This window comes from Paenibacillus sp. PSB04, assembly GCF_025809195.1.
Taxonomy (GTDB): Bacteria; Bacillota; Bacilli; order Paenibacillales; family Paenibacillaceae; genus Paenibacillus_AQ; species Paenibacillus_AQ favisporus.
Genome location: NZ_CP081301.1, coordinates 6,935,894 through 7,051,236, shown reverse-complemented (window position 1 = coordinate 7,051,236; position 115,343 = coordinate 6,935,894). Strand labels below are relative to the sequence as shown.

108 protein-coding genes, 2 tRNA genes, 1 pseudogene and 2 riboswitches (2 of these 113 running past the window's edge) are annotated in these 115,343 nt (G+C 55.4%); of the genes and pseudogenes, 68 read left to right on the top strand and 43 right to left on the bottom strand.

All coding sequences use genetic code 11. The annotated features are described in order from the left end of the window. The 7 genes from K2F33_RS32350 to K2F33_RS32320 form a co-directional block, all read left to right on the top strand. Window positions 1-119, top strand: partial view of an ABC transporter permease gene (locus K2F33_RS32350; RefSeq protein ID WP_373309525.1) — the end only. It extends 847 nt beyond the left edge of the window; only the last 119 of its 966 coding nucleotides appear in the window; the start codon falls outside the window, past its left edge; the stop codon is at window positions 117-119. A 77-nt stretch (window positions 120-196) separates the two neighbouring features. Next, entirely contained in the window at window positions 197-1,726 is a 1,530-nt protein-coding gene (locus tag K2F33_RS32345) for an extracellular solute-binding protein (RefSeq protein WP_263880589.1), read from the top strand. 161 nt (window positions 1,727-1,887) lie between these two features. Continuing rightward, complete coding sequence (locus K2F33_RS32340; protein ID WP_263880588.1) at window positions 1,888-3,033, top strand: glycoside hydrolase family 88/105 protein; 1,146 nt, start codon at window positions 1,888-1,890, stop codon at window positions 3,031-3,033. Further along, complete coding sequence (locus tag K2F33_RS32335; RefSeq protein WP_263880587.1) at window positions 3,030-4,400, top strand: glycoside hydrolase family 28 protein; 1,371 nt, start codon at window positions 3,030-3,032, stop codon at window positions 4,398-4,400. The genes K2F33_RS32340 and K2F33_RS32335 overlap by 4 nt, the downstream gene beginning before the upstream one ends. A 3-nt stretch (window positions 4,401-4,403) precedes the next feature. Further along, window positions 4,404-5,294: a dienelactone hydrolase family protein gene (locus tag K2F33_RS32330; RefSeq protein WP_263880586.1), complete on the top strand. Its 891-nt coding sequence runs from the start codon at window positions 4,404-4,406 to the stop codon at window positions 5,292-5,294. Window positions 5,295-5,331: 37 nt separating this feature from the next. After that, the gene (locus tag K2F33_RS32325) at window positions 5,332-6,315 is read left to right on the top strand and encodes a pectinesterase family protein (RefSeq protein WP_263880585.1); all 984 of its coding nucleotides are present in this window, start codon (window positions 5,332-5,334) and stop codon (window positions 6,313-6,315) included. Then, window positions 6,312-7,907 carry a glycoside hydrolase family 43 protein gene (locus tag K2F33_RS32320; RefSeq protein ID WP_263880584.1) on the top strand — a complete coding sequence of 532 codons (1,596 nt, stop codon included), beginning with the start codon at window positions 6,312-6,314 and terminating at the stop codon, window positions 7,905-7,907. The genes K2F33_RS32325 and K2F33_RS32320 overlap by 4 nt, the downstream gene beginning before the upstream one ends. Before the next feature lie 71 nt (window positions 7,908-7,978). Here K2F33_RS32320 and K2F33_RS32315 read toward each other — a convergent pair whose 3' ends face one another. From K2F33_RS32315 to K2F33_RS32290, 6 genes are all read right to left on the bottom strand, one after another. Further along, window positions 7,979-9,088, bottom strand: coding sequence for a Ger(x)C family spore germination protein (locus K2F33_RS32315; RefSeq protein ID WP_263880583.1), 1,110 nt, complete (start codon window positions 9,086-9,088; stop codon window positions 7,979-7,981). Next, window positions 9,085-10,188, bottom strand: a complete 1,104-nt coding sequence (locus K2F33_RS32310; protein ID WP_076170329.1) for a GerAB/ArcD/ProY family transporter — start codon at window positions 10,186-10,188, stop codon at window positions 9,085-9,087. The genes K2F33_RS32315 and K2F33_RS32310 overlap by 4 nt, the downstream gene beginning before the upstream one ends. Next, the gene (locus K2F33_RS32305) at window positions 10,185-11,633 is read right to left on the bottom strand and encodes a spore germination protein (protein WP_263880582.1); all 1,449 of its coding nucleotides are present in this window, start codon (window positions 11,631-11,633) and stop codon (window positions 10,185-10,187) included. Before K2F33_RS32305 ends, K2F33_RS32310 begins: the two co-directional genes overlap by 4 nt. 91 nt (window positions 11,634-11,724) lie before the next feature. After that, window positions 11,725-12,717, bottom strand: a complete 993-nt coding sequence (locus K2F33_RS32300) for a helix-turn-helix transcriptional regulator (protein ID WP_263880581.1) — start codon at window positions 12,715-12,717, stop codon at window positions 11,725-11,727. A 70-nt stretch (window positions 12,718-12,787) separates the two neighbouring features. Continuing rightward, window positions 12,788-13,288, bottom strand: coding sequence for a DinB family protein (locus K2F33_RS32295; RefSeq protein WP_318671760.1), 501 nt, complete (start codon window positions 13,286-13,288; stop codon window positions 12,788-12,790). A gap of 121 nt (window positions 13,289-13,409) precedes the next feature. Continuing rightward, window positions 13,410-13,982, bottom strand: coding sequence for a TetR/AcrR family transcriptional regulator (locus tag K2F33_RS32290; RefSeq protein WP_263880580.1), 573 nt, complete (start codon window positions 13,980-13,982; stop codon window positions 13,410-13,412). Between the two features lie 158 nt (window positions 13,983-14,140). Here K2F33_RS32290 and K2F33_RS32285 point away from each other — a divergent pair, with 158 nt between their 5' ends. Then, on the top strand, window positions 14,141-15,106 hold the full coding sequence (locus tag K2F33_RS32285; protein WP_263880579.1) for an NADP-dependent oxidoreductase: 966 nt from the start codon (window positions 14,141-14,143) through the stop codon (window positions 15,104-15,106). An 8-nt stretch (window positions 15,107-15,114) separates the two neighbouring features. On the opposite strand, the gene K2F33_RS32280 is transcribed toward K2F33_RS32285, so the two are convergent. Continuing rightward, window positions 15,115-16,575: an MFS transporter gene (locus K2F33_RS32280; protein WP_263880578.1), complete on the bottom strand. Its 1,461-nt coding sequence runs from the start codon at window positions 16,573-16,575 to the stop codon at window positions 15,115-15,117. 89 nt (window positions 16,576-16,664) lie between these two features. Between K2F33_RS32280 and K2F33_RS32275 the strand changes: the two genes are divergently transcribed. After that, a complete protein-coding gene (locus K2F33_RS32275; protein WP_076170324.1) occupies window positions 16,665-16,991 on the top strand; it encodes an ArsR/SmtB family transcription factor in 327 nt (108 codons plus the stop codon). A gap of 126 nt (window positions 16,992-17,117) precedes the next feature. Here K2F33_RS32275 and K2F33_RS32270 read toward each other — a convergent pair whose 3' ends face one another. Both K2F33_RS32270 and K2F33_RS32265 read right to left on the bottom strand, forming a co-directional pair. Beyond that, a complete protein-coding gene (locus tag K2F33_RS32270; protein ID WP_076170757.1) occupies window positions 17,118-18,479 on the bottom strand; it encodes a sensor histidine kinase in 1,362 nt (453 codons plus the stop codon). Continuing rightward, entirely contained in the window at window positions 18,469-19,158 is a 690-nt protein-coding gene (locus tag K2F33_RS32265) for a response regulator transcription factor (protein WP_263880577.1), read from the bottom strand. Before K2F33_RS32265 ends, K2F33_RS32270 begins: the two co-directional genes overlap by 11 nt. Before the next feature lie 361 nt (window positions 19,159-19,519). On the opposite strand from K2F33_RS32265, the gene K2F33_RS32260 reads away from it, so the two are divergent. From K2F33_RS32260 to K2F33_RS32210, 11 genes are all read left to right on the top strand, one after another. Continuing rightward, entirely contained in the window at window positions 19,520-19,741 is a 222-nt protein-coding gene (locus K2F33_RS32260; RefSeq protein WP_263880576.1) for a DUF5957 family protein, read from the top strand. After that, a complete protein-coding gene (locus K2F33_RS32255; RefSeq protein ID WP_076170321.1) occupies window positions 19,728-20,126 on the top strand; it encodes a DUF6220 domain-containing protein in 399 nt (132 codons plus the stop codon). The genes K2F33_RS32260 and K2F33_RS32255 overlap by 14 nt, the downstream gene beginning before the upstream one ends. Before the next feature lie 101 nt (window positions 20,127-20,227). Continuing rightward, complete coding sequence (locus K2F33_RS32250; RefSeq protein ID WP_076170320.1) at window positions 20,228-21,130, top strand: LysR family transcriptional regulator; 903 nt, start codon at window positions 20,228-20,230, stop codon at window positions 21,128-21,130. Between the two features lie 181 nt (window positions 21,131-21,311). Next, the gene (locus tag K2F33_RS32245) at window positions 21,312-22,106 is read left to right on the top strand and encodes a DUF2935 domain-containing protein (RefSeq protein WP_076170319.1); all 795 of its coding nucleotides are present in this window, start codon (window positions 21,312-21,314) and stop codon (window positions 22,104-22,106) included. Between the two features lie 233 nt (window positions 22,107-22,339). Beyond that, on the top strand, window positions 22,340-23,452 hold the full coding sequence (locus tag K2F33_RS32240) for a Gfo/Idh/MocA family protein (RefSeq protein ID WP_263880575.1): 1,113 nt from the start codon (window positions 22,340-22,342) through the stop codon (window positions 23,450-23,452). Window positions 23,453-23,507: 55 nt separating this feature from the next. Then, window positions 23,508-24,260 carry a sugar phosphate isomerase/epimerase family protein gene (locus K2F33_RS32235; RefSeq protein WP_089545967.1) on the top strand — a complete coding sequence of 251 codons (753 nt, stop codon included), beginning with the start codon at window positions 23,508-23,510 and terminating at the stop codon, window positions 24,258-24,260. A gap of 91 nt (window positions 24,261-24,351) precedes the next feature. After that, window positions 24,352-25,287: an AraC family transcriptional regulator gene (locus K2F33_RS32230; protein WP_089545968.1), complete on the top strand. Its 936-nt coding sequence runs from the start codon at window positions 24,352-24,354 to the stop codon at window positions 25,285-25,287. 33 nt (window positions 25,288-25,320) lie between these two features. Next, window positions 25,321-26,376, top strand: a complete 1,056-nt coding sequence (locus K2F33_RS32225; RefSeq protein ID WP_263880574.1) for an oxidoreductase — start codon at window positions 25,321-25,323, stop codon at window positions 26,374-26,376. A 27-nt stretch (window positions 26,377-26,403) separates the two neighbouring features. After that, window positions 26,404-27,228, top strand: coding sequence for a sugar phosphate isomerase/epimerase family protein (locus tag K2F33_RS32220; RefSeq protein ID WP_076170315.1), 825 nt, complete (start codon window positions 26,404-26,406; stop codon window positions 27,226-27,228). Further along, window positions 27,228-27,674: an MATE family efflux transporter gene (locus K2F33_RS32215; RefSeq protein WP_263880573.1), complete on the top strand. Its 447-nt coding sequence runs from the start codon at window positions 27,228-27,230 to the stop codon at window positions 27,672-27,674. The genes K2F33_RS32220 and K2F33_RS32215 overlap by 1 nt, the downstream gene beginning before the upstream one ends. Before the next feature lie 14 nt (window positions 27,675-27,688). Further along, on the top strand, window positions 27,689-28,606 hold the full coding sequence (locus K2F33_RS32210) for an MATE family efflux transporter (RefSeq protein WP_263880572.1): 918 nt from the start codon (window positions 27,689-27,691) through the stop codon (window positions 28,604-28,606). A gap of 40 nt (window positions 28,607-28,646) precedes the next feature. Here the strand turns inward: K2F33_RS32210 and K2F33_RS32205 are convergent, their stop codons facing one another. After that, window positions 28,647-29,276, bottom strand: coding sequence for a hypothetical protein (locus tag K2F33_RS32205; RefSeq protein ID WP_263880571.1), 630 nt, complete (start codon window positions 29,274-29,276; stop codon window positions 28,647-28,649). A 483-nt stretch (window positions 29,277-29,759) separates the two neighbouring features. Continuing rightward, window positions 29,760-29,947: riboswitch (cyclic di-AMP (ydaO/yuaA leader) on the top strand. Window positions 29,948-30,034: 87 nt separating this feature from the next. After that, a riboswitch (cyclic di-AMP (ydaO/yuaA leader) is annotated at window positions 30,035-30,199 on the top strand. Window positions 30,200-30,382: 183 nt separating this feature from the next. Between K2F33_RS32205 and K2F33_RS32200 the strand changes: the two genes are divergently transcribed. Next, complete coding sequence (locus K2F33_RS32200) at window positions 30,383-31,198, top strand: alpha/beta fold hydrolase (RefSeq protein WP_263880570.1); 816 nt, start codon at window positions 30,383-30,385, stop codon at window positions 31,196-31,198. 161 nt (window positions 31,199-31,359) lie between these two features. On the opposite strand, the gene K2F33_RS32195 is transcribed toward K2F33_RS32200, so the two are convergent. Then, complete coding sequence (locus tag K2F33_RS32195; RefSeq protein WP_263880569.1) at window positions 31,360-32,205, bottom strand: SDR family NAD(P)-dependent oxidoreductase; 846 nt, start codon at window positions 32,203-32,205, stop codon at window positions 31,360-31,362. Window positions 32,206-32,481: 276 nt separating this feature from the next. On the opposite strand from K2F33_RS32195, the gene csaA reads away from it, so the two are divergent. Together csaA and K2F33_RS32185 are read left to right on the top strand one after the other, a co-directional pair. Next, window positions 32,482-32,811 carry a chaperone CsaA gene (csaA, locus tag K2F33_RS32190; RefSeq protein WP_076170310.1) on the top strand — a complete coding sequence of 110 codons (330 nt, stop codon included), beginning with the start codon at window positions 32,482-32,484 and terminating at the stop codon, window positions 32,809-32,811. A 30-nt stretch (window positions 32,812-32,841) separates the two neighbouring features. Then, complete coding sequence (locus tag K2F33_RS32185) at window positions 32,842-33,354, top strand: DinB family protein (RefSeq protein ID WP_263880568.1); 513 nt, start codon at window positions 32,842-32,844, stop codon at window positions 33,352-33,354. Window positions 33,355-33,412: 58 nt separating this feature from the next. Here the strand turns inward: K2F33_RS32185 and K2F33_RS32180 are convergent, their stop codons facing one another. Next, on the bottom strand, window positions 33,413-34,291 hold the full coding sequence (locus K2F33_RS32180) for a LysR family transcriptional regulator (RefSeq protein ID WP_076170308.1): 879 nt from the start codon (window positions 34,289-34,291) through the stop codon (window positions 33,413-33,415). A gap of 183 nt (window positions 34,292-34,474) precedes the next feature. On the opposite strand from K2F33_RS32180, the gene K2F33_RS32175 reads away from it, so the two are divergent. After that, the gene (locus K2F33_RS32175) at window positions 34,475-35,695 is read left to right on the top strand and encodes an MFS transporter (RefSeq protein WP_076170307.1); all 1,221 of its coding nucleotides are present in this window, start codon (window positions 34,475-34,477) and stop codon (window positions 35,693-35,695) included. A gap of 68 nt (window positions 35,696-35,763) precedes the next feature. Here the strand turns inward: K2F33_RS32175 and K2F33_RS32170 are convergent, their stop codons facing one another. Further along, window positions 35,764-36,102, bottom strand: a complete 339-nt coding sequence (locus K2F33_RS32170) for a VOC family protein (RefSeq protein WP_076170755.1) — start codon at window positions 36,100-36,102, stop codon at window positions 35,764-35,766. A gap of 150 nt (window positions 36,103-36,252) precedes the next feature. Between K2F33_RS32170 and K2F33_RS32165 the strand changes: the two genes are divergently transcribed. Together K2F33_RS32165 and K2F33_RS32160 are read left to right on the top strand one after the other, a co-directional pair. Further along, entirely contained in the window at window positions 36,253-36,720 is a 468-nt protein-coding gene (locus tag K2F33_RS32165; RefSeq protein WP_263880567.1) for a GNAT family N-acetyltransferase, read from the top strand. Window positions 36,721-37,189: 469 nt separating this feature from the next. Continuing rightward, window positions 37,190-38,212 carry a methyltransferase domain-containing protein gene (locus tag K2F33_RS32160; protein ID WP_263880566.1) on the top strand — a complete coding sequence of 341 codons (1,023 nt, stop codon included), beginning with the start codon at window positions 37,190-37,192 and terminating at the stop codon, window positions 38,210-38,212. Window positions 38,213-38,287: 75 nt separating this feature from the next. Here K2F33_RS32160 and K2F33_RS32155 read toward each other — a convergent pair whose 3' ends face one another. Next, entirely contained in the window at window positions 38,288-39,178 is an 891-nt protein-coding gene (locus tag K2F33_RS32155; protein WP_212982883.1) for a LysR family transcriptional regulator, read from the bottom strand. A 146-nt stretch (window positions 39,179-39,324) separates the two neighbouring features. Between K2F33_RS32155 and K2F33_RS32150 the strand changes: the two genes are divergently transcribed. Next, window positions 39,325-39,987 carry an O-methyltransferase gene (locus tag K2F33_RS32150; protein ID WP_263880565.1) on the top strand — a complete coding sequence of 221 codons (663 nt, stop codon included), beginning with the start codon at window positions 39,325-39,327 and terminating at the stop codon, window positions 39,985-39,987. A gap of 3 nt (window positions 39,988-39,990) precedes the next feature. On the opposite strand, the gene K2F33_RS32145 is transcribed toward K2F33_RS32150, so the two are convergent. Together K2F33_RS32145 and K2F33_RS32140 are read right to left on the bottom strand one after the other, a co-directional pair. Then, window positions 39,991-40,560 carry a TetR/AcrR family transcriptional regulator gene (locus tag K2F33_RS32145; RefSeq protein ID WP_167372871.1) on the bottom strand — a complete coding sequence of 190 codons (570 nt, stop codon included), beginning with the start codon at window positions 40,558-40,560 and terminating at the stop codon, window positions 39,991-39,993. A 239-nt stretch (window positions 40,561-40,799) separates the two neighbouring features. Further along, complete coding sequence (locus K2F33_RS32140) at window positions 40,800-41,543, bottom strand: SDR family NAD(P)-dependent oxidoreductase (RefSeq protein WP_145024996.1); 744 nt, start codon at window positions 41,541-41,543, stop codon at window positions 40,800-40,802. Between the two features lie 385 nt (window positions 41,544-41,928). Between K2F33_RS32140 and K2F33_RS32135 the strand changes: the two genes are divergently transcribed. Continuing rightward, entirely contained in the window at window positions 41,929-43,662 is a 1,734-nt protein-coding gene (locus tag K2F33_RS32135) for a hypothetical protein (protein ID WP_263880564.1), read from the top strand. Window positions 43,663-43,841: 179 nt separating this feature from the next. Here K2F33_RS32135 and K2F33_RS32130 read toward each other — a convergent pair whose 3' ends face one another. Beyond that, window positions 43,842-44,588 (bottom strand): MerR family transcriptional regulator, encoded by a 747-nt coding sequence (locus tag K2F33_RS32130; RefSeq protein ID WP_263880563.1) that lies wholly within the window; start codon window positions 44,586-44,588, stop codon window positions 43,842-43,844. 110 nt (window positions 44,589-44,698) lie between these two features. Between K2F33_RS32130 and K2F33_RS32125 the strand changes: the two genes are divergently transcribed. Next, window positions 44,699-45,982, top strand: coding sequence for an MFS transporter (locus tag K2F33_RS32125; RefSeq protein ID WP_263880562.1), 1,284 nt, complete (start codon window positions 44,699-44,701; stop codon window positions 45,980-45,982). A gap of 28 nt (window positions 45,983-46,010) precedes the next feature. Here K2F33_RS32125 and K2F33_RS32120 read toward each other — a convergent pair whose 3' ends face one another. Further along, the gene (locus K2F33_RS32120; RefSeq protein WP_212982887.1) at window positions 46,011-46,475 is read right to left on the bottom strand and encodes a MarR family winged helix-turn-helix transcriptional regulator; all 465 of its coding nucleotides are present in this window, start codon (window positions 46,473-46,475) and stop codon (window positions 46,011-46,013) included. Between the two features lie 133 nt (window positions 46,476-46,608). On the opposite strand from K2F33_RS32120, the gene K2F33_RS32115 reads away from it, so the two are divergent. The 9 genes from K2F33_RS32115 (at window position 46,609) to K2F33_RS32075 (ending at window position 57,173) form a co-directional block, all read left to right on the top strand. Continuing rightward, window positions 46,609-47,688 (top strand): glycoside hydrolase family 113 protein, encoded by a 1,080-nt coding sequence (locus K2F33_RS32115; RefSeq protein WP_212982888.1) that lies wholly within the window; start codon window positions 46,609-46,611, stop codon window positions 47,686-47,688. 129 nt (window positions 47,689-47,817) lie between these two features. After that, a complete protein-coding gene (locus tag K2F33_RS32110; RefSeq protein ID WP_234489423.1) occupies window positions 47,818-48,171 on the top strand; it encodes a winged helix-turn-helix transcriptional regulator in 354 nt (117 codons plus the stop codon). Between the two features lie 156 nt (window positions 48,172-48,327). After that, entirely contained in the window at window positions 48,328-49,095 is a 768-nt protein-coding gene (locus K2F33_RS32105; RefSeq protein ID WP_076170297.1) for a MerR family transcriptional regulator, read from the top strand. Window positions 49,096-49,412: 317 nt separating this feature from the next. Further along, window positions 49,413-50,417: a LacI family DNA-binding transcriptional regulator gene (locus K2F33_RS32100; RefSeq protein WP_089546000.1), complete on the top strand. Its 1,005-nt coding sequence runs from the start codon at window positions 49,413-49,415 to the stop codon at window positions 50,415-50,417. Between the two features lie 353 nt (window positions 50,418-50,770). After that, complete coding sequence (locus K2F33_RS32095; protein ID WP_212970073.1) at window positions 50,771-52,183, top strand: ABC transporter substrate-binding protein; 1,413 nt, start codon at window positions 50,771-50,773, stop codon at window positions 52,181-52,183. A 142-nt stretch (window positions 52,184-52,325) separates the two neighbouring features. Next, window positions 52,326-53,408 (top strand): carbohydrate ABC transporter permease, encoded by a 1,083-nt coding sequence (locus K2F33_RS32090; RefSeq protein WP_076170294.1) that lies wholly within the window; start codon window positions 52,326-52,328, stop codon window positions 53,406-53,408. 1 nt (window position 53,409) lies between these two features. Next, entirely contained in the window at window positions 53,410-54,501 is a 1,092-nt protein-coding gene (locus K2F33_RS32085; protein WP_089546004.1) for a carbohydrate ABC transporter permease, read from the top strand. 64 nt (window positions 54,502-54,565) lie between these two features. Beyond that, entirely contained in the window at window positions 54,566-56,905 is a 2,340-nt protein-coding gene (locus K2F33_RS32080) for a glycoside hydrolase family 65 protein (protein ID WP_263880561.1), read from the top strand. A gap of 183 nt (window positions 56,906-57,088) precedes the next feature. Beyond that, window positions 57,089-57,173, top strand: a tRNA-Leu gene (locus tag K2F33_RS32075). A gap of 129 nt (window positions 57,174-57,302) precedes the next feature. Here K2F33_RS32075 and K2F33_RS32070 read toward each other — a convergent pair. Beyond that, entirely contained in the window at window positions 57,303-58,232 is a 930-nt protein-coding gene (locus K2F33_RS32070) for an AraC family transcriptional regulator (RefSeq protein WP_089546007.1), read from the bottom strand. Between the two features lie 158 nt (window positions 58,233-58,390). Between K2F33_RS32070 and K2F33_RS32065 the strand changes: the two genes are divergently transcribed. After that, window positions 58,391-59,575, top strand: a complete 1,185-nt coding sequence (locus K2F33_RS32065) for an MFS transporter (RefSeq protein ID WP_263880560.1) — start codon at window positions 58,391-58,393, stop codon at window positions 59,573-59,575. 77 nt (window positions 59,576-59,652) lie between these two features. Here K2F33_RS32065 and K2F33_RS32060 read toward each other — a convergent pair whose 3' ends face one another. Continuing rightward, window positions 59,653-60,339, bottom strand: a complete 687-nt coding sequence (locus tag K2F33_RS32060; protein ID WP_116232430.1) for a TetR/AcrR family transcriptional regulator — start codon at window positions 60,337-60,339, stop codon at window positions 59,653-59,655. Between the two features lie 158 nt (window positions 60,340-60,497). On the opposite strand from K2F33_RS32060, the gene K2F33_RS32055 reads away from it, so the two are divergent. Further along, complete coding sequence (locus tag K2F33_RS32055; protein WP_263880559.1) at window positions 60,498-61,850, top strand: MATE family efflux transporter; 1,353 nt, start codon at window positions 60,498-60,500, stop codon at window positions 61,848-61,850. A 185-nt stretch (window positions 61,851-62,035) separates the two neighbouring features. Here the strand turns inward: K2F33_RS32055 and K2F33_RS32050 are convergent. The 6 genes from K2F33_RS32050 to K2F33_RS32025 all read right to left on the bottom strand — a co-directional run bounded on the left by K2F33_RS32050 (window position 62,036) and on the right by K2F33_RS32025 (window position 68,681). Next, window positions 62,036-62,109: transfer RNA gene (locus tag K2F33_RS32050), tRNA-Pro, on the bottom strand. A gap of 179 nt (window positions 62,110-62,288) precedes the next feature. Next, window positions 62,289-64,448 (bottom strand): sulfatase-like hydrolase/transferase, encoded by a 2,160-nt coding sequence (locus K2F33_RS32045; RefSeq protein ID WP_318671737.1) that lies wholly within the window; start codon window positions 64,446-64,448, stop codon window positions 62,289-62,291. A 454-nt stretch (window positions 64,449-64,902) separates the two neighbouring features. Further along, on the bottom strand, window positions 64,903-65,847 hold the full coding sequence (locus K2F33_RS32040; protein WP_263880558.1) for a metal ABC transporter substrate-binding protein: 945 nt from the start codon (window positions 65,845-65,847) through the stop codon (window positions 64,903-64,905). Between the two features lie 55 nt (window positions 65,848-65,902). Then, entirely contained in the window at window positions 65,903-66,766 is an 864-nt protein-coding gene (locus tag K2F33_RS32035) for a metal ABC transporter permease (RefSeq protein WP_263880557.1), read from the bottom strand. Then, window positions 66,766-67,524, bottom strand: a complete 759-nt coding sequence (locus tag K2F33_RS32030) for a metal ABC transporter ATP-binding protein (protein WP_089546015.1) — start codon at window positions 67,522-67,524, stop codon at window positions 66,766-66,768. Before K2F33_RS32030 ends, K2F33_RS32035 begins: the two co-directional genes overlap by 1 nt. A gap of 248 nt (window positions 67,525-67,772) precedes the next feature. Then, the gene (locus K2F33_RS32025) at window positions 67,773-68,681 is read right to left on the bottom strand and encodes a LysR family transcriptional regulator (protein ID WP_263880556.1); all 909 of its coding nucleotides are present in this window, start codon (window positions 68,679-68,681) and stop codon (window positions 67,773-67,775) included. A gap of 197 nt (window positions 68,682-68,878) precedes the next feature. Here K2F33_RS32025 and K2F33_RS32020 point away from each other — a divergent pair, with 197 nt between their 5' ends. The 4 genes from K2F33_RS32020 to pstB all read left to right on the top strand — a co-directional run bounded on the left by K2F33_RS32020 (window position 68,879) and on the right by pstB (window position 72,528). Further along, complete coding sequence (locus K2F33_RS32020) at window positions 68,879-69,820, top strand: phosphate ABC transporter substrate-binding protein PstS family protein (protein ID WP_089546018.1); 942 nt, start codon at window positions 68,879-68,881, stop codon at window positions 69,818-69,820. A gap of 172 nt (window positions 69,821-69,992) precedes the next feature. Then, complete coding sequence (pstC, locus tag K2F33_RS32015; RefSeq protein WP_373309580.1) at window positions 69,993-70,859, top strand: phosphate ABC transporter permease subunit PstC; 867 nt, start codon at window positions 69,993-69,995, stop codon at window positions 70,857-70,859. Next, window positions 70,856-71,752, top strand: coding sequence for a phosphate ABC transporter permease PstA (gene pstA, locus K2F33_RS32010; RefSeq protein ID WP_145135746.1), 897 nt, complete (start codon window positions 70,856-70,858; stop codon window positions 71,750-71,752). The genes pstC and pstA overlap by 4 nt, the downstream gene beginning before the upstream one ends. 5 nt (window positions 71,753-71,757) lie before the next feature. After that, the gene (gene pstB, locus K2F33_RS32005) at window positions 71,758-72,528 is read left to right on the top strand and encodes a phosphate ABC transporter ATP-binding protein PstB (protein ID WP_412973957.1); all 771 of its coding nucleotides are present in this window, start codon (window positions 71,758-71,760) and stop codon (window positions 72,526-72,528) included. 150 nt (window positions 72,529-72,678) lie between these two features. On the opposite strand, the gene K2F33_RS32000 is transcribed toward pstB, so the two are convergent. The 5 genes from K2F33_RS32000 to K2F33_RS31980 all read right to left on the bottom strand — a co-directional run bounded on the left by K2F33_RS32000 (window position 72,679) and on the right by K2F33_RS31980 (window position 78,623). Next, window positions 72,679-73,101, bottom strand: a complete 423-nt coding sequence (locus K2F33_RS32000; RefSeq protein ID WP_089546023.1) for a universal stress protein — start codon at window positions 73,099-73,101, stop codon at window positions 72,679-72,681. A gap of 12 nt (window positions 73,102-73,113) precedes the next feature. Beyond that, window positions 73,114-74,331 (bottom strand): MFS transporter, encoded by a 1,218-nt coding sequence (locus tag K2F33_RS31995; RefSeq protein ID WP_089546024.1) that lies wholly within the window; start codon window positions 74,329-74,331, stop codon window positions 73,114-73,116. 107 nt (window positions 74,332-74,438) lie between these two features. Further along, window positions 74,439-74,885, bottom strand: a complete 447-nt coding sequence (locus K2F33_RS31990; protein WP_145135742.1) for a MerR family transcriptional regulator — start codon at window positions 74,883-74,885, stop codon at window positions 74,439-74,441. 445 nt (window positions 74,886-75,330) lie between these two features. After that, complete coding sequence (locus K2F33_RS31985) at window positions 75,331-77,487, bottom strand: ATP-dependent Clp protease ATP-binding subunit (RefSeq protein WP_263880554.1); 2,157 nt, start codon at window positions 77,485-77,487, stop codon at window positions 75,331-75,333. A 542-nt stretch (window positions 77,488-78,029) separates the two neighbouring features. After that, complete coding sequence (locus tag K2F33_RS31980) at window positions 78,030-78,623, bottom strand: helix-turn-helix domain-containing protein (protein ID WP_076170275.1); 594 nt, start codon at window positions 78,621-78,623, stop codon at window positions 78,030-78,032. A gap of 313 nt (window positions 78,624-78,936) precedes the next feature. On the opposite strand from K2F33_RS31980, the gene K2F33_RS31975 reads away from it, so the two are divergent. From K2F33_RS31975 to K2F33_RS31920, 12 genes and pseudogenes are all read left to right on the top strand, one after another. Further along, window positions 78,937-80,097: a polysaccharide deacetylase family protein gene (locus K2F33_RS31975; protein ID WP_076170274.1), complete on the top strand. Its 1,161-nt coding sequence runs from the start codon at window positions 78,937-78,939 to the stop codon at window positions 80,095-80,097. A 116-nt stretch (window positions 80,098-80,213) separates the two neighbouring features. Beyond that, window positions 80,214-80,630 (top strand): phage holin family protein, encoded by a 417-nt coding sequence (locus tag K2F33_RS31970; protein ID WP_076170273.1) that lies wholly within the window; start codon window positions 80,214-80,216, stop codon window positions 80,628-80,630. An 88-nt stretch (window positions 80,631-80,718) separates the two neighbouring features. Next, window positions 80,719-81,006 (top strand): Dabb family protein, encoded by a 288-nt coding sequence (locus K2F33_RS31965; protein WP_076170272.1) that lies wholly within the window; start codon window positions 80,719-80,721, stop codon window positions 81,004-81,006. A gap of 155 nt (window positions 81,007-81,161) precedes the next feature. Continuing rightward, window positions 81,162-81,587: a DUF86 domain-containing protein gene (locus K2F33_RS31960; RefSeq protein WP_263880553.1), complete on the top strand. Its 426-nt coding sequence runs from the start codon at window positions 81,162-81,164 to the stop codon at window positions 81,585-81,587. Between the two features lie 185 nt (window positions 81,588-81,772). Continuing rightward, window positions 81,773-82,237, top strand: a complete 465-nt coding sequence (locus K2F33_RS31955; RefSeq protein ID WP_076170270.1) for a hypothetical protein — start codon at window positions 81,773-81,775, stop codon at window positions 82,235-82,237. Window positions 82,238-82,240: 3 nt separating this feature from the next. Next, window positions 82,241-82,582, top strand: a complete 342-nt coding sequence (locus K2F33_RS31950; protein ID WP_076170269.1) for a YtxH domain-containing protein — start codon at window positions 82,241-82,243, stop codon at window positions 82,580-82,582. A gap of 206 nt (window positions 82,583-82,788) precedes the next feature. Then, the gene (racE, locus tag K2F33_RS31945) at window positions 82,789-83,601 is read left to right on the top strand and encodes a glutamate racemase (protein ID WP_076170743.1); all 813 of its coding nucleotides are present in this window, start codon (window positions 82,789-82,791) and stop codon (window positions 83,599-83,601) included. Between the two features lie 326 nt (window positions 83,602-83,927). Then, a pseudogene (locus K2F33_RS31940) lies at window positions 83,928-85,126 on the top strand (M14 family zinc carboxypeptidase). 168 nt (window positions 85,127-85,294) lie between these two features. Beyond that, window positions 85,295-85,576, top strand: a complete 282-nt coding sequence (locus K2F33_RS31935; protein ID WP_212982903.1) for a hypothetical protein — start codon at window positions 85,295-85,297, stop codon at window positions 85,574-85,576. Window positions 85,577-85,750: 174 nt separating this feature from the next. After that, on the top strand, window positions 85,751-86,053 hold the full coding sequence (locus tag K2F33_RS31930) for an iron-sulfur cluster assembly accessory protein (RefSeq protein ID WP_076170266.1): 303 nt from the start codon (window positions 85,751-85,753) through the stop codon (window positions 86,051-86,053). A gap of 134 nt (window positions 86,054-86,187) precedes the next feature. Further along, a complete protein-coding gene (locus tag K2F33_RS31925; protein ID WP_076170265.1) occupies window positions 86,188-86,469 on the top strand; it encodes a hypothetical protein in 282 nt (93 codons plus the stop codon). Between the two features lie 198 nt (window positions 86,470-86,667). Next, on the top strand, window positions 86,668-87,492 hold the full coding sequence (locus tag K2F33_RS31920) for an aldo/keto reductase (protein WP_089546035.1): 825 nt from the start codon (window positions 86,668-86,670) through the stop codon (window positions 87,490-87,492). A 61-nt stretch (window positions 87,493-87,553) separates the two neighbouring features. Here the strand turns inward: K2F33_RS31920 and K2F33_RS31915 are convergent, their stop codons facing one another. Together K2F33_RS31915 and K2F33_RS31910 are read right to left on the bottom strand one after the other, a co-directional pair. Beyond that, complete coding sequence (locus tag K2F33_RS31915; RefSeq protein ID WP_263882493.1) at window positions 87,554-89,503, bottom strand: LTA synthase family protein; 1,950 nt, start codon at window positions 89,501-89,503, stop codon at window positions 87,554-87,556. A gap of 127 nt (window positions 89,504-89,630) precedes the next feature. Continuing rightward, the gene (locus K2F33_RS31910) at window positions 89,631-90,770 is read right to left on the bottom strand and encodes a THUMP domain-containing class I SAM-dependent RNA methyltransferase (RefSeq protein ID WP_076170263.1); all 1,140 of its coding nucleotides are present in this window, start codon (window positions 90,768-90,770) and stop codon (window positions 89,631-89,633) included. A gap of 193 nt (window positions 90,771-90,963) precedes the next feature. On the opposite strand from K2F33_RS31910, the gene K2F33_RS31905 reads away from it, so the two are divergent. After that, a complete protein-coding gene (locus K2F33_RS31905; protein ID WP_412973956.1) occupies window positions 90,964-91,590 on the top strand; it encodes an O-methyltransferase in 627 nt (208 codons plus the stop codon). Between the two features lie 97 nt (window positions 91,591-91,687). Here K2F33_RS31905 and K2F33_RS31900 read toward each other — a convergent pair whose 3' ends face one another. Together K2F33_RS31900 and K2F33_RS31895 are read right to left on the bottom strand one after the other, a co-directional pair. Then, the gene (locus K2F33_RS31900; RefSeq protein ID WP_263880552.1) at window positions 91,688-92,950 is read right to left on the bottom strand and encodes an asparaginase; all 1,263 of its coding nucleotides are present in this window, start codon (window positions 92,948-92,950) and stop codon (window positions 91,688-91,690) included. A gap of 456 nt (window positions 92,951-93,406) precedes the next feature. Further along, complete coding sequence (locus K2F33_RS31895) at window positions 93,407-94,618, bottom strand: MFS transporter (RefSeq protein WP_105441588.1); 1,212 nt, start codon at window positions 94,616-94,618, stop codon at window positions 93,407-93,409. Between the two features lie 201 nt (window positions 94,619-94,819). Between K2F33_RS31895 and hemE the strand changes: the two genes are divergently transcribed. The 8 genes from hemE to K2F33_RS31855 all read left to right on the top strand — a co-directional run bounded on the left by hemE (window position 94,820) and on the right by K2F33_RS31855 (window position 104,474). Beyond that, window positions 94,820-95,860: a uroporphyrinogen decarboxylase gene (gene hemE, locus K2F33_RS31890; RefSeq protein ID WP_076170259.1), complete on the top strand. Its 1,041-nt coding sequence runs from the start codon at window positions 94,820-94,822 to the stop codon at window positions 95,858-95,860. Window positions 95,861-95,914: 54 nt separating this feature from the next. Further along, the gene (gene hemH / locus K2F33_RS31885) at window positions 95,915-96,865 is read left to right on the top strand and encodes a ferrochelatase (protein WP_076170258.1); all 951 of its coding nucleotides are present in this window, start codon (window positions 95,915-95,917) and stop codon (window positions 96,863-96,865) included. Window positions 96,866-97,018: 153 nt separating this feature from the next. Next, window positions 97,019-98,509 carry a CapA family protein gene (locus K2F33_RS31880; protein WP_263880551.1) on the top strand — a complete coding sequence of 497 codons (1,491 nt, stop codon included), beginning with the start codon at window positions 97,019-97,021 and terminating at the stop codon, window positions 98,507-98,509. Between the two features lie 29 nt (window positions 98,510-98,538). After that, window positions 98,539-99,267 (top strand): glycerophosphodiester phosphodiesterase, encoded by a 729-nt coding sequence (locus K2F33_RS31875; RefSeq protein WP_263880550.1) that lies wholly within the window; start codon window positions 98,539-98,541, stop codon window positions 99,265-99,267. A gap of 82 nt (window positions 99,268-99,349) precedes the next feature. Continuing rightward, entirely contained in the window at window positions 99,350-99,973 is a 624-nt protein-coding gene (locus K2F33_RS31870) for a fumarylacetoacetate hydrolase family protein (protein ID WP_076170255.1), read from the top strand. A 6-nt stretch (window positions 99,974-99,979) separates the two neighbouring features. Continuing rightward, the gene (locus K2F33_RS31865; protein ID WP_263880549.1) at window positions 99,980-100,789 is read left to right on the top strand and encodes a DUF92 domain-containing protein; all 810 of its coding nucleotides are present in this window, start codon (window positions 99,980-99,982) and stop codon (window positions 100,787-100,789) included. Between the two features lie 204 nt (window positions 100,790-100,993). Continuing rightward, entirely contained in the window at window positions 100,994-102,904 is a 1,911-nt protein-coding gene (locus K2F33_RS31860; protein ID WP_263880548.1) for an ABC-F family ATP-binding cassette domain-containing protein, read from the top strand. A 118-nt stretch (window positions 102,905-103,022) separates the two neighbouring features. Continuing rightward, entirely contained in the window at window positions 103,023-104,474 is a 1,452-nt protein-coding gene (locus tag K2F33_RS31855; RefSeq protein ID WP_263880547.1) for a M56 family metallopeptidase, read from the top strand. A 184-nt stretch (window positions 104,475-104,658) separates the two neighbouring features. On the opposite strand, the gene K2F33_RS31850 is transcribed toward K2F33_RS31855, so the two are convergent. The 5 genes from K2F33_RS31850 to K2F33_RS31830 all read right to left on the bottom strand — a co-directional run bounded on the left by K2F33_RS31850 (window position 104,659) and on the right by K2F33_RS31830 (window position 108,573). Beyond that, window positions 104,659-105,696, bottom strand: coding sequence for a M42 family metallopeptidase (locus tag K2F33_RS31850; protein ID WP_076170250.1), 1,038 nt, complete (start codon window positions 105,694-105,696; stop codon window positions 104,659-104,661). Window positions 105,697-105,733: 37 nt separating this feature from the next. Next, window positions 105,734-106,063, bottom strand: coding sequence for a LapA family protein (locus K2F33_RS31845; RefSeq protein WP_076170249.1), 330 nt, complete (start codon window positions 106,061-106,063; stop codon window positions 105,734-105,736). Between the two features lie 84 nt (window positions 106,064-106,147). Further along, window positions 106,148-107,938, bottom strand: a complete 1,791-nt coding sequence (gene pepF, locus K2F33_RS31840; protein ID WP_076170248.1) for an oligoendopeptidase F — start codon at window positions 107,936-107,938, stop codon at window positions 106,148-106,150. Between the two features lie 200 nt (window positions 107,939-108,138). Beyond that, window positions 108,139-108,333: a hypothetical protein gene (locus K2F33_RS31835; protein ID WP_076170247.1), complete on the bottom strand. Its 195-nt coding sequence runs from the start codon at window positions 108,331-108,333 to the stop codon at window positions 108,139-108,141. 6 nt (window positions 108,334-108,339) lie between these two features. Further along, window positions 108,340-108,573 carry a hypothetical protein gene (locus K2F33_RS31830; RefSeq protein ID WP_076170246.1) on the bottom strand — a complete coding sequence of 78 codons (234 nt, stop codon included), beginning with the start codon at window positions 108,571-108,573 and terminating at the stop codon, window positions 108,340-108,342. Between the two features lie 278 nt (window positions 108,574-108,851). On the opposite strand from K2F33_RS31830, the gene K2F33_RS31825 reads away from it, so the two are divergent. Beyond that, window positions 108,852-109,049 carry a cold shock domain-containing protein gene (locus K2F33_RS31825; RefSeq protein WP_068694440.1) on the top strand — a complete coding sequence of 66 codons (198 nt, stop codon included), beginning with the start codon at window positions 108,852-108,854 and terminating at the stop codon, window positions 109,047-109,049. A 169-nt stretch (window positions 109,050-109,218) separates the two neighbouring features. On the opposite strand, the gene K2F33_RS31820 is transcribed toward K2F33_RS31825, so the two are convergent. Next, window positions 109,219-110,412: an MFS transporter gene (locus K2F33_RS31820; protein WP_263880546.1), complete on the bottom strand. Its 1,194-nt coding sequence runs from the start codon at window positions 110,410-110,412 to the stop codon at window positions 109,219-109,221. Window positions 110,413-110,739: 327 nt separating this feature from the next. On the opposite strand from K2F33_RS31820, the gene K2F33_RS31815 reads away from it, so the two are divergent. Both K2F33_RS31815 and pfkA read left to right on the top strand, forming a co-directional pair. Then, window positions 110,740-111,771 (top strand): tetraprenyl-beta-curcumene synthase family protein, encoded by a 1,032-nt coding sequence (locus K2F33_RS31815; RefSeq protein ID WP_076170244.1) that lies wholly within the window; start codon window positions 110,740-110,742, stop codon window positions 111,769-111,771. A 17-nt stretch (window positions 111,772-111,788) separates the two neighbouring features. Continuing rightward, on the top strand, window positions 111,789-112,757 hold the full coding sequence (gene pfkA, locus K2F33_RS31810; protein ID WP_076170243.1) for a 6-phosphofructokinase: 969 nt from the start codon (window positions 111,789-111,791) through the stop codon (window positions 112,755-112,757). Between the two features lie 139 nt (window positions 112,758-112,896). Here the strand turns inward: pfkA and K2F33_RS31805 are convergent, their stop codons facing one another. Together K2F33_RS31805 and K2F33_RS31800 are read right to left on the bottom strand one after the other, a co-directional pair. Next, window positions 112,897-114,255: an MATE family efflux transporter gene (locus K2F33_RS31805; RefSeq protein ID WP_076170242.1), complete on the bottom strand. Its 1,359-nt coding sequence runs from the start codon at window positions 114,253-114,255 to the stop codon at window positions 112,897-112,899. Window positions 114,256-114,431: 176 nt separating this feature from the next. Then, window positions 114,432-115,343 carry the 3' portion of a putative glycoside hydrolase gene (locus K2F33_RS31800; protein WP_089546052.1) on the bottom strand. 261 nt of this gene lie beyond the right edge of the window, so 912 of the gene's 1,173 nt are visible here — the last part of the coding sequence; its start codon lies off the right edge, out of view; the stop codon is at window positions 114,432-114,434.

The window sequence follows — 115,343 nt, the reverse complement described above, 5'->3', positions numbered from 1 at the left end:
AAAACGGACAGCTGAGCTTTAGTACAACGGTAGGCTTGTTCAAAGGCTTGGTGGGACTTGTGCTGGTCATGGCTTCCAACCGGCTGGCGAAGAAGTTCGGCGAGGACGGCGTGTACTAATCAACGCACGGCGGGTGTGGGATCCATCCACGGATGTGGGATCAATCCAAAGGATAATAGAAAAGGGGAAATGGCACATGAAACCAATGGTAAGCAAGATGGCTGCGTTTACGCTGGTCTGCGGGCTGCTGCTCTCGGCCTGCGGCGGGGGAGGCGGCAAGGGGGAAACGGCCCAGGGCTCGGGAGGAAGCGCTGCGGCAGGTGACGAAAAAACGACGATTACGTGGCTGAACATTTTGCACACGGCGTCGCCGCCGACCGATACGGTGCTGAACAAGATTGAGGAGAAGACCGGGGCGGATATCAAATTTTCGTGGATTCCGGATGCTTCCAAGGAAGAACGCATCAATACGTCGCTGGCGTCCGATTCCCTGGCGGATATCGTTACGCTCACCATTCTCGACAATTCCTCCGTACGCAATGCCCTGAAGTCCGGCATGTTCTGGGAGGTAGAATCGTTCCTGGACGAGTTCCCGAACCTGGCGAAAATTTCGCAGGATACGCGGAGATCGGCTTCGATCGACGGCAAGCTGTACGGTGTGCCTTTCCAGAAGGATCTCGCCCGCAACGGCGTCGTCATCCGCAAGGACTGGCTGGATAAGCTCGGACTGTCCGTGCCGAAGACGACCGATGAGCTGATGAACGTCGCCAAGGCATTCACCGAGCAGGACCCGGACGGCAACGGGCAGAAGGATACGACGGGCTTCATGGACCGGAGCGATCTGATCTACGGCGCCTTCAAGACGCTGGGCTCTTACTTCGGCACGCCGAATAACTGGCAGGTGACGGATGACGGGAAAATGATTCCCGAATTCGAAACCGAGGGGTACGTCAAAACGATGGATTACATGAAGACACTGTACGAAAAAGGATATATCAATCAAGACTTTGCGGTGACCGCCAAAACCGACCAGCAGCAAAAATTCGCCCAGGGCAAAGCCGGAATTTACGTCGGCGCCCTGTTTGACGGGAAGAACCTCTTGAATATGGCCAAGGGTGTTCAGGATAACATGCAGCTCGCCTTGGTCAACAACATTACATCGACAGGCAACGAAAGCGACCGCGCGATTTGGGCGGCGAACAACGGAATCGGCGGACTGCTGGCTTTCCCGAAATCCGAAGTGAAGGATGAAGCCGAGCTGAAGCGCGTTCTGAAGTTCGTCAACGACCTGATGGATGACGATGTGTACGCCCTCATGACATACGGAATCGAAGGCGTCCATTATACCGTGGATGCGAATGACGCGGTTACGATCACCAATACCGATTTGTGGCAGCAGGAAGTGCAGCCGTTTGCCTCTTCCCGTCCGAGCGAAACGGGCTACAAAATCCATGACGCCGATCCGCTGAAGGCCGAGGCCGACAAGCTGATCAAGGAAAACGCAAAATACGGGGTGCTGAACCCGGCATATTCCCTGGAATCCGAAACGTACACAACGCAGGGCTCCGAGCTGCAAAAGATCATCACTGATGCGACTTACAAATACATTCTCGGCAAAATCAACCTGGACGAATTCAAAGCTGCGGTGGAGAACTGGAAGAAATCCGGCGGCAGCAAAATTATCGAGGAATACGAGGCGGCCTACAAGGCTACGCAGCAAAAATAACGGCTGAGCCGGACGCAAGAAGAACGTACCAGGTCCTATCCCGCCTGCATGGGGGTTAGGACTGTGTTTTTTCCAAGACGGCAGGGTGTAAAAAAGCAATCGCCGGCGGAGATGGAAATTTTATCAGAGAAAGCCGGAAATTTTATCCGAGGAGGATCAGCATGCAGACATTCAACGCGGCGCAGCGCATGGCCGAGTCCATCATGGCACGGACGCCGAAGCTGTACGAGGGTAAGGGATATGAAGGCAAGTGGTCGTATGATTACGGCGTGGTGCTCAAGGGCTTCGAGCTGCTTTGGAAACAGACCGGAGACCGCCGGTATTGGGAGTATATCCGGGACAACATGGACCATTTTATTCAGGAAGACGGTAGCATCCGCGGGTACCGCCCCGAAGAATACAACATCGACCATATCAACAACGGCAAGCTGCTGTTCACCCTGTACCGCGAGACGGGGGAGGAAAAATACAAGCAGGCCGCCGGGCTGCTGAGATCCCAGCTGGCATCCCATCCCCGGACGTCGGAGGGGGCATTCTGGCATAAGGAAATTTATCCTTATCAGATTTGGCTGGACGGCCTGTATATGGGCTCGCCTTTCTATCTTGAATATCTGCTGACGTTTGAAGACGAGGCGGGACTGGACGACGTGACGAAACAGTTCAAGCTGTGCGAGCTCCATACGAAGGATGAGGCCACCGGGCTCCTGTATCACGCTTGGGACGAGAAAAAAGCCCAACCGTGGTGCGACCCGGCCACCGGCTTATCTCCAAATTTCTGGGGAAGATCCCTTGGCTGGTTCGTCATGGCGCTGGCGGACAGCCTGGAGCTGCTGCCGGGAAGCCATTCCGATTATCCGGAGCTGAAGCGCATCTTGAGCGATACGCTGCGTGCGCTGAGATCCTATCAGGATCCGGGCAGCGGCGTCTGGTACCAGGTGGTCAATGAGGGCGGCCGCAAGGGGAATTACTTGGAGGCCTCGGCTTCCAGCATGATCACCTATGCTATCGCGAAAGGGCTCCGCCTCGGCGTGCTTGCGCCGCAGGAATGGCAGGACTGCTTGGACAGAGCGTATCGGGGGCTGCTGGAGGAGTTTGTGCTGGAGACGAAGGAAGGCTGGCTGAACCTGAACAAAAACTGCCAGGTGGCCGGGCTGGGCGGGGCCGACCGGCGCGACGGCACGTACGCCTATTACATTAGCGAGCCGATCATCACCAACGACCAGAAGGGGCTGGGGGCGTTTCTGCAGGCCTGCGGCGAATACGAGGCCAGGGTTCCGGCCGCTGCGGCGAAAGGAGAACAGCCATGAGCGTGTACAGCATCACCGAGTTCGGGGCGGTACCCGGCGGCGCCGAGCCGGCGACCCGGGCCATCGCTGCGGCGATCGAGGCGGCAGATGCTGCGGGCGGCGGGACCGTGTTCGTCCCCGCAGGCACGTACCTGACCGGGGCCATCCTCCTGCGCAGCAACATCGAGCTGAGGCTGGACCCCGGCGCGGTCCTGTCCTTCAGCACCGATCCGGCGGATTATCCGGTCGTGACCTCCCGCTGGGAAGGGGTGCTGCGTGAGGTGCACGCCTCCTGTGTGTACGGACACGGGCTGAAGAACGTGTTCATTACCGGCAGCGGCACGCTGGATGGCAACGGCCAGCCCTGGTGGGACAAGATGCGCAGCCGCCCGGAGGAGCTGACCCACCCCCGGCCGAAGCTGATCAGCCTCGACCGCTGCACCCGGGTGACGATCCGCGATGTCACGCTGATCAACTCCCCGAGCTGGACGGTCAATCCGATTCTCTGCGACAACGTGACGATCGACAACGTCTCGATATACAATCCCGCGGATTCGCCGAATACTGACGGCATCGACCCGGAGTCGTGCCAGAACGTGCGGATCAGCGGCTGCCACATCGACGTCGGCGACGACTGCATCGCCATCAAGGCCGGCACGGAAGACACGGCGCAGCGGGTTCCGTGCGAGAACATCACGATCACGAACTGTACGATGATCCACGGCCACGGCGGCGTCGTGCTCGGCAGCGAAATGAGCGGGGACATCCGGAACGTCGTGATCAGCAACTGCATCTTTAAGCACACCGACCGCGGCATCCGGCTGAAATCGCGGCGGGGGCGCGGAGGAACGGTGGAGGATATCCGGGTCAGCGGCATCGTCATGGAGGAAGTCATCTGCCCTTTCATTTTGAACCTGTATTATTTTTGCGGACCGCGGGGCAAGGACAAGTACGTCTGGGATAAGCGGCCTTATCCGGTCACCCTGGAAACGCCGACGTTCCGGCGGATTCACTTTTCGAATATTACCGCAAGGAACGTACATGCGGCGGCAGGGTTTGTTTATGGTCTTGCGGAAAGGTATATCTCGGAATTAACGTTTGCCGACATCGATATTTCCATGGCGGAGAACCCCGTTCCGGGGCGTCCGGCCATGATGTCCGGCATCCAGGATATGAAAGCGCGCGGCTTTTATCTAGGCAATGTGAGGGACATTCGGTTTGACCGGGTCACGGTTGGCGGCCATGAAGGGCCGGCTTTCTATGTCGAGAACGGCGAAGACGTGGAATGGCAGCAGTGCCGGTCAAAGGATACGAAGGTGCCGGAGCAGCTTGTAAAACAGGTAAGCGTGGTTCCGCAGGAGGAGGATCTCAGCGAAGAGGAGGTTTAACCAATGATGAGGGAACGGTTGAAGAAGCTGCTGGGCGATGTGCCGGAGGACCGGCCTATCCAAGCGGAGCTGCTCAAGCAGGAAGAGACTGAAGGGTACCGGCTCGAGACGCTGCTGCTGGATTTAAACGGTCTGGAGCAGGTGCCCGCTTATGTCGCACTGCCTATAGACGGAGAGGGACCCTATCCGCTCGTCGTTTTCAATCACTCGCATGGCGGCAATTACACAAACGGACGCAGGGAGCTGATCAGCGGCAGCTCGTATTTGCAGCAGCCGTCTTTTGCCAGCACACTGACCGGCATGGGCTATGCCGTCTGCTGTATCGACATGTGGGGCTTCCATGAGAGGTCGGGTAAGACGGAGAGCGAAATCGTCAAGGAAATGTTATGGCAGGGGCGCGTCATGTGGGGCATGATGCTGTATGACAACCGGCGGATGCTGGATTACATGTGCTCCAGGGAAGATATCGACGCCTCGCGGATCGCGACCCTAGGCATGTCCATGGGCGGGATGATGGCCTGGTGGCTGGCGGCGCTGGACGAGCGGATCAAGGTGACCGTGGACATCTGCGGACAGGTGGATGCCCATACCTTGATGAAGAAGCGCGGGCTGGATCACCACGGGTTCTACTACTACGTTCCGGGATTGCTGAAGCACTTCACGACGCTGGAAATCCAAGCCATGATCGCCCCGCGGCCAAGGATGAGCCTGACCGGGCGTACCGACCGGCTGACCCCGGAGGAAGGCGTCGTGCTGCTGGCCGATGGCCTGCGAGAGGTATACCGGGCCGCCGGACAGGAGGAGCATTGGCAGACGGTCATGACCGGCGGCGGCCATATGGAGACGGCTGAAATGCGGGCCCGCTGGCAGGGATTTTTGGCGGAACACTTGTAAGCGATGGCCGCAGCCCGAAACGAAAGGGGGGAAGGTCATGATTGTAGGAAAGCTGGACCACTGCGATTATCCGACGATTCAGGAAGCGGTGGATGCGTTGGAGAAGCAAGATCCGCAGCGGCCCGAAACGCTGTACATCCTGTCGGGTGTCTATGAGGAAGCGGTACGGATATATCGGTCCGATCTGGCCGTGATCGGCATCGGATATGTGGAAATCACGAAGGGCCGGTATGCAAAGGAACTGGACGAGAACGGAAATGAGATGGGCACCTTTGCAACGCCGACGCTGTTCCTTGGCGGCCGGCGGCTGCTGATCGAGAATTTGGTCGTGACCAATTCGGCCGGGCAGGGCGAGGACATCGGCCAGGCCGTGGCGGTCTATGCGCACTGCGACGAAACGGTTTTTCGCTACTGCACCTTTAAAGGGCACCAGGACACGCTGTTTACCGGACCGCTTCCGCCTGCGCCCAAGCATGGCGGCGTGTTTGGAGGAATCCCGCTCCGGGAGCATCACCGAGAGTACCGCCAGGTGTACGAATACTGCCGTATCGAAGGGACGGTGGATTTTATATTCGGCGGCGCTGCCGCCTTCTTTGACCGCTGCGAGATCCGCAGCCTGCGCCATTCGAGCGGGCATGCCGGTTATATCGCCGCGGCTTCTACTCCCGCGGAGCAGGAATACGGGTATGTCTTTAACCTCTGTTATTTGACGGCAGAGCCAGGCGTATCGGGCGTGTATCTGGGAAGGCCGTGGCGCGAATATGCACGCACTGACTACGTCGACTGCCGGATGGGCGGACATATCGAACCGCTGGGCTGGGACGACTGGAACGATCCGGGGCGGCGGCTGACGGCCAGGTACCGGGAATTCGGCACCCGCTTTGATCCGGCCGCGCCGGCTCCGGGAGGACAGCGGGCCGGGTGGGCGGTCTATCAGGAGACGCTGGAAGGGGCTCCGCAGAAGGAGCAAGTTTTTACCGGAACGGACTTTTGGAAACGAAAAGGAGAGGGAAGAGCATGACCATATCCACCCAAACGGGAACCATTCGAAACCCGGTGCTGCCGGGCTTTAATCCGGATCCGTGCATCGTGCGGGCAAAGGACACTTATTATATCGCGGTGTCTTCCTTCGAGTGGCTCCCTGGCGTAAGGGTATATGCCTCCAAGGATTTGGCGGTATGGGAGCACTGCACCGACGTGCTGACCGATCAGGTCGACCTGCGGGGAAACCCGAAGAATTGCAGCATCTGGGCGCCTCAGCTCAGCTACCATGACGGGTTGTTTTACCTCATTTATACCGATGTGAAAAGCACCAAGCGCCCATTTAAAGACGTTCACAATTATTTGATTACGGCGCCTTCGATTCACGGGCCCTGGTCCGAGCCGGTCTATTTGAACAGCAGCGGATTCGATCCGAGCCTGTATCATGACGAAGACGGACGGAAATGGCTTCTGAACGAAATCTGGGATTACCGCATTCCGGAAGGGAATAAATCGAGCGGCATCGTTATTCAGCAGTATGATCCGCAGCAGCAGAAGCTAGTTGGTAAACCGTTCAAGCTGTTTGACGGGACGGATCTGAAGAAGACCGAAGCGCCGCATATTTATAAGCATCAAGGCTATTACTACTTGATTACGGCCGAAGGCGGCACCGGGAACGGCCATGCCGTGACGGTAGCCCGTTCCCGCAGCTTGATGGGCCCTTACGAAGTGGACCCCCGCAATCCGATGCTGACCTCCCGGGACAACCCGGAGCTCCCGCTGCAGTGTGCCGGCCACGGCAGCCTGATCCAGACGCCGCAAGGGGAATGGTACATGGCCCATTTGTGCACGCGTCCGGTTGAAGGCCAGTATGCGCTCCTTGGCCGGGAAACAGCGCTGCAGCAGGTGTACTGGGACGAGGAAGGATGGCTTCGCCTGACCGCCGGGGGAAATTCCCCGCAGATGGAGATCCCGCGTCCGAAAGGGATCACGCCGGCAGAGGCCAAGACGGCCGCTGAACGGACCTTGTTTGAGGATACCTTTGACGGACCGGAGCTTGCCAAAGCCTGGAATACGCTCCGCATACCGGCGGATCCATCCTGGTGCTCGCTGTCGGAGCGCCCGGGGTATCTCCGCCTGCATTCCGGGGAATCGCCGCAAAGCCTGTTTCATCACCACATTGTGGCCCTCCGGCAGGCGGATATCCATTTCCGGGCCGAGACGTCGCTGGAGTTCGAGCCAGCAAGCTATTTGCAGATGGCCGGGCTGATGCTTTATTTGAACGATGAAAATTACTTGTATGCTTATGTGACGCAGGACGAAGAGCAGGGCAAGGTGATCCGGCTCATGCGCTGCGCGGACGACGCGTTCACCGTTATTCCGGACATGATTCCGGTGAATGCCGGGGAAACCGTTCAATTGGCCGTGGAAGTCCATGGCATCCGCGGACGGTTCTATGGCCGGTTCAGCCCGGGGCAGGATTGGGTCCCGCTGTTTGAAGAACAGGACATCCGCTTCCTCTGCGGCGGCTTCACCGGCAACTTTGTCGGTATCGCCGTCCATGATATGCAGTCCTTTGGGGGAAGCTATGCGGACTTTTCCCATTTTCGCTATACGGGAATTGAAGCATAGAAGAGCAGGGATGATCGGTAATGATGAAAAAGGGGCTGCTTCTATTGTGAAGCAGCCCCTTTTTTCGGTTCTTACTTTTCCTTGGACGGATTAATGAACGGCCTGCGCCTCAGCTGAAGGCCCGTGTTTTTCAGCTCGGAATCCAGCTTGAACTCCAGTTTTGCTGTCGAGTACAGCTTGGGCCACCGGTCGTATTGGCTTGGCGGGACCTTTCCTCTGAAGCGGTTGCCAAGTCCGAAAATGTCGGATTCCTGCGCCTGCGTCATCCGGAATACAGCGGCTCCCCGCTGCTCAATCAGGCGGTTAATGGAAGCTTCCAGATGCTCTGCCTTGATGTCGATCCCGCGCGCGGAATCCATGAGGGTCATCGAAAGCTTGGCATGAATGCGGATGACGGGCTTGCCGCTTCTCATATCCGTGTCGATATCGGCACTGGAATTCAGAATTTTAAGGTTCATTTTATCCGCGGTTTCGATTTCGAAGGGGGACATCTTGCCCGTAACGATTTCGTAAATCAGGGTTTCCTCCGGAGAGATCATGCCGACCATGGCGTCATTTTTAAAGAATGCATTGCCCGCGACCCGGAATATCGTTTCAGAATCCGTCACCAATACAGGCACGAGGCATTCCTCAAGCGGATCATAGTACCCCCTGAAAATTTCCCATAGCGACACGACGTTTTTTTGCGAGGTTCCGCCGCCGTAGCGTTCAAAGAACAGCTTCGTGTAGATGCCCGAGAGCTCGCCCGTCGGGTTGGGACGTTCAAATATTGACTTCATGCCGCCTGTCGTAATCGCAATTAACGAATCCAGAGGAACGGTGCGGTCCCTGATTGTGAATTCCAAATAGGGCATGAATCCTTTTTTCGCCAGTGCCTGATCCAGAAAGATTGACTGGTTCTGCGACATATCCAGACTTTTGGGCAGCCTTAACCGGAGCTGGTCTATGGCTTCAATCACGGTGCTGCCTTCCTGCTTGGTGACGAAAAAATCCTTATGGGCTCCGTTCTGCGACTGCGGGAGTGGGAACCTCATCCAGACCCGCACCCGGTCACCGCCGGCCGGCTCGATACCGATCGCGGTCTCGAGGAGCCGGTTGTCGACATCTTTGACATCCCAGCAGCCGGGGAGGAAGAGAAGCAGGCATAAGATGGCCAGGCATCGGGCTGCGCGTCTGCTCATTGGCGGGCCCTCATTTTGTTGGAAATGAAGGACTTGACCAGCACAGCCATAGGAAAGCCATACATTAAGTAAAGGCGCAGAACCGTATCCCACTCCACGGCTCTTTCGATCCATTCCCATGAAGGAATAAGCCGGATGGCGGCGTATGCCGTGACTCCTGCCAGCACATACAGCAGCTTTTCGTTCCAGCTGGGAAATACCGCCCTGATTGCCGTTACGATGCAGTTCAGGATCAGGGCAAGCAATAAAAACAAATAGAGGATGGAGCTAACGATAAATACGGCGGTTAAATTTTCGATCACCAGCCAGTAATAGCTTACCGAGTCCATTTTGCTGATATAAGGAAGCGTCAAAATTCTTGACATTTCCGGACTAAACGTCAGCGCCGGCTGATAGACGGCGGCGGCCAGTAAAGGCAGAAAACAGAGCGCAGCCACGGTATAAGGCCGCCACAGCTTCTTCGGCTGTTTGGCGTATCTGCCGCAAGCCGCAAAGTAAAGATAGCCGGCCCAGATGAAGGATGTCGTGTAAAACTTCGGGCTGGTCAGAAAATCCCCGTTGGTATAGAGCCATGGTTTGCCCAGATTAAAATCGAGATCGCCGAAACCCAGCAATACGAGCCCGACGGACAGCGGAAAGCTGACGAGCAGAAACAGGACGGAAGCACGGATAATCGAACCGATTCCCCCGAAAGCCAGAAAGACGCCAATAAAGATCATCCCGTCCAAAAACCACTGCGGCGTGCTGTGAAGGATCGTCATCGAGATGATCTCGCTGTGAGCCCGGACGATGATCACCATGGCGCTCCACATAAACCAGAGCAGCGGGACGATAAAAAGAATGACCCCCGGCCACCCAAGCACGCGCTTTGTAATCGTATAGGCGTCTTTTCCTTGATGCAGCGCGAGGACCCGGCTGAACAGCCAGGCACCCAGCAGTCCGAGCAGCATCCAGATCAGGATCGGGATCCAGTAGCTCTGGGTGGTGGACTGCAGGACGAGCCAAGGGTACACATGAAAGGAGATCGCCCCGAATACCATCATCTGCAGGACGAAGTATTGGGGCATGGAGATCTTCAGTTCCTCGTTCGATGGATTCATTGTCTCGACCCTCTTCCGAAGGTAATCCAGTAGCTGAGTGAAAATTTGCGGGAGCCGCCGATCAGCCCAAGACTCATGGACCGGATCCGGGCACCGGGACCGATCGGAGTCAAATAGGAAACGCCGAACGATTGGATGCGGGAGAGGCAGATGACGAGAATGGCAAAGCAGATGAATATGCCGAGAATTCCGATGACGCTGGCCCCGGCGAGCGTGAAATATTTCAAAATCCGCTGAACCAGGCCCATCTGATAATCCACGACGATAAAATTAGTCAGCGCCGTCGTTGCGACGATGATGACCAGCAAATTGCTCACAATATTCGCTTGAATGATCGCCTGTCCCAGCACCACCCCGCCAACCATCGTAACGGTGGAGCTGATCGACCTTGGCAGGCGTATGCCGGCCTCAACGATGCAGTCCAGAAGAAACAGCATGATGAGGGACTCGAGCCACACGGGATAAGGGACCCCTTCCCTGCTGCCGGCGGCGGCCAGACTGATCTCCAGGCGGTTGAGGTCAATGTTCACTGAAGTGATCGCCACGTAGAGGGCGGGCAGAAACAGATTGATCATGAGTGCGATGAACCGCAGCCACCTTAAAAATAATGCGATCAGCGGCGTCAGGTATTGATCTTCGGGGGATTCCCAGAAATCGAAGAAGGACCCCGGGGCGATGATCGAAAACGGCGTTCCGTCCATCAAGACGACAATCTTCCCGTTTAACAGGGAGGCCGTTACCCGGTCCGGGCGTTCCGTCGTGACGGCGGCAGGGAAGAGGCGGGAAGATCCGGGGTCCATGAACCGCAGCAATTCGCCGGAATCTTGGATTCCGTCCGCTTGGATGGCGCCGATTTGACCGCAGGTGTATTGGACGAGACCCGGATCGGTCACCCCTTCCAGGTAAACCACGCCCACCTTCGTATTGGTCAGATCTCCGACGCGGGCCTCCCAAATTTTCAAACGGGAGGTTTGCATCCGCTGGCGTATGAGGGCGATATTGGTTGAATAGTTTTCGATAAAACCGTACATCGGGCCCTGAATCACGTTCTCCGTCTGCGGCTGTTGCAGTCCCCGCTGCTGCGGATTTTCCGTTGCCAGAATCAGGCCGTTGGCAGACTCCGCAGTGCACAGCACGGTTTTGCCGGCGCATACCGCTTTTTCGCAAGCGGAAAAATCACCAGCCGAATAGCTGGTGCCGTAATAACTGTGCAGTGTGGTCAGGACACCATCCTGCGGCTGCCGGTTCATATTGAATATGAAATGATCGGAGCCGACAAGCGTCGTCAGGTACAGCAAATACAGCTTGCCGGCGTCCGATTCACCGATGCAGACGGCCTGGAAGTCGGCCGCATGCTGAAAAGCCTCCTGGAGCCGGGAAAGAAGAAATTCAGAGGACGTATGCTGGAGCGCCTGAAGCATCGTTGCACCTTTGCTGGGTTCCACGGGTCGATCATCCTTTGCATGACACTTTTTGCCTTCGAATGAACCTAATTATTCCAATTAGGGCATCAAATTATGCAGGAGGATGGTGAGGTTACTCTGAAGGCAATCCTGACAGCATCGATCCGTAGTGTTCCGCGATTCCCCGGCTGACTTCGGCCATGCGCAGCACCAGGGATTCCGGCTCGGCGATGGTCAGCGCTTTTCCGTAGGGAAGAAGAAAGTAGGGGACGTATGAATGCAGGGAGGTGGAATCAAGCCGGTATACCGCCTCCCCTGGGCTTCGCTCAATCAGTGCATGTCCGAGCAGCCAGTGCTGCTTCAGTTCATTCAGGACATGATCGTGAGCCTGAATCCGGACCGTGACCAGGGAAGGGTCGCCAGCCGGGTCCGGCAGCAGCTGTTCCAGCAGAACGTCCTTGGCCGAAAAGTTCTCAGGGCGCTCAAAGTGCCGATCCGTCACGTCCAGGCTCACAATCCGGTCAACGCGGAAGTTGCGCAAATCCTCGCGGAGATGGCAGTATCCGGTGGTGTACCATTGCCCTTTCCAATGGATGATGCTGTAAGGATCGAACTCCCGTACCGACCCGGTTCCGGAATCTCCATTGGAGCCGCCGTACACCATCCGGAGGGTCTGCCTTTGTCCAGCGGCTTCCTCAAGGCATTGCAGCCGCCCTTTTTGCTCCGGATCGATGGGCGGTTGAAGGACGGACAGCCCGCTGCTGTGGCGTTCAATTTGCGTGAGCTGCTTCTCGTTCGTATACCGTTTCAGTTTGTCCACGGCCCTGCCCAGGGCATCGGTGTGAGGATACCCAGCCTCCTGGGCAAACACCGAAGCATGGACGAGGGCTTTCTGCTCCTCCGCATCGAACATGAGCGGCGAGTCGGCAAAGGTCCCAAGGATTTGGAATCCGCCGTTTGGGCCGGAATCGGCAATGATCGGGACGCCGCTTGCGCAGAGCGAATCAATGCACCGGTACACGGTGCGGACATGGATCTCCAGCTCGTCGGCAAGCTGCTGTGCCGTCATTTTTTTGCCGGATCGGAGCATCCAGAGGATCGAGAGCATGTTATCAGCTTTGGACATCGGAGAAATCCTTTCGTAAAAGAGAGTTACCCGGGATACGATCCCGGGTATCAGCTCCATTGTAACGCGTCTAGGCGAGCGGTTCCATTCCTTGTTCCACCCATGAATCGTAAGTCGGACCGTACAAATCCGGCAGCTTCAATCCGGCCTGCCGCATCAGGACGGTCATCTGTCCGCGGTGATGGGCTTGGTGCATGAGGGTAAAGCGCAGCGAACCTCCGTTGTTCCACTCCTGGCCGGCGATGGTTTGCGTCTCCAGAAGCTTGGCGTCCGTCCACTGCGTCTCGACCGCTTGGAGAATGGCCCGGCTGACCCGCTCGTACTGGCCGGCAAGCGCAGCGGCCGATTTTTTAACTGCGTCACTGTTATCGGGTGCATCAAACACCAGCCCGAGCGATGTCATATAATGAACGGATTCCACGAGATGCCATGCCAGCCCGCCCAGGGTCCGGTGCTTGTCCGTTATGGCCTGCCCGAGCGATTCATCGGTCAGTGCGTTCATGATCTTCTGGGTCATTTCCGCTTCGTTGGTCCATTCCGCTGCAAAATCTTTAATGCTTGTAAACATCATGCATTCCTCCATTTTTTTGAAGTTTTGTTCGGTTTATTAGCAGTATACACAAAAATCACTGACAGTCTCGGTCAGTGATTTTTTGGAATGCTGCTGTATTTATTTTTAATGTGGGCAACCGCTAAGCCGTTCCTCGAAGGATCAACTGGACAATATAACTGGCCGTTTCTTCTGCTGGGCACGCAGCTGTTCCTCTGCTCCATTCGAGGGCGGCGCCGTAAAGGGTCCAACTGGCCGCAAGGGCTACGGTATCCAATGGAACGTTCCAGCCGAAATCCTCTGGTTTGAGCCGCTGCAGCCAGGCCGTGAGCAGTGATTTGATTTCCTGCTGCATCGTTCGTTCAAAGACAGGATTGATCGTTTCCACCGGACTGCAGCGACCGTGAAGGGACCGGAAATGCTCAAGGAGGTTCACGGCCAGCATCTGAAGATGATCGCTGTTCCATCCGGCATCCGGGGGCAGATGCTGCTGCAGGCGGGTATGGAGCTTATCACGGATCGATTGTTCCAGCAGGGCGTATTTGTCCGGATAATGCGAATAAAAGGTGCCCCTGTTGACATCCGCACGTTCGGCAATATTTCCAACCGTCATGGCGGTAAAGCCCTTTTCTTTCATCAGCTCTGCGAACGACTGCTTCAGCAGATTCTCCGAGCGCCTGCTTCGCCGGTCTTGCGGAACGCCTCTGTTTTCCATGCATGTGCCGCCTCCTTTATACCTATGTAATATTCAACAATGAGGCTCAGATGTCGGATAACAGTCAAACGCGGACGATTGACGATTTTTTCCGGCCCCTGTTTTCCCTATTGTAGGGGGTGGCAGGAAAAGAATCAATCCATGGAGGTAAGGTGAACATGCCTGGTTATCAGCGAAAAGAAACCATGAAAGCGATCCGGTATCACCGGCACGGAGGGCCGGAAGTGCTGCAGTATGAAGATGTTCCGGTTCCGTTAGTCAACGAGCGCGAAGTGTTGGTCCGCGTGCATGCGGCATCGATCAATCCGGGAGATTGGCAGATCCGCTCGGGGATGGCGGGAGACCGTTTTCCGCTGCCGTATATTCCCGGGTGGGATATTTCCGGCACCGTCGAAGAGGTCGGATCGGGCGTCACGTCTCTGCGGGTCGGTGACGAGGTTTTTGGCATGACGGCGAACAGCGGCGCGTGTGCGGAATATGCGGCTCTGCCTGCAGCGCAGCTTGCACGAAAGCCCCGCAGCATCAGCCATGAAGCGGCGGCCGCCCTTCCGCAGTCGGCCTGTACGGCCTGGAACGCGCTGTTTGTTCAAGGTGGCCTGAAGGCCGGCCAAAGGGTGCTGATCAACGGTGCATCCGGCGGCGTCGGCCACTTCGCCGTGCAGCTCGCCAAATGGAAGGGAGCCGAGGTGACCGGCGTAGCCTCCGGCAGGAATGAAGCATTTTTGCGTGAGCTTGGGGCTGATCAATTTGCCGATTATTCTTCCGGATCATGGACGCAGGCCGTTGATCCGGTCCAGCTTGCGGTCGATACGGTCGGCGGAACCGAAGGAAACCGGCTTTTGGAGGTGATCACGCCTGGGGGATCGCTGGTTCCGGTCACGTGGGGGAATTATGACACCGATCAGGCGGCCGCCGGGCAGATTGACGTTCACGAAGTTGCGATGCTGCCGGTCACGACAGCGGATTTGGAATGGATATCCCGCTTAGTGGAGGAAGGGCAGCTTCGAGCGGTCATCGACCGGATGTTTCCTTTAAAAGAGACCGCCCTGGCTCATGAGCTCAGCGAAAGCCGGCGAGCCAGGGGGAAGATCATTATTCGTGTAAGCAGCACGGCGGATCGATAAAAACTTCCTTATTTTTTTCGTGGAAGGAACAAGGCCGCGGCTCCCCCAATGATCATTCCGGCGGCCGCCAGATACATGGCGGTGCGGACGCCTGCTGCCTGCGCGGCCAGAAGCGAGCCGCCGCTTTGACCGGCGATACCGGAATTGGCGATGAAGATCAGGAAGGCCATGCCGATGGCGTTGCCGATATTCAGCGTCGTCGAGGCCATACCCGAGGCCACGCCCTGCTCCGATGGAGCCACACCCGCGGAAGCGGCGATCCACATGCCGGTCCATACGACGCCTTGGCCGAGGCCGGAAATGATCAATCCGGGCACGATAAGCAGATAGCCGGAGTCGGCATACGCCCCCAGCGGGATGAGGGCGGTGCCAACGATGCCGATCATGCTGCCGGTCAGAATCGTGCTGCGCATGCCGTAGCGCGTGGCAAGCTTTTCGCCCCATTGGGTTCCAAGGGCAATAGAAAGCGATGGCACGATAAAGGCAAGACCGGTTTGCAGGGCATTGAATTGATGCACGTTCTGGAACAGTACCGTGAGAAAGTAGGGGATGGCTCCAAAGGTACCCATGTAAAGAAAGGTTATGATCATGCCCGTGACCAGGCTCCGTCTCCGGAGAAGACGCGGCGGCATCAGCGGATTGGAGGTTCGGTTTTCGATCCAGGCAAAAGTAAGAAATAACAACAGGGACAGAAGGGCGCATATCAGAATACCGGGGGAGCCCCATCCTGCCTCAGGCCCCTGAACGAGGCAATACACGAGTAAAGTTGCAGCGCCAGTAAAGCTTAGTGCCCCAGGCAGATCAAAGCTGCTCCTTCCGGATTGGACGGAGTCCCGCGGAATGGCAGCGAGTGCGGCCAGAGCTGCACCGCCGGCAAACAATACGTTGACGAAGAAGACGGCTTCCCATCCAATGGCGTTCGTCAGCACGCCGCCGAGGAGAGAGCCCAAGGTCAATCCGCTGGCTCCCGCTCCGCCCCAGACTGCGAGGGCCCGGTTGCGCTTAGGTCCTTCTTCATACAGCCGGTTGATAAGGGATAGGGTCGCCGGAAAAAGAAAAGCGGCTCCGATACCTTGCAGCGCTCTGGCCAGGATGATGACCAGCGGACTCCATGCCAGCCCTCCAAGCAAGGAGGCCAGCGCGAACAGGAGCAGCGCGGAGATGAACATCCTTTTTTGCCCGAGCTGGTCTGCGGCACGTCCGCCAAGAAGGAGGAAGCCGCCGCAGAAAATCGTATAGGCGCTGACGACCCACTGAAGGGATTGTTCCGAAAAGCCAAGTGCACGGCCCACTTCGGGGAGCGCAACAAACACGATATTAATATCAAGGGAGTAGATCAGCTGGGCGAAAGCGAGGATGGCCAGGCTCCAGCCCAAGGCTTTCTTTGACATCGCCGGTGTGGCGGCAGAATGGGCAGCGGTAATGACCTCGCCCCTTGGACTTGCTGACAACGGGTCTCGTGATGACACGCGAAAAGCACCTCATTTCAAAATGTTTTGAAATGATTATATTTCAACAAAAATTGAAATGTCAATACAGAGGGTGTATAATATGATCTATGAGATCCCATTACGAAACCGAGATGGCCAAAGCGGCCAAAGCACTCAGCGATCCGATCCGGATGAAAATTTTGACGATGATTAAAATGGGCAGGCAGCCGGATTACCAGTCTCCTGTCTGTACGTTTGAGCCTGCGGCCGTATGCCCTGCGGACCTGCAGCTTAAGCTGGGAGACGTATCGCCGTCCAAGCTGTCCTACCATTTGAAGGAGCTTAAGGATGAGGGGTATATCAAGGAATGCAGGGAGGGAAAACGGCATTATTATTCGCTGCAGCCGGAACGGCTGAAGCAGTTCACGAAAGATTTAAGCTGGCTGTATGAATAGGAAAGCGGAGCGGGGGTTTGGAGACAGATCAGCTGATGCCATCCCTTTATCCGTAAGCACAAACACCCCCCGACAATGTCGGGGGGTGTTTCGATTTGATGCAAGACAGAGAGCAGTCAGCTGCGTTCAGGCCTGCTCCTCCCGGCTGTATGGCAGCCGGACCCGGAACGTGGTCCCCTCGCCTGGTGAGCTCTCAGCTTCGATGGTGCCTTGATGCGCCGCGACGAACTCCTTGGCGATGGCGAGCCCAAGCCCCATTCCGCCGCTGTGCCGGGAGCGGGAAGCATCGGCCCGGTAGAAGCGGTCGAAGAGGTTCGGGAGATGCTCGGGGGCGATGCCGGTGCCGGTGTCCTTCACCGCGATCTCCAGCCATGGCCGTCCGTGTGCATCCTGGACCTCAGACAGGATCACTTGGATCGAACCGCCATGCGGCGTATGCCGAACGGCATTGGTCAGCAGGTTGAGAAAGACCTGGGTTATCCGGCCGGAGTCGACCGGGATCATCGTGGAGCCGGCTTGGCTCACCAGCGTCATGGCAATGCCGGCATCCTGTGCGCGGGGCAGAAGCCGCTCGAGCGTCTGCTCCAGCAGGGCACGGACGTCCGTCCGGCTGAACTCAAACGACAGCTTGCCTGCCTCGGCCAGTGAGAGCTGATGCAGATCGTCCACGAGCCGGGTGAGCCGGATCAGTTCATCCTGCAGCGGAAGCAGCTGCTCGGGTTCGATCGCTTCGCCTTGCTGCTGCAGCATATCCATCTTTCCCCTCATGATGGAGAGGGGAGTTCGCAGCTCATGCGCGACGTCGGCCACGAGATTGCGCCTCGCATCCTCGGCCCGGCCCAGCTGCAGGGACATCCGGTTGAAGGCGGAAGCAACCTCGCCGTATTCATCTTTAGTCGTGACCGGAACCTGCACCCCATGCCGGCCTTCCTTAATCTGCTCAATCGCAGAAACCAGCCGGCGAAGCGGGGAAGTAAGACGGCGGGAGATCCAATAGGCAGCCAGAAGGGCATCAACAATGAACACCACGGCGCTGACGATCAGCAGAAAGCCGACGCCATGTGATATGCCCAGCTTCACCTTGGAGATCACGCTGATCTCCGGGTCGTAGTATCGAAAAGACCCGACGTCCCGTCCATTCGTCTCGATGCGGTATTCTACCCCGAGCCCCCTGATCATGGGCTCGGCCACGCTGCCGAAGATGGCCAGCTTCCTGTCGTGGACGTCGTACAAGATCAGGCCGCTGTCTTGAACTTCTTCCAGTAAGTCGCCGGGAGCCAGCTTCTCAACACCGTTCCAGGAACCGCCGTGCCGATCATAATATTCGGTAAGCGTACGCGACAGGGCACTGATTTGCTCTTGGTCGGAGGACGGTGTCAGCTCGCCCAGCAGCCCGCGCACGACTGCATTTGTGATCAGCATAAACGTCAGGCTCATGACCACGATAAAGGCGGCCATGGCCCAAAACAGTTTCCGGCTAACGTTCACGGCGGTCACCGAACCGGTATCCGAATCCGTACACGGTGTTAATAAACACCGGGTTGGACGGATCGTCCTCGATCTTTTTACGGATCCGGCTGATATGGGCGTCCGCGGTCCGCTCGTCGTTCAGCAGGTCGTCATCGACCGCAGCCAGCAGCTGCAGGCGGCTGTATACAATGCCCGGCCGCGAAGCCAGGGTGGCGAGCATTTTGAATTCGGTCGGGGTCAGCAGAACTTCCTCCCCGCGTTTCCACACCTGGCACTGCGCCTCGGATATCGTTAAATCTCCCCGCACGATCCGGTCGTCCGGAGTCTCGTCCCCATGGATTCTTCGGAGAACCGAGCGTATTCGCGCGACCAGCTCCCGGAGGGAGAAGGGCTTCGTCAAATAATCGTCGGCGCCGACCTCCAGCCCGATGATTTTATCCGTTTCCTCCACTCTGGCGGTCAGCATGATGATTCCCAGCTTCGGCAGCTTCCGCAGCTCCCGGCACACGTCAATGCCGCTCATTCCCGGCATCATCCAGTCGAGGACGACCAGGGACGGCTTCCGTTCGCCGGCGATCCGGAGCGCTTCCCGCCCGGATAAAGCTGTGATCGTCTCGTATCCCTCCTGCTGGAGAAACGGCTCCATAAAGGCCAGCACTTCCTTTTCATCATCGACAAGCAGCAGAGTATGCGTCATGTGTTCATTCTCCTTTATCTCGAGAGCCTCGGGCCGTTGCAGCCTTTCCGGCTTTTATCCCCCTCATTATATACCGGTTCCCGCGGATGCGGGGACAATTCACCAAAGCCGTAAGAAACCGCAACAAGTTCGCAACATTCCTGAAGGAAAACCCCGGACAACCCCGCATGGACCCGGGAATAGACCGCAAAAAATCGGATGCATTTTCATCGCAACAGCAAGAGAACTTCACAGGTTCACAACAAGTCGCTGCTACAATAAACTCCAGGCGGCAAAACACGGGGTGCGCCGCAGACCATTTGCAATCCATTGCCTTCATTGCGGTCCATGCAATGGAATGCAGTTCAACGGGGGAGGGGTGATGATGCTGAAGCAGCACCATGTGATCAAAGTACTGCTGGCTGCCGTCGGCGGCGCTGCCTGCGGCATCTTTCTGTCAACCATTATTGCCGCTCTCGGTTATCTGATCCATGACCGGCCGGCCGGGACACCTTATCTTCCGCTGATCATGGCTGCGTTGTTTGCGGGGATCGCCGCGTTGACGTCCGATTATAAGGGAGGAAAACCACATGACAAGCATTGATCTTAATCCATCTAAAGATAAAATTTCAGGGGGCAGACGGATTTCCCGGGGCATCTTTATGGGGCTGTCCTGGATATTGGTCGCCTGCATCACGGTTCAGGTGTACATCGCAGGGTCGGCTGTGTTCCAGAATCCGGTGAACTGGCGGCTCCACGAAAACTTTGTTCATTTCTTTGGGTTTGCTCCGCTTCTGATGATCATTTTTGCCATTACGGGAAAATGCTTTAAAGGCAGCGCGTGGCTCAGTTTGGCCATGTTTGTTCTGATCGACTTGCAGTACATGACGGCGCATGTGCCTGCGCTGGGCGCCATGCATCCGGTGATGGCCCTCGTGCTTATCCTGCTGTCGCTGTACACCGCACTGCGAAGCACACGGCGGCAGTAATGGGGAATTTATGCCCGAACAGTTGTGGAGGGGACCGGTGCCCGGGTATACTTTGAAATAAATGAAGATCATATCGTTGTTTCAAAGAGAGGGCTGTAGCATTGACCTTACAACAGTTAAAATACGTCATCGAAGTCGCCAACCGCGGGTCCATGAATGAAGCGGCCAAACGGCTGTTTATTTCGCAGCCAAGCCTGTCGAATGCGATCAAGGATCTGGAGGAAGAGCTGAACATTACGATTTTTGAACGGACGAACAAAGGAATTACCCTGTCCAAGGAAGGCGCCGAATTTCTCGGCTATGCCCGGCAGGTGACCGAGCAGGCGGAGCTGCTGGAGAGCCGCTATATGAACGCCAAGCCGTCGCCGCAGCATTTTTCCGTATCGACCCAGCACTATGCGTTTGCCGTCAATGCGTTCGTGCATTTGGTCAATGAGTATGGGCAGGACGAATACGAACTGGCGCTGAGGGAAACGAAGACCCATGAAATCATCCAGGATGTCAAAAGCCAGCGGAGCGAAATCGGCATTCTGTACCTCAATGAATTCAACAGCAAGGTCATCAACCGGCTGCTGAAAGACGCCAATTTGAAATTCACGAGCCTGTTTACGGCCCGGCCTCATATTTTTATCAGCATCCATAACCCGCTCGCCAAGCAGTCCATCGTGACGATCGACCAGCTGCAGGATTATCCCTACCTGTCGTTTGAGCAGGGGGAGTACAACTCCTTTCACTTCTCCGAGGAAATTCTGAGCACACTGACGCATCCGAAAAGCATCCGGGTCAACGACCGTGCCACGCTGTTCAACCTGCTGATCGGACTGAACGGTTATACAATCTCAACCGGTGTTCTCAGCGCCGACCTGAACGGGAACGAGATTATTCCTGTGCCGCTCGACTGCGACGAGACGATCAATGTCGGCTGGATCTGCCATCAGAATGCGGCGCTGTCCAAGCTGGCGCTGGAGTATATCGAAGCGCTGCATCAGGCGATTTCCGATTGATCCGTAATTTGGAAAATATGGATGAAGTGCCTGGACGCAGTCCCAAGGTATGATTTTTTTTTTGCAGCCACGCTTGCCGCTTTATGCGGCGGGGGTGGCTTTTTGTAACGCATAAGTTGGGTGCTCCATCTCATATATTGTCCAGTGACGGATGGTTATCGATGGGAGGGATACGCCTGCAATGAATGAAGAGGCGCTCTTTGAGCACAGGTTTTGGCTGCAGATTTTGGGGGATCATGCCCGTTTTATCTACAATGCTCTGGCTTCGAAGGAAGTCAAGGACGTACAGACGGCGGCTTCGTTCGTCCAATGGTTCGACCGGCTGCTGGGACAGGCGCGCTCGTTTCCTGAGGGACAGCCGCTGAAGGAGCTGAACGAACAGGCGAATCAGGCGGTACATGAACTGCGGGCGTTTAAGCTGGATCTTCTCGACCGGGTGCTGCAGCGCAAAGTGGTCATCGGGTTGTCGCCAACGTTTATCAATCATATGGTGAACGAGCTGGAGGAATATGAGCGCATTCTCGCTGAGCTGTTGAAGGGAAACCCGGTTCCCCGCTATCACCCGCTGCATCACGATCTGCTGTGGCTGCCTGACGCGGCTTTTCACTCGGCATCAATCGCTTCGGATCTCGACGGGGTGGAGCGGAGGCTGATCCAGAGGAGCAAGGAATTTGAGCAGCATTTCAACGAATTTTATTTGAAGGCGCTTGAGCTTGTCGGATACTTGCGTACGCTGCGGACGACCTATCCGGCGGTGAAAAAGTTCCACAGCGACGTAGATCTGGAAATGTCGGCGTTTATGAACTTTCTGCTGGAGATCGAGGAGCTGGACATCAGCGCCGAGCTGCTGAGCAGGCTGAACAGACTGGTGCCGGACCATATGTTCCGGGAAGAATGCTATTATTTGCAGAAGCTGTCCCAATTCGGCGAGGTGCCCCGTCCTGATTGCGACCCGGCAAAGCCGAGGGTGGAGTAACGCCCTAAGGGATTGATCATAAAACCGCTTTAGAATGCCTCTTTGCTCTTCGGGTATGTCCCGGGTGCCGGGAGGTTTTTTACTCCTGAACACAAACCGGCTGGCTGCGGACAGGGATGGATAATATCAAATAAATCCAGTTTATTTGCGCTGCAGTCCATTGAGTTCGACCGGGCGATGCGTGATAATGAGGGCACAAGATCACTACCAAACGAAGAGAGGTTGATGTATTCGTGCGTAAAGTCAAGGTTGGCGTCATCGGTACCGGCATGATCAGCACCGTATATCTGAAAAATTTGACCGGCATGCTCGACCATATCGTCGAGGTCAAAGCCGTAGCGGATATGGTTCCAGAGCTCGCGCAGAAAAAAGCGGAAGAGTTCGGCGTTCCGAACGTGTACACCGTGGAGGAGCTGCTGGCCGATCCGGAAATTGAAATCGTTCTCAATTTGACGGCCCCCGCCGCGCATGCCCCGCTGAACCTGCGGGCACTTGAGGCCGGGAAGCATGTGTACACGGAGAAGCCGTTTGCCCTCAACCGCGAGGATGCCGATGAGGTTCTGGCTCTGGCCGATTCCAAAAACCTGCTTGTCGGCTGCGCGCCGGACACCTTCCTCGGCGCCGGCATCCAGACCTGCGTCAAGCTGATCAATGACGGATGGATCGGCACGCCTTACGGTGCAAGCGCTACGATTATCATGGGGAACGCCGCGGGCGGCATGCATCCGAACTTCCGCAACTTCCTGAAGCTGGGCGGCGATCCGATCATGGATATGGGGCCTTACTATTTGACGGCGCTGATCGCGCTGCTCGGACCCGTACAGAGGGTAACGGGATCCGCCCGCCAGCTGCAGCAGGAGGTCGTCGTGGCCAATCCGAAGTCGCCGGCATTCGGCCAGACGGTGCCGGTGGAAGCGCCGACGAACGTATCGGCGGTGCTGGACTTCCACAGCGGCGCGGTGGCAACCCTTCAGGCGGCCAAAGAGGCGTTCGGCTATTCGCCGCGGCTGGAAGTGTACGGCACGGAAGGCATTCTGTACGTTCCGGATCCGAACTTCTTCGGAGGCGCCGTATCCATCCAGTTCCCGAACGGGCAGACGAAAGAGATCCCGCATTCCCATCCGTATGCCGAGGAAGGACGCGGCATGGGCGTCGCTGACATGGCTTATGCGATCCAGTCGGGACGTCCGAACCGGGCAAGCGGCGAACTGGCGCGCCATGTGCTGGACATCTCGCTCGGCATCTTCGAAGCGTCTCAGCAGGAACGCCACATTCACCTGGAATCCACGGTGGAACGTCCGGCTCCGCTGCCGCTCGGCCTGAAATACAACATGCTGGATCTGTAACAATCACCGCACGGAATCTCTATCTCATTTCAAAACAAGAGAGGATGCATAGATCATGACCCAATTTCCCGTCGCCGTACAGCCATATACGGTTCGCGAACAATTAAGTAAGGATTACATAGGCACGCTGGAGAAAATCGCCGCCATCGGCTATCAGGGCATTGAGCTCGGACGCCCGCCGGAAGGCATCACCGTGGCGGAGCAGAAGGCGCTGCTGGACCGGATCGGCCTCAAGGTCATCGGAACCCACGCCGGATTCGATACGTTTGATTTCAACCCGGACGACATCGCGGATTATCTCGAGGAGGTGGACGGCGGTAAATTCGTGGCGCTGTCCCTGCGTTTTGCGTCCCGGGACGAGGTGCTGGCCAAGGCCGCCAAGCTGAACGAAGCGGGCGAGAAATTCCGCCGGCGCGGGGTTCAGCTGCTGTACCATAACCACGACTGGGAATTCGCCAAATTCGACGGCGAATACGCGCTCGATATTTTGCTCCGCGAAACCGATCCTTCCTTGGTTCAGATGGAGCTGGATACGTATTGGGTCAAGCGGGGCGGTGAAGATCCGGTGTCGTACCTCGCCAAGCTTCAGAACCGGTGCCCGCTGCTCCATATCAAAGACGTGGAAGCCGGCGAGGAGCAGTTTTTCGCTGAAATCGGGGAGGGGATTCTCGATTTCAAGGCCATCGCTCAAACGGCGCGGGAGGTAGGAACCGGCTGGCTCGTCGTCGAACAGGATCAGAGCCGGCGCGATCCGCTGGAGAGCCTGGCGATCAGCTACCGCAATTTGCAGGGGCTCGGACTGATTTAATCAATTATTTTCTTACGAACGAACATCGAATGGGCCTGAAAAGGAACCGAAGCTAAGACTCCACTTCGTGGGGATGAGGAAGGGAACTGCCATGAATACAACGGAAAGCCAATCCAGCCGGGCGGCCTCGCATCTTGTGCACCTCCCGAGGATCCATATCGTCGGGGACATCGTCAAGAAGCCCGGCACCTCCCTCGGCCCGCGGCGGATTCACGATTACGAGCTGCTGTATTTTCCGGATGGGACGCGCAGCGTCTACAGGGTGGAGGGAGAAGCATACGTCCTGCAGGAACCGAGCTTTATCGTGACCAGGCCGGGCGAATACCACGCCTATGAATACGACCCGCAGCAGCCGGCGCGCCATCTGTTCATTCATTTCGGATTTCCGGAAAATGGCGGGACGGAGGCGGCGCTTCCGCTCCTTGCGCCCGGCGGGCCGAGCTGTATTCCGCTGGACGAGGAGCTTCCGGTCGGGATGATGAAGCAAATCATGCATATTGCCCATGCCCACACGGACCGGATGCAGAGCCGCGGGAGCTCGCTTCTATGGTCGCTGCTGACGGAAATCAGCGGCCACCTCTACGACGAGCCGCTGACGACGCCGGCCAACCGGATTCCTCCCCAAATCGTCAAGGCGCTAGATTATATCGACAAGCATTTGGGGGAGGCCATTTCGGTGGAAATGCTGGCGAGGCGGATCGGCTGGTCGCATGAGCATTTCTCCAGGTCTTTTGTGCAGTATATGGGCCGCACGCCGCGCGATGCGATCATTCAACGGCGGATCGAGCGCGCCTGCCAGCTCCTGCTGTACGAGGAGCACAGCATCAAGGAGGTCGCCTTTGCGGTCGGATTCTCGGATGAAAATTACTTCAGCAGGGTGTTCAAAGCCGTGAAGGGACTCACCGCCAGCCAGTACCGCAAAAAGTATTACAATCCGATGTACCGGGATTTGGTTCCGGTCAAGGAGTCGGAATCGCTGTATCCGGTCAACCGGATTCTGTATAACATCGGGGCCGGCGAAGGTTAAACATTCGCCTGGCTATAGAGGAGAGTGATGCGAATGAAGGAGAAGGTGAGGACAGCGGTGGTCGGTTACGGATTCGCCGCCAGGACGTTTCACTGCCCGGTCATCACGGCCGTACCGGAGCTGGAGCTGGCGATGATCGTCCAGCGCAGCGGCCATTCGTGCTTGCAGGCTTACCCGTCCGTCCGGGCTGTACAGGACGTCCGGGAAGCCTATGAGGATCCGGGCATCGACTTGATCGTCATTACGACGCCGAGCACGGCGCACTACTCGTTTGTCAAGGACGCCCTGCTGGCCGGCAAGCATGTCGTCGTAGAGAAGCCGTTCACGGCGACGACGGAGGAAGCGGACGAACTGATCGCGCTGGCCCAAAGTAAAGGGCTGGTGCTCAGCGTATTCCATAACCGCCGGTGGGACGGCGATTACCTGACGCTGCAGGAGGTTGTCCGCCGCGGTCTGGTCGGCCGGATTACCGAAGCGGAATTCCGCTGGGACCGGTTCAGCCCGAATGCCGATCCGAGCCGCTGGCGGGATGCGGGGGCCGAAGGGTCCGGGACGTTCTATGACCTGGGCGTCCACCTGATCGACCAGGCGCTGACGCTGTTCGGGCTTCCGGACAGCGTGCAGGCGGAGGTGCGGACGCAGCGGGAGCGGACGCTGGCCCCGGACTATTTTGACGTATCGCTGGGGTATCCGGATGGGCTGAAGGTGTCGGTAAAATCGACCCTGCTGGCCCGGGATCCGGCTCCGAGATACCGGTTGTACGGGACGGAGGGTTCGTTTGTCAAGTATGGAGAAGATCCTCAGGAAAATCTGCTGAAGGCCGGCAGGCTGCCGGGATCGCCCGGATGGGGCGAAGAGCCGCAGGAGATGTGGGGAAGCCTCGTGGCCAGCCGGGACGGCCTGCAGTTTACGGGGCGTCTGAAGACGATTCCGGGATGTTACGACGCCTATTACCGCAACGTGGCTGAGGCTATCCATGGTGTGTCAGAGCTTAGCGTAAAGCCCGAGCAGGCCCGGATGGCGATCCGTGTCATCGAGCTGGGCATGCAGAGCCATGCTGAGCAGAGAAGGGTGCCATTTACCCCTTAACTACTTACGGAAAGAAGGAGATCAAGCTTGTTTCCTTTTAAATTGTCATTGAATACATCTACACTCCTGCCTTACGGACTCGGCGTCAAAGAGCAGGTCCGCGTGGCGGCGGAAGCAGGCTATGAGGGCATCGAGCTGTGGGTACGGGACATTGAAGCTTACCTTGCAGAGGGCGGCGAGCTGCAGGAGCTTAGACGGTATATCGAAGATCATGGACTGAAGGTGGCGAACGCCATCGCCTTCTGGGCTTGGGCCGACCGTGATCCTGAAGCGAGACAGCGCGGTTTCGAACAAGCGGAGAAGGAAATGGAGATGCTGGCGGAGCTGGGCTGTCTCGCGGCGGCGGCGCCCCCCTTCGGACAGGTTGACCACGTCACGCTGGACGAATTTGCCGCTTCCTTTGCCAAGCTGGCCGAGTCGGCCCGCCGGATCGGCATAGAGCCCTATCTTGAATTCTGGGGAAAAGCGGCCCGGCTGAACTGCCTAAAGGATGCGATTTACGTAGCTCAAGCCAGCGGGGTGGCGGACGCCAAAATTCTTATCGATCCGTTCCACATGTACACCGGCGGCAGCGAGCTTCGGGACCTTGAAGGCTTGGCTGGGAACCAGATCGGCATCGTCCATGTGAACGATTATCCGGCGGCGCCGTCCCGCTCCGAGATCCAGGATGCCCACCGGGTATTTCCGGGAGACGGCATCGCTCCGTCCGGAGCGCTCGCCAGAACGCTGGCGGATGCGGGATATGAGGGCTATCTGTCGCTGGAGCTGTTTATGGACAGCTACGGCGGGTTGACCGCCCTGGAGACCGCGAAGCTTGGCATCGCCAAGATCCGGGAGGCTTACAGCCTGTAATGTCCAGATCCATCGCGGGAGACAACCCCGTTAGCAAGCTGTCGCTGCTTGCGATTACGTGGCCGATTTTTGTGGAATCGGCCCTTCAAATGTTTCTCAGGACATCGGACACGTTCATGCTGAGCAAGGTGTCCGACGGCGCGGTTGCGGCGGTCGGTGTCGCGAACCAGATCATCATGTTTGCGGTGCTGATGTTCAATTTCGTGGCGCTCGGCTCCGCGGTGGTCATCTCGCAGTATTTGGGTGCCCGCAGGCAGCATGAAATCGGCCGGCTTGCCGGGTCCTCGCTGGCGCTGAACTTCCTGTTCGGCCTGGTCGTGAGCGTCATCGTCATGATGCTCAGCGGGCCGCTGCTGCGGATTTTCGACCTCGATCCTTCCCTGTTCGGGCAGGCGGAGAAGTATTTGCTCATCGCCGGGGGGCCCTGGTCATTCAGGCGCTGCTGACCGCTGTCACGGCCATGATCCAGTCTCACGGATTAACCCGGCAGACGATGGTCGTCACGATCGGGATGAACGTGCTGAATATTTTCGGCAATTACCTGTTTATTTACGGCCCCGGGGGTTTTCCGAAGCTGGGCGTCGTCGGGGTGGCGATATCCACCGCCTTTGCCCAGTGCGTCGGTCTGGCCGTCAATCTAGTGCTGCTCCGCAAGGCGGCGGGCGTCTACATCCGCTGGAACGACCTGTTCGTGTGGAGCCGTGAGCATATCGGGAAGGTGCTTCGCGTCGGCGTGCCGTCCTCGGCCGTGTCCTTGTCGTACTCCGCCAACCAGTTTGTGACCACGGCCTTTATTTCGTCGCTTGGGGCCAGCGTGCTGGCAACGAAAATTTACACGCAGAACATCATGTTCTTCGTCATGATTCTGGCCGTCTCGCTGGGCCGGGGCGGGCAGATCATCGTCGGGCAGCTGGTCGGCGCGGGCCAGAGGGAAGAGGCCTACAAGCAGGTGATCCGGAATCTGATCCGCAGCGAGCTGATCACGCTGGCGGCCGTCGCCGTGCTGACGCTGTTCCGGCAGCCGCTGATGAAGCTGTTCACGACCGACCCGGACATTATCGCGATGGGAGCGGCCTTGCTGCTGCTGAGCTTTCTGCTGGAGCCGGGGCGCAACTTCAACGTCATCCTGGAACGGTCGCTGCAGGCCGCCGGCGACGCCCGGTCCGCCATGATCGTGTCCATCACGGTGACCTGGCTCTTCAGTGTGCCGCTGACGTACCTGCTCGGCATTTATTGGGGATACGGCCTGTACGGCATCTGGGCGGCTTTTATCGCCGACGAATGGCTGCGGGGCATCCTGCTCTGGGTCCGCTGGAGGAGCAAGGCCTGGCAGCGAAAAGCGCTGGTGCAGCTTCGCAGCGAGGAGCAGGCGCTGTAGCCGCCTGCGAAGGCAGCACAAAAGAACCGCCACTCGGGGATTATCCGGGGTGGCGGTTCTTTGTGCCGGCGCCGAACAGGGACAGATATGCCGAGGAGCGGCGGATCAAGGCGCGGGTATCCGTCGGGAACTCCGGGCCGAGCAGCGGGAGGCGGTTGACGGGAGCTTTCGCCTGGATTTCCGTATCAAGGTCAGCCGTCAGGCCGGAGATCGCAAGCGACGTTCCTCCCCCGATGCGCAGCGATGTTGCAGCTCCTTCGGCGTAAGCCGTACGGTTCAGCTTGAGAAGGCCGACATCAAGGGATCTTCCCATCTGTTCGGCTGTTGTGCGCGCGGTATGCTGCTCCAGGCGTGACCTGACATCAAGCAGCGCCATCAGCGCGAGCGGGTACTGATTGTGGTCCGGATGCTTCAGAATGTTCATGGCCGTCGCGGTGATGGCCTCTTCCAGCGTCAGGCCGCAAATATAGCGCAGGCGGCAGCCCCACCGTACCAGATCGAAGGCTTGCTTGCCTGAGCACAGCAGGCCCTCGGCAAGCCCTTCCTCGCCGGAGTAAGGCAGCTTTAAAATGCCGATCCGGCAGTTTTCCAGCCAGCCCAGGCTGTGGTGCTGGTATCTTGGAAGAACGATTTCAAACAGTTCGATGGTGGGAATCAAAGCCCGGTTCATCGTGACATCCTCCTTGACCGTGATTTCATGGATACTCCCTGCCGTCTTGTTCCGGATCGTCACGGCCAGTAGGGTTCCATACATGTGTCCGATTGGTAAACTATCCGCATCATACGTCCAAGGGATATCTTTGGCAAGAAGACGAGGCGGATTTTTCGGATCAAAACCTGCATCTTTCCAGCGCAAAGTCCAAAATTCCGGCAAAAAGCCGCTTTTTTTCAGCCTAGCGGCTTCAGCCCTATATCGGCATTATATTCCTATCCAATGGGCGGGTTCAGCCATTTGAATGGCTTCCCGCCTTCAGTTATCCAGCAAAGCTAAGGAAAGCGGTAGGAAAGGCCGTAAAACAATGATTCCTACGGATTAGGACCCGTTTTCCCATCAGATCCCCAAATAAAGCAGGGAATCGTATCGTTTCCCTGCTTTACAGTTCGCCGTCCCAGGCGTATATTCATTTCATCATCCAATAGAGTAAGATTTGCGACTTGATGAACGCTGAATTTTCCGATGAAAAGCGGGGGAACCAATCGCAGTCCTCGTCCCACGGAGCTTTATGCTGGGGCTTGCGGCTTGCAGGGGTGAATCGGAGGCAGGATAATGCCTGTTTCCGTAGGGCTACTCTCACGGCCCGAATCCGTCAGCTAACCTCGTAAGCGTAGTTGAGAGCGGAGGAAACTGTGATTTGACGCATCAACACAGGGTATCTGCTCTGTGTTTTTCTGTGCGCTCATTTTGAAGAATGAAGCGTGTACATGGAATATGTCTATTCGCTGAATTTCCGCCGGAGGGCGGAAAGCGGGGGAACCGGTCGTGTCTGCAGCATCCGCTGCGGCCATATGGGGTGAATCTCGAAAGTGATGAGTAGGGCTACTCTTGGGCCCGAATCCGTCAGCTAACCACGCAAGCGTGTTAAGAGAGGCAGCTGTTATTCATGCAGATGGCAAGGCTTATTCGGCCTTGGATTTGGAAGCATGGAAGAGTGTCCTCTTTCCGGTGCTTCTTTTTTGTTGTTTTAACAAAGAGAAGCATCGATTCCCAAGCGGGCGGCGCCCGCGATTTTGTACAAACAGAGAAAACAGGTTATGTGGGAGAGAGGAGAACATGAAGTGCCTCAGATACAAGTAAACGGAACCACGTTATATTATGAAATTCACGGCATCGGCACGCCTATCGTGTTCATTCACGGGCATTTGTCGTCCCATCATATGTTTGAGCCCCAGGTCGAATATTTCAGCAAGCGGGCAAAGGTGATTGTACTGGACCTCCGGGGTTACGGCAATTCGGGGAAGCTTGACGTGGAGGTCGGGCACATTATGGAAACCCAATGCAGCGATCTGTGCGAGCTGCTCAATAAGCTGCATATTTCGCAGGCGACGCTTGTCGGCTGTTCCAGCGGAAGCGTGCTCGCCCAGACGTTTGCCGCCCTTCATCCGGACCGGGTCAGCGCCCTGGTACTCGTGGACAGCTACTTCGCGGGATGCTTCGGGAAAAAGAACCATTTGCTGAATATTTGCGAGGCGTGCAGCTGGCTGTCTTATTATTTGCCTGCGGAGTTTTTCCTCCGGTCGCTGCGGGTGACGTATAACCGGTGGAGACCAGTCTACAGCATCCTGCGCAAGGAGCTGTACCACAAGCGGCCGACAGAGTCGATCAAGCAGCGTATGGAACTGCTGCGTATGGAGATGCCCGCCAATTTGGCGCGGCTGCCGATGCCCGTACTGTGCGTCGCAGGCAGCCAAAGCGAGTGGTTCGTCAAGCAAATGCAGCGGGCGGCCACCCTGTTCCGGCATGTGCAGCTGGCGACGATCGAGGATGCAATGTATCCGACCCATTTATGCCAGCCCCATGCATTCAACCGCATGCTGCTGAACTTTTTGATGGACCAGCATATTTACCGGACCCGGGAAGCCTATGGAGGATAGTCCGCGGTCATGGGATTTGCCTCCTGGAAAGAAAATCGCATCTTGAATCGCACTGGCCCTAACCAAACGATCTACTCGCTATATTAGCTAATCAGTTAACCGCCCGATAAGAAGGCGGTTAACTGAGCTCTAGCGAGTATTCGTTTTTTCAATGAGACTGATTATATTAAAAAGGGAGGGATGAACCGTCCATCAATATCGGTGAACCCGTATTCCTGGGCAAGATCACCAACCTGTAGTACCAGTCCGTTTTTCAGTTTCACCTCATCATCCCCAGCTAGGGCTGACACCGCTCGCCCTACGTAGTACGGCGACTCCGTGTGTTTCAGAGCCTCAACCTCTTTCCAATGAGCTTCATCTGTACCGAAGTTCCTTAATACCAGTTCTGTTCTCATCCAGCCAGGGGAGACCGCTACCACGGTTATTTCAGTGCTTTTGAGATCATGAGCTAATCCGAGCACTGAGCGGTTAATGGTATTCTTGGCGAGGTCGTAATAGAAAGTTCCTAAATACTTATCCTGATCCTGAAATGTGGTATGTACGATCAATCCAGAATCAGCTTCCAGCATAAGCGGGATCGCATAATGGTTTGTCGCTATTTGTGGGCGTACTCCATTCTGAAACATAGCATCCCACATGTTCAGCGGATATTCCCAGAATGGTTTGGATTGTAAATTCACTTCCAAGTCATGCAGTCCCCAGACGTTATTCACTAGGATATGGAGCCGTCCTTGTTCCTGTCGGATTCTCTCGATCAAAGCCTGTGTATCCTCATCACGGGTATGATCGCAACGACATGCGTACGCCTCTCCTCCATGACTTCGAATCTCCTCCACAGTTTCATCGATACTGCCTGGAAAACCGTGTGTAGTCGTCCCTCGTAAACTTCTTCCGGATACATAAACTACTGCTCCGGCTTTCCCAAGCTCAACGGCAATCCCACGTCCTGCTCCCCGGCTTCCTCCGGTTACGAGAGCGATTTTCCCAGCGAGTCTCTTCAAGTTCATCTACTCCTTCGCAGTTATTTATTTCATCATACTAAAGTAATGCGTCATTAACTGTCGTATTTGAGGATGAACGATTGATTTTTGCAATCAATGAAAAGGCACACTTGAAAGTTAGGCATATTGCTAATTTGTTATTTGCGGCTATACCGATAAAATACGTTATGGGAATCTGGGCTGCGGTGTGCAGCCTTTTTTAGGTTGGTGAAAGTGCTTGTGCCATTGACAGGCAGGGATATAATGGAGAGATATCATCATGGCATAAAAGGAGGAAAAGTTGTGGCAACCATAGAAGATTTGATGAAGCTGGACATTCGCATCGGAACGGTGGTCAAGGCGGAGCCTTTTCCGGAGGCGCGCAAGCCGGCGATCAAGCTGAGCATTGATTTCGGGGAGCTTGGAGTCAAGCGTTCCTCGGCCCAGATTACGAGAAGGTATACCCCGGAGCAACTGGTCGGCCGCCAGGTAGCCGCCGTCGTTAATTTTCCCGTGCGGCGGATTGCCGGATATGAATCGGAAGTGCTCGTTCTCGGCGGAGTTCCGGAAGAGGGCGATGTGGTGCTGCTGGCCCCTGATGTGCCTGTCGGCAACGGCACGCCCATTGCTTGAACATTTAACAAAACGAAAGGATGGATACCGATGATTCTGCGCCCAACGAAGGAAGACTACAACGAAGGTTTCGCCCAGTATGTCTCTCTCGTACCTGAGGGGAACCTCGAGGAGATTCTGAACGGGTCTCTGAACCGGACGAACGCGTTTTATTCTGCACTGACGGAAGACAAGGCGAATTACCGCTATGCGCCAGGCAAATGGAGCTTGAAAGAGGTGCTTGGCCATATCACGGATAATGAGCGCATCATGTGCTACAGACTGCTCCGCATCGCGAGGGGGGACACCACGCCGTTGACCGGCTATGACGAGGAAGTGCTGATGGAAGGCGCAGCCTTCGACCGTTTCTCCATCGCCGAGCTTCTCGAGGATTTTGCCGCCGTTCGCCGCTCCACGCTGACGCTGCTGCGGAGCATTCCGGACGAGGCCTGGACCCGCAGAGGTATCGTGAACGGTTATGAATCCACCGCCGCCGCTTGGGCGTATATTCTGACCGGACATGAAATCCATCATTATAACGTGATCCAGGAAAGATACATATAACTTCCCAAGGGTCAAAATTGGGCCGATTGCCGGCCATGCTGCGCGCCTCGAGCTCGCACTATGATTTGAGGCGCTCCTCGGCAAGATGAATAAAAGCCTGCGCAGCATGGCCCAAATATTTATCCGCCCGGTAAATGATGCTCATTTCCCTGTAGGGCGGATCATCATGTATGGGGAGGAACCGCAGCTTCGGATCGCCGATGGCTTCGACGAGCGTAGGCGTCTGAACGGTAACCCCCATGTTTTCCCTGACAAAGCGGAAGAGCGAAGGGTTGGACGTCGTTTCCACGACGATGTCCAGGTTAAACCCGTGCTTCCGGCAGTATTGCTCGACGAGCTCCCTTCCCCAGAACCCCTTGGGATACATAATGATCGGCAGGCCGTTCAGTTCAGTCAGGGAGACCGACTTCCTGCCGGCCAGCTCGTGTTCGGCAGATACCACCACGCCGTACTCCTCCCGGGGCAGGGACCGGACCACCAGCCGGTTGTCGTAAAGCGGCTTGAGCGAGATGCCGATATCGATTTCCGTACTAAGGACGAGGTCCGCTACATCGACGGCCGAGACGATCTTGAGCCGGACGTTCGGATACCGGTTGCGGAAATCGATGAACATCGGGGTCAGGCGGAAATCGAGCTCGGAAGGCAGCACGCCGACGCCGAGCGTACCGCCCTGGTGATGGCGAAGTTCGCCGATCTCCAGCTTGGCGTTTTGCAAATTTTGAAAAATTCCCCTTGCCTGCTTAAGCAGGACCGAGCCCGCATCGGTCACCGCGATCCGTTTGCCGATCCGGTCAAACAGAGGCATACCGACCTCCTCCTCCAATGCCTTAATCTGCAGGCTTAAATTCGGCTGGGAGATGCCGAGCTTATCTGCGGCCCTCGTAAAATGCAGCTCCTCGCAAACGGCCACGAAATACTCCAGTTGTCTCAGTTCCATGTTAATTCCTCCTGTTCATGAACAATAGAACGCGGCGCACCGAAGTAGAAGTAAATTCTAGAATGTGTGAAAACACGGTTTTATCATTTGTATAACAAATTATTATTATAATTTCAATATAATTGATAAATGATTGCTCTCCCATTAAGATGTGATCAAATCGATCTGAGGGAGAGAGAAATAATGAGAAAACCTTCACTGTTTATGATGGCTGTCGCCTTCATTTTGGCCTCTTTAAATTTGCGGCCCGCGATGAATTCCATCTCGCCCATGCTGCAAGCCATCCAGCGGGATTTGGGCATGAGCTCGTTGTCGGCAAGTCTGCTTACGTCCATTCCGGTGCTGTGCATGGGGATATTTCCAGCCTTTGCGGTCAAACTGGGCCAGCGTGCCGGGCTGGAGCGCGTCATCGGCTGGTCGATTGCGGTCATCGGCGCCGGTACGGTGCTGAGATGGTTCACCGGGTCGTCAGCATACCTGCTGCTAACCACCGTTCTGTCCGGGCTCGGGATCGCTGCGGCAGGTCCGCTGCTGTCCGGGTTCATTAAGCAGCATTTTCCCGCCAAGGTACCCGTCATGATTTCGCTCTATACCGTATCCATGGCGGTCGGAGCCGCGCTCGCATCGGGATTGTCCCTGCCTTTATCGGTCCGGGCCCATTCGTGGCAGGAATCGCTGGCGGTTTGGGCTATCCTGGCTGCCGTCGCCCTGCCGGTATGGTGGTGGTCGGTTCTCCGTCATACCCGTCGGCCTGCCCGTGCGGAGCGCTCGGCAAGGGCGGCCGGACTTCCCTGGAACAGCGCCAAAGCATGGGCTCTCACGCTGTCCTTTGGCCTGCTCGCTGTTCTGTTCTTTTCGGTCACGGCTTGGCTGCCGCCGGTCGTGGAACATATGGGATACGGCAAAGACTATGCGGCGAACATGCTTGTCCTGTTCTCCCTGACACAGATCCCCGTCGGCCTCCTGTTTCCGCACTTGCTCCGGCGTCTGCCTTCCCGACGCTTCTGGCTGGCGCTGGGCGCACTGTCGATGGCCGCCGGCTTCCTGATGCTCTGGATGTCTGTGACGCCGTGGCTGGCGGCGATTCTGATCGGCATCGGCCCCGGCGTGCTGTTCCCGGTCAATCTGATGATGCCGATCGAAGCGGTAAGCGATGCTCAGCAGGCGACGGCCTGGTCGGCCATGACCCAATCGGTGGGATACGTAATTGGCGCGATGGGGCCGATGCTGCTTGGCGTGATCCACGACGCTGCCGGCAGCTATACGCTGCTCATCCCGGTGCTGCTGGCCGTCACGCTGGCCATGGCGGGGGTTCAGCAGCTGGCTGCGAAACCCGGAGCGGCGAAGGTGCTAAATAAGCAGCGGGCGAAGGAAAAGGAAACAGCCCTTCCCTTGGCAGAGTAAGGAAAGGGCCGTCGATGACAGAGCATCAGCCTGCCGGCTGGCAGTATAGATCGGGACAGAGGCAGGCTTTAGCAGAGGACCTCGACCGTAAACCCGCCCGGTGCCTCGACGTAGAACGTATACCCGTGCGCATGCTGCGGAGGCTTGACATCGTATCCGTCCTCCAGCAGCCTTTGGTTGATCCGGTCGACCTGCTCCTCGGTCTGCTGGGGAAAGCCGACGTGGAACGTTTTGGGGTACTGCACCTCACGGCCCTTCATCAGCGTCAGCACAAACCCGTCATCATCGAAGAGCACCGCGAAGTTGTCGCCGCGGGCCGCCCGGCACTCCAGTCCGAAATAAGTTTCCAGAAAGGCCCGTGACGCCGCCACATCGGTCACCGTTAAATTCAAATGGTTGATTTTCATCATTACCGCCGTCCTTTCAAAATGGGATGACTTTCTTTGCTTACCCCCTTATTATATGACCTTTATGCAAGTGATAAGGTTTCGGTATAATGGGGGTTAAAAGAGGTGGGGTTCACGATAAAAACCCGCCACCTGGCAGGAGGCATCGGTATGGAAATTCAGCTTCAAAAGGTGATAAGGGAAAATTGGGAGGAAGCCATTTCCCTCAGGGTTGCGGAGGAACAGGCCGGCTTCACCCCGCCGGTTGCTGTATCGCTGGCCAAAGTCTACGTTAAACCCGATGGGGACAACGTCGACTATATCCCTTTCGCCATATACGATGGGCCGCGAATGGTCGGCTTTATAATGCACGCATGTGAAGAGAACACGGCGGATATGTACTGGATTAACGGCTTTTTGATTGATGAGCGCTACCAGGGCCAAGGGTACGGCCGGGCCGCCTTGACGGAGATGATCCGCTGGATCGTAGATCGGTGGGACCGCTGCCGGGAAATCCGCCTGACCGTTCATGGGGACAACAGAGTCGCCAAGCGTCTGTACGAGTCGGCAGGCTTTACGCCAACTGGGGCGGCATACGGGGGAGAAGAGGTATGGAGCCTGCCGGTCGCAAAAGGCTGATTCATCAGCCTGAACTTCTCGGGGGCTGCAAAGGGAATAGGCTTGTTGGCGCAGATCTCTTGCCCCAGCCGGGGGTCTGTAATATAATGGGGAAAATTTCGTAATTGATGGAGGTTGGAACGATGATGATGACCGTTTTCTTGACCATTCTTTCAGTGAATTAAACTGAATAGCATGCCGGAAGCATGAGGTATCCAAGCCCAACAGGGGCTGGGTATATTTTACATGCAGCTTCCGGGGATGCAGTGAATGGTCTTGAGACGGAATTCCTTAATCACGTTCTTTTGCAGGCAGCCTTAGGGGCAGCCTGTGCCTTTTTGCATAGAAGACGCGAATGGACTTTGGTTCATTCGCGTTTTTTTTGTTTCCGGGGCAGATGTTCGAAACACATTTAACCGGCCGCCGGAGCAAAAACCGCGTTCTGCGGGCTTCATTCTATGCTTACCATCAATGACGAGGTGATCGATGTATGCCACGCTACTTTTTTACTGTACTGCCTGGGCTGGAAGAAATTCTCGCCGATGAAATGCAGGCTAAAACTTCCGGGGTACGTATTGGGGACAAGGCCAGAGGTAAGGTTTATTTTGACTCTGACTTGCCAGTAGAGCATTTTCTGGCGCTGCGGACCGCCGACAATCTGTATCGTTTTATCCACCGGTTCCCGGTGGGTCCTCATAAATTGCATTTGCACGATATTGAACAAGAAATCTCCCGTTTGGATTTATCCATGATCCGCCCGGATTCTTCCGAAAAGATTAGCTTTAAGGTCAATGCCAGCCGAGCGGGAAACCATACCTACAGCAGGTTTGATGCGGCAGAGGCTGCGGAATTGGGAATCATGCGGCGCTATCGGCATTTTAGACAAGATCACAGCGGCGGGCATCAGCTCGAGTTTCGGCTCGATCTGGTTCAGGAAGAGGCTGTCTTTGCCATCAGGATAACGGATGCGGCGTTCAGGTATAGGGGAAAGACGCGGGAATTTGCGCCGGCCGCCCTGCGGCCGACCGTTGCGCACGCGCTCGTGTGGGTGTCCCGTCCTGAGGTGGACGACATCTTTGTTGACCCCTGCTGCGGATCAGGGACCGTGCTGTCCGAGCGCTGTGCGTATCCTCACGCCGGCATTCACGGCGGAGACCTCTCCGAGGAAGCCGTCACAGCTGCCCGTGCCAACGTGGGACACACTTCCGGTGTGCATCTTAAGCTATGGGATGCGCAGCGCCTGCCGCTGGATTCGGGATATGCCGGCAAAGTGGTGACCAATCTTCCTTTTGGAAGGCAAATTTCGTCCATAGCATGCATTCCCGTGTTGTATGAAGAAGTGCTTAGAGAAATGAAGCGGGTGCTGAAATCGGGAGGTCAGATCGTCTGCTTAACCGATGCGGAAGGGCCTCTGCTGGCGGCTGCCGAAAAAGCCCACCTCCGTTTGACCACGGTAGCCGATCTCCGGTTGAAGGGACTGCATCCGTCCATTTATTTGCTGCAAAAAGATTAATCCGGCCCTGTCGCACGGCTGAAACGGACTTCGGGCAATACGGCGGAATGCAGTGTGCCGACAGTGCTTGCCGCATTACACCGGGCGGCTGCGGATCAGCTCGACCAGGTTTGCGGCCGCCGGAGACAGGGGCTCATCCTTGCGGGTGCAGATGGCGATGACGTTCGTCAAACTGACGTCGTCTACATAGACCCGGCACAGCTCTCCCCGCGCCACATATTCGCGTACGACCAGCGAGGAGACAAAGTTGGCGCCATATCCGGCAATGACGGCGGTGATCGCCTCGTGCAGACCGTTAAACTGCAGCGCTACTTTGGGGGCTGGGGCGTTGTAGGTGCGGCATAGCGCGAACAGCCGCTCCCGCGTAGAGCTGCCTTCCTCGCGCATGACAAACGGCTCGCTCATCATTTCGGCAAGCGACAGGTGGCGGTTCGCAAATTTATGATTCGGTGCGACGACGAACCACAGCTCGTCCTGGAACAGCTCCTCGGTCTGAATTGTGTCCGGATATTCTTCCGGCAGCCCGCCATAGATGGCCAGGTCGGCTTCGACGCTCAGCAGCTGCCGGAGCGCCCCGCTGGAGTTGGTCGTGGTGATGCTCATCTCGACCTGCTCATACTGCTGCTTGAACCTTGCCAGCCAGGTCGGGAGGAGAAAGTGCGCAGGCAGGTAGGTCGCCGCCAGGCGGATGTGGCCGGCCGTACCCTGCCCGTAATCCCGCGCCAACTGCTCGATTTGCTGCTCGACGGCGAACAGCCTCTTGGCGAGCGCAGCTATTTTGTTCCCCGCATCCGTCAGCCGGATGCCCCTTCCTTGCGGTTCGAGCAGGATCAGGGACAGCTCCTTCTCGAATTTCTTGATCTGGGCGGTAATCGCAGGCTGGCTGATCTTCAGCAGCTCGGATGCCCGGGTCACGCTCCCGGTGGAAGCAATCACATGAAATAAGCGCAGGGCGTGCAGGTTCAAGATGTATCAACTCCTCATCTATTCATATCTTTAATGTATGAAAATCGGCGAAAGATATATTATTCATATCATTATAGACGATCTACAATAGAACCAGAAGCGCTTCTATCCTAAAAATGAAACCAAATGATAAGGAGTGACGGGGAATGAATCCTGTATGGGAACAAGTAGATGAGTATATTGTCGACCGGCTTTGCCCGAATGACCGGGTGCTGGACGAAGTGATCGTGGCGAACCGGAAGGCGGACCTCCCGGAAATCGATGTAACGGCGAATCAGGGGAAGTTTTTGCAGCTGCTCGTACAAATCAAAGGGGCGAAACGGATCCTGGAAATCGGGACGCTGGGGGCCTACAGCACGATATGGATGGCTAGAGGCTTAAGTGAAGGCGGGCGGATCATCACACTGGAGCTGAGTCCGCATCATGCCGAAGTCGCCAAGAAGAACATCGCCCGGGCGGGGCTGGAACAGACGATCGAAGTACGCACCGGGAACGCGCTTGAACAGCTGGCCCAAATGGAGAAAGAGGGGGTGGAGCCGTTTGACCTCATTTTTATCGATGCGGATAAGCCGAACAATCCGAACTATCTCCGCTGGGCGCTGCATTTTTCCCGGCCGGGAACGGTCATTGTCGGGGACAACGTTATCCGCAACGGAGAAATTGCCGATCGGCACAGCACTGACCCGCGGGTGCAGGGTGTCCGAACGTTCTACGATATGCTCAGCGGGCATCCGAATATTTCGGCCACGGCGCTGCAGACGGTGGGGAGCAAGGGGTACGACGGGTTTATGATTGGCATCGTGAAATAAGTGTTACTTATTCCATAAAATCGGGTTTTTGTATGGCCCATGGAAGGAGATTTCGAGCAGCTTGGACGCCATGGTGACGGCGGAATATTTATAGTTGCTGCGAACCCACCAGACGATGCTTTCCAAATACGCGCCCGTTGTGTAGGCAATGACGAAGGACATCTCCATGCGGAGCCCTTCTTCGGACGTTTGGGAGACGCGAATGCCGTCTTCTACGTAATGCCTGATGATGTTTTTGACTTCCTGAATGAATAAGTCGTCCGGTTTATACACGAGCATGACTTCATAGGCAAGCTGGTTCTGAATGATATGCTCAAACAGGGCGACCATGTTTTCCGGAAGGTCCTCGGAACGCAGCTCGTCAATCCTTTTGGGATGGGTAATGGTCAAGGACTGCCTCAAATCGTTTAAAATTGCATTATGCAGGTCGATTCGCAATTCCAGGATATCTTTATACAATTTATAAAACGTAGGCCGCGTTACATGAGCTTCCTGACAGATGCGCTGAATGGTGATGCTCTTTTCGTTTTCCTTCAGCATCAGCGACAAATAAGCCCGTTGTATTTTTTTCATCGAATGCACTTGCCTTGGATCTTTTCTTTCCACCCACATCACACCTATCTTTTGGTAACTCTATACTAGCATAAAAAACGTCATTCGACGTATATTCAAGGCAGCCAGACGTCATCTGCGGAAGATCTATCTTGCGATAGAAGGATGCCGAATAGCCGGGAAAAAAAGGGACTGCCTCAAAGGTTCGAACCATTTGAGAAGCAGCCCCTGTTTTTTTGCGATAGAAAAAAATGCTCCCGTTACAGCGCCGTCCAGCCGCCATCAATGACGAGTTCCGCACCCGTCATAAATCTGGACTCGTCACTTGCCAGGAATACGACGCCATAAGCAACGTCTTCCGGCTCGCCCATGTAAGGAAGCTGGGTGTGCGCCTCATAATAAGGCATGGCGGATGCCATCGAAGGAGCGGTCATCGGCGTGACGATGATGCCGGGATGGACGGAGTTGACGCGGATCCGATCCTTGCCGTACTCGACGGCAGCGGATTTGGACAACGCGCGCAGCGCCCCTTTGGCAGCCGTATAGGGGCTAGAGCCTGCCATGCCCACAATGCCGCCGATGGATGAAATATTAATAACCGATCCGCCGCCGGCCTTTTTCATTTCAGGGATGCAGTATTTCATGCCAAGCACGCAGCCGTTCAGATTGATGTCCATGACCTTGTTCCACTCGTCCATCTCCATATCGGCCATCGTTTTGGGACTTGCGACGCCCGCATTATTCACCAATACATCCACTTTGCCGTAGAGCTCAACCGTTCTTGCAACGATCGCCTTCCATTCCTCTTCCGAGGTGACGTTCTGCTTCAGCGCCACTGCTTCGCCGCCGTTTGCGGTAATTTCAGCAACGATTTCATTGAGCTTCGCCTCGTTTAAGTCGGTTGCGACGACCTTTGCGCCTTCTTTGGCAAACAATTTCGCTTCCGCCGCACCCATTCCGTTTGCTGCCCCGGTGATGATCGCCACTTTGCCTTGTAATCTCATGCCAGATTGCCTCCCCAATATAAAGTGTAAACGGATCCTGCTTCAGTGAATTTCGTTTACATCGTGTAAAATAGTTCATACAATTATTAGCACACTTTCATGACGAATGCAATGGCGCTATATGCGGGCTCATTCCATCGAACTAGGTCCAGAGGGTTGCAGATAGCCTTGATCGGTGAACGGAAAACCGTTCATACGACACAGGGATTTAAGAGATTAGGGGGATACCCACCTGGAAGATTTGAACCCATAATTAGAGCAGATTGAAATATTATGGAATTTAAACAGACGAGACGTGAGGGGTGCGCATATGTCCAGGTTTTTACTGCGATTTACAAGCATGATGTTGGTATTGTTGATTGTATTGCCAGGAGGAAAGGCGGGGGTGGTCCGCGCGGAAAGCGACAGTCAGACGCATATGGAATGGTCCCGGGAATACGGCAGCTGGTCCGCCGGTGAAGGCGTTCTTCCCACTTCGGACGGCGGATACCTGGCATTGGGCAGCTATACGGAAGTTGTGCCTGCGGGGGAGTGGGACGATTATGAGCAACAAGCGTATATCATGAAGCTCAGCCCGGAGGGAGAGGTGAAATGGGAGCAAAGGTTGGCCTACGGCGGTTCGAGCACCAATGAAGCGCTGTCCGCGATTGAAACCCGGGACGGCGGGTATCTCGTGTACGGAACATCCACCAATCAGGCCGGTGAGCCGTACAGCCAGATGTACCTGGCCAAACTGGATGCCGACGGCGGTCTGAAGTGGGACCGGACCCAGGATGATCCTTATATTTACAGCACGCCGAAGGCAGCGGTGGAGCTGGAGGATGGAAGCTTCGTTATCGGCGGCAAGGGCATCTCCAAGATGGGATACGAGACCGCTTACGCGCTTAAGGTCGATGGGCAGGGACAGGAGCTGTGGTATAACAAATACCGTTATGCGGAGAGCCAGTATTTTGACGATTTGATTCCGGCAGTCGACGGCGGGCTGATCGCGGTGGGCGCGGTGAATACTCCGGAATATGAGGCAGGGGATCCGGACGCGCTGCTGATCGTCAAATTGAATGCGGATGGGCAGGAGGTCTGGTCTAAGCAGATCAGCGATCCCCACACGGACCGGGGCGCTTTTGCGGTCATCCCCGCGGGTGACGACGGTTATTTGATCGGCAGCCAGCGGGTGGTAGACCAGCAGCGCATTACGATTCTGACGAAGACGGATCTGAACGGGGAGCCGCAGTGGGAGAAGACGTTCAAGACGGAGGGCTCGGACTATGAGGTGTTTAACAATTTGATTCCGTTAGGCGACGGATACGCTCTGCTGGGGGGCCACTATTCGGGAAGCCCTTCGAACCGGAAAATCCAGTACGATGTGCTGACTGTGGACAGGGACGGTAACCTTCTGAACCGCCATTTGTTCAAGGAGGCTGCTTTATCCCGCTACGGCATCGGTGCCGCCGGTCCGGACGGAGGCGTCATCGTTCCCGGCACGGTACTGCGCGAGGAAACGACAAAGTTCCAGCTCATTAAGGTTGCTCCTTTTCAGGAGCAGGGGCCAGCGGATGACCGCAAGCCGACAAGCATTGCTTTTTCCGGAAAGGAACTGAAGCTGAAAGAAGGGGAAACCGTTCCTTCCGTGCTTGAGGCGGTATACGAGGATGGATCGCACAGCGATCTGTCCACAGCGGCGGTGTACAGCATCGAAGATGCGTCCATTGCCGAGGCGGACCCTTCCGGGCGTGTCATCGGTGTCTCGCGGGGGAAAACCTATCTGCTTGCGGAATTCCAGGGGCTGAGCGCTAGGATCAAGGTCCAGGTGCTGCCTAAGGACAGCGACGAATTCGATAAGGTCAAAGGTCGGCTTCAACTGGATTCGGACGAGTATTCTTTGGCCGCCGGCACGCAGATCGATATCCGTCTGACTGTGCTGGATTACTTGACCGGCAAGGAAACCGACGTAACCAAGCAGGCGAAGTTCCGCAGCGAGAACCACGATATCGCGGATATCGATGCAGAAGGAAATCTGGTTGGGAAGCGGGCAGGGAGCACGACGATTTATGCTTTTTATAAAGGCAGCCATGTGATGGCAGACGTGCAGGTGATGCGCTCGGCCGGTTCGGAGCGTTAAAGAAAACGCAATTGGCCGGCGTCAGCGGCACCAAGGGGGGAAGCGTGAATTCTCCAATCGCCCCCTCCCATGAATAAACCCTGGAAAGAGGAAAAAAGACGGACCAGCTGCAGCTGATCCGTCTTTTTGCGTCCATCGATCCCGATGGCATTGGATCTTGATGGCTTCCGGTACGCCTGTTAAGCGTTCTGCGCAAACGCCTCGGCTGCGGTGCACAGATAGTAGGACAGGCCGGTTTGCTGGGACTCCAGCATGTTCCGGTGAAAGTCGTCCTGCAGGAAAAAACGCGCCTGCGCAGCAAATGCGTCCGGTCCGGTGTCATGTCCATGCTTCTTCAAAGCCTCCAGATGCGATGCGATCAGCTGCCGGATCTGCCCGTCGTCGTATTTGACGCCATCCTTCAGCCCCTGCGCCATTCCGTTCATAAAGCGCACCGCCTCCGCGGCCTGCTCGTTCATCTCGGCCGGATCCACCCGGTTTTCTTCCAGCATGTCGTATCCGTAATTCTCCTGGATATGGCGGCTTTGCTCCGCCAACGCTTCCTTCCATTCCTCTTCGCTCTGAAATCCTTGGAACATATCTTTCGTATTCATCGCTTTTCCCTCCCGTGTATGTTGAATGGACTCATCCAGCGTATGGACAAGCCGCTCGAGCCGATTTATCCGGCCTAGGAGAAGTTCCCTTTGACCGGACAAAATCTCGGCTCTGCCCGGCTGATCCTCCAGCAGCTGCTTGATTTGCTCCAGCGGAAAATCGAGCTCCTTATAGAACAAAATGTGCTGCAGACGCTCCAGTTCTTCCATGCCGTATAACCGATATCCCGCCTCGGTAATCTCCCTCGGCATCAGGAGGCCGATCTTGTGGTAGTGATGGAGCGTCTTGATGGTGACATTCGACAGCTCCGATACTTCTTTCACGGTGTACACCTGGTCCTTTCCTCCTTTCGCGGTTAGTGTATAGCCTCCCCTAAGGTCAGAGTCAAGCGGGGAACCCGAAAAAATGATTCATTGACTCTCCCCTTGGAGGAGGCTGCATCATGGAATCCGAAACGCACATGATGAAATCCAAACCAGGAAGGGAGTCGAAGAATATGTTCGCTTCGTTAAAGCTGTTACATCATCCATGGATTCGCATCGTCCTCATTTCCAATCTGCTGATGCAAACTGGCATTTGGGTCCGGAACTTCGCAGTGCTGCTCTATGTGGTGAACAAGACTGGCGGCGACGCCTTCGCCGTCTCTATGATCTCGGTTGCCGAGTACGCTCCGATGCTGGTATTTGCCTTGATCGGAGGCGTGTTCGCCGACCGGTGGCCGCCGCGCAGAACGCTGATCTGGTGCGATGCGCTCGCCGCCGTCTCCATCTGGATCGTCCTCGCGGCCATGAAATCGGGTGCCTGGGAAGCCGTATTCTTCCCTACCTTGATATCCGCCGTGCTGTCCCAATTGTCACAGCCGTCAGGAATGAGACTGTTTCAAGAACGGGCCGCAGCGGACTTGATCCAGCCGGCGATGTCTGTGTTTCAGACGATGTTTGCCGTGTTTATGGTGCTCGGCCCCGTTCTGGGGACATGGGTGTACCAAACCTTCGGCATCGGCGTTTCCATGGGCTTGACCGGGACTGTTTTTCTGCTGTCCGCCGCCGTGCTGGGATGGATTCCAGCCGATTCCAAGGCCGAAGGGGGCGGCCGAAAAAAAGGAACCTCGGTATTCCGGGAGATGAGGGACGGCATCCGTTATGTCACTTCGAACCGCGTGCTGGGTCGGCTCAGTCTCTGTTTTGCGGCTGTCGGTCTGGGGATCGGCCTCATTTCGCCGCTAAGCGTCTTCATTGTGACCGACAAGCTCGGTCTTCCCGCCGATCACCTGAAATGGCTGTCCATCCCGTATGGCGCCGGGGAGATTGCCGGCGGGATCGCCGCGTTTGCGCTGGCCGGCCGCATGGCTCCCCAGACGCTGCTGATGCTCGGCCTGATCGTCAATGCAGCCGGGATTGCCGTCACCGGATGGTCCGGTATGCTGTGGCTCACGATGCTGGCCCAGTTCGTTATTGCCCTGCTGCAGCCGGCGATATTCATCGGTAACCAAACGCTCGTCATGCAGCATTCGGAGCCCGAATACATCGGACGGGTGAGCGGAATCCGCACGCCGCTTATGACGGGAGCCATGCTCTTGATGATGAGCCTGTCCGGCGTGCTCGCCGGCCGCTTACCGCTCGGAATCATCTACAGCTTGGCAGGGTTGTGCCTGCTGATCGGCCTGCTTATCGTGCTCCCACTGTACCGGCAGCGGGAATCCGCTCCCGCAAGCCGGCCCGAGTAACGGATCGAGCCCGGCCGGACAGGCCGGGCTAATCCGCCTTAGCCGTATCCGGATCCAACCGGCGCAGGATTCGGGTCATCTTCTCAAGGCAGAAGCCGAGATCGCTTCGGTCCTCCTCGCTGAGAAGATCGAGCTGCTGGCTCAGCTCGTGGTGGAAGGATTCCCACCGGCTGCTTACGATCCGTCGGCCTTTCTCGGTCAAGGACAGTCCGATCTGACGCTTATCCTGAGGGTCCGGCTGCTTGGTGAGACACTCCTTCTCTTCAAGCTTGGCGATCAGGGGCGTAAGCTGCTGCTTGGAAATATGCAGATGTTTGGCCAGAAGGCTCATCGAATAACTATCCGGTTGATGATATAAAGCCTCGAGCACGTGGTACTGCAAATGCGTCAGCTCAGGCAACATTTGCCGCGCAGAAGGCATGTCAAAGCCGCGGTGAAGCAGCGGGATCAGCTGAATATAAGCTGCGGCAAGCCTGGAGTTGTCTGAATTCATGGCGTGTTCTCCTTCATCCCTGTCCATTTGACAGGTAGTAAATATTTATTTATATTATTCACGTATTAAAGCAAAATATCAACAGTAATAGTAAATAAATATTAATTAAAAATGAGACAGAGGAGGAACCCTAATGACCCGCAGCATGGCCAATGATCCAATAAATCGCAGGAGCGGCGGTCCTCGCCGGAGGGGAATCAACTATGATGTCGGAACGTACACCCGGGGACCGGATCAGCCCTCCTCGAGAGAACTTTTTGATCCGGAGACCGTCCGGAAGGAAATGGAGATCATCCAGAGCGAACTGCACTGCACCAGTATCCGTATTTCGGGCAGGGATGTGGACAGGCTGGTGGCGGCTTCGGAATGCGCTCTCCATCAGGGGCTCGAGGTGTGGTTTTCCCCGGCTCTGATCGATGAGGAAGAACAAGCGATGCTCGAGTACTACAGGGAATGTGCAATCGCGGCGGAGACGCTGCGGCGAAAAGGAGCGGACGTCGTGTTTGTGGCCGGCTGCGAGCTGAGCCTGTTCATGAAAGGGATATTGGAAGGAGCTGCGTCCTTCGACCGAATCGGGGTGCTGATGAGTCCTTGGCGGCTGCTCAAATACACCATTCGAAAGGGATCTTTTCATAAGCGTCTGAACGCTTTTCTCAGCAAAGCCGTAAACGTGATCCGGGAGCATTTCCACGGGCAAGTCACCTATGCTTCCGGTACGTGGGAAAATGTGAATTGGGATCTCTTTGACATCGTTTCGGCCGATCATTACCGCGATGCGTATAACGATAAGCACTACCGGAAGCAGCTGCGCTCCTATTTCAAGCACGGGAAACCGGTCGTCATCACGGAATTCGGATGCTGCACCTACGAAGGGGCGCAGGACCGGGGAGGTTTTGGCTGGAACGTCGTAGATCATGGACATTCGCCCAAGCGGCTGGGGGAGGCCGTCGTGAGGAACGAACAGGTGCAGGTCCGGTACATGAGGGAGCTTTTCGATATTTTTCAGGAAGAAGGGGTGGATGGAGCCTTTTGGTTTACGTTTGCCATGCCAAGCTATCCGTATGACGAAGAGCCGGCCTTAAATTTGGATACGGCGAGCTACAGTGTCGTGCGCACGTTCAAAGACGGGCGGACAGGGGCGGCCTATCCCGGGATGCCGTGGGATACGAAGGCTTCCTTTGCGGCACTGGGCGAGCTTTATGATCGGCCGTAGAAATCCGGCAAGCGTACCATCCGCTCATTGACATGGGCATGCTGAAGCTATATATTCAGGGCAGCATCCTGCTGGCCAGGCGGGATAATGTCGGTACTTTTTTCTCGAACACGAGGGAGGTGAAGCACTTTGGAAGATCATGCTTTGAAATATGATCCCGAAGAGTCGGGCTCGAAAATTTGCGAGGTTTTGCAAATCCTGAAGACCAAATGGGCGTTCCTCGTTCTGGATGAACTGCTGAAGGGCCCGCAGCGGTTTAATCAGCTCCAGCGCAATGCGTCCGTGATCAAAACCCAGTCGCTGACGGATACGCTCCGGCATCTCGAACGGATGGGACTTGTGAACCGCGAGGTGTTCCCCACGGTCCCGGTGACCGTCGAATATTCGCTGACGGAGAAGGGCGCCGATTTTCAGCTCGCCTTAAAGGAAATGGAACGATGGGTGGATAAATGGGGCGGACGAAACCCGGCTTCAGCTGAGTAATGGAACATAGCCATAGGTCAAATGTTACTTCAAGGGCTGCAAGGCATGGCTTTCATCTGAAGGTCGGCCTGGTAAGCCCTTTTTGTTGTGTGCAAAATAGGGTTTGACATTGACGCTGCGTAAAGGTGTACAGTGAAACCGTCAGGAGGTGACCCCATGGAATATACCGTACAGAAGCTGGGAAGGCTCGCGGGCGTCAGCACCCGGACCCTGAGGTACTATGACGAAATCGGTCTTCTTAAGCCGGCTAGGATCAATTCGTCAGGGTACCGGATTTATGGGGAGGATGAGGTGAACAGGCTGCAGCAAATTTTATTTTTCAGAGAGCTGGACGTAAGCCTGGACCGCATCAAGGAGCTGATGTCCTCACCTTCTTTTAACAGCAGCGAAGCTCTGAAGGAACATCGTGAGAAGCTTCTTGACAAACGCAGGCAGCTGGACCGGCTGATTGCCAACGTGGAACGGACAATCCAGTATCAGGAAGGGAGAATGAACATGACGGATCAGCAGAAATTTGAAGGCTTCAAACAACAACTCATTGACGATAACGAACAGAAGTACGGCAAGGAAATCCGTGAGAAGTACGGGGATGCGGCCATCGAGCGTTCCAACGCCAAGGTGAAAAACATGACCAAGGAGCAGTACGAAGAGGTGTCGCGCCTGGCCGATGAGGTGCTGTCCACGCTTGGGCAGGCTTATCAAACCGGGGATCCTGCCGGTGAGCTCGCCCAGAAGACGGCTGACCTCCACAAGCAGTGGCTGACGTACTACTGGAGCGATTACAGCAAAGAGGCGCATGCCGGGCTGGCCCAGATGTATGTGGACGACGAGCGCTTCAAGGCTTACTATGATGCGAAGCAGCCGGGAGCGGCGGAGTTTCTGCGGGACGCAATTCTGGTCTACACAGGGATGGCGAAGTCCTGAACCGGGACTGCGAAGTTAGTGGTTTCGTCCATGTAGCAATTTTATAAATCCGTACCGGAGCCCAGACGGGACCAATGTACAGCTGACCTTCCCGAAAGAAACCGCGAACGTTTGGCGCATTACCTAAAAGCCCTGATGGGGCTTTTTTTGCTGGGAGGACGAAGAACCTTTCCCTATGCAGCTATAGGCACCTTAAATGAGTAAAAACGTTTCGGCATAAAAAGGTAATTGTAAGCGCTTAAAAAAGTTGTTGCCAACTCGAAATACCCTTGCTATAATCGCCTTGAAAAGGTTTTCTTAAAAAGGAAGTTGCCTACATGAAACCAACAATCAGAGATGTTGCCAAGATGGCCGGTGTCTCCATCAGTACGGTCTCGCGGGTCATGAACTCGCCCGAATCGGTGGTGGAGGCCAAGCGCTCACGCGTACTCGAAGCGATCGAGAAGCTCCAGTATCAGCCGAATGCCTTTGCCAGGGGACTGATTTACAGAAAGTCCTTTACCCTTGGGCTCCTTATCCCGGATATCGAGAACATGTACTTTGCCGGGATCATCCGGGGGATGCAGGACGCCTGCGTCAAGCTCGGATACAGCTTGATGATCTGCAACACCGACCGCGACAAGGACCGTCTGCTGTCGTACATCGACGCCTTCCGCGAGAAGCAGGTGGACGGCATCGTCTTCGCCAGCGATATCCTGTATCCGGAGTACTATGAGAAGCTCACCGCATGCCGCATCCCGTTCGTGCTGCTGTCCTCGCATTCGGACGAATTCGAGGTTCCGAGCGTCGAGGTCGACGACGAGGAGGCCGCCTATGAGGCCGTGAAGTTCCTCATTGAGCTGGGCCACCGGGAGATCGGTATGATCGGCTTCAATCATGTGAACTCGGTATCGGGGCCGCCGCGTTACGAAGGCTTCGTCCGGGCCATGAAGGAAGGCGGGCTCACTCATAACATCGAAAGGGTGGCGTACGCGGAACACCGGTTCGAGCAGGCTTATCATGCGTCGCACGAGCTTTTTTCCGCCCATCCGGACATTACGGCCGTATTCTGCGTGGCGGACGAATTCGCCATGGGGACGATCTCGTATCTGAAGGACCGGAATATTCTCGTGCCGGGTCAGGTGTCGGTCGTCGGGTTCGACAATCTGCGGATGGCGAATATGTTCATTCCGAAGCTGACGACGGTGGCCCAGCCGATTTACGAGCTCGGATACCGCGCGGCGGAGAAGCTTCATGAACTGCTTACGACAGGCAGTGTGAAGGTTCCAAAGGAGATGATGAAGCATAAGCTGATCGTAAGGGAGTCATCCCGCCAGAGATAAGCAGATCTTTTTTTTAGAGATCAGAAAGTAAAAGCTTCGGAGCTTCCGCTTCCAGATCTCGCAAGAAAAACTTCCGCTAAATGCGGTCTGTCTGCTGTGAAGATACGTCGATAGCTCTTTTTTTACACGATATTGAAAAGCTTTTCAGAGGGAGATTTACTCCCGGATTCATGTAAGCGTTGTATTTGACCAATATGTTCATTGGTGTATGAACTGGATGTTTCAGGAGGGCGCCGAATTCAATTCTGTGAAGGGGGTGAGCGGCCGCTAAGCTAGGAACCCGTGATGGCATCCGTAACCTGAATCAGGAATCATGAATCGTTTTCTAAATGAAGAAAAGGGGATGTTCCAAAATGAAAAAAACATCAAAGCCCAAACTATCGCTGCTGATGGTGCTGGGACTGTCGTTTACCATGGTGATGAGCGCCTGCGGAAGCAGCAAGGATGCAGGTCCTTCGACAGAACCTGCCGGTACAGCGTCTAACAACGGAGGTTCGACAACGACGGCAACCGAGCCTGCGGCCACACCGGGTTCGCCGCTGGAGGAGGCGCTTCAGGGCAAATATAAAGGCACCAAAGTGACGATGTTCGGGCCGTTTGTAGATGCGGACCAGAAGAAATTCGAATCCAGCATCAAAGACTTTGAGGATAAAACGGGCATCGATATTCAATATGAAGGCTCCAAGGAGTTCGAGGCGACCATCAACGTCCGCGTGGACGGCGGCAACGCGCCGGATATCGCCGACTTCCCGCAGCCAGGCCTGCTGGCCTCGATCGCCAAGACCGGCAAAGTGGTGGATCTGACCAAAGTTCTGGACCAGGAGAAGCTGAAGAAGAACTACAATCAAAGCTGGCTCGACATGGGGACGATGGATGGCAAGGACGGCAAAATTATGGCCGGCATCTGGAACCGCAGCAACGTGAAGAGCTTGGTCTGGTATCCGAAAAAGCAGTTTGAGGAAGCCGGCTACAAAGTTCCGGAAACTTGGGACGAAATGATGGCTCTGACCGAGCAGATCGCCAAGGACGGAGACCCGGCATGGACGATCGGCATCGAGAGCGGCGCGGCTACCGGCTGGCCGGGTACCGACTGGATCGAAAACATTATGCTGCGCACGACAACACCTGAAAACTACGACAAATGGGTCAAAGGCGAGCTGCCTTTCACCTCGCCTGAAGTGAAAAACGCGTTTGAGCTCATGTCCAAAATCTGGATGAACAAGGACTATGTGTATGGCGGCACCAAATCGATCGTGACGACTGCTTTCGGCGATGCGCCGAAACCGATGTTCGAGAATCCTCCGAAAGCCTGGTTCAACCTGACAGGCAACTTTATTACCAGCTTCTTCCCTGAAACGGCTAAGGTCGACCAGGACTACGACTGGTTCTACCTGCCGCCGATCGATTCGAAATACGGCAAACCGGTGCTTGTGGCCGGAGACATCTATGCCATGTTCAACGACCGTCCGGAAGTCCGCGCGGTGATGGAGTTCTTCACGACCGGCGAATCGATCAAGTCGTGGGTGCAGTCCGGCGGCGTAATCGCTCCGATGAACGATGCTTCGCTCGACTGGTACACCTCCGAGTCCGACCGCCGCATGGCGAAGCTGGTCCAGGATGCGACGACCCTCCGCTTTGACGGTTCCGACCTGATGCCGGGCAAAGTGGGCGCCGGTACGTTCTGGAAGGGCATGACCGACTATGTCAGCGGCACCGCGACGCTGGATGAGGCGCTGAAGCAAATTCAGGCCGGCTGGAACAACTAACCGCAGCCGCTTAGCTTTTTGGCAGCGGAGAGGCAGGGATGGGGCAACGAAAGAGGCTGATCGGGTTTTGCGATCCGTCGGCCTCTCTTTTTCCTCCCCGCGTTTGATCAACCCATGAAGTCGTCTGTTTAGGAGGATACCTATGAATACGCAAACGAAACCGGGATTCAGCATCAAGGCGCTGCTCATCTTTCTGGGCGTCCTGATCGCCAATATCGCCGTCAACGGCGTGATCTTCGTCTTTTTCCGGGATTCGTCCCTGAACCCGCTGCTTACCGCAGTGCTGGCCGTTCTATGGGGCGTTCTGGGCGTTTACTTGATTTACTATACGTTTACCTGGGCGGTGGAGAAGTTTCCCGACCGGATCAGCCGCAGCGTGCTCCCGTATGTGTTTATCGGACCGGCGGTTCTGGTGCTGGGCTGGCTGCTCGTGCTGCCAGCGCTGCGTACGCTGTACCTGAGCTTTTTCAATGCGTCTTCTGATAAGTTCGTCGGTCTGGGCAACTATATCGCCATTTTCAGCGACCGGCTGCTCGCAACCGCGCTGCGCAACAACCTGCTGTGGGTTTTCGTCGGAACACTGGCGTGTGTCGCCTTTGGGCTGCTGATTGCCATTCTTGCAGACCGGAGCAGTTATGAGCGGATCGCAAAATCGATCATTTTCATGCCGATGGCCATTTCCTTCGTGGCGGCCGGCGTCATCTGGAAGTTTGTGTACTATTACCAGCCGGGAGACGAGCAGATCGGCCTCCTGAACGCCATCGTCATGGCGCTCGGCGGTGAGCCCCAGGCTTGGGTCAGCATGCTCCAGCCGTGGAACAACTTCTTCCTGATCATCATCCTGATCTGGATGCAGACGGGCTTCGCCATGGTCATCTTCTCGGCGGCCATCAAGGGCGTGCCGGACGATATTCTGGAAGCCTCCCGCGTCGACGGTGCCGGCGAAATCCGCATTTTCTTCCGCATCATCATTCCGTTTATCTCGACGACAATTCTGACCGTCACGACGACGATCATCGTGTTCACCCTGAAAATTTTCGATGTGGTCATGGTCATGACGGGCGGGCAGTACGGCACAGAAGTGGTGGCGACCCAGTTCTACCGGCAGTTCTTTATGTACCGGAACTTCGGCTACGGCTCAACGCTGGCCATCGTGCTCCTGATCGCCGTCCTGCCGGTCATCATCATCAATTTGCGCCAGTTCCGCAAGCAGGGGGGATTCTGACATGGCAGGCAAAAAGAAAAGAAGAAGCAAAAAGTGGATCGTCAACATCGTGCTCGGTATCATCTGTTTCGTATGGCTGCTGCCGACGCTGGGGCTGCTGATTTCGTCCTTCCGTCCGGCTGCGGATATTTTGGAGACCGGATGGTGGAAGGTGTTCCCTCACCAGGAATGGAAAACGAAGGACACGATCCAGCTGTCCAAGGATGTCGACCTGCGCGGGCCGATCGAAGTGAACGGCCAGACGTATACGGACGACCAGCTCAAGAGCGGCGTCATGCAGGACGGGAAGCGGCTGACCTGGGAAAACCGCCGCGCACGCGAAATCAGCGTGCAGGATCAGGGCTGGGTCGGCTCGTCCAAACTGACGCTCGATAACTATAAAAACGTGATCACAGGCAAGGAATATACGATCAAAAATGCCGACGGCAGCGAGTCGAAGGAGAAGGGAACCGGCTTATCCCAGGCGTTCTGGAATACGCTGACGATTGCGGTACCAGCGACGGTTATTCCGGTCCTGATCGCTTCCTTCGCCGCCTACGCCTTCGCCTGGCTGCGGTTCCCGGGACGCAAGACGCTGTTCGTCGTCATTATCGCGATGCTGGTCATTCCGATTCAGGTGGCGCTGATCCCCGTGCTGAAGGATTATACTTCGCTCGGCCTGAACGGCAGCTACCTCGGGATCTGGCTGGCGCATACGGCGTTTGGCTTGCCGCTGGTTACGTACTTTATGTACAACTTCATCAGCCAGCTGCCAAAGGACTTGTTCGAATCGGCCTTTATGGACGGGGCTACCCACTTCACCATTTTCAGCCGGCTGATCCTGCCCTTGTCGGTCCCGGCGCTTGCTTCCATCGGCATCTTCCAGTTTCTGTGGGTATGGAACGACTATCTCGTCTCGCTGATCTTTATCGGCAACCAGCCGGAAGTGCAGGTCATGTCGATGAAAATCGCCGATCTGGTCGGCTCCCGCGGGAACGACTGGCACCTGCTGACGTCCGCCGCCTTCATCTCGATGCTGATGCCGCTTGCGATCTTCTTCCTGCTCCAGAAGTACTTCGTCAGAGGACTGATGGGCGGATCGGTGAAAGGTTAACGGTACCTCCGGGTAACATGAATATATAATGAAGCCCTTGCGGCGTAAGGAGCTGAAGTCGAAGATGAGGATGGAAACGTATGTGAGGCCGCAGCCGCTGTACCCTTACGAGGCATGGAGTCTGTCCGAGGAAACGTATGACGAGGCAAACAACCAGCGCAGCGAAAGCCTGTTTGCCATCGGCAACGGATATATCGGCATGCGCGGCAATTTCGAGGAAGGCTTTTACGGCATGTTGGGCACCTCCGTCACCGGCAACTATCTGAACGGGTTCTATGACTCCGAGCCGATCGTGTATCCCGAAGGGGCGTACGGGTATCCGGAGCGGAATCACGCGATGCTGAACGTGACCAACGCGCAGCGTGTGGAGCTGCGGATCGAGGGCCAGCTGTTCCATCTGAACAGCGGCGTCGTCCACGACTACCGGCGGGAGCTGGACATGAAAAAGGGGATGCTGACGCGCGAGATCGAGTGGGAAGCACCCGGCGGCCAGCGTGCCCGGATCCGGATCCGCCGGTTCGCCGCCCTCCAGCACAAGCATTTGGCGGTTATCCATTATGAAGTCACCGCCCTTAATTTCAGCGGGGCCATCAGCCTGACCTCCGCGCTGGACGGTAAGATCGCATCGCAGAACAACAACGGCGATCCCCGTCTGGGCGCCGCCAAGGCTGAGCCCAGCTTGCTGCTCGAAGATACGGGCCATGATGGAGAGCTGTCCTGGATGAGACAGCGTACACGGCATTCGGGATTCATGCTCCTGACGGCCATGAGCCATGATCTGCAGACGAATCAGCCCTCCCAGACTTCGGCGTGGTCGGAGAACGAGTATGCGGTATCTGAATTTACCTTATCACTCCGGCAGGGGGAGAGCGCAGCCCTCACTAAATACGTCACGTACCATACGTCCAAGGATTATGCCGAAGGGGAGCTGATTGTCCGTGCTGAAGAGGTTCAGCGGATGGCCCGGCAGTCGGGGTTTGAGGTGCTTGCCCAAGAACAGCAGTCTTTTCTCGAACAGTTCTGGAGAACCGCCGATGTGGAAATCGCCGGCGACCCTGCACTGCAGCAGGGCATCCGCTTCAATGCATTTCAGCTGCTGCAGTCCGTCGGCCGGGACGGCGTGACCAACATCGGCGCCAAGGGTCTCACAGGTGAAGGATATGAGGGCCATTACTTCTGGGATACGGAAATGTACATGCTGCCGTTCTTCACCTATACCCGGCCGGATATTGCCAGGGCGCTGCTGCATTTCCGCTACGCCACGCTGGACAAAGCCCGCGAACGGGCCCGGGTCATGTCGCAGAAGGGAGCTTTGTTCCCTTGGCGGACCATCGACGGGGAAGAGAACTCGTCCTATTATCCCGCCGGGACGGCCCAGGCCCACATCAACGCGGACATTGCCTACGGGATCAAGCAGTATGTGTCCGCCACCGGAGATTCCGATTTCCTGCTGAATGAGGGCGCCGAAATATTGTTTGAGACGTCGAGGTTCTGGGTGGACCTCGGGCATTTCAATCCGGCCCGCGACGGAAAGTTCTGTATCGACGGCGTGACCGGACCTGACGAGTATACGGCCATCGTCAACAATAACGCCTATACGAACCTTATGGTGCAGGATCAGCTGCGCTACGCGGTGCAGGTGGCCGGCTGGCTGGCGGAATCACATCCGGCGGAAGATCAGCGTCTGCGGACGGCGATCGGCCTGACGGACGAGGAAATCGCGTTTTGGGGCAGGGCCGCGGAGAACATGTTCGTGCCGTATGATGCCGAGCTTGGCATCTATGCGCAGGACGATACGTTCCTGACGAAGGCCAAATGGGATTTTCAGAACACACCGGCCGACAAGTACCCGCTGCTTCTGCATTTTCATCCGCTCGTCATCTACCGCCACCAGGTGCTGAAGCAGGCCGATCTGGTGCTGGCGCTGTTCCTGCTCGGCGAACGGTTCACGATGGAGGAGAAAATCCGGAACTACCGCTACTATGAGCCTTTGACGACGCATGATTCCTCACTGTCGCCGTGCATTCACAGCATCGTCTCGGCCGAGATCGGTGAACTCGAAGAAGCGTATGCTTATTTCGACCGGACGGTGCGCATGGATTTGGACGACATCAACCGGAATGCCAAGGACGGGCTGCATACGGCGGCCATGGCCGGGTCCTGGATGTCCATCGTATACGGGTTTGCGGGCATGCGCCTGGTAGACGGCATGCTGGAATTTGCGCCGGCGCTGCCCGGGCAGTGGGACAGCTACCGCTTCCGGATCATGAACCGGGGCCGGCTCCTGGAGGTGATTGTCGACGCCAAGGGAACGGTATACGGACTTCTGGAGGGGGAACCGCTGCAGATCCGCCACAAGGGGGAAGAGCTGACCCTTGAAGCAGGGAAGACGGTCAGAAGGTAACGAAACACGGCGGAGTTTTGGAACGAGAGACACCAGGGAATCACCCGGCAGGTTCGTCCCGGAACTCCGCTTTTCAACTTTATAAAAAAAGTTTGGCGAAACGCTTGACGATGATAATGGATCCATGGTAAGATCTATCTTGTCGCTAAGAAAAAAACATTTCGAACGTGACCAACTGAATATGCGGTCGTGGCGGAATTGGCAGACGCGCACGGTTCAGGTCCGTGTGGGCTAACCCCCCGTGGAGGTTCGAGTCCTCTCGACCGCATCGTTGATAGGATCATGTGATTGCTGAAAGGCAATGCATGATCCTATTTTTATGTTTATTTACGCCGATAGGCGTTTTTTTTATGCTCTTCAGGCTTGTGATTACAGACTGGAGCCGGGTGCTCTCGGATCAGGGCACCCGGCCTAACTGCTCCCGAAGCCGCGTGATGTCGCTGATCGGCGGAAGGCCGAAAAGCCGGGCGTATTCGCGGCTGAATTGGGACGGACTTTCGTAACCGACTCGAAAAGCAACATCCGCTGCATCGGCAGATTCGGATAACAAGAGACGGCGGGCCTCCTGCAGCCGCAGCTGCTTTTGGTACTGCAGCGGGCTCATGGCCGTGACCTCCTTAAAGTGACGGTGCAGGGAGGAGGGGGCCATATGGGCAGCGGCCGCCAGCTCATCGATTCGGAGCGGCTCCATGTACTCCCGCTTCAGCTGCTCTACCACTACGGCAATCCGGTTCGAGCTGCTTCCCCTCAAGGCCATTTGCCTTAATACGTTTCCTTGCTCTCCCTGCAAAACCCGATATAAGATCTCACGAACGATGAGCGGTGCCAGTATTGGTATATCCTCCGGGTTATCGAGCAGGCGTGTAAGCCTGACAGCCGCGTCCAGCAGAGGAGCAGTCGATTGTTCCACGAATAACCCCCGTTTCGAACGGAGCTTCTTCCGGGATACCGGATTCGCCTCGTTTACTAAGTCCAACGCATCTTTTAGGTTAAGTTTAAGCCTGAAGCACAAATAAGGCATATCCGGCGTTGCTTCAATAATCTGGGCGGAGACGGGCAAATCCAGGGAGATGACCAGATAGCTGGACGGCCCATACGTAAAGCTCTCGTCTGCAAGCATGACCACCTTCGAACCTTGGGAGACGATACACAGCTCTGGTTCATGGACCGAAAACGAAGGGAACGTCGTTTTCGAACTGCGAATCAGGGAAAGGGAAGGAATAAGCGTCTCGTGAATGCCATCTCCGTCCGTATGTTTTTCCATCAATAGGGACAATTCCTTCTGATACGAAACCAAGGAATTGGCGTGGTTGGATAAATCCCGCATGAATTGTTTTCCCCTCCTTATCTATGTCCATTATAAGCCCTGTTGGACCCAGCGATGAATCGTTTTGAGAGAATCAGGCAATCATTTGCGATTTTTAGACTACCTCTGCTTTTTTCGGCTGGTTCATAATCAGGTTGAAAGAAAGGAGAGGAAGAGGAATGGATAAGCGCATTTTCATTCTGGCGCTGGCTGCCTTTACAGTAGGCTCCGTTGAACTGGTCATTGCCGGGATTTTGGATATGATCGCCCGGGATCTGCGCGTTTCCGTCGGTGTGGCAGGCCAACTGGTTTCGGTGTATTCTCTGGTTTTCGCCTTAGGATCCCCCGTCTTGATCGCTTTAACTACGAAGGTTGAGCGCCGAAGGCTGCTGGTCATCGCCATGCTGGTGTTTACGGCTGGAAATATCATGTCTATGTTAAGTCCGAATTTTACGATGCTGCTGCTATCCAGGGTTATTCTGGCGGCAAGCTGCTCCATCGTTGTCGTTCTGTCGATCACCCTGGCTTCGGGGATTGTGACACCTGAAGCAAAAGGGCGAGCGATTGGAATGATCTTTATGGGGATCAGCGGCTCCCTCGTGCTCGGCGTTCCGCTGGGGACGTTGATCGGCGAGGCTTGGGGCTGGCGGGCAACCTTTGCTTTTATTGGCGTACTTTCGTTCATTGTGACGATATGCATCATGAAATTTCTGCCCCAAGCGGCGTCTCCGCCTAAGCTTCCGATGCGGGAACAGCTGCGTACGTTGGGAAATTCTAAAATTGTGTTCGCCCATCTCGTCTCCATTCTGCAAATGACGGGCCAGTTTACGATCTATGCCTATATCACGCCGTTTTTACAGACCATGTTGAACCTGTCTCCCGGTCAAATCAGCTTCGTCTTGCTGGTTTATGGGCTGGCCGGCATTGCAGGGGGGTGGATTGGAGGGTGGGCGGCCGACCGCTTTGGGGCAGCCCGGACAATGCTCGTCACGCTGCTGCTCCACGCCATGGCGATCCTGCTTCTGCCCTGGGCAGCTGCCTCCATGCTGCGCTTGCTGCCCGTCGTCATCGTCTGGTGTGCGTTTAACATGGCTCCAAGTCCGGCTATTCAAAGCTATTTGGTGCGGCTTGCACCAAAGTCGGCGGACATCCAGCTCTCCCTAAATACCTCCTCGCTGCATCTCGGCGTAGCTGCGGGATCTGCCATCGGCGGCGTGGTGATCAGCCGTTATGAGGTTACGGCCAATGCCTGGATCGGAGGTCTGATTGTTATCCTGGCTATTGTTTCGGCCATCGTTACCCTGTACAGAGGCAGGGTGATTCATAGTAAAGGAGATAACTCCCTTCAGGATAGCCCCTCCTGAGAAAGCCGTCTCTGCCATGTAAAAGGTAACCCTAGTGAACCGCCCATCCGATAACCGGATGGGCGGTTTTTGGCATTCTATTTCTCCTGCTCCTGGATCACCTGCTCGATCCCGAGCAGAATCAGCTTCAGTCCGAACTCGAACGCCTTGTCTGTCCCCATCAGCTCGAACAGCCCGTTCTTGAACATCCTCCGGAACAGTCCGGCATCCGTCTCGCTCATGGAGTCCAGAAGGCGAATCATCTCCTCACCTGGAAGCGCTCCTTCTCCGTGCTCCTTAACAATCGCGGAGACATTGCGCTGATGCTCATAATCGTCCAGAACGAAGTTAAAAATATAATTCATCAGCGTAAGAACCACTTGCATTTTCTGCTCCTGCTCGAGCGGCGTCGATTCCACGCAGAGCAGCATCCGGTTGGTGAACCGGATGATGTCCGGTTCGTGGGGCAGCGTCAACATCATGAGCTGCGTGGAGCAGGGATACCGGCCGAGCACGCTTCGCACCGTTACCGCCAGCCCCTTCAGCTGCTCCTTCCAGTCCCCCTCGGCATGATACTCCTCCAGAATGATTTTCGATACCTGGTTGGCCAGACGCTGGTAGAGATTTTGTTTGCTCTTGAAGTACCAGTATATCGAGGGAGCCTGAATCCCCAGCCGGTCGGCTAATCGTCTCATGCTGAACTTTTCGATACCTTCTTCGCCAAGAAGCTCCCATGAGGCTTCCAAAATTCGATCCTCCGAAATCTGAGGCTGCTGTTTTTTCATCGGGAATCCATCCTTTTACCTAACAGTGTAAGTTTATGCTTTACATGTTCATAAGACCATGATATCATCTAACACTGTAAGGTTCAAACTAACACTGTAAGATGACATCTGCACTGTTAGACGGTTGACCTAAAACAATAAAGAAAGCAGGGACCCGCATGGATACAGAAAATCTTCATTATTTTGAAAAGGCACCGGTTGCCAAAGCCGTAGCTCATTTCGCTGTACCGATGATGCTGGGCACGTCAATGAGTGTCATCTATTCCATATTGAATGCCTATTTCCTGGGCACACTCCACAATACGGCGATGTTAACCGCTCTCGCGCTAACCTTGCCGTTGTTCGCCATCATCATGGCACTGGGCAACTTGATTGGCATCGGGGGCGGTACCTTCATTTCCCGTTTGCTGGGAGAGAAAAAATTGGATGATGTCAAGCATGTGTCTTCATTCGCTTTTTACAGCAGTTTAGTTATTGGTCTTATCGTGATGGCCGTAGGTATCCCGCTGATTGATCCCATTGTCCATGGCCTGGGGGCAACGCACGACTCCTTTGGCTTTACGAAGGACTATGTCACGATGATGCTTATTGGTTCACCATTCGTCATCTTATTTTTCACACTGGAAAATATCGTACGCTCGGAGGGTGCGGCAATGACGTCGATGATGGGTATGATTCTGAGTGTTGCCGTGAATATTATTCTCGATGCGCTGGTCATCTTCGCTTTTCATTGGGGCGTGATCGGCGTTGCGTCTGCTACGGTCATTTCCAACTTGGTCGCCAGCGTATTCTACGCCTACCATATGGGATATAAGAGCTCATTTTTAACCATTTCCGTTAAATGGTTTAAGGCGTCCAAAGAGATTTTGAGCAATGTCATCAAAATTGGAATTCCCGTCTTTATTATGAGTATCTTTTTGGGGGCCATGTCGCTCATCTTTAATCGTTTTCTTGTAGAATATGGAGATCCGGCCGTTGCAGCTTACGGAATTTCATCGCGTTTATTGCAGTTTCCCGAGTTTATTCTGATGGGTTTATGTGAGGGAGTCGTGCCATTGATTGCCTTCTCTTTTACAGCGAATAAATTGCGTATGAAGCAAACGATCGGATTTACGATCAAAACGATTGTAGCGTTAGCCGTCGCGTTCGGCATCATCGTTTATTTGATTTCCGACCACTTGATTGGTTTATTTACGAATGACCCGCAATTAATTGAAATGGGCAGCTATATCCTGCATGTGACGTTCTTATCCTTGTTCATTACAGGCATGACCACGTTGTTTACGGGGATCTTCCAAGCGACCGCGCAAGGAACCGCCGCGTTTATTATGTCCATTATTCAAGGAGTTACTCTGATTCCTGTACTCTATATTGCCAATCGAATGAACGGCTTCCACGGGGTAGTCTGGTCGCTCGTCATCGCGGATGCCGTCGCGTTCCTGGTCGGGGCGATCATGCTGTATGCTTTGCGGAACAAATTACAGCCCGATATGGAGAGTTTAGTACAGTAGAAAACATAGGGTTATCGTTCGTTGAGGAGATTACATTTTACGAAGGAAAAAAGGGAAGAGAGGCTTACCACGAATATGAGGCCGATGCTCTTTTACTGCTATGATTGTGATATGTAGACATCTGTCGTTCTTAAATACAAAAAAGCTGCGGTCAACAACCCCGCAACTATTGATTGTATAAAGGATCGAGACGACAGGATTTGAACCTGCGACCTCTTGCTCCCGAAGCAAGCGCTCTACCAAGCTGAGCCACGTCTCGTTAAGAGAAAGCTTATACTATAAAATTTACTCCGATTTTACATTTTGTAAAGGGGGTAAAAGAAAAATTCACAATTCGTTTAATGATTGGGCAAAATGATCCTGTGCTGCCAGCAAATGAAAAGACCGGGGGAATCGCGAAGATTCCTTCCGGTCTTGTTTGGTTTCTAAGGGTAAGTTTTATTTGCCCGCAGCATCGGCCGGCTTGGACGGCTTTTCCGAATCATTCGCAGGGGTGGTATTGCCTGGCTTGCTGCCCGCTGGTGTATTGCCAGCCTGGGTACCTGTTGGAGTGCTGCTTGCTTTGGCATCCGCCGGTTTGGTCCCATCTGTCTTGGTATCAGCGGGTTTCGTGCCGCTCGTTTGATCATCTGCCGGGGAAGTTCCTGCTCCGGATCCGGCCGGAGGAGAAGTCGCCCCCGTGTTTGCATCCGTATTCAAATCCGTATTCACATCCGTCTTCGCATGCTCCTTCTCCAGATCCTTCCACTCCGGCAGCGCCGCCACATAAGCATCCGACATGCTGATCAGCTTGTGCGCCCGCTCGTACGTTTCCTTCGAATCCAGCGGCTTGGTGACTTTGCCTCCGTTCAGCGGATAGGTCACCCCGTCGGCGTAACCGGAGCCCGGTACAAACGCTCCCTTAGCCGAAATAAACGAGCCTGACGGGAGATAATACCGCTGCGGCAGCACGGGGCTGTTCTGGTTGAGCAGATCCTGGCCGAAGTGCACCTGGTTCTTCAGCGAGACGCCGATCAGATTGGCCAGCGTCGGGAAAATATCCGACTGCCCGCCGACCTGCTCCAGCGTCTGGGCTTTTTGGTTCGGCACAGAGAGGACGAGCGGGATGTTCATCATATCGGGGAGGGTGTACTCCCGTCCGTAAATTTCCTGCATCAGCTTTTTCTCTTTGTTATTGAGTGAATATATCGGAAGTCCCTGATGATCACCGTACAGGACGATGACGCTGTTGTCCCAGACGCCGTTTTTCTTCAGCTCGTCCACGAACTGGCCGAGGGCGTAGTCGGCATAGTTCTGGGACTGGATATAATCCCCGACAAGGGTTCCCTTATAACGGTCGGGAAGCTCCATCTTGAACTTGCGCTCCGGGATGCGGAACGGGTGATGGCCCGACATGGAAATGACCTGCACGTAGAACGGCTTGCCGGTTCCCTGCATCCGCGCCAGCTCGTCGGCCGTCTTGGCATATAGCAGCTCGTCCGATGAACCGAACGAAACGAGGTCATTTTTGCCGAAAAACTTGTCGTCGTAATATTTTTCCCATCCAAGCGCTTTATACAGCTGATCCCGGTTCCAGAACACGACGCTGTTCGTATGGAACGTCGCCGTCTGATAGCCGCTCGCGGCAAACGCTTTGGGGGCGCTCGGCAGCGCCTTGTCCGCATACACCTCGGAAGCAGCCCCGTTGGAAGGAACGTAGAGGGAAGTGTTCACGACGAATTCGGCATCCGCCGTGTTTCCCTGACCGACCTGCTGGAAGAAATGCGGGAAATACATATGATCTTTGACCAGCTTGTTCATGTTCGGGGTAATTTCCTTGCCGTCGATCTTCAGGTTGACAAGGAAATTCTGGAACGCTTCGAGCTGAATGACGATGACGTTTTTGCCCTTGGCGGCACCCCAGTATGCCGGCTGCGCCGGCTCGGTCGTTCCTTTCACCTGGGCAACCGCCTCGGGCGTGACCGACTTGGCGTCGACCTTAATGTTCTTGGAAGGGGCAAAGCCGACATACGCTTCATAGTTGAGAATCCCCATATCCCGGGCCTGCTGGAATTCGTTCATCCCGCTCCGGAACGGAAAAATGCACGCGGCACAGGCGATCAGTGCCAGGACGGCTGCCCCCGCAAACCACGGTCGGCCCGTTCGGACGGACAAGCTGCGGCCAAAGGCGCGGAACCGCCGGCTGGAACAGATAAGGATGAACAGCACGACGATATCGGTAAAAATGAACAAGTAATACGGATCCATGAGCGAAAAGACGCTGCTGTTGACCTCGGATACCTGGTTTACTTGGCGCAGCTCATGATAAGTAACGATAACTCCGAAATACTTATAGTACATAATGACGGCAAAATAAATAATGGTCAGAACCAGGTCCACAATCAGGTAGGTGACCAGCTTCTTGCGGTAGGCCAGCGTTTCGATCAGGCAGAAGAGCAGCCAAACGGGCGGTATGCCCGTCAGCAGCATCATGCCGAAGCCTCCGGCATTTTCCCTGAACACGACCGTCCAGACCAAAAGCATTTTTAAAATCATGACAATGGAGAAGAAGATAAAAGGTTTACCTATCAGCGCTCTCCATGAAAAACGGTTATGCAAAATCAATCGACGCCCCTTTCGTAATTTCCACACAGATCGCTAAGCCCATCCAAGGGCGTATAGGAATCAGCAGCGTACGGTCTGACATCCGCAGGTTGTCCTGCCGGCGGGCCGCCCGCGTTCCCTCTTCAGCATCATGGATTACCCCTTATCAAAAACGCCATCAGGCCACAGCAAACACAAGGCTTGGACACCTGTGCTAAGCCGGGCCATACGCGGGACAATGAAGTTAATAGTAACTATTACACTATTGCAATTTAAGCACAGGGCCCAGGGAATTGCAAGATTCGCCCGGGATGTAAAGAGGGGGGTGGACCCGGCTGGGCATAGCCTCCCGAACCGGGCAGATGATTGATGAAGAAGGATGTCATCACTCTATTATATATAGGAAGAGACAGGATCATTCCATCGGGGAGAAGGGGAGATGCTGTGTGGAAAAAGGCGGCGGTTCCCGTTACTTCGTCAATCCGGCATGAATCGTATCGAGGTTCCATTTCATCATGGCGAGGTAGCTGTCTCCCTCTTCTCCGGGCTTGCCGGTGGAATCGGTGAACACCTTGCCGAATATCCGAACCCCGGTCTCCTTGGAGACGCTCTCCAAACTGCGCGGATCCACGCTGGTCTCCACAAACAACGCAGGCACCTGCTCCGCCTTCACGATATCGATAATCCGCTTCATCTGCTCAGGGGTGCCTTGGTTCTCCGTATTGATCTCCCAAATGTATTGGGCCTTCAGCCCGTAAGCCGCGGAAAAATATTTAAAAGCCCCTTCACTTGTAACGAGAACCCGGCGTTCCTCCGGGATGTCGGCAAAGCGTGTCACGGCATCATCGTGCAGCTTCTTCAATTCCTCGATATAGTTCCCGGCATTCTTCTCATAATATTCACGGTTGGCCGGGTCTGCTTTCGTCAGCGCCGCAAGGGCGTTCTCCGCATAGCGGATCCCGTTCTCAATGCTCAGCCAGGCATGCGGATCCTGCTCGGATTCCTTGCCGGCGGAGGTCAGGTACATCGGCTCCACGCCTTCGCTCAGTGCATAGACAGGGGCGTCTTCCCCCGCTTTTCCCGACGTCTCCAGCAGTTTGGCGAACCAGCCGTTCCCCGTCTCCAGATTAAGCCCGTTATAGAAAATGACATCGGCATCGCTGGCATGCTTGAGATCCGCAGGCAGCGGATCATATTCATGGGGGTCCGTGCCGACAGGCACGATCGAATACAGCTCTACACGGTCCCCAGCAACCTGCTTCACGATATCGTACAGGATCGAATACGTGGTCAGCACGACCGGCTTCTCCCCGGAAGAGCCGGCTTTATTCTCGGTTTGACCGGAGCAGCCGGCGGCAAGTGCCAGGACCAGCATAAGTACGGCTCCGAGCCAAACCTTCCTTTTATGTTTCATACAGATTCCCTCCTATTTAAAAAGAATCATTGCGGCGCGAACACTGCTGCCGGCGTCAAAGTCCTTTCAGCGCCGCCTTTTTGCGCCGGGAACGGAAATGCCGCCACAGGACGCCCTGTTTTGGTGAAAAGGCCAATGCCAGCATGAACCAGATAGCTGACGCGAGCACGATGGCTGCACCGGAGGCCAGATTGTATTTGACGCTGAAATACAGTCCCACCACGGCTGATAACGCGCCGAAGCCGGCAGCCAGATAAATCATCACCCACAGCCGGTTGGTCAGCAGATAAGCGGTGGAGGCGGGGGTGATCAGCATGGCGACGACGAGGATGATGCCGACGGTCTGCAGGGAGGCGACGGTCACGAGGGTGAGCAGGGTCATCAGCAGGTAATGGATAAGCCGCCCGGGCAGCCCGTATGCCGCAGACATAACCGGATCGAACGAGCTGACCAGCAGCTCTTTGTAGAACAGGTAGACGACCGCGGCGATCACGATGCCGATGATCAGCGTGATCCACATGTCGGAGGTGCGGACCGCAAGCACGTTGCCGAACAGGATGTGGTACAGGTCGGTCGAGCTTTTCGCAAAGGTAATCAGGATGATGCCGACGGCAAAAAAGGACGTAAACACGATGCCGATCGCCGAGTCGTTCTTGATCCGGCTGTTTTGGCTGACGTATCCGATGCCGAGCGCTGTCAGCACGCCCGTCACCACGGCGCCGAAAAAGAAGTTGATGCCCAGCATGTAGGACAGGGCGACGCCAGGCAGGACCGCATGGGAAATCGCATCGCCCATGAGCGCCATGCCGCGCAGAATGATGAAGCAGCCGATAATGCCGCAGATCATTCCGACCATGACCGAGGTCAGCAGCGCTTTTTGCAAAAAGCCGTATTCCAGGATTCCGCTTAAGAATTCCATTACACGCCCACTCCGTTCTTTTCAAGAAAGGTCAGCTGCGCCGCATAAGCCTGGCTGAGAATGTCCGGACGGCAGACTTCGCGGGCCGGACCTGCCTTCACCAGCTCGCCGTTAAGCAGCACAAGCCCGTCGAAATACGCTTCCGCCTTGCTCAAATCGTGATGGACCACGAGCACCGTGCGGTTCTGATCCCGGAGCTCTTTCAAAATGGCGACGATCGTCTCCTCGCTGGCGGCGTCCACGCCGACGAAGGGCTCATCCAGGCAGAACAGCTCCGCCTCCTGGGCGAGTGCCCGGGCGAGAAATACGCGCTGCTGCTGCCCGCCGGACAGCTCGCCGATCTGCCGGGAGCCGAAATCCTCCATGCCGACCTTCTCCAGGCAGTGGTAGGCCAGCTCTTTATGCTGCCGCCGCGGCCTCTTGAGCAGGCCGAGCTTCGGATAGGTGCCGAGCAGGACGGTATCGATCACTGTAATCGGGAACGTCATGTCGATTTCGCTGCGCTGCGGAACATAGGCGATGCGGGTCCGGGCTTCCTTGACGCTGCCGCCGAGGATGCGAACTTCGCCGTGGTCCCGCGGAATCAGCTCAAGGAGCGACTTCATCAGCGTGGATTTGCCGGCCCCGTTGGGTCCGATAATACCGGTCATACTGCCGGGAAGCAGCGTAAAACTGACGCCGCGAAGGGCATCCTTGCCGTGATAGGAGACGAATAGGCTGTCGACGGACACCGAAGGGTCGCGGTGACGGGGGAGCATAGCATAAACCTCCTTTGGATTATGAAAACTTTGACATAAGTTTCCCTTGGGACAAATTAATGCACATATATAAAAGTTTTTACCTAAGGAAACTTTATTGAGTATAGGCTAAAACAGATGGGGAGAATTGTAAAGTGTTTTTTTACCTGGGTTGTCCGTTTTTCGTAGGGTAAGACGAGGACAAAACAGTGTTAGTATGCGGGGCGATCATAGGGGGCGGAGCCAAAAAAAGCCCCGATTCCGTGGAATCAGGGCTTCATATTCTGCTCGGTGATTTGCTGTTTGGCGAACTGCTTGAACTGCTCCCTGAGCGGCGAATAGGGCTGATCGGCATGATAGGCCATATAGGCCTTGACCGATTTGCCTGCCGGACCGGGGGCGGGCAAGTATTGGAGACTTCCGGCGGCGAGCTCGCTTGAGATACCGGACAAGGGGAAGAAGGAGATGAAATCCCCGTCCTCTACCGTGTGCTTGACCGACTCCGGCGAATTGATGATCATGCGCTCCCACAAATGGATTCCGCTCTCGATCGCGTAGGTCCGGGTGAAGTCCCGCATAAAAGAGCCTTCGGCATGCTGGATGAAGAAATGCTGGGCAACCAGCTGATCGCTCAGCGATTTCAGGCTGGAGAAAGGGTGTCCCGGCGCAAAAATGACGACAAGCTCATCTTCCAGCAGCAGGTCTTCCTTGATGCCGGCAGCCGCAACGTCCTGCGAATAATAAAAGGCAAGGTCCACCTCATGATTGTAGTGCAGTTCCTGAACGGTCCGGCTGGGCTGAACGGTCAGCTCGATCTGGATGCCGGGATACTGCCGGCAGAACCGGTTGACGAGCCTGGGCAGGTGAATCGTCCCCATCAGGCTGTCGGCGCCGATATGAAGAATGCCTTTGCCCAAATCGGCGTAGTCCTGCACGGCCTTCCGCGCCTCGGCGGCCAGCCCCGTCATTTTGACGGCGTAGGGGTACAACGCCTTGCCGGCGTCGGTCAGCAGGATGCGGCCCCGCCTGGACTCGAAGAGGGCGATGCCCAGCTCTTCCTCTAAGCTTTTCATATGAAAGGTGACGGTCGGCTGTTTCATATCCAGCTCTTTGGCTACGTCGGTTACCTTCTTGTATTTTTCAATATAAACAAGGATTTGCAATTTTAACAAATTCAACGATGATTCCCCCTCGGTCACGTCCGATTCCTCTTCATTATAGAATTAATCTATGGACTCATAAAGATTATATTCTGATATTTATCTTTCTTTTTACAAAACGCATCATTTTACAAAATGATAGAGAACTACAATGAACTTGTCGGTAAACTTCATAGAGTTACACGGCAAACCAAAATGGGGGGAAACATTAGATTATGAAATTCAAAAAACCGTTACTTATGTTTTGTACGTTGGTCCTGGTTCTTATGCTGGCTGCCTGCGGCAGCAAAAACGCGTCGGATAGCGGCAGCACTACGGGTTCGGGAACCGCAACTGAAGATAAACCGGCTGCAGAGGAAACGCTCAGCGGATCCGTTCTGGCTGTAGGCTCCACAGCACTCCAACCGCTCGTAGAGCAAGTCGCACAAAAGTTCATGGGTGAATCCCAATACTCTAAAATCCAAGTTCAAGTGCAAGGCGGCGGCAGCGGCACCGGCCTGACTCAAGTTTCCGGCGGCCAAGCCAACATCGGCAACTCCGACGTATTTGCTGAAGAAAAGCTGGATGCAGACAAAGCCAAAGAACTCGTTGACCATCAAGTGGCCGTTGTAGCCATGGCGGCTGTAACGAATCCTGACGCAGGCGTAGACAGCCTGACGAAGCAGCAGCTGGTTGATATTTTCACAGGAAAAGTGACGAACTGGAAAGACGTTGGCGGCAAGGATGAAAAGATCGTTATCGTCAACCGTCCTGCAAGCTCCGGTACCCGCGCAACGTTTGAAAAATATGCACTCGGAACGAAGACCGAAGACCTGCAAGGTTCGATCCAAGAAGATTCTTCCGGTACGGTGAAAAAGATCATTTCCGAAACGCCAGGTGCCATCGGATACCTTGCTCTGTCCTATCTGGACGACAAAGTGAAAACTCTGAAATATGACGGTGTGGAAGCAACGGAAGAGAACGTAGCCTCCGGTAAATACCCAGTATGGGCTTACGAGCACATGTACACCAAAGGTGAGCCTGCTCCGGAAGTGAAGGCGTTCCTGGACTACATGACTTCGGATGCTGTGCAAAACGGCGACGTGGTTGAGCTCGGATACATTCCGGCTTCCAAAATGGAAGTGAAACGCGACAAGGACGGCAACATCACGAAATAACATCAGGTTCCTTGAGCTCTCATGAAACACTGAATATGTACGACAAGAGGCGGAGAGACCAACTTCTGCCTCTATTTTCACTTTAGAAAGAAGGACAACGATGAAAGCTATAGATGAAAGGCCTGTAGGCATCGCTGACAACCCCCGTCCCGGACGGTTTAAAAAACATCATATGGAAGATTTCGCGGGACGCAGCTATACGACGATTTGTGCGATTCTGCTGATCGTCATTATTTTGTCCATCGTTTATTTTGTCGCTTCCAAGGGGCTGGCGACCTTTTTTAGAGACGGCGTCAGCTTCAGCGAATTTCTGTTTGGCTCCAAATGGGATCCGGACGGCAACCATGGCGAGCCGCAGTTCGGCGTCATGCCGTTTATTTTCGGTTCATTCGCGACGTCGATTCTGGCAGCGGTCATCGCCAGTCCGCTCAGCATCTGCGCCTCGCTGTTCATGACGGAAATCGTACCGGGCTGGGGCAAAAAGCTGCTGCAGCCGGTCATTGAGCTGCTTGCCGGAATTCCGTCCGTCGTATACGGATTTGTCGGCTTGACGGTCATCGTTCCGGCCCTGCGCGACATGTTTCCCGGTCAGGGGATCGGAATCGCCGCGGGCTCGATCGTGCTGTCTGTCATGATTCTGCCGACGATTACGAGTATCGGTACCGACGCCCTGTCCTCGCTGCCGCGGGGCCTCAAGGAGTCCTCGTACGCACTCGGCGCAACGCGCTGGCAAACCATCTACAGAGTTATTCTGCCAACCGTGCTTCCTTCTATTCTGACCGGGGTGGTCCTGGGCATGGCCCGCGCCTTCGGGGAAGCGCTGGCGGTACAGATGGTCATCGGGAATGCGCCGCATATTCCGCGGTCGCTGTTCGAATCCGCCTCAACGCTGACCAGCGTCATTACGCTGGATATGGGCAACACCGTCATGGGCACCGCGCACAGTAACGCGCTGTGGAGCATGGCGCTCGCACTCATGTTCATGACCTTTATCTTCGTCGTTATCGTTCGCCTGCTCGAAAGGAGAAATCGGATTTGAAAGCTAAAGCCGCTGACAAAATTGCAACAGCCATTATTGTGGTGTTTTCCTTATTCATCGTGGCGGTTCTGCTCGGACTGCTCGGATTTATTCTGTACCGGGGACTCAGCCACATCAGCTGGCACTTCCTGACTTCTGTGCCCCAAACGATCCGGGAGGGCGGCGGCATCGGTCCGCAGCTGTTCAACTCCTTATTCCTGCTGGTATTGACGCTTATTATTACAATTCCGCTGGGCCTGGGTGCCGGCATCTATATGGCCGAGTACGCCAAGCCAGGCAAGATCACTGGAGCAATCCGCCTCGTCGTCGAGGTGCTGTCCTCGTTTCCGTCTATCGTCGTCGGCTTGTTCGGTCTGCTCTTGATCGTTAACACGTTCGGCTTTGGCTTTTCGCTCTTCTCCGGCGCGCTGGTACTGACGATCTTTAATCTGCCGCTCATGGTCCGCATCACGGAGCAGGCGTTCCGCAGCGTACCGAAGGAGCAGAAGGAAGCGGGACTTGCGCTCGGATTATCGAAATGGAAAATCATCACGTCCGTGCTGTTTCCCGTCGCCCTGCCGAGCATCGTGACCGGTACGGTTCTGGCGGCAGGACGTGTATTCGGGGAAGCGGCAGCGCTCCTGTTTACCGCAGGGATGTCCACGCCGCGCCTTGATTTTACCAACTGGAACCCGCTGAGCCCGACGTCGCCGATCAATCCGTTCCGTCCGGCGGAAACGCTGGCCGTGCATATTTGGAAAATCAACAGTGAGGGCATTGCGCCCGATGCCGCGGAAATTGCCGCCGGCGCTTCGGCGGTGCTCGTGATCCTCGTGCTTGTCTTCAACCTGTTTGCCCGCTGGTTCGGCAACCTGCTCTACAAGATCATGACGGCATCCAAACGAATGGGATAGGAGAAATGAGCATGCAACAAACATCGACTACATTCCGTACTGAAAACCTGAGCGTGTTTTACGGGGCGTACGAAGCCGTGAAGAACATCAGCCTGACCTTCCCGGACAAGAGCGTTACCGCGCTCATCGGCCCGTCGGGCTGCGGGAAATCGACGTTTCTGCGGTCCCTCAACCGAATGAACGACGAGATTTCCCAGGCCGTGATCAAGGGGAAGATCTGGATCGGCGGGGAGGACATCAACGATCCTTCCACCGACGTCATTCAGCTGCGGCAAAAAATCGGAATGGTATGGCAGAAGCCGAATCCATTTTATAAATCCATCTACGAAAATATCGCTTTTGGACCGAAGTACCATGGCGTGAAAAATAAAAAAGAGCTCGACCAGATCGTCGAGTCCAGCCTGCGCAAAGCGGCGCTGTGGGACGAAGTGAAGGACCGCCTGAAGCAGTCCGCCTTGTCGCTTTCGGGCGGCCAGCAGCAGCGCCTGTGCATTGCGCGCGCCTTGTCGGTCAACCCGGGGATTCTGCTCCTCGATGAGCCGGCGTCGGCTCTCGATCCGGTTTCAACCTCGAAGGTTGAGGAACTGATCGTTGAGCTCAAGAAAGAGCTGAGCATCGTCATCGTGACGCACAACATGCAGCAGGCCGCACGGATTTCCGACTATACGGCGTATTTCTATCTTGGCACGCTGATGGAGCATAACGATACCGAAATTATTTTCACCAACCCGGCCAATGCCATGACCCAGGAGTATATCTCCGGACGGTTTGGATGAGCCGCCGTTTGCAGCACAGCAAAAAGCCGTCTCCCCATCAAGAATGGGGGACGGCTTATTTAATTATATAAGTTAGAACAAGAGCGATCGTAGGAACTTTTTACGTAATTGCCCCTATCATCGAGCAAACACTCCACTTTGTGGGGAGGGTTAGCGGACGATCATCACCGGACAGTGCGCATGCTGGACGACGCTGTGGCTGACGCTGCCGATCAGCATTTCCGAGACAAGGCCCATGCCCCGGCTGCCCATCACGATCAGGTCGGCCGACTCTTCCTTTGCCGTCTGGCAGATGACCTTGGCCGGATCGCCGGTTTTGCTGACCGTGCGGAAGGCGATTCCCGAGCGGCTCGCTTCTTCGGTGGCCGGGGCGAGTATTTTTTCGCCTTCCTGGCGGATGTGCTCCTCCAGATCTACGCCTACCGGCGGTTCATTGATAGAAACGGTCGGGTTGACGTGCAGGACCACGAGCTCGGGAGCGGTATTCAGGCTCTGCACAAGCGATACGGCGGAATCCAGCGCATGCCGGGCATGCTTGGATCCGTCGACGGGTACGAGAATACGTGAGTACATAGGTAAACCTCCTTAATGGCCTTCTGCCCGGTCAACATGGGCAAGCTTGCGGCGGGATACGAGCAGGGCGACGACGCCGAGGAAGACCATGACGGCACCAAAGTAGAACGGAGTCTCCGCATGGTACCACTCGGACAGCTTGCCGGCGAGCCATGGAGAGACGGCACCGCCGAGGAAGCGGACGAAGCTGTATGCCGCGGAAGCGACGGAGCGCTCCACCGGAGCGGCCTGCATGACGGCCGTGGTGATCAGCGTGTTGTTGATGCCCAGGAAGATCCCGGCCACGATGACGCAGACAATAACGGTTTGTGGCGAGTGATTATACGTGCCGATGCCCATAATGAGCAGCACGATCGTAAACAGCGTAAGCACCGCTGCAATGGACGACACGACGCTGAAGCGCTTCTGCAGCTTCGGAGCGACAAATACCGACGTGAAGGCAAGCAGAATGCCCCACCCGAAGAAGACATAACCCAGGCCGTGCTCATCCAGGTCCATAACGTACGGCGAGTACGCCATCAGGGTGAAGAAGCCGAAGTTATACAGGAATGCTGTAATTCCAAGGATCAGCAGCGCCGGATAGGAAAGCGCCTTGAACGGGTCGGCCAGCGTGCTGGCTTTTTTCGGCTTGGGCACGTTCGGAAGCATAAACGTAACGAAAATAAATCCGATGGCCATGAGAACGGCCACGCCAAAGAACGGTCCGCGCCAGGAGATGGAGCCCAGCTCGCCGCCCAGCAGCGGTCCGACAGAAATCCCGAGACCGAGCGCGGCCTCATACAAAATGATCGCTTTGGCCGTGCCGGACGTGGACAGCCCGACGATCGCGGACAGTGCGGTGGCGATGAAGAGGGCGTTGCCGAGTCCCCAGCCGCCGCGGAAACCGACGATGCCGCCGATGGAGTTCGACAGACCGCCCAGCGCCGCGAAGATGACGATGAGCAGCATCCCGGTCAGCAGCGTCTTCTTGATGCCGATCCGGCTGGAAATGACGCCGGTAATCAGCATCGCTACGCCGGTTACCAGGTTGTAGCTCGTGAACAGGAGTGAAACCTGGCTCTTGGATGCGTGCAGCTGCTCGGCGATGGCCGGCAGAATCGGGTCAACCAGGCCGAGGCCCATAAAGGAGATGATACAGGCGAAAGCGATCGCCCATACCGCCTTCGGCTGGGACAACAGCCCGCCTTGGCGCTGTTCCAGCTCAAGGGGCTGCGAAGCATTGGTTTTCATAAGTAACATTACCTCCATTTTGATGAATCATGTATTTTCAAATTTTCATGAATCTCCACAACAAAAAAACGTCTGTCGACGCCCTTGCATAGACGCGTGCAGCGGCTTCAGCTTTCCCGGGAATCGGTTTCCTCGTCGAATTTGCGGATGAAATCATCCAGCCGCGCCTGCGTCTGTTCCAGCTCCTGCTGCATAAGGCGCATTTTTTCCACTTTGGTGCGCAGCATTTGAAGCTGTTCTTCCAGCATCTCGCTCATATGGGTCAATTGCTGCCTCCGATGAGCCCGGCTGGTCATGTCGTGGTAAGTTTGGTGATGCAGCTTGTAAGCGTCCGATACGGATAAGTACGAAACCAGCTCCTGCAGGCTGAAACCGAGAATTTCTTTGGCATTGACGATCTTCTTCAAGTACTCGATGTCTTCGCGGGTATAGAGGCGGGTGCCTCCTTCGCTCCGTTCAGGGGTCGGAAAAACGCCGATCTCTTCGTAATAGCGGATCGTTCGCTTCGTCAAGCCGCACTCTCGGGCGACATCGTCGATTTTATATTCATCCATTTCCTTCCTCCCTCAAAGATTCCCGGGTAACATTACCCATTGTAATCCTGACTAACGTTAACGTCAACGTTAAATTTATGAAACGGAAAATATATTTCTTACGTCCTATTTATCGCGGAATACGGTTGTCGGCTTAGTATGCCCGGTGTTCTCCGTTTATGTGCGGCGTCCGTCCGTGGCTGGGTGAAGGGCTTTTTCGTTGAACATTTCCTTATGTTTCACGGTCGAAAGGCGTGGCTGTGCGTCACGGATTGCTCAGAGGGTGAGGGGGAGAAGAGGGCTGGGGCTTTTATAGTTGTTATCTGGAACAGTGAAGGGAGCGTGGCGAACTCGCGTGCGCGACTCCTGATTGTCTGTACACATAAAAAAAGCTGCCCCACACCGCGCAGCGGTTGAGGGACAGCTTTCTAAATTAAGGCTGATAATGTTGGCTATTCGGCGGACGTTAAGCGCGAACGACACGAACTTGGTCTGCTACCAGCTCGACACGAATCTCCTTAACGTCTTCGTCGTCCAGCAGCAAATCGGTGATGCCGTCTTCCACATGCTGCGAAATAACGCGGCGGAGCGGACGGGCACCAAAGGCCGGATCGTAACCCAGTTCGGCCAGCTTGCGTTTCGCTTCGCCGGTCACGTCGAGGGAGATGCCGCGCTCCGACAGGGTAGCCGATACTTCGCTGAGCATATTGTCGACGATCGTTACGAGGTCTTCTTCCTTCAGCGAGGCAAACGGTACGATGCCGTCGAAGCGGTTCAGGAATTCAGGCCGGAAATAGCTGCCGAGCGAATCAAGAATCGAGCGGGTCTGCTCGGATTTGGCGGTGAAACCAACCATGATTTTCTTATCGGCGGCCGTGCCGGCGTTAGAAGTCATAATGATCACCGTATCCTTGAAGCTTACCGTACGCCCTTGGCTGTCGGTCAGACGGCCGTCGTCCAGCACCTGCAGGAACATATGCTGCACGTCCGGATGCGCCTTCTCGATCTCGTCGAGCAGGATAATGCTGTACGGGTTGCGGCGTACGCGCTCCGTCAGCTGGCCGGCTTCTTCATGACCGACGTATCCTGGTGGCGAACCGATCAGCTTGGAGACGGAGTGCCGCTCCATGTATTCGCTCATGTCGAGGCGAATCATCGAATCGGTGCTGCCGAACAGTTCTTCGGCCAGCGCCTTGGACAGTTCGGTCTTGCCGACGCCGGTCGGCCCGACGAACAGGAAGGACGCAATCGGCTTGGAGTCGCTGCGCAGTCCGGCGCGTCCGCGGCGAACGGCTTTGGCGACCTTGTCGACGGCTTCTCCCTGGCCGATGACGCGGCTTGCGAGGCGGGCGGCCAGATTTTTCATCTTGCCGCGCTCATCCGCCTGCAGCTTGCCGACCGGGATGCCGGTTTTACGCTCGATGATGTTCTGGATATCCTCGACAGTTACTTCGAGGACCTCTCCGGCAGCGGCATTCCCGTTCAGACGCTGCTGCAATTCGGCTTCCTCGTCGCGCAGCTTGGCGGCGAGCTCGTAGTTTTCATCGCGGGCGGCCGCGTCTTTCTCGATTGTGATCTGTTCCAGACGGGCGCGGATCTCGTCCGCACTGCCGACCGGAGCCCGCAGATTCAGCTTGGCGCCCGATTCGTCGAGCAGGTCGATCGCTTTATCGGGCAGGAATCGGTCCTGGATATAGCGGCTGGACAGACGCACGCACGCTTCAAGCGTTTCGTCCGGGTAGCGTACGCCGTGGAACTGCTCGTATTTCGGACGCAGCCCTTTCAAAATTTCGATCGTTTCCTCGGCGGTCGGCTCGTCGACGGTTACCGGCTGGAAGCGGCGCTCCAGCGCGGCGTCTTTCTCGATCTGACGGTATTCCTTAAGCGTCGTGGCGCCGATGACCTGCAGCTCGCCCCGTGCCAGCACCGGCTTCAGGATGTTGCCGGCATCCATGGAGCCCTCCGCGGAGCCTGCGCCGACCAGCAGATGGATCTCGTCGATGAACAGCAGAACATTTTTACGCTGCTCCAGCTCGGCGATCAGCTGCTTGACCTTTTCTTCGAATTGCCCGCGAATGCCGGTTCCGGCTACGAGGGAGGCGACGTCGAGCGAATAGACTTCCTTGCTCCGCAGCTTCGCTGGTACGCTGCCCTCCGTAATGCGCAGCGCCAGCCCTTCGGCGATGGCCGTCTTGCCGACGCCCGGTTCGCCGATCAGCACTGGATTGTTCTTGTTCCGGCGGTTCAAAATTTCGATGACGCGGTCGATCTCTTCATCGCGGCCGATGACGTTGTCGATCTTGCCGCCGCGCGCCGCGTCGTTCAGATTGCGTCCGAGCTGGTCCAGCAGCCCGCCGCCGCGCCGTCCGCCTTCTTGAGCGGCGGCTCTCGGAGGCTGCTGCGCCGCGCCGGATACCGGCTGGCCGGATTGCATGAAGCCGCGGAACAAATCTTCCAACGGAGAAGAATAGCTGCCCGAAGGACCAAAGCCGGCCGCAAACGGCACGCCGCCGTTTACTTTGGCATAGCAATCTTCGCAAAGAAACAATTTCTCGGATTTATGGTTGACAGTGAGGCTCAGACCTACGGTTGCCTGGTTATGATTACAATGTTGACAGCGCATGAAGGCATGCCCCTTTCGTTAGTTAATGGATTAATCAATTTTTGAATACTTCATCTGGATGCCCTAATCAGGAAAACGGCTGCCCGCGCCTTACGGGAGCAGGCCGCCGGAATAAAGGGATAAAAGTCAGAACTTCCGTCAGGACAAAGACGGCTGCACCGAAAGTCAAACACCTAAAGAGGTTGTTCATGCAGTACAAGTTTGATCTTTCGCTCTGACTTTGACTTTCTTTGACCTTATTATACCTCACTTGGAACACATGTCAACAGGTTTTCAGTTATTTTTCGTAAGTATATAGAAAAAGGTTTGAGAGAAAGAACGGTTCGGCCTTTCGGCGTGCTTGAGGCGGAAAAAAGGCTGGAAGGCAAAGAAAAACGTCTATCGATGTACATTCGAAGAGTGTGACGCATTTAGCGGAACTTTATTGCGATATAACCGAAGCCCGGGCCTCCCGAAGCATGAAAAAAGCCCTGCCGTACGGAATGTCTCCGTAACAGCAGGGCGTACCTTGTATGATCAATGCGGTGAATAAGCCAAAAGTGTCATGATTCCTCGTCCTGCAATATGCAGTCGGCAAACAAAATGAATTTCGGGATGCGGAAAAATTGTTCCGCCCGGTCTTGAAAGCTGGCTGACGGCAGCGTCCCTTGGTGCAGCCATTTCCGGAACGTTCCGGGATGGATGTCCATCCATTCGCTGACGTCGCTGACGGACAGGTCGTGAACCATGCACAGCCCCGTTAGTATTTTGTTGCTGACAGGCGACCGAGTCAGCGTCCGGCGCATGAAGCGCGAAGAGGAAGGCTGACAGATGATCGGGCTTGTAGATGTAACGGTATGATTAAACAGAATGTGATGCGGATAGCCCAGGTATTGGCATACCTTGTCCAAATTCTTTTTTCCCGGGATCCGTCCTTCATATACCCAGGCGCTCACGCTCCGGGAAGAAACCGAAATGTCCTCAGCCAGCTGGGACAGCTTGATGTCGTTGGCCATCAGGACAGCCAGCAGCACGCGGTTGCGGATTTGGCAGCGGGATGGCTTGCGGAAGCGTTTGACGCGGATTCCTTTTCCTAAGTATTTGCGATTGATCAGAGACCACGCCTGAATGGAATGCGGTTCTTGTTGTTTAGGCATATTTCCTCCGATGATTTTTCTTAAAATTCTACAATAGTTTCGGCTACGTTTTCAATAGTGCTATCGCCTGTTTCTGCAAGGTCCCGGTTTTCAGCCGAATGACCCGGGAATTTACGGTATCCCGTTGTCAAGTGAATAATAGGAACTATTTTTTCACTTCAACCCCAAAATGCTTCCAATTCAGTCATCAAACTGTTACCGAATTGAAATTGAACTCGCCAGCCGGGAAGGGTACAATGCAAGGGTGCTAGATTACTAGATTCGCGTATCTACGACATCTTAGCCAAATCCGAGAGAAAAAGGTTGGTAGATTATGTTGAAAAAGAAGTTGCACTACTCGAAATGGCTCTTATCATTCCTGCTTGTTTTTAGCACTGTACTTTCGGCAGAAGGAGGGCTGGCTACAGCCGCGGGCAGCACGGCGTCCTCCGTCAAGGCTTCCGTCTTTGTCGCTGTCAATGACAAACTGATCACTTACGACCAGCCCCAGCCGCTTATACATAACGGTACGCTGTTTGTACCCGTCGCCTCTACGGTTTCCCAGATGAATGCGTCGGCGAAGTACGCCGCAGGCAAGCTGACCATTTCGCGCGGAAAGCAGGCACTTGTCCTGACGGTTCCCGGGAAGGACGCCATTCTGAAAAACGGAAGAACGCTCGTCTCCCTGCGGAAGCTGACCGACAAGTTCGGCTACCAAATTTCCTACAACGCCGCCCAGTCGCTGTACCGTGCGGTGAACAGCTCCGCCTCCTTGACGGACCATCAGCTGGCACTGAAATACAGCACGTATATCAAGGAACATAAGAAGACCGCTGTCCAGAAGCCTTCCACGGGGAACGGCACGACGGCGCAGCAGGGCAGCAAAGTGATCTACATTACGTTCGACGACGGTCCGAATGCAGGTACGACCCGCCTGCTCGACGTGCTGGACCGAAATCAGGTGAAGGCGACCTTCTTTATGCTGGGAAATAACATCGCTTCGCATCCGTCCGCGGTCCGCAGGATCGTGAAGGAAGGGCATGGGGCCGGCCTGCACGGCATGAGCCACAAGAAAAATACGTTCTACGCATCACCTTCGTCCGCGCTGGGTGAGATGAACACCGATAACGACAAGCTGCACGCCGCCGCTGGCGTTTATACGAAAATGATCCGCCCGCCTTATGGAAGCAAGCCTTATTTTACTCAGAGCTACCGGGATTTGACGGCCTCGTACGGCTACCATCTGTGGGATTGGAACATTGATTCGGACGACTGGCGCTACAAGAGCAATCCGCAGACGATTTATAACAACGTGCTGAGAGATGTGAAGGCCATGAAGAAGAGAGGGGTTACCCCGATCGTGCTCTTCCATGACCAGACGGCAACCACGTCGATTCTGGACAAGCTGATCAAAGCGCTGAAAGCCGAAGGTTACACGTTCAAGCCGCTGACCAACAGCACGCCGCCGGTCAACTTCTGGAACGACAAACGGTAAGACTAATCGCCCTGCAAATCTATGAAATAGGCCCGTGATGGAAGATATCCGGCTGCGCAGATTCCTCTCTCCTTTCATACTCATATAAGAGATGGTAGGAAAGGAGGGGCTGTGAGATGAATCATCTGGTTGTTAACGGCATCAGTGCGGCCGCTGGCGGAATTCTTACCGTTGTATTGGGAGGGTGGGATCAGCTGCTTACCGTGTTTCTGATTACCATACTCATCGACTATGCAACGGGGGTTCTGGCCTCCATCAAGGAAGGATCCGGCTTGGACAGCCAGGTCGGATTCTGGGGTCTTACCCGGAAAGCGCTGATGCTGCTCGTCATCGTCCTTGCGCACCAGATGGACGTGCTGATCGGCAGCGGGAGCGACGTCATCAAGACGGGGGCGATCTATTTTTACATGTCCAACGAACTCATATCGATTACCGAAAATTACGGACGGCTTGGCCTGCCCCTGCCGGATAAAATCCGCCAGCTCATCGCCGTTTTGCGAAATAAAGACAAAGGTAACGGTCCCGATCTGTGACGGTTCTTCATGTTTCCTTTCCCTGAGGGGGAGGATATGGTATATTTTTCTCAGTACACTTTTCGAATGGGACAAGGAGCATGATACCATGATTAAGCATATCGTCTTCTTTAAATTAAAGGACAGATCACCGGAAAGTATTGAACGCACCGCCGCAGTCCTCCGCAATATGGAAGGGAAGATCCCGCAGCTCGTATCGATTGAGGTTGGACTCGATGTCATCCATTCGGAACGTTCTTTTGATATCGCGCTGGTGACAGAGCTTGCATCGCTGGAAGATCTGCAGGCTTACCAGGTTCATCCTGAGCACCAGATCGTGATCCGCCACATCAACGAAGTGAAAGACGTATCCGTGAGTGTGGACTACGAATTCTAAAGAATAGGAAGAATGGGACATGAGCGATTTAGAATATCCAATGGAGACCTTATTCCTGCTCATCGTATTTATTGCGGCCTTGTTTGTCATGTTATTCTGGCTGAAGCGCCGCGGAAAACGGGACAAATAAATTTCCACATCATGGAGGTAAGGCCGTGTATTACGTGAACCAGGAACAAATTCAGCGGCGTCTGGAAGCGATTCCGGACATCGTGGAAGCATTGAAGCAGGTTGCCGTGAATTGGGATGGCGGGATTGTGTCCGGTTTCGTTCAGGAACGGGCGCTGCATTTGGCCATCGAGGTTGTAACCGATGTCGGCAGCTACTTAATTGATGGATTTATTATGCGCGACGCAAGCAGCTACGAGGATATCGTAGAAATTACGCATGAGGAGCGCGTGTTTGACGATGAAGTGTTTGCCGTGCTGGCGGAACTCGTCAGTCTCCGCAAACCGTTGGTGCAGGAATATTACGCATGGGACCGGAGAAGCCTGCACAAGCTGACGCCGGTTTTGCCGGACATTCTCGAACAGTTTTCCGTGCAGGTGCGTGATTATTTGAAGCAGGAGCTGGGTGCGTAATCCGGTTCTCCGCCGCAGCGGCATAGGTTGTTATTGGCCCGTCCATGGGAATGGACGGGTCTTTTTGTGTTTCTGCAGATTTTTTTTAAAAAATAGCGCCCATTTTGTGTCAAGACAACCCCGCCCTGCTTATAATACACCATCAACTAGGCATTAGCCCGGCTGGGCGAAGGGAGTGAAACATCATGGCGGAATGGGGCTATATACTCATCGCTTGCGGATTTATTATGTTCGCTGTTGTGGCAATGATCCTTCTACATACGCTGAGGAGAGTACTGCTGCGGGCGGAATCCGTTCTGGGGAAGGCGGGAGCCGACATGACACAGCTGGCTGCAGAATCCAGGGAGCTGCTGACTCAGGCATCTTCAACACTGTCGCTTCTGCATGAGCGGGTGGAAGACATCGAACCGTTCAGTTCATCGCTGCGGCTGGCTGGCGAAACTTTAACCGGCACGCTGGAGCGGGTGGATTCGATTTCGAAGCTCGTCACCGATTCCGCCATGGAGCGCCTGGAGAAAGCCCACCGCGACAATGAGCTTCGGCTCGCGGAAGCGTTCCGGTGGCTGGATGTGGGGCTGTCGGTATGGCACTCCTGGAAGCAGGAGGCTTACCCGCCGGGAACGGTGCCATCAAGCGAAAAGGAGAGATGAGATATGAAGGAAAAGAATAAAAGCCTGCTGTGGGGCGCATTGGTCGGAAGTATTGTAGGGTCGGTAACCGCGCTGCTGCTCGCGCCGAAATCCGGGAAAGAACTGCGTCAGGATATTGCGGAGGGCGCACGCACGGTTGGCGGCAAAACCCAGGAATGGGCCGGCAAGGTGAAAGATACCGCAGGCAACGTCATCGCCGATATCCAGTCCTGGCGCAAGTCCAAGGCTGACGGGGAAGAAGCCGGCGAATTGGCCCAGATCTCCTCTTTCTCGGAAGAAGCCGCCGGCGAGCCCGATGAGTTCGAAGATTTCGATTTGATCGACGCCGAAGCGAAGCGTGACTAATTTGGAAGCAGGCATGAATTCAGGATCGTAAAACGCAGGCCCACTCCTGGTGTCACCCGGGAGCAGGGCCTGTTTTTCCATATTTTCGGGTGCGATGCCGCGGTTGTCCGAAAAAACGAAATGGGTTAAGATATGAGGTACGTTTTGTTGACGGTTTTCATATGGTAGCTACAGAGAGAAGAAAACGAGAAGGAAGCGGTGTGTTCGTGCAGCAGGCAATCGCAATTTTAGACTCGGGTGTGGGCGGGCTCACCGTGGCCAAAGAGGTCATGAGACAGCTCCCACGGGAAAAAATCATTTATTTTGGAGACACCGCCCGCACCCCTTACGGACCCCGTTCGTCCGATGAAGTGAGAAAATTTACAGAGCAGATCGTCGATTTTCTGATCCAATTCAGTCCCAAGACGATCGTGATCGCCTGCAATACGGCGACAGCTGCGGCGCTGGACTATATTTCCGGGAAAGTGCCGATTCCGGTCATCGGGGTGATTCATCCCGGAGCCAGAGCCGCCATCAGCGCGACCAAAACGGGTCAAGTGGGCGTCATCGGGACCGTCGGTACGATTCGCAGCGGGGCCTATACCACCGCGCTTCAGCAGCTGTCGCCTTATGTCAAGGTGGTCAGCCAGGCTTGTCCGGATCTGGTTCCGCTCGTGGAGCAGGGCTTATTCCGCTCGGAAGAAACGACGGCGATCGTGGAAAGGTCGCTCGCGGGAATCCGCCAATCCGACATCGATTGTCTGATTTTGGGATGCACGCATTATCCTTTTTTGAAGGATACGATCCAGGAAGTGATCGGCAGCAGCGTCAAGCTGATCAGCTCGGCGAACGAGACGGCCCGTGAAATCAGCACTATTCTGTATAATCAAGGGCAGCTCGCGAGCCGGGAGGAGAGCCCGGTCCATCAGTTTTTTTGCAGCGGCGACCCCGAAATGTTTAAACGGATCGCAAAGCTGTGGCTGGGGGAGCAAATCCGGCGGACGCCGGTCGTATGGCAGGTCTCCAAATTTGATGAATAAGGATTTTGGATGGTCTCAAATCCGTAAGCCGCCTTCAGGGTGACTTACGGATTTTTTGGATATAAGGAAAAGGAAGTCGCGGCATTCCTATTGTGTGACAACTCCGTTTAAATGGAGTCTGGCTTCTTTGAGGTTGGCTTAGAGTGATCGTAGGAACATTTTACGTACATACCCTTATCATCGATTTCAATGTTTTAACTAATAGTTTCGTAAAGACGCACGGTATAAGGGATCGTTTTTACCGCATGGGCCAAGCTCACTGGGGCATACAATGTTACGAATGGTGATGATGACTGCGGTCTAGTCCCGCGGAAAGGAACGATGCCATGCAGCAGTATACCGTGAAGAAAGGCGACACCCTGAGACGCATCGCCGCAAGCAAGGGGTTATCGGCGAGTCATATTATCAATGCCAACCCATGGGCTTCCGACCAGCCCTATTTAATTCCGGGGCAGATTCTGTACCTTCCCTCTTCTCCGCGCAGAAGGTATGAGGTTCAGGCGGGCGATACGCTGGACCGCATCGCTGCAGCCTTTCAAACCCGGGAAGAGGCGATCATGGAGATGAATCCCGGCATTTCGCCGCATGTTCTTCCCGAAGGGCGCGTCCTGGTGCTTCCTCCGTCCGAACGGGCGGGTATTGTCCAGCTTCTGGGAGAATACGGTTACCGTCAGATGAAGGAGGATATCCGGCAGTTGGCGGCGTTCTATCCTAAGATCGAAACCGGATCGATTGGAGAGAGCGTACTCGGAAAACCGCTTCCGTATGTAAAAATCGGGGAAGGCGGCAAACATATACATGTGAACGCTTCCATCCATGCAAACGAATGGATAACGACGCCGTCCGTCATGCGTTTCATCGAGGAATACGTCCGCAGTCTGCAATGCGGGGAGCGCTGGAACGGCTATGATCCCGTGCAGTGGTACCAGCAGTGCACGCTCTGGGTCGTCCCGATGGTCAATCCGGACGGCGTGGAGCTGGTTCAAGAAGGGATTCATCCCGGCCATCCGTATTACAGGCAGCTGACGGAGTGGAACGGCTGCCGCCGCGACTTCCGGCATTGGAAGGCCAATATTCACGGCGTGGACCTGGGCGATCAGTTCCCGGCCCATTGGGAGGAAGAGGTGCAAAGGCGGGGCAAACGGTCTCCGTCCCCCGGGATTACCCGGGTACCGCTCCGCTGACGGAGCCGGAAGCGGCCGCGCTGGCGGCCTTTACGCTGGAAACGTCGCCTGATGCGGCCGTATCTCTGCACAGCCAGGGGCAGGAGATTTACTGGAATTACCGCAACTATGAGCCCAAGGAGAGCCGGGAATGGTCCCGCCGCCTGGGCCAGGTCAGCGGCTATCGTCCCGTAAAGCTGGAAGGCAGCGACGCCGGCTATAAAGATTGGTTTATCCAGCATTTCCGCCGTCCCGGCTTTACTGTCGAGGTCGGGTTGGGCAAAAACCCGCTTCCGCTTGAGGATTACGATCAAATCAGCCTGGACGTCGGTTTGATTCTGGCTGAACTCATGTCATTGTGAAAAAAATATTGAAACATTTTCTGCAAGATTACGTATGATATGATTAAGGGAGCGGACGCTGTGTTAGGTTTAAGTAGAGACCGGCGATCGTTTCCTTTTTTCGCGTAAGAGCTCGTCCGGGTCCAGATGGATCCGTAATCCACGTATACAAGAAGAGGAGGGAAAGGCATGAAATGGAGAAGACTGCTGTCGCTGCGGCGCTGGTCCCACATGTTCTCGCGGATTTGGCGCTACCTGGTTTCGCCTCATGTGGCCATCATGGACAAGCTGCTGTTTCTCGTTCCGGTGGTGCTGTATTGGGTACTGCCCGACGTTATGCCGTTTATCCCGATTGACGATATAGGAGTCACGATGCTGATGACGGGATGGTTTGTCTCCCGGATGGATAAAAAATACCCCGGCCTGCTGGACAACGGTACGATTCATCCGCCTAAGGGTCCGGTGCGCTGAGGCTTCTTGCCATCCTATATCCGATACTGTACAATCAATAGTTACAAATAGAATGAACTCAAGAAATTTATGTTGAAGAGCTTGGATAAGCTGTTACAACAGGGGTTCAATTCGAAACTTGAGTTCAATCAATACTGTATGTAAAACTGACCTTACCTATAGGAGATGTAGCCGATGAAATGCAAAATTACCCGCAATGCGGCCAAGGTGCTTAAAAAGGAACTCGAGAAGGAAGAAAACCGCGATCTGAAGCTTCGCGTGCTCGTGACCCACGCCCATGGCGACCATGCGCACTACGGCCTGGATATGGACAAGCCCAAGGATTCGGATGAAATCGTCAGCACCGATAAGGAAATCGATGTGCTTCTGGACAAGAATGAGCCGCTTCTTGACGGCGTCAAAATCGACTATTTGTATTTTCCGCAGGAAGGCTTTGTGATCACCAATCCATCCCAAGGCAACCACGGCGATCACTAAGGCGCTCTATTTCGAACCTGTGTGCAGGGACCTGATGGAAAATGGTGGATTCCCGGATTGCTGCATAGTTCCGCTCCTTCCATACCATTCTAAGGACGGGTAGGAACTTTGTAGTGAAGGGAGAGCAACTGTTTATGACAACACGTTACGATTCCAGTCTGCAATCACAAAATTCGGTATCCCAGGCTCAAAACGCGGTGGAGAAGCTCCACAACGCGGTTTCCTCGGCTCTGTCCCATCCGACCGGGCAAATGATCGAGCAGGCGCACAACCGTCTGGCTCATACGGAACAAGCCGTACGTCAAGCTGGCCTGGCGGAGAACCGTCAAGCCGTCGAATTGGCAGAAGAAATGCTGGCCGAGGAGAAGAGCCGTTTGGCGTCACTGACGTCCGAGGAAGGGAAATCGAATTCGTAGGTTCCTGTCTGAACCCGTGAAGCGCACTGCGCTTTGCGGGTTTTTTTGCATGTCATCCTTCGGGATTCGGGTCATATCCATACAGCGGGAGTCCCGACTATACTGAAAGGGCTTTTTTGGGGCCCATCCCTGATTATGCTATAATGAGGATTGTCTTCTTTAGTCTCCTCATTATTTCATAAGGAAGGTTGTGAGAGTATGAAGCACATTACCGATTGCACCATCCTGAATAACGGAGTTACGATGCCATGGCTTGGGCTAGGCACCTTCAAAGCCCAAGGGGACGATGTGTATAAGGCGGTAAAGCTGGCGCTGGAAATCGGCTACCGAAGCATCGACACTGCAAAGGTTTATGGCAACGAGGAAGAAGTGGGCCGCGCGATTGCCGAGAGCGGCATTCCGAGAGGCGAGCTTTTCGTCACGACCAAAGTGTGGAACGATGACCAGGGTTATGATTCCACACTCCGGGCCTTCGAAGGCAGCCAGAAGCGGCTTGGCCTCGAGGTCATCGATTTGTACCTGATTCATTGGCCTGGCAAAGACAAATTCAAAGATACGTGGAAAGCGATGGAGCGCCTGTATGAGGAAGGACAAATCCGCGCCATCGGCGTCAGCAACTTTCACGTTCACCATCTAAAGGACCTGCTGCAGGACAGCAGGACGGTTCCTGCCGTGAACCAGGTGGAGCTGCACCCGCGGCTGATCCAGCAGGAGCTGCAGGATTTCTGCGGCGCACAGGGAATCCAGCTCGAAGCGTGGAGCCCGCTGATGCAGGGCAAGCTTACCGATGATTCGACGCTGGCGGGCATCGCCCAGAAATACGGCAAAACGCCGGCTCAGGTTATCCTGCGCTGGAACCTCCAGAACAAGATCGTCACGATTCCGAAGTCGGTTACTCCTTCCCGGATACGCGAGAATGCGGACATCTTTGATTTCGAGCTGTCGTCCGACGAAATCAAGAAGATCGACAGCCTTAATCAGAACCGTCGCGTCGGCAGCGATCCGGACAAGCTTCTGTTCTAGCATTCTCTTCCATATAAGCAGCAAAAACCCGGACTCCTTAAGGAGTTCCGGGTTTTTCTTTTTAATTGAGCTCAGGGATCAGGTCATACTGCAAGGTTTCATCGGAGGTGTACAGCTCCTTTTTCGCCCGGTCGTAGCCGGCACGGCAAGTGCTGACATCAACTGTTTTGCCGGTCTTCAGACTATAGCAGCTGCCATCCTCGAACATGCCGCTTTGGGAGGGAATGTAAAACCGTTTGCCGTCTGTATAAGCTCCGCTGCGCAGGACCACGAATCGGTCTTGGCCGTCAAACAGATCATTTCCCATCATGTACTGGGACTTGGCGGAAATGCCCAGCAGGTGCAGGAGCGATGGCGCCATGTCCAGCTGTCCGGCAGGCTTGTCATACACCCCTGCGCCTTCCCCGTCCGGCAGATGCACGAGGAGCGGCACCTCGTTCATGATCTGCTCCATGTCCAAATCGGTCAGGCTTTTGCCCAGAAACTTCTCATAGACCGCTTTGTCCTTCACCGAATTGTCATGATCCCCGTAGATATACAGGATGGTATGATCCCAAAGGCCGTCCTGCTTCAGCCGTTCCACCAACTGACCCAGCGCTGCGTCCACATAGTGGATCGCCTGCAGGTAATCTCCGAAGACGGTTCCGTCGAACTCGCCGACATTCAGCTCCTGCACGTCGTCCGGCAGCGAGAACGGATGGTGGGAGGAGAGCGTAATCAGAAACGAGTAGAACGGCTGCGGAAGCTGCTCAATTTGATCCATGGACTGTTTGAAAAAGGATTTGTCCCCAAGCGACCAGCCGAGAGGCTCATCGATTTCGTAATCCTTTTTGCTGAAAAACCGGTCGTAGCCCAAGGTTTCGTACATCGCATTCCGGTTCCAGAAGCTGCCGTCATAAGCATGGAACGCATTTGGCGTGTAGCCGTGCTCCTTCAGGATCGCCGGGAGCGAGTTGAACTGATGGTCAGCGTAGCGGATGAAAACCGAACCGTACGGAACCGGATGCAGGGAAGTCTGGGACGAGAAATCCGCATCGGAGGTTCTGCCCTGGCCGGTTTGATGATAATAATGGCTGAAGTACATGCTTTCCTTCATGAGCCGGTTGAAGTTCGGCGTGATTTCCTGTCCGCCGATCTGCTTGCCGATCATGAAATTCATGAATGCCTCGGTCTGGATGACCATGACGTTGCTGCCTTTGTACTTGCCGAACATGGCGTCGTTCTCCGAACGCGTTGTATCTTTATGATCAAACCATTCCTGCACATGGTCGACTTCGCCCGAAGCGAGCACGGGCTTTGGGCCCAAATGCTCTTTACCGAAGCGGTATGCGTCGTATACATGAAAACCGAGCAGCCCGGTTACGTTATAAAGCGAAAGGTTCCACCAATTTCCGGTAAAGAGGCCGACAGCGTAATAATCGATATAGAACTTGAGCGGCGCAAACGTTACGACGCAGCCGATCACCAGGGCGGCGATCCCGGATGAGAAGCGGCGAGTGAATCCGGCCCTCCGGGATGGTGATTTGCCGACCGTAAAATTCAGTGCCCCCCGTGCCGGACTTCGCCATCCTGACGGTTTCCATATCGCGATGACGGTCAGCAGCAGCCAATCCGCGGCAAACCATAGATCGCTCCAATGAAGCAGTGTCATAATGCTGTCCCCGAGGGAGTCCACCTGACTTGCCTGCATCATCACCGTAAAGGTGACCAGATCCTGAAAATATCGGTAGTACACCAGGTCCGTGTACATCAGCGCCGTAAGCAATAGGTTAACGACGATAAGTGCGATCCGCTGTCCGCGCCGGGGAAGCCATAAGGTCCAGAACGATACGAGGATCAGGGATCCGAGACCGATAAAAAAGTCCAGCGGGTTGAAATCGATTTTGCTGATATGAAGTTTAAAATGGAAAAGAAGCAGCTTATATATCATGAACAGCAAAAATAGGCTGTATGTGAAGTAACGGGAGCGGAAGAACCGCCCGAAGCCGCCATTTGAAGCGTGACTGGACATGCTGTATGAGTAGTTCAAATTGGACAACCTCCTGCTATAGCGTTGTAAATAGGTCATGATAAGATATACCCCAAAACCATATAGGAGCTGTCCAAGTGGACAGCTCCTGACAAAGCGGCAGCGTTTGTTACGAACGGCGGGGCGGAAGAGGCCCCAGGAATTGATAATATTGGCATTCTATGCGGCCGTTGAACAGCTTCCGCCGCTTGTCGGCCTTCCGGCCGAAGTAATGCTCGAACTGTTTGGTCGGGCTTAAGGCAAAGAAGGACCACGTCGGCAGCTGATTGGCCGTATGCCCCAGCGTGCGGACAAGCTTCTCGACTTCGGTCTTCTCGCTGAGCCGCTCCCCGTAAGGCGGATTGGTAATCAGGCAGCCGTATTCCCCTTGCGGATGGGCTTTGGAGGCAGGGAGCACCTGAAAATCGATCTCGCCAGCGAGGCCTGCGCTCTTGGCGGCTGCTTTGGCGACTTCGATCGCCTTCGGATCGATGTCGCTGCCGGTCAGCTGGAGCGGCTCATCGTCCTGCACCGCATCGAACGCTTCCTCGCGCGCCTCGCTCCACAGCTCCTCGGGAATGGCCGGCCAGTGCTCCGAAGGGAAGGACCGGCGCAGACCCGGCGCAATGTTCCAGCCGAGGAGGGCCGCTTCGATCAGGATCGTGCCGGAGCCGCAGCATGGATCATACAGCGGCCGCGACGGATTCCAGCGGCTTATCTGCAGCAAAGCGGCGGCCATTGTCTCCTTTAGCGGGGCTTCGGTAACCAGCTTGCGGTATCCCCGCTTGTGCAGGGCCGGCCCGGTCGTATCCAGCGTCAGCAGCGCCACGTCCTTGAGCAGATTGACTTCGATGACATAACGCGGACCGTTCTCCTGGAACCACTCGGTATGATAGCTCTGTTTCAGCTTTTCAACGATCGCTTTCTTGACGATGCCCTGACAAGCGGGCACGCTGCTGAGCTGGGAGTGGTGGGAGCGGCCTTCCACGGGGAACTCCCCGTTCGCCGGAATCCAGTCCTGCCAGGGCAGCGCTTTGGTCCCTTCAAACAATTCGTCAAACGTCTTGGCGGGGAACTCCCCCATTTTGACGAGGATGCGGTCGGACGTCCGGAGCCACAGGTTGCAGCGGCAAATATCTTTGTAATCTCCGGTAAAATTGACCCTTCCGTTCTCGACTTGAACGTCGTTATAACCTAATTCCTTCAACTCGCGCGCGACGATGGCTTCAAGGCCCATCGGGGCGGTTGCAATCAACTGCAGCTCTGGCATGGTGCGTGTTCAACTCCATTATTCTTGTAGATCACCGTAAAAATTCATACAATGATGGTAGATCCTGCAGCAGTGTTCGAGTGCGGATCTTTGTTCATCCTCACATTATAGGATAATGTAAAGTCAATCACAAACATTTGTGTTCGTTACGTAAAAATTGCCGGGTCCGGTAGGAAAAAGGGGAAGTAGGAAAGTGAATCCAGAACAATATGCAGACCATTTTATCGAAAATGACGAGGTCCTGAATCGGGTCAAGCAGGTGACCGCCGAGAAAGGCATGCCCGAAATCGCCATCGCGCCGGGCTACGGACGGCTGCTGACGCTGCTGGTCAAGGCGTCGGGAGCGGCCCGTGTCCTGGAGATCGGGGCGCTGGGCGGATACAGCGGCATTTGTCTCGCCCGAGGGCTTGCACCGGAAGGAACGCTTACCTCGCTCGAACTGAAGCAGGAATTCGCGGACGTTGCGCGGGCCAATGTGACCGAAGCCGGGTTCGGCGGCCAGGTGGAATACCGGGTCGGGCCGGCGCTGGACAGCCTGGCACAGCTGAAGGCGGAGGGGCAGAGGTTCGACTTCTTCTTTATCGATGCGGATAAGGAGAACTATCCGAATTACCTGGAATACGCGATCGAACTGGCCAATCCGGGCGCGCTGATCGCGGGCGACAACACCTTTCTGCGGGGGCGGACCCTCAACCCCGACAAAAACGGCCCTTCGGTGCAGGCGATCCGCCGCTTCAACGAAGCGATGGCGACCGACGACCGGCTGATCGGAACCATCCTCCCGGCTTATGACGGGCTGGCGGTGGCCATGGTTAAGTAAACAGCAAACGAAAGCCCGATCCGGATGCAGTCCAGGATCGGGCTTTTTTTTGGAATGAAATAAAGATGATGAGTGCAATGATTTCCTGAATGACAGCTTATTCGATTTCCGTGACCCCATAGGTCGTGAACCACGACTTGACCGTTTCAAAGTCGCTGCTGAAGGACAGGCAGAGCATCAGGAGGATGCGGGCCTGCTGGGGACTCAAGTTGTCCCCGGAAATGATGCCCTTGCCGCCGCCGTAAACGCTGCCGGAACCGGTCCGGGTCGTGGTGACGAAGACCACACCCTGCTCGACCGCCTTGCTGCGCGCCTTGCTCATCGCGGATGAAATGCCTCCGGCTCCGGTGCCTGCGGTAACGATGCCTTTGGCTCCGGCAGCGGTAAACCCTTCGATGGCTTCGCCGCCCGCGTCTTGATAGGAATAGGCGATTTCGGTTTTCGCCAGATCGGACTTTTTGATTTTGGCGAGGTCGAAGACCGGCTTGCCTTTGCCCGGCCCAAGGAGGGCCCGCTCCGGTGCCCGGTAGATGCGGATCGTCGTTTCATCGATATATCCGACGGCCCCGAGCATCGGCGTCTCGAAAGTGTCGACGCGGTAATCGTTTGTTTTCGTGACCCCGCGGGCGAGGTTGATCGTGTCATTCAGCATGAGGACGGTGCCGAACGAGGCGGTCCGGCCGCTTGCCGACAGCTTGATGGCGTTATAGAGGTTCGCTTTGGCGTCAGAGCCGACGACCGTCCACGGCCGCATGGATCCTGTAATGACGACCGGCTTATCGCTTTGCACGGTCAGATCCAGGAAATAGGCGATTTCCTCCATCGTGTCGGTGCCGGAAGTGACGACGACGCCGTCGTAGGATTTGAGCGCTTCGTCCACGGCCTTGGAGAGGTCGTACAGATCGGCCATCGAATAGGCGGAGGAGCCCGAGTTGCCGAATTGGAGCGTTTCGACGTCGGCGATTTTTTGCTTGTCCGGGAGCTCGCTCACCATTTGCGCGATAGGAATGCTGCCCGCCTTGTAATTTTGGAAGCTGGTCTGGTCGACGGACTGCCCGGCGATGGTGCCGCCTGTGGCGATCACCAGCACGTTAGGCAGCTTGGAGGCCTTGTCGGCATCGGTGATCGGCGGGATGGCCGTGTTGCGAACCGGGGCCGTTGTGCCGGTTGTCGTTGTGGTTGCAGGTGCGGTTGTCGTTACAGCGGGACTTGTCGTTGCGGTTGCCGCCGCTGTCACCGAGCTGCTTGTTACCGCTGCCGCGTCGGCGAATACGCTGCCTGCGGGTGCGGCGAAGAGGGACAGTGCCGTCAGCGCAGATGCATGAATCAGAGACCACTTGCCGAATTTTCTTTTCTCCATCAATCGATCAGCTCCTCATGTGTATGTAATGGTTATGTAATGAAATCTAAGATGATCATATATTGTGTTAGGTTATATGACAAATTAAAATGATCGGCGTGTAAGCGTTTATTATCGAAGAAAATGCTAGATAATAGCCATTTTTGTTGGTGATTTGATACATTTCATAAAATAATCGGAGCATGATTTACGTTGGGAAATGGAGTGGGAATGGTTCAGTGGATATTATTTTGTGTTAGATTACATTACATATCTTCAAATTGGGGCTTTAGTTAGGGGAACAGAATATATAAGAAGGAGTTTGTCATTTGTCACGGGAGGTTACTTTCCGGATTAGGGCTTCAGAACATTTTCGATGGGGGCTTGTTCCTTGCGGTCATACGGCAAGAAAAAAAGACGGCCGCAGGGTCACTAATGTGACTCTGCGGCCGTCCCTTTACCGCCAACGGCGGCTGTTCAGCGGTACTGCGGCGTGTTGCTGCGCTTGTACAGCTTCAGCCGCACCCAGACCATATTCAGCAGCAGCAGGCTGCCGGAAATGATGAACAGTCCTTCGATGCCGATAAATCCCGACAGGAATCCGCCGACGAGCGCGCCCAGCATATTGCCGAGTGCGAGCGTGCTTGTGTTGAAGCCGAATGCCCGGCTTTCCATGCCTCCCGGCGTGTAAGAGCGGATGAGGGCATTGACGCTGGGCAGCAGGCCGCCCATGAAGATGCCCATCAGGAAGCGGACGACGATCAGCTGCCATACGCTCTGCACGAACGCCTGCGGGATCAGGCACAGTCCTGCGCCGATCAGAGCGTAGGTCAGAATGCGGTGGGCGCCGACCTTGTCGCTGAAGCGCCCAAGGATCGGGGAGGTGATCATATTGGACAATCCCGTCACGGCGCTGACCACGCCTGCCCAGAAGGCGATGTCAACCGAGGAGCGGTGCAGCTTCTCCACGTACAGCGGCAGGAGCGACATGGGGCTCATCATCGCAAATTGCAGAAGAAACGTTACCGCAAACAGCGCGGGAAGCTGCGGGATACGGGCCAGCTCCTTGAAGCCTTCAAGCACCGACACCTGCGGCGCATGGGCGGCCTTTTCCCGGTTGAAGTTTTCCTTGACCAGGAACAGCGCCAGCAGGGAAGCGGCGAAGATGAGCATGCCGATAATGTAAAAGATCGGACGGAAGCCGATCAGGTCGGCCAAGCCGCCGCCGATCAGCGGTCCGAGAATCGTTCCGGCCACCGAGCCCGACTGCATGATCCCCATTGCAAAGCCCATCCGTTCCTTCGGGGTCGTGCTCGATACGAGCGAGATGGATGCCGGGTTGAAGCCGGAGATCGTGCCGTTCAGCAGGCGCAGCAGCAGCAGCTCCCACGGATTCCGGGCAAAGCCCATCAGCACGATGACGATGGCCATCCCGAAGCCGGAGCGCAGCAGCATGATTTTCCGGCCGTACCGGTCCGACAGCTTGCCCCATAATGGCTGAAAAATAAATGAGGTCATGAAGTTGGCCGCAAAAATAAAGCCCGCCCAGAGGCCGATTTCATGCTCGCCCTGCACCCCCAGATCTTTAGCCAGATACAGGGACAGGAACGGCGTGATCATCGTCATCCCGGAGTTGACCAGAAATTGGCCGAACCAAAGCACAATGAGGTTGACCTTCCACGGTTTCAATGTGCTTTCACTTCCTTTCTAAGTTGACTGAAATGAATGATTGAAAAAAACACAGTTTTACCAGTATAGCACAATTTCTAAATGTCTTATGTTAAAGATGTCATACGATTGTCATCAGATGTCAGGGTGCGGCGGTTGTTACTTACTTTTAAAAAGGGCATAATAGAAAGCATAGAATTTTATAGATATGGAGGCCTGTTCGTGACCTATAACGATACGTTGATCCGCGCCAGCTACAAGCAGGAAGTGAGCCATGTTCCTGTTTGGTATATGAGACAGGCGGGTCGCTATGATCCGGAATACCGCAAGATCAAAGAGAAATATTCGCTCCTGGAAATTTGCCGTCAACCCGAGCTCGCTGCCGAAATAACGATGATGCCCGTGCGCAAGCTTGGCGTGGATGCGGCCATTCTGTATTCGGATATCATGAATCCGGTCGCATCCCTGGGAGTCGATTTTGATATCGTGAAAAATGTCGGGCCTGTGATCGACAATCCGATCCGGACCGCGGCCGACGTAGAGCGCCTGCGTCCGATCGACGTAGACAAGGATCTCAGCCACATCATAGAGACGATCCGCATCCTGGACAAAGAGCTGGACGTTCCGCTGATTACATTTGCCGGAGCTCCGTTTACGATTGCCAGCTATCTGATCGAAGGACGTCCTTCGAAAAGCTATATTCTCACCAAGACGATGATGTACAGCCAGCCCGAAGTTTGGCATCAGCTGATGAACAAACTGGGCGACATGGTCATAACCTATGTGCGTGCGCATATCAAGAACGGCGGCAAGGCGTTCCAGCTGTTTGACAGCTGGGTGGGGGCGCTGGCGCCGCAGGATTTCGAGAAATTCGTACTACCTACCATTACCCGTATCTTTGCCGAACTTTCAGATTTACATGTACCGAAAATCTATTTCCCTGGCGTTAGCTCAGGCGAGCTGCTGCCGACGCTGAAGGAGCTGCAGGCGAACGTGATCGGGCTCGACTGGAGAGTATCGATTGCCGAGGGACGGAAGCGGACCGGCGGGAAATTCGCCGTTCAGGGCAATCTGGATCCTTATGTGCTGACGGCGCCGATGGACGTCATCAAGCGGTACGCCAAAGAGATTATCGATCAAGGCGTTCAGGAGCCGGGGTATATTTTCAACCTTGGCCACGGCTTGTTCCCCGAAGCTTCATTGGATAAGCTGAAGGAATTGACGGAATATATTCATGAATATTCGGCAACCCTTCTCCGCTAGGAGACTGTTTCTTCATAGAAGAACCGATATATATATAGAAGAGGTGAGCGTTTCGTGAAAAATAAAGTAGGCGTACTGGTGATGTCCTATGGCACACCGGAAAGCATGGAAGGCATTGAGGCGTATTACACGCATATCCGCAGAGGGCATGCCCCTTCGCCGGAGCAGCTCAAAGAGCTGGCCGACCGTTATGAGGCGATCGTGGGCGGCGTATTCCCGCTTCGTGAGAACACCAACCGGCAGGTGGCGAGCCTGCAGGAGACCCTGAACCGGGACAGCCGCCACCCCGAGGTGGAATTCGTCTGCTATCAAGGCTTGAAGCATGCTTCCCCGTTCATCGAGGACGGCGTGGAGGCGATGGCCAAAGACGGTATCAGCAAAGCGGTCGGGATCGTACTGGCGCCGCACTACTCGACTATGAGCGTCGGAAGCTATATGAAGCGGGCCAAAGCGAAAGCTGACGAGGTCGGGGTTGAGATGACCTTTGTGCAGAGCTACCATATGCATCCGCAGCTGATCGAGGCTTTTACCCGCCGTGTGAACGAAAAGCTGGCTTTGTTCGAGGAAGCCGGTGCGGACCGCAGCAAAGTGCGCGTCCTCTTCAGTGCGCACAGCCTGCCTGAGAAAATTTTGGAGCTGGGTGATCCGTATCCGGAGCAGCTTTTGGAAACATCCCGCGCGGTAGCGGAAAAGGCCGATGTCACTTCCTGGCAGTTTGCCTGGCAGAGTGCGGGCCGTACCGCCGAGCCATGGCTCGGACCGGACATTCTGGACACGCTCCGCAACTTGAGCAAAGAGGAAGTCGAGGACGTGCTGGTCGCTCCGATCGGTTTCGTGTCCGACCATCTCGAAGTGCTGTACGATCTGGACATCGAAGCCCAGCAGGTAGCGAAGGAGCTGGATTTGCGCCTGATGCGCATCGATTCTCTGAACAGCGATCCGCTCTATATGCAGACGCTGTCCGACGCGGTGATCGGGCAGTGGGAAATGGCCCAGGCGGAGTAAAACTCTCGAATACGGCTGCATCTCTATATACGATGATGAACCCCCGTGTCACGGACCGGGGGTTCTATTTGTTCCCGGGAACCTGATATAATGGAGTGGGCTTTCAGGGGAGGGCCGGATCATTTTTAGAAAAATCGCTATGAGGGGTGAATCATGTACCCGCCAAGATCACAGAAACACCAGGCTGGAAAAAAAGCCAGGCGAAAAAGGCAGGGACGGAAGTGGGGATACGTGAATCTCTGCCTGCTTGCCGTCATTGCACTACTTATTGGATATTATTTGTTGACGCAAAAGGCGCATACGGGCGGCTCTGCGCAGGAGTCCCACAAGCCTGCACAGCAGACCGCAGAGCAGCCGCCTGCTGACCCGAAAGGAACGGTGCCGGGAAGCGGAGAAGAGGCGGGGGGTTCCGGTCCAGAGACATCTTCGGAACAAGCGGCTGAGGAAGCTGCGGACCCGCCTCCGCTGGATCAAGCGGGAACTCCGCCGGATCAAGCAGGAACTACACCGGATCAGGAGGCTGCCGGCGTGCAGCAGGACCAGCCTGCTGGAAGCGGGAAGGAGCAGGCCGCGCAAGAAGGAAAGCAGGAGACGGGAAAGGATCCCGATTCCGGCAAAGCCAAGCCGCAGCAGGATCAAATCCCGGAGAAAACAGCTTCCGGGGGGACGTCGGATGCGCCACCCGGCCAAACGATTCGCATTCATTTTGTGGGCGACATGATTTTTTCGGGCAAAGTGGAAACGCTGCTTGAAAGCAAGGGCTATTCATACCCCTTTACATATTTGGGGGATCTGTTCAAGAAGGACGACCTGACGCTGGGAAATCTGGAGACACCGGTCACCACCCGCGGCGTCGGGGCCAAAAACAAAACGTTTGTGTTTAAATCATCCCCTAAGGCGCTCGATGCGCTGCGAGCCGCAGGCATGGACGCCGTCACGCTCGCCAACAACCACATCCTCGACCAGGGGGAGGAAGGGCTGCTGGATACGATCACTCACCTGGGTGCCAGCGGCATTAAGTATGTCGGTGCAGGGAAGAACGCAGCCCGTGCCTACGCGCCGGAATACTTCTCTATCAAAGGCATGAAGGTGGCGCTGGTCGGTGCCAGCCGCGTGTACCCGGAATCAAGCTGGGCCGCGGGTACCAATAAACCGGGTGTGGCCAGTGCTTACGGGCAGGCTCCCGAAGTGCTGAAATCCATTGCCGAAGCCCGTAACAACGCTGATCTGGTCATCGTCATGGCGCACTGGGGCATCGAGCGGCAGAGCACGCCGGATGCCAACCAGAAGGCGCTGGCCCACGCCTTTATTGATGCGGGAGCCGATCTGATCATCGGAGCGCATCCGCATGTGCTGCAGGGGCTGGAGCAGTACAAGGGCAAATGGATTGCTTACAGCACAGGCAACTTCATTTTCACCAAATCAACCGTTCCGGCGACCTGGAAGACCGCGGTATTTGAGGCGTCATGCGGTCCGAAGGGCGGATGCGGCATGAAGCTGATCCCGTTCAAGACGGAGCTGGGACAGCCGGTTCCGATGAACGCCGAAGAAGGGAAGAAGCTGCTGCAGGAAGTGCAGCAGCTGTCCATTGGGGGCGTTCGGGTATCCGGCGACGGAACCGTAACGTCCGGCTCGGCACGTTGACCATAACTCAGGAGAGCGAGGGAGAGGGAATGAACAACCTGTGTGTGGCCCATCGGGGATTTTCCGGCAAGGCGCCGGAAAACACGATGGCGGCTTTTCGGATGGCGATAGCGGAGCCTTACGTCCAGTGGATGGAAATCGACACGCAGCTGACCGCCGACGGCATTCCCGTCGTTATTCACGATTTCAGCCTGGACCGGACGACCAGCGGCAGCGGCAAGGTCAAGGCCCATACGTGGCAGCAGCTGCAGCGGCTGGACGCCGGGAGCTGGAAAGGGCGCGCTTTTCAAGGAGAACGCATTCCCTCGCTGGACGAAGTGCTGCGCCTAAGCTGCGGCAGGGTCCGTTTGAACATCGAGCTGAAAACATCCGGCAATATGTACCCGGGACTGGAGCAGGCGGTGCTCGAACGCGTATCGCGCTATCATATGGAGCAGGACGTGGTGATCACTTCGTTTGACACCGGTGCGCTGCAGCGGGTCAAGGAGATCAACCCGGCGTTCAAGACGGGGCTGATCCTCGACGGAAGGCCGAAGGATCTGCCATCGCGCCTCAAGGCGCTGCAGTGCTCGTTCCTATCGATCGGTCACCCTAATCTCGATTCGGGCCTCGCGTCGCTGCTGATCTCCGAAGGCATTAAGGTCATGGCCTGGACGATCGATGACGCCAGAGGCATGAAAAGGATCGCAGCAATGTCGCCCGAAATATTGATCTGTACCAACCGGCCGGACGTTTGGCGGAATACCTTTCCCGGCTGAACCCTGCCGAAAACGGCTATGTTCGAACTCGGCAACCATTGTAGCCTTGCTCGATGCAACACCCAATCCATCTTAGCAAAGGATGATCGAGATGATTCGTAACGTATACTGTGTTGGCCGAAATTACAAACTGCATGCCGCCGAGCTCGGCAACGAGGTTCCGACCGAGCCGATGATCTTTATGAAGCCGTCCCATGCGGTCGTTCCGCTTGACGACGCCGTTCTCGCCCTCCCGAAGGATCAGGGGGAGGTTCATTATGAAGGCGAAATCGTCATCCGCATCGCGCGTGATTATGAGCCTGGAGCCGTGGTGGATGATCTGGTGGACCAAATGGCGCTTGGCATCGATTTTACGCTGAGGGACGTGCAGTCGGTCATCAAGAAGAAGGGCCACCCGTGGACAGCGGCCAAAGGGTTTAAAAATTCCGCTCCCATTACGGGCTTCATTCCTTTTCCGGGAACCGGCAGCGTGACGGAGAAGGATTTTACCGTCTTGAAAAATAATGAGGAAGTGCAGCGCGGCAATGCGCGGGATATGATTTTCTCCCTCCAGGAAATCGTGGATTATATCGGCGCGCGTTACGGACTGGGCGAAGGTGACGTGATTTTTACCGGTACGCCGGCTGGCGTCGGTCCGGCATCCGAAGGCGATACGTTCGCTCTAGGCTGGGGCGAAGAGCAGCTGGGAAGCTGCCGCATCGGCTAAACCGCCATGATGTGGATCATCGGGGCGCTGTGCGCGCTCGTTGTTGCCGGGGCTGCGTACTGGAAGCGGTCGCTCACCATATCCGGAGCGATCTGCGCCTTTGTTATGGGAACGATTTATTTCGGAGCGGGGAATCTGCTGTGGTTCGGCACCCTGCTCGTCTTTTTTGTCAGCTCCTCGACGCTTTCGAAGGTGAAGGCAAGCCGGAAGGCTGAGCTGGAAAAATCCTACGCCAAAACAGGCAACCGGGACGCCGGACAAGTGCTGGCCAACGGGGGCGCCGGCATGCTGCTGTGCGTGCTGAATGCCTTCTGGCCGCACGAGGGCTGGGTGTTCGCCTTCATCGGCGTCATGGCGGCCGTAACAGCCGATACCTGGGCTACGGAGCTCGGCAGCCTCAGCCGCAAGCCGCCCCGTTCGGTCCTGAACGGGCGCGTGCTCCCTCCCGGAACGTCGGGAGGGGTGTCGCTGCTCGGCAGCACCGCCGCCGCGGGAGGAGGAGCGCTGATCGGCCTCTTCGCCTGGCTGTTTGAACGGCTGTCCGGGCCGGCCACCCATTCGCTGGCATTGGACTTGGTGCTGGGCATAGTCGGCGGATTGGCCGGAGCTTTCGCCGATTCCATCCTCGGCGCATCCGTGCAGATCATGTACCAGTGCCCGGTGTGCGGCAAAGAGGTCGAGGTCATGACGCACTGCGGAAGCCCGACCCGCCGTATGGGCGGATGGCGGTTCATGAACAACGACGCCGTCAATATCGTCTCCTCCTTCATCGGTGGGGGAGCAGCCCTCGCGGCCGCGCTGCTGCTTTTTCCATGATTTTTCGGGAGTTTAAGGGCTTAAGGCGTTTAAGGCAGCCCCGCTCTCCGTTTACCCCCCGTCTGGGGGAAGCGGAGTTCATCCTGGACAACCCGCTCTCAACATCTGACAGAAGCACAGCATCCATGCCGCCCAGCCTTTGGGCGGTTTTTGTGTTAATATATAAGGAAGCAGAAAATCGCTGGATGAGTAGGGGAATTAGCTATGAACATAATGACAGTTGAACATATCTCCAAAAGCTACGGAGAGAAGGTATTGTTTGAGGACGCGTCCTTCGGGATGGCGGATCAGGATAAAATCGGGATCATCGGTGTCAACGGCACCGGCAAATCCACCTTTTTGCGGGTCATCGCCGGACTTGAGCCTCCGGACGAAGGCCAGATTTCCATCGGCAATAGCGTTCGGGTCCGTTATCTGGCGCAAAATCCCGATTTTGACCCGGGCATGACGGTGCTTCAGCAGGTGTTCCAGGGCCAGGACCCGCAGATGAAGATCGTCCGTGACTATACGGAGACGATGGAACGGGTCGAGCTGAATCCTTCGGACGAATCGCTGCAGCAGAAGCTTCTTAAGCTGAATCAGGAAATGGACGCCCTTCAGGCGTGGCAGCTTGAGAGCGAAGCCAAGACCATCCTGTCCAAGCTGGGCATTTCAAGCTTCGATGCCCTGATGGGGACGCTGTCCGGCGGCCAGCGAAAGCGTGTCGCGCTGGCGTCCGCCTTGATCCAGCCGTGCGAGCTGCTCATTCTGGACGAGCCGACCAACCATATCGACAACGACTCGGTCGCCTGGCTGGAGCAGTACCTCCAGAAGCGCCGCGGCGCGCTGCTGATGATTACGCACGACCGGTACTTCCTGGACCGTGTTGCGAATGTCATGCTGGAGCTGGACCAGGGCAGACTGTACCGCTATGAGGCCAATTACTCGGCCTTTCTGGAGCTCAAGGCCCAGCGGGAAGAGCGGGAGGCGGCTTCCGAACAGAAGCGCCAGAGCCTGCTGCGGACGGAGCTGGCCTGGATCCGGCGCGGGGCCAAGGCAAGATCGACGAAGCAGAAGGCACGCATCGAACGCTTTGAGGCGCTGAAGGATCAGAAGGGGCCGCAGCGTGCCGGGAATGTGGACATGGCCGCGCTTTCGACCCGGCTGGGCCGGAAAATCCTCGAGATCGAGCATTTGGCCAAAAAAGCCGGTGACCGGACGCTGATCCGCGATCTGAGCTATATTGCCGTGCCCGGCGACCGCGTCGGTATCGTCGGCCCGAACGGAAGCGGCAAATCGACGCTGCTGAACCTGATTGCCGGGCGGCTGGAGCCCGATGAGGGCGAAATCGTGGTCGGACCGACGGTCAAGCTGGGATACTTCACCCAGGAGCATCAGGAGATGGACGGCAATATGCGGGTGATCGAGTACATCAAGGAAGGAGCGGAAGTGATCCGGACCGATGACGGCAGCCAGATCACTGCTTCCCAAATGCTCGAACGCTTTTTGTTCCCGCCGGCTATGCAGTGGACACCGATCTCCAAGCTGTCCGGCGGAGAGAAGCGCCGCCTGTATTTGCTCCGGGTGCTGATGTCAGCCCCGAACGTCCTTCTGCTCGACGAGCCGACGAACGATCTCGACATTCAAACGCTGTCCGTGCTGGAAGATTATTTGGACGATTTTCCGGGCGTAGTCTTCGTGGTGTCCCATGACCGCTTCTTTCTTGACCGCACCGTAGAGAAGATTATGGCTTTCGAAGGCGAAGGGGCAATTCGCGTCCATGTGGGGGCTTACACGCAATATGCGGAATGGATGAGCAAGAATGCGCCGTCTGCCGCAGGCGCCTCCCAGGAGGCGGCCCAGCCTTCGGCTCAGGCGAAAGAAGCGCCGCGGGAAAAGCTGAAATTCAGCTATAAAGAGCAGCGCGAATACGAGCAGATCGACGGCCTGATCGAAGCCTGTGAGCAGAAGCTGGAGGGCATACAGAAGGAGATGGAAGCCGCGTTCAGCGATTCGGCGAGACTGCAGGAGCTGCTGCAGGCGCAGCAGGAAGCCGAGCAGGAGCTGGAGCATTTGATGGACCGCTGGACGTATCTGAACGAGCTGGCGGAGAAAATTGAACAGAGCAAGGCTTAGATTGAAGCGGCTCAAGGAGCTGAAGGTTAGTATATTAGGGCGTTCCCATAAAAGTTTACGGGAACGCCCTTTTTCTGTTCATTTTCAGCAAATGACATTTTTCCGGGCAAAGAACGGATTGACATCTTGGATTACATGTGTAATATTTACGCTGTTTGGGGTGCTGCGTCCGCAGATGATCATGCCGCCGGGTATTGCGGAGCTTGACGAGGCGCAGCAAAAGCATATTTTTTTGCACGAATTGGCGCATGCGAAAAGATGGGATATTTTGCTGAATTGGGTTGTGCAGATCCTCCTCGCCTTTCATTGGTATAATCCGCTGCTGTGGTACGGGTTCTACCGGATGCGGGAGGATCAGGAGCTGTCCGCCGATTCGCTGGCATTGAGACGGATGGATCCGAACCAAATCACCCAGTATGGGCATACGATTCTGACGCTTTTGGAACAATACCGGACGGATGCCTATGTTCCGGGAACCGCAAGACTATCTGCTTCACGCAGGCAGCTGAGAAGGAGGATACTCATGATTAAAACGTTTAAACCGGCTTCGATCCGCTGGACGGTGATCGGTTTGGTGCTTGTGCTTGCCTTGGGCGGATGTGCCTTGACCGACGGAAAATCCACACAGGATCAGGCGTCTCCGCCGACTGGAAGCACCAATACGGATTCGGGCACGACTCCCTCGGATGACGGGAACGGATCGAATGGGCAGACCCACAACGGGGATGGCCAGAATGAGTCGGGCGGCCAGACGGATTCCGGATCTGACAATGCCGGCAATGGCGCAGGCACAGGCTCCACTACAGGTGACAGCACCGGTTCTGCGGGTGGCGGCCCAGGCACATCCGGGACCGGCAGTGCAACAAGCGGACACCAGCAGCAGATCAAGGATATCGCCACTTTAGCCAAGAAGGGCAGAGTAAAGGGTGCTGACTTTGTATCCGGCAAAACAACGATTGAGGACGTGCATACCGCATGGGGTGAGCCGGACCGGCCATGGCAGCCGACCGACCGTTACGCCTATGATTCCTACTCGCCTGGAGCGGGACGGGGCAGCTACGCTTTTGGCATCGGGCAGGGCGAAGTGGTGTACGACATCCGTTATTTCGGATCGGGTACGGATAAGAGCACCGATCTAAGCAAAATCAGCTTCCAGGAAATCGAGAATACCTTAGGCAAACCAAGCTCCGTCAAGACAAGCGGATCGGATGATGTGCTTACCTATAAAGAGGGCGATTACGAGCTGAAATTCGTCGGGCCGCATGCTACCAAGCGCCTGGATCACATTTCGGTCTATTCGCCGAAAGCGGCCCGCTCCACTATGGGCGGCGATGCGACTGCGCAATCCGGCGCAAGCGAAAACGCTGCTTCGGTACGGGCGCAGGCGGAGGCCCCTCGCGAGACAGCACCAATCTCCACGCAAGCGCGGGTCAGTGTTCAAGCTGCTGCTGTCCCGGCTGAGAAAGCAGGAAGCGCTTCGGCGCCTTCCGAGCAGGCAGCACCCGGCAATAGCCCGGTCGCGGAATCCGGCCCCGTGCAGGCAGCCGTACCTTCTGGCGGAGGACGCTGATACAGGCGTGAGCCTGGCGTGCGGATCGAGATTTCGCATAGTGTGCGTGTGCGAAATCAATGTATAAACGCTGCTGATATCGTGATTCAGCACCATACAGAACAAACCGGCTGTCCGAGTGGACAGCCGGTTTGGCTTTGATGGGCGTTAGCCCGGCATATGGCTTATGAAAATGGCTGGGGCGTTACCCGCGGATATAAGCCGCAAGCAGCTTGACCGTATTCAGCACCGCCTGCTTATGGGTGCGCTCCATCGCGTGGGAAGCGTGAACGCCCGGCCCGATCAGCGCGGCACGAATGTTATTCCCGCCGGACAGGGCGGCGGAAGCGTCCGAGCCGTAGTGCGGATACACGTCCACGGCGTAAGGAATGCCTTCGGCTTTGGCCAGCTCGATGAGCCGGCTTGTCATCTCATAGTCGTACGGACCGGAAGAATCCTTCGCACAGATCGAGACGTCAGTCTCCTTGCAGCTGAGGTCGTCGCCGATGCAGCCCATATCCACGGCGATCATCTCATCAATGTCCGAAGGAATATAGGCGGTGCCGTGTCCGACTTCCTCGTAATTGGAGATCAGCAGCTTGACATTGGTGGACGGTTTCCAATTTTCCCGTTTCATCGACTCCAGCAGGCCGAACAGCGCGGCGACGCTGGCTTTGTCATCGATATGACGGGACTTGATATAACCGCTGTCCGTAATCGTCGCTCTCGCATCGAAGGAGACGAAGTCGCCGACCCCGATGCCCAGCTTCAGCACGTCTTCCTTGGATTCCACCAGCTCGTCGATGCGGACCTCCATATGGTCCTCCTGGCGTTTGAAATCGCGTGCGTCGCTGTAGACATGCACCGACGGATGGGTGCTGAGGATCGTGCCGGTATAGGTTTTGCCGCTGCGCGTATGGATGACGCAGTATTCGTTCTCGATGCTGTGCATCATGAAACCGCCGACGGACGTCAGCCGCAGCGTGCCTGAAGGCTTGACCGCTCTGACCATCGCCCCGAGGGTATCCACGTGGGCACTCAGTGCGACCGTGCGGGAAGTATTCTCGCCCTGCACCTCCAGAATCGCCCCGCCTTTATGATTCCGGGTCAGCGGAATGCCCAGGCTAGCCGCTTCCTCCTCGATGAATTTCATAATGTGTCCCGTAAATCCTGTGGGGCTCGGTGTGTCGAGCAGCTTTTTCAAAAAGGTTAAAACGTATTGTTCATTGGGTTGTATCGACATGTTCACGGTTCTCCTCCGTTAGAATTGCATTCCTCATTTATGACGGCTTCAAGCCGCCGGCATCTTCCTCAGAGCCCGCCTTGTTCGCGGCAGGATCCGGGAAAGTATACCCCGTTTCGGCCTGGACCTGAGCCAGTTGGGCCGACAGATGTTTGACTGTTTTCTGAAGTTTGTACTGCCTGAAAATTCCGTAGGATCCGACGATAATCCCGCCGATCAGCGTACATCCGAGAATGAGCAGAATCAGCGGAATGTTCACCTCGGCAAACATAAAGTTGACCTTCACGGGATCGACGTTGATCACGGCAAAAATCGCGGTGAGCAGCGCAAACAGAAGCCCGAATATGAGTGACCACTGCATTTTCACTTTTGAAAACACCCTCTCCGGCAGACAGTAGAAAAATCCCCCGCCCCCGCGGGCAAGGGATTTTCATAAGCCTGGCCGTTCAACTTATTTTGTCAGCTGTTCCATTTGCTCGATGACGCTCTCGAAGACGCTCATTGCTTCGCGGACCGGCTGCGGCGAAGACATGTCGACTCCGGCCTTCTTCAGAATGTTGATCGAGAAGTCGCTGCCTCCGCTCTTCAGGAAGCCGAGGTAACGGTCGACGGCCGGCTGGCCTTCTTCCAGAATCTGCTTCGAGAAGCTGGTCGCCGCCGAGAAGCCGGTGGCGTATTTGTACACATAGAAGCTGGTGTAGAAATGGGGAATGCGAGCCCATTCCATCTCGATATCCTTGTCGACGACCATGTCCTTGCCGTGGTATTTCACGTTCAAGTCGTAGTATATCTCCGACAGTGCCTGAGGCGTCAATGCTTCGCCCTGCTCCGCACGTTCGTGGACAAGTTTCTCGAACTCGGCGAACATCGTTTGACGGAATACCGTTGTCCGGAACTGGTCTGCATAATAAGTCAGCAGGTACATTTTTTCCTTCGGATCGGTCGATTTCTTGAGCAGGTAATCCATCAGCAGCGCTTCGTTGGTCGTGGAGGCCACTTCCGCCAGGAAAATCGTATACTGCGCGTCGCGATATTTCAGCGCGTTGTCCGAATAATAGGAATGCAGCGCATGACCCATCTCGTGCGCCAAGGTAAACATGCTGTTCAGGTTCTCCTTGTGGTTCAGCAGCACATAAGGGTGCGTGCCGTAGGCGCCCCAGCTGTAAGCGCCAGTGCGCTTGTTCTCATTTTCATATACGTCGATCCATCCGTTGTCAAAGCCTTCCTGCAGGGACGCCAGATAGTCTTTACCGAGCGGCTTCAAGCCTTCGGATACGGTTTTCTTCGCCTCTTCATACGTAATGTCCATTTTGTACTCGTCGACGAGCGGAGCAAACAGATCGTACATATGCAGCTCATCCACGCCCAGCAGCTTCTTGCGCAGGTTCATGTAACGGTGCAGCAGAGGCAGGCTTTCATGGATGGTGTCGATCAGGTTCGTATACACGTCCTTCGGAATATTGTCGCCGTAGAGGGACATTTCCAGCACGGAAGGGTACTTGCGCACATTGGCGTAGAACATGTTCTTGTTGACGTTGGCGCTCAGCGTGGACGCGATCGTGTTCTTTTGCTTGGCGTACGTTTCGTATACCGCTTTGAACGCCCGCTCGCGGACTTCGCGGTTCGGGTTCTCCAGGAACTGAATATAGCTGCCGTGAGTCAGCTCAACTTCCTTGCCGTTCTCGTCCTTGATCTTCGGAAATTTCAGATCGGCGTTGTTCAGCATGCCGTAGATCGTCTGCGGTGCCTGGGACAGGTTGCCGACCTGGGCCAGCAGCGCTTCTTCCGCTTTGGACAGGACATGCGCTTTCTCACGCTTCATTTCGGTCAGCGTAAATTTGTATTCGGCAAGCTGTGGATCGGCAATAAATTCGTCCAGCTTGCTGTCCGGCAGCGACAAAATTTCCGGCGTGATGAAGGAGAGGGCTTCGCCCACCTGTACGCTCATTTTTTTGGCTTTGGCCGAGAGGGCCTGGTATGTAGGGTTGGCTGTATCTTCGTCGTGATGCAGGTGAGCGTACACGTATAAACGTTCCGTCTTCAGCGAGATTTCATCCTCCAGGGCGAAGCAGTCCTTCACCGCTGCCGCATTATCCAGTTTTCCTTGGAAATCGGCGGCCTTTTTCACTTCCTGCTGAAGCTCGGCATACGTTTCGTCCCAAGCTTGCTGGCTGGCGAACAGGTCCTCAATCTTCCATTTGTGCTCGGCGGGTACTTCTGAACGTTTCGGTAATTGTTCCATCGGAATCCTCCTTGACTGTTGGGTTAATATGAATCGGGCTCCGTGTGAAGAAGCCGCAGGAGGAACAAATAGGACCGAGAGCATGCTGATGGCGACGGCAAGCTTCAGGGTCTTCGAGTATTTCACGAAAGGGGGCCTCCTCTGACGGTCTGTCTTGAAGAAATATACCCCTTAGTATGACCTTACCCGAAAAAGATTATTTATCCTCCATTAGGGCTGGAACCCATGGTAAGCAAATTGTATACAATAAGGAAAAAGGCAACCAGGATCATGATGAGGGCGAAGATGGCCATACCGCGCTTCAGCTTCGGCGGGATCGTATCCTTCCTCATGATCAAGACTGCGCCTAAACAGAAGGCCAAAATAACAAAGACCAGGACGCTGCCGTATTCCATCCTGTATTATACCTCTTTAAACGCATTCATGATTTGACGCCATTCATCCTCGTTGCCCTGGTAATCTTCCTTCGGAAAGCGGTTGTTCACCCACTGCATCATGGCCGGACGGCTCATAAAGGTGTGGGTCTCTTCGCCCCATTGATCGGAAATTTCCCGCAGGACGATGTAGCGGCCCTGGACCTCGACAGTCATCATGTTCCATTTGTCTTTTTTGTATATTTCATGTTTTTTGATCATGTCGCATTCTCCGTTTGGTCTTTTGGTAAAATGATACCGCAGAGGCTTGTGTAAAAGCAAATAAGAAAAACGTCATCCATGCATAATTCATTAAAGACAGGCCGCAATTAGCGGTAGTTTTTCTTGCGATAACGGAATGGTGCAGCCTGGATGAGATTTACAAATGCCATTCCTTAAAAAGAAGCTTCGGACGAAAAAGAGCGATTGCATTGTCAAAGTTCATGAAGTATAATGTACTTATTCGCCACAGATGGCGGTATTTTTAGGAGGTTGTTCATTTGAAAGGTACAGTTAAATGGTTTAACGCAGAAAAAGGCTATGGCTTTATCCAAGTTGAAGGCGGCGAGGACGTATTCGTACATTTCTCCGCAATCCAAGGAGACGGCTTCAAAACTTTGGACGAAGGTCAAGAAGTTGAATTCGAAATTACTGAAGGCAACCGTGGCCCTCAAGCTGCTAACGTAATCAAATTATAAGATTGACTCCGGTAACGGATTTCTTATAAGTTTTGGTTAACAATTGCTTATTACGCACAGTTCTCATGCGGGGACTGTGCCTTTTTGTTATCATATATTTTTGTGTATAAAGGGAAAGCCCGTTTTCTTCCGTTCTCCGCGGTTAGAAAATGGGCTTTTTTTTGAAGGGTTACATCTTGCGGCTGTCCATTGAAGCACCCGGAATCTTGGCATTTCCCAGCAGGTGCCTCGTCAAAAAACCGGCGCAGGCGACCAAAGCCAGCCCTGCGGCGATGAAATAGAAGGTTGTGCGCCCGGTCTGCTCATACAGCACGCCGCCGAACGTTCCGCTGACGAGCCCGGCTGCGCTCGACCATACGATCGTAAACAGCGCAAGTCCCGTCGCCCGGAATTCATCCGGAATGATCCGGGTGATGTATCGGACCGCCGTCACATAGTAGATGCCGAAGGTTACGCTGTGTAAAGTCTGGACCGCGATGACCGTTCCGGGGTGATCGGCGATCGACATTAAGAAGAAGCGCAGAGCGAACATCAGCGCGGCCAGGGCGAGGAGCGGCAGCTCCTTGAAACGCTCTCCGAAGCGGCTGAGCAGGAAGAAGACCGGAATTTCGCTGAGGGCTGCCGCGAGCAGGGACCAGCCGATCAGCCCCTCGCTCGCGCCCATGCTTTTGAGCGTCAGGGTCAGGAACGCTTCATTCATCCGGTAGGGGAGGGCGAGACAGAATACACCTGCGAAAAACCACAGCACTTCTTTTTGCCGAAGCACGTTCCACAAGCCTTTCCATTCCATCTTCTGACCGTTCGTTTTGACGCCGTCTCTGAGCCTTGTGGCGAGCAGGAGGCAGGCTCCAGCAATGATTATGGCCAGAAGCAGCGTTCGGGAAATACCGACGTTGCCAAGGACATAGCCGATGGATAGGGCGAAGAAGGCATAGCCGATCGAACCGAAGACCCGGATGACGATAAAGTTTTTCCCGTGCCTCTGGGCGGTTTGGATCGACATCGTATCCGATAGCGGAAATACCGGATAGTAGAAAAAGTAGAAGACCGTAATCAACGCGAATACCGCATAAAAGGAAGAAGTGGCCGACAGGAGTAGGCCCATACCCAGCTGTCCGGCAAACAGCAGGATCATCATCTTCTTGGTCGTCCGGTAGCGGTCGCTGGCCATGCTCCAAAACATATTGGAGAAGATGGAGATGAAGGGCCCGACGGCGTACAAATAGCCGACCTGCGAGCTGCTGAAGCCCAAGTGGCTGAAGTAAAGCTGGAAGTAGGAGGCGACCAGGACGCTGGTCCCATAGATGGTAAAAGTGAATGCCCTTTGCCAATTGACGTCTGGCGTCGATTGTTCTAGTTTCATGATCAAATACCCCGATGTTTTTGTGATTTTTGTGCAAAAAGTCACCCTGCAGCACGATGCCGCCCGCTATACTATAGATGAGCATATGCTGCTGCGGTGGAATCTTTCAGCTTACCTTTTCGAGGAGATCTGGGCACACTCCTTTAAATGGACACATATTGTTGTAAAAAAAGGGAGGATTCATGTACGGTTTATTTGTGCAAATTCCAGGACCATATTATAATAAAAGACATTAGGATCGATACAAGTAGACAACAATGTGGAGGCACCGTCTTGAATGAAAATAGGCAAACTCGATATCAAGTTCCCCGGAATCCTGTCAGTTTAATGAGCCGGGTGTACAAGCATATATTGCCGGAAGTGCGAAAAGAACTGGACGGATGGCGGAGGAAGGCAGGGAACATCCCTGATCCCGAGCTGAGAAAGCAAGCCTTGGCGAGTATAGAGACGAAGCAATTTCACTGTGAGGGCGGAGGCGTCTACGCCGCCGTTCCGCTGCCGGAGCGGCTTATACTTACCAAGCTCATCGTGGCCTATCAGACGATCAGCGACTATCTGGATAACCTGTGTGACCGCAGCACATCCATGGAAGCCGAAGATTTCCGCCTGCTTCACCAATCGATGCTGGATGCGATCGACCCGGCGGCTGAACCTGTCAATTACTATGCACTTCGTCAGGAGCAGAATGACGGAGGTTATTTGCATGGGTTGGTGACAACCTGCCAAAGCTGCATACGCCAGCTGCCCGGCTACGCTGCCGCGATGCCCTTTATCCGGGATTTAGCGGGCCTGTATACCGACCTGCAGGTTTACAAGCACATCAAACCGGAGTTAAGAGAACCGGCGCTGCTTGAATGGTGGGAGCTTCATCGTGAACGGACTCCCCAGCTTCAATGGAACGAGTTCGCCGCGGCAACCGGTTCGACCTTGGGCGTGTTCATGCTCTTTTTGGCCGCAAGCGACCGCCATTTGAGCAGCACTGCCGCCGCCTCCATTCATGCGTCATATTTTCCACATGTTTGCTGTCTGCATATTATGCTGGATTACCTGATTGATCAGGAAGAGGATCGGCTTGGCGGAGACCTCAATTTTTGCAATTATTATGAGAGCCCCGAAGTCATGCTGGACCGGATTGCCTTTATTGTGGAATCGGCCCGGAAGGATGTTGCAGCCATCCCGGTGCCCCCGTTCCATCGGATGATCATTGAGGGGCTGCTGGCAATCTATTTATCCGATCCCAAAGTCAGCGAGCAGCAGGAAGTTCGCTCCGTATCCAAACGTTTGATGAAGGGAAGCCCGCTTACCCGCTTATTCTTCTTCTTCAACAGCCGGTGGATCCGCAAGCATTTGTACGAGTGATAAGAGGAGGAAATAACATGGCAGTCAAAAAAATCGCAATATTAACCAGTGGCGGAGATTCGCAAGGGATGAACGCAGCCGTACGCGCCGTCGTACGCAGCGGCTTGTATCACGGACTTGAGGTTTACGGCATTCAGCGCGGGTATCACGGCCTGCTGAACGACGACATCTTTTCGATGGATCTGCGCAGCGTGGGCGATATTATCCAGCGCGGCGGCACCATTCTCCAATCGGCACGCTGTAAGGAATTTATGACGCCGGAAGGCCAGCAGAAGGGTGCGGAAATCCTCCGCAAGCACGGAATCGACGGCCTTGTCGTCATCGGCGGCGATGGCTCATACCAGGGTGCCAATAAGCTCAGCAAGCTCGGCATCAATACGATGGCGCTGCCCGGAACGATCGATAACGATATCGCGTTTACGGACTACACCATTGGATTCGATACCGCCGTCAGCATCGTCGTTGATGCGGTAAACAAGCTGCGCGACACCATGTCCTCGCACGAGCGGTCCTCGATTGTGGAAGTCATGGGAAGACACTGCGGCGATATCGCTTTGCATGCGGGCCTCGCTTCGGGTGCGGAGACGATCCTCGTGCCGGAAATGCCGCATGACATGGATGAAATTACGGAGCGGATGAAGCAGAACTTTGCTCATGGCAAACGGCACAGTATCGTGCTCGTGGCGGAAGGTGTGGGAAGCGGGGAAGAGGTTGCCAAAGCCCTGACCGACCGCTGCCCTACTCTGGAACCGCGGGTAACGGTTCTTGGACATATCCAGCGGGGCGGAACGCCGACTCCGGCGGACCGGAATCTGGCGAGCCGTCTGGGCGATTTTGCAGTGCGTATGCTGATCGCGGGTGAATCCGACAAGGCGTGCGGGATCATTAAAGGCGAGCTCGTGCTGACGGACATCGATAAGGTCGTCAACACGAAGAAGGAATTTAACCGAGAGCTGTATGAGCTCGCTTCACGGCTTTCGCAATAAACATAACGGTAACACAGACAAGGCGCTGCGGGTTTTAACCCTGCAGCGCCTTTTTGTTGTGAGCCGAAAGTGGGGGAGTGGTATGCCGGTTTCGCTTGCGCAGCCAAGTTACAGTAACCGCTCGGGGGAACCCGGGCGGCTACGCTCGGCTTGGGGCAGCGAACCGCCGCTGGATCTTAACGAGCCGTCCGAGCAGAAGGGCCGCGCCGACCGCGAGTCCCGTAATCAGGCCGACCCAATAGCCATAGGCCTGAAGCGGGGTGAACTCGGCCAGAAGGTAGCCCACGGGCAGGCCGATGACCCAATACGAAATAAACGTAATGATGAATGCCGGATTGACGTCTTTATATCCGCGCAGTACGCCCTGAACGGGGGTGGCTACCGCATCGGAGATTTGGAAGAAAATCGCATAGATCAGAAAATGCTGAATCAGTTCAATCACATGGCTTTCCTCTGAATAAAATCCGGCGACATAACGTCCGGCTACGAGCAGGACGACGGCGGTAATCAGCGAAAGGCCCACCGCGGTGGAAATGCCGAGCCTGCTGTATTGTCTGGCGTCCCGCAGCCGGCCCGCCCCGTTTTCGTAGCCGACCAGAATGGTGAGCGCCATGCTGATGCTGAGCGGAATCATATAGAGCGTGGACGCAAAATTCATCGCCGCCTGATGGGCTGCGATCGTCACCGTGTCGAAACGGCTCATCAGCAGGGTGACGCCGGAGAATACCCCGGTTTCAAAAAAGATGGAGAAGCCGATCGGCACCCCGATCTTCAGCAGCTCCTTCCACACGGAAAGCGATACACCGTACAACTTCCGGAAAATGCCGTAATCCGTGAACGGATGAAGCCGGTGGATGAACAGGATCGCGATCAGGAATACGCACCAATAAGTGATGGCGGATGAGATTCCCGCCCCTGCGCCTCCCAAGCGGGGAAAGCCCCAGTTGCCGAAGATCAGCAGGTAATTGCAGCCGACGTTAATCGGCAGCGAGATCAGCGTGATCAGCATCGAAATCCGGGTCTGGCCCAGGGCATCGATATAGCTTCGCAGCACGGTATAACCGAACATCGGAACGATGCCGATGGACAGGTAGCTCAAAAAGCGGAAAGCGATGTCCCGGACATTCCCTTCCAGGTTCATCCCGTCCAAAATAACAGGAAGCAGCAGCGAGCCGATTCCAAGGATCACAAGGGCCAGCAATATGGCGAGATACAGGCCCTGCACGACGTGATACGCTACTTTATTGCGGCTGCCGCCGCCGACCAGATGCGACACGATCGGGGTCATGCCCATCAGGATACCGCTCAGACCGGTCTGGAGCGGGATCCACAGACTTGTGCCGATCGCTACACCGGCAAGATCGGTCGAGCTGGCCCGGCCGGACATGTTGGTATCGAAAAACGTGATCGCGGAAAGCGCGATTTGCGTGACCAGAATCGGCAGCAGGATGACGAGAAACTGCATCGTTTTTTGCTTGAGCGACATGGTTGTTTTCATAATAAAATGAGCCTCACAGATATCTTGAATTCTGACATAAAGGTGACAAGACTATTATTGTAAACCATGGCACACCGGTTTGAACAGGGCTCTGTTCAAATAAATAAAACCCGGCGAAAGCCGCCGGGATAAAGAAGTGCGTTTATAATCATGCCGTTTGATCTAGACGGTACCTCTTATTTGTAGGCCACGCCTTGGGAATACCGGTTCGAAGCGTTCCACAGCAAGTATTCGTCCACGCCGGCGTCTTTCAAGGCGCGAATCTGATCCTGTACCTGTTGCTTGCCGTACTTCTCATAATGGCCGCTGCCGAGCCAACTTGCGGTAAAATCCTGAATCCACGGGCGGATGATCGGCTTGCGGTCTTTGAGCGGATCCAGCTTTTTGTGCGTATCGGCCATAGAGCCCTTGATCGTCTTGTAAGGCTCCTTGTCCGGATCCTGGGCGCCGAACCAGCCTGTCGTGTAATGGCTCGGATACACCATCGGACTGATGACGTCCACGTTTTCGGAGATTTTGCCGAAATCCTGACCGATCCCTTCGGCTGCCGGAACGGACGCCGCATAACCGAAGATGTCCACCGACACGCGAATGCCGAGAGGGGCCAGCTGCTTGCGGGCATACTGGACGAACTCTGCGACCGTATCCACGCGGGATTTATCGTTCTTAACGTATTTCAGCGTATCGGCCCGCTTCTCGAATCCTTCCGGGAACCGTACATAATCGAACTGAATTTCTTTAAAGCCAAGCTTGGCCGCTTCCTTGGCAATCGCGATGTTGTAATCCCATACTTCCTTGCTGTACGGGTTGACGAAGCTGTCGCCTTTGCCGTTCTCCCAGAGGGTTCCGTCCGGATTTTTAAACGATAGATCCGGCCGCTTCTTGGCAAGGACCGTATCTTTGAATACGACCACCCGGGCAATAGGGTACACCTTATGCTTGTTCAGGCGCTGCATCAGCTGGTTGATGTCGGGAATGAACGGCTGCGGTTTGCCCATCTGCTTCAACGTGGCATTGTCCGTCTTATAGGTTATGTATCCTGCATCGTCTTTGATGTCGACCACCATGGCGTTCAAATCGGTTTTGTC

What these genes read in the sequence shown, in the direction of transcription:
- K2F33_RS32345 (WP_263880589.1), top strand. Translation starts at nt 197, where the DNA reads ATGAAACCAATGGTAAGCAAGATGGCTGCGTTTACGCTGGTCTGCGGG.
- K2F33_RS32340 (WP_263880588.1), top strand. Translation starts at nt 1,888, where the DNA reads ATGCAGACATTCAACGCGGCGCAGCGCATGGCCGAGTCCATCATGGCA.
- K2F33_RS32335 (WP_263880587.1), top strand. Translation starts at nt 3,030, where the DNA reads ATGAGCGTGTACAGCATCACCGAGTTCGGGGCGGTACCCGGCGGCGCC.
- K2F33_RS32330 (WP_263880586.1), top strand. Translation starts at nt 4,404, where the DNA reads ATGATGAGGGAACGGTTGAAGAAGCTGCTGGGCGATGTGCCGGAGGAC.
- K2F33_RS32325 (WP_263880585.1), top strand. Translation starts at nt 5,332, where the DNA reads ATGATTGTAGGAAAGCTGGACCACTGCGATTATCCGACGATTCAGGAA.
- K2F33_RS32320 (WP_263880584.1), top strand. Translation starts at nt 6,312, where the DNA reads ATGACCATATCCACCCAAACGGGAACCATTCGAAACCCGGTGCTGCCG.
- K2F33_RS32315 (WP_263880583.1), bottom strand. Translation starts at nt 9,088, where the DNA reads ATGAGCAGACGCGCAGCCCGATGCCTGGCCATCTTATGCCTGCTTCTC.
- K2F33_RS32310 (WP_076170329.1), bottom strand. Translation starts at nt 10,188, where the DNA reads ATGAATCCATCGAACGAGGAACTGAAGATCTCCATGCCCCAATACTTC.
- K2F33_RS32300 (WP_263880581.1), bottom strand. Translation starts at nt 12,717, where the DNA reads ATGTCCAAAGCTGATAACATGCTCTCGATCCTCTGGATGCTCCGATCC.
- K2F33_RS32295 (WP_318671760.1), bottom strand. Translation starts at nt 13,288, where the DNA reads ATGATGTTTACAAGCATTAAAGATTTTGCAGCGGAATGGACCAACGAA.
- K2F33_RS32290 (WP_263880580.1), bottom strand. Translation starts at nt 13,982, where the DNA reads ATGGAAAACAGAGGCGTTCCGCAAGACCGGCGAAGCAGGCGCTCGGAG.
- K2F33_RS32285 (WP_263880579.1), top strand. Translation starts at nt 14,141, where the DNA reads ATGCCTGGTTATCAGCGAAAAGAAACCATGAAAGCGATCCGGTATCAC.
- K2F33_RS32275 (WP_076170324.1), top strand. Translation starts at nt 16,665, where the DNA reads ATGAGATCCCATTACGAAACCGAGATGGCCAAAGCGGCCAAAGCACTC.
- K2F33_RS32265 (WP_263880577.1), bottom strand. Translation starts at nt 19,158, where the DNA reads ATGACGCATACTCTGCTGCTTGTCGATGATGAAAAGGAAGTGCTGGCC.
- K2F33_RS32260 (WP_263880576.1), top strand. Translation starts at nt 19,520, where the DNA reads ATGATGCTGAAGCAGCACCATGTGATCAAAGTACTGCTGGCTGCCGTC.
- K2F33_RS32255 (WP_076170321.1), top strand. Translation starts at nt 19,728, where the DNA reads ATGACAAGCATTGATCTTAATCCATCTAAAGATAAAATTTCAGGGGGC.
- K2F33_RS32245 (WP_076170319.1), top strand. Translation starts at nt 21,312, where the DNA reads ATGAATGAAGAGGCGCTCTTTGAGCACAGGTTTTGGCTGCAGATTTTG.
- K2F33_RS32235 (WP_089545967.1), top strand. Translation starts at nt 23,508, where the DNA reads ATGACCCAATTTCCCGTCGCCGTACAGCCATATACGGTTCGCGAACAA.
- K2F33_RS32230 (WP_089545968.1), top strand. Translation starts at nt 24,352, where the DNA reads ATGAATACAACGGAAAGCCAATCCAGCCGGGCGGCCTCGCATCTTGTG.
- K2F33_RS32225 (WP_263880574.1), top strand. Translation starts at nt 25,321, where the DNA reads ATGAAGGAGAAGGTGAGGACAGCGGTGGTCGGTTACGGATTCGCCGCC.
- K2F33_RS32215 (WP_263880573.1), top strand. Translation starts at nt 27,228, where the DNA reads ATGTCCAGATCCATCGCGGGAGACAACCCCGTTAGCAAGCTGTCGCTG.
- K2F33_RS32210 (WP_263880572.1), top strand. Translation starts at nt 27,689, where the DNA reads ATGATCCAGTCTCACGGATTAACCCGGCAGACGATGGTCGTCACGATC.
- K2F33_RS32205 (WP_263880571.1), bottom strand. Translation starts at nt 29,276, where the DNA reads ATGAACCGGGCTTTGATTCCCACCATCGAACTGTTTGAAATCGTTCTT.
- K2F33_RS32195 (WP_263880569.1), bottom strand. Translation starts at nt 32,205, where the DNA reads ATGAACTTGAAGAGACTCGCTGGGAAAATCGCTCTCGTAACCGGAGGA.
- K2F33_RS32185 (WP_263880568.1), top strand. Translation starts at nt 32,842, where the DNA reads ATGATTCTGCGCCCAACGAAGGAAGACTACAACGAAGGTTTCGCCCAG.
- K2F33_RS32180 (WP_076170308.1), bottom strand. Translation starts at nt 34,291, where the DNA reads ATGGAACTGAGACAACTGGAGTATTTCGTGGCCGTTTGCGAGGAGCTG.
- K2F33_RS32175 (WP_076170307.1), top strand. Translation starts at nt 34,475, where the DNA reads ATGAGAAAACCTTCACTGTTTATGATGGCTGTCGCCTTCATTTTGGCC.
- K2F33_RS32170 (WP_076170755.1), bottom strand. Translation starts at nt 36,102, where the DNA reads ATGAAAATCAACCATTTGAATTTAACGGTGACCGATGTGGCGGCGTCA.
- K2F33_RS32165 (WP_263880567.1), top strand. Translation starts at nt 36,253, where the DNA reads ATGGAAATTCAGCTTCAAAAGGTGATAAGGGAAAATTGGGAGGAAGCC.
- K2F33_RS32160 (WP_263880566.1), top strand. Translation starts at nt 37,190, where the DNA reads ATGCCACGCTACTTTTTTACTGTACTGCCTGGGCTGGAAGAAATTCTC.
- K2F33_RS32150 (WP_263880565.1), top strand. Translation starts at nt 39,325, where the DNA reads ATGAATCCTGTATGGGAACAAGTAGATGAGTATATTGTCGACCGGCTT.
- K2F33_RS32145 (WP_167372871.1), bottom strand. Translation starts at nt 40,560, where the DNA reads ATGAAAAAAATACAACGGGCTTATTTGTCGCTGATGCTGAAGGAAAAC.
- K2F33_RS32140 (WP_145024996.1), bottom strand. Translation starts at nt 41,543, where the DNA reads ATGAGATTACAAGGCAAAGTGGCGATCATCACCGGGGCAGCAAACGGA.
- K2F33_RS32125 (WP_263880562.1), top strand. Translation starts at nt 44,699, where the DNA reads ATGGAATCCGAAACGCACATGATGAAATCCAAACCAGGAAGGGAGTCG.
- K2F33_RS32120 (WP_212982887.1), bottom strand. Translation starts at nt 46,475, where the DNA reads ATGAATTCAGACAACTCCAGGCTTGCCGCAGCTTATATTCAGCTGATC.
- K2F33_RS32115 (WP_212982888.1), top strand. Translation starts at nt 46,609, where the DNA reads ATGACCCGCAGCATGGCCAATGATCCAATAAATCGCAGGAGCGGCGGT.
- K2F33_RS32105 (WP_076170297.1), top strand. Translation starts at nt 48,328, where the DNA reads ATGGAATATACCGTACAGAAGCTGGGAAGGCTCGCGGGCGTCAGCACC.
- K2F33_RS32100 (WP_089546000.1), top strand. Translation starts at nt 49,413, where the DNA reads ATGAAACCAACAATCAGAGATGTTGCCAAGATGGCCGGTGTCTCCATC.
- K2F33_RS32095 (WP_212970073.1), top strand. Translation starts at nt 50,771, where the DNA reads ATGAAAAAAACATCAAAGCCCAAACTATCGCTGCTGATGGTGCTGGGA.
- K2F33_RS32090 (WP_076170294.1), top strand. Translation starts at nt 52,326, where the DNA reads ATGAATACGCAAACGAAACCGGGATTCAGCATCAAGGCGCTGCTCATC.
- K2F33_RS32085 (WP_089546004.1), top strand. Translation starts at nt 53,410, where the DNA reads ATGGCAGGCAAAAAGAAAAGAAGAAGCAAAAAGTGGATCGTCAACATC.
- K2F33_RS32080 (WP_263880561.1), top strand. Translation starts at nt 54,566, where the DNA reads ATGAGGATGGAAACGTATGTGAGGCCGCAGCCGCTGTACCCTTACGAG.
- K2F33_RS32070 (WP_089546007.1), bottom strand. Translation starts at nt 58,232, where the DNA reads ATGCGGGATTTATCCAACCACGCCAATTCCTTGGTTTCGTATCAGAAG.
- K2F33_RS32065 (WP_263880560.1), top strand. Translation starts at nt 58,391, where the DNA reads ATGGATAAGCGCATTTTCATTCTGGCGCTGGCTGCCTTTACAGTAGGC.
- K2F33_RS32060 (WP_116232430.1), bottom strand. Translation starts at nt 60,339, where the DNA reads ATGAAAAAACAGCAGCCTCAGATTTCGGAGGATCGAATTTTGGAAGCC.
- K2F33_RS32055 (WP_263880559.1), top strand. Translation starts at nt 60,498, where the DNA reads ATGGATACAGAAAATCTTCATTATTTTGAAAAGGCACCGGTTGCCAAA.
- K2F33_RS32040 (WP_263880558.1), bottom strand. Translation starts at nt 65,847, where the DNA reads ATGAAACATAAAAGGAAGGTTTGGCTCGGAGCCGTACTTATGCTGGTC.
- K2F33_RS32035 (WP_263880557.1), bottom strand. Translation starts at nt 66,766, where the DNA reads ATGGAATTCTTAAGCGGAATCCTGGAATACGGCTTTTTGCAAAAAGCG.
- K2F33_RS32030 (WP_089546015.1), bottom strand. Translation starts at nt 67,524, where the DNA reads ATGCTCCCCCGTCACCGCGACCCTTCGGTGTCCGTCGACAGCCTATTC.
- K2F33_RS32020 (WP_089546018.1), top strand. Translation starts at nt 68,879, where the DNA reads ATGAAATTCAAAAAACCGTTACTTATGTTTTGTACGTTGGTCCTGGTT.
- pstC (WP_373309580.1), top strand. Translation starts at nt 69,993, where the DNA reads ATGGAAGATTTCGCGGGACGCAGCTATACGACGATTTGTGCGATTCTG.
- pstB (WP_412973957.1), top strand. Translation starts at nt 71,758, where the DNA reads ATGAGCATGCAACAAACATCGACTACATTCCGTACTGAAAACCTGAGC.
- K2F33_RS32000 (WP_089546023.1), bottom strand. Translation starts at nt 73,101, where the DNA reads ATGTACTCACGTATTCTCGTACCCGTCGACGGATCCAAGCATGCCCGG.
- K2F33_RS31995 (WP_089546024.1), bottom strand. Translation starts at nt 74,331, where the DNA reads ATGAAAACCAATGCTTCGCAGCCCCTTGAGCTGGAACAGCGCCAAGGC.
- K2F33_RS31990 (WP_145135742.1), bottom strand. Translation starts at nt 74,885, where the DNA reads ATGGATGAATATAAAATCGACGATGTCGCCCGAGAGTGCGGCTTGACG.
- K2F33_RS31985 (WP_263880554.1), bottom strand. Translation starts at nt 77,487, where the DNA reads ATGCGCTGTCAACATTGTAATCATAACCAGGCAACCGTAGGTCTGAGC.
- K2F33_RS31980 (WP_076170275.1), bottom strand. Translation starts at nt 78,623, where the DNA reads ATGCCTAAACAACAAGAACCGCATTCCATTCAGGCGTGGTCTCTGATC.
- K2F33_RS31975 (WP_076170274.1), top strand. Translation starts at nt 78,937, where the DNA reads ATGTTGAAAAAGAAGTTGCACTACTCGAAATGGCTCTTATCATTCCTG.
- K2F33_RS31970 (WP_076170273.1), top strand. Translation starts at nt 80,214, where the DNA reads ATGAATCATCTGGTTGTTAACGGCATCAGTGCGGCCGCTGGCGGAATT.
- K2F33_RS31965 (WP_076170272.1), top strand. Translation starts at nt 80,719, where the DNA reads ATGATTAAGCATATCGTCTTCTTTAAATTAAAGGACAGATCACCGGAA.
- K2F33_RS31955 (WP_076170270.1), top strand. Translation starts at nt 81,773, where the DNA reads ATGGCGGAATGGGGCTATATACTCATCGCTTGCGGATTTATTATGTTC.
- K2F33_RS31950 (WP_076170269.1), top strand. Translation starts at nt 82,241, where the DNA reads ATGAAGGAAAAGAATAAAAGCCTGCTGTGGGGCGCATTGGTCGGAAGT.
- K2F33_RS31935 (WP_212982903.1), top strand. Translation starts at nt 85,295, where the DNA reads ATGAAATGGAGAAGACTGCTGTCGCTGCGGCGCTGGTCCCACATGTTC.
- K2F33_RS31930 (WP_076170266.1), top strand. Translation starts at nt 85,751, where the DNA reads ATGAAATGCAAAATTACCCGCAATGCGGCCAAGGTGCTTAAAAAGGAA.
- K2F33_RS31925 (WP_076170265.1), top strand. Translation starts at nt 86,188, where the DNA reads ATGACAACACGTTACGATTCCAGTCTGCAATCACAAAATTCGGTATCC.
- K2F33_RS31920 (WP_089546035.1), top strand. Translation starts at nt 86,668, where the DNA reads ATGAAGCACATTACCGATTGCACCATCCTGAATAACGGAGTTACGATG.
- K2F33_RS31915 (WP_263882493.1), bottom strand. Translation starts at nt 89,503, where the DNA reads ATGTCCAGTCACGCTTCAAATGGCGGCTTCGGGCGGTTCTTCCGCTCC.
- K2F33_RS31910 (WP_076170263.1), bottom strand. Translation starts at nt 90,770, where the DNA reads ATGCCAGAGCTGCAGTTGATTGCAACCGCCCCGATGGGCCTTGAAGCC.
- K2F33_RS31900 (WP_263880552.1), bottom strand. Translation starts at nt 92,950, where the DNA reads ATGGAGAAAAGAAAATTCGGCAAGTGGTCTCTGATTCATGCATCTGCG.
- K2F33_RS31880 (WP_263880551.1), top strand. Translation starts at nt 97,019, where the DNA reads ATGTACCCGCCAAGATCACAGAAACACCAGGCTGGAAAAAAAGCCAGG.
- K2F33_RS31875 (WP_263880550.1), top strand. Translation starts at nt 98,539, where the DNA reads ATGAACAACCTGTGTGTGGCCCATCGGGGATTTTCCGGCAAGGCGCCG.
- K2F33_RS31870 (WP_076170255.1), top strand. Translation starts at nt 99,350, where the DNA reads ATGATCGAGATGATTCGTAACGTATACTGTGTTGGCCGAAATTACAAA.
- K2F33_RS31865 (WP_263880549.1), top strand. Translation starts at nt 99,980, where the DNA reads ATGATGTGGATCATCGGGGCGCTGTGCGCGCTCGTTGTTGCCGGGGCT.
- K2F33_RS31860 (WP_263880548.1), top strand. Translation starts at nt 100,994, where the DNA reads ATGAACATAATGACAGTTGAACATATCTCCAAAAGCTACGGAGAGAAG.
- K2F33_RS31850 (WP_076170250.1), bottom strand. Translation starts at nt 105,696, where the DNA reads ATGTCGATACAACCCAATGAACAATACGTTTTAACCTTTTTGAAAAAG.
- pepF (WP_076170248.1), bottom strand. Translation starts at nt 107,938, where the DNA reads ATGGAACAATTACCGAAACGTTCAGAAGTACCCGCCGAGCACAAATGG.
- K2F33_RS31835 (WP_076170247.1), bottom strand. Translation starts at nt 108,333, where the DNA reads ATGGAATACGGCAGCGTCCTGGTCTTTGTTATTTTGGCCTTCTGTTTA.
- K2F33_RS31830 (WP_076170246.1), bottom strand. Translation starts at nt 108,573, where the DNA reads ATGATCAAAAAACATGAAATATACAAAAAAGACAAATGGAACATGATG.
- K2F33_RS31820 (WP_263880546.1), bottom strand. Translation starts at nt 110,412, where the DNA reads ATGAAACTAGAACAATCGACGCCAGACGTCAATTGGCAAAGGGCATTC.
- K2F33_RS31815 (WP_076170244.1), top strand. Translation starts at nt 110,740, where the DNA reads ATGAGCCGGGTGTACAAGCATATATTGCCGGAAGTGCGAAAAGAACTG.
- pfkA (WP_076170243.1), top strand. Translation starts at nt 111,789, where the DNA reads ATGGCAGTCAAAAAAATCGCAATATTAACCAGTGGCGGAGATTCGCAA.
- K2F33_RS31805 (WP_076170242.1), bottom strand. Translation starts at nt 114,255, where the DNA reads ATGAAAACAACCATGTCGCTCAAGCAAAAAACGATGCAGTTTCTCGTC.